Source organism: Pseudomonas sp. 05N432 (assembly GCF_056396945.1).
Map to the genome: position 1 here is coordinate 1 of NZ_JBFTMM010000008.1, position 114137 is coordinate 114137.

The following is a 114137-nucleotide window of genomic DNA, read 5'->3' on the forward strand; positions in this document are numbered from 1 at the left end:
TCGCCATTCCAGGCTGTTCCAGAAGCGTAATCGAGGGTTGCAAGCATGTTCAATGACCTGAGTCGCCTCGGTAAATACCTCGGTCAGGCCGCGCGCCTGATGGTCGGCATGCCCGACTACGACACCTACGTCGAGCATATGCAAACCAAGCACCCGGACAAACCGGTGATGAGCTACGAGGCGTTCTTCCGGGAGCGCCAGGAGGCTCGTTACGGTAGCAAGGCTGGGCCGAAGTGCTGTTGACCCGCTGACGGCGGGTTAACAACTGTAATGTGGGAGCGGGCTTTTTGTGGGAGCGAGCCTGCTCACGATAGCGGTCTGACAGTCAGCTGCAATGTTGAATGTCAAGCCGTCATCGCGAGCAGGCTCGCTCCCGCACGGAGCAGCTCCCATTTTTCGTTAGTGATTGCTAGCCAGCCCATGCCCGTTTAGATTTTGAAGCGCGCCACCGTCTGGTGCAGTGCTCCTGCCATCTGCGCCAATTCCAGACCGGCGGTGTGGGTATGCTGGGCACCCAGCAAGACCTGCCCGGACACGTTACGAATGCTCACCAGGTTACGATCCACCTCACGAGCGACCAATGCCTGCTCCTCCGTGGCGCTGGCGATCATCAGGTTGCGCTCATTGATCTGCGAGATTGACCGGGTGATCGCTTCCAGCGCCTCGCCGGAGCGTTGCGCGACTTCCAGGGTCGTCTGTACCAGGTGACCGCTGCTTTGCATGGCAGTCACCGCGTGTCCGGTATCGAGCCGAATGTTGCCAATCATCTGCTCGATTTCCTGGGTCGACACCTGAGTGCGATGGGCCAGTGCCCGCACCTCGTCGGCGACGACCGCAAAACCACGTCCGGCATCCCCGGCACGGGCTGCTTCAATCGCCGCGTTGAGGGCCAGCAGATTGGTTTGCTCGGCAATGCTGCGAATCACGTCCAGCACCGTGCTGATGTCTTGCACACGCCCGGCCAATTGCTGGATACGCTGTGAGGTATCCGTCATGCCGTCCGCCAGCGTGCCTATCGAGGCCACCGTTTCCTGAACATGTTCACGGCCGCGCTGCGCGGTTTGCTCGGACACCCGGGACGCCTCGCTGGTGCTGACGGCATTGCGTGCGACCTCGTCGACGGCCGCCGTCATTTGATTGATCGCCGCTGCAGCCTGCTCGATCTCCAGGCCCTGCAACTGCAAACTGTCACGGGTCTGGCTGCTGACAGCACTCAGCTCTTCGGACGAACTGGCCACCTGATCGACCGACGCCGCGATGTGCTTAACCATCGCGTTCAGGCTTTGCTGCATCTGGTGCATGTTCATCATCACGCTACCGTCGGCATCAGCATTTACTGGCACTTGAATCGTCAGATCGCCTTGCGCAATTTGACTCAGTGCCCGCGCAGCAACATCGGGCTCTCCCCCCAAGGGTCGGGTGACACTACGCGTCACGATGACCGCCGCGGCGGTGACCGAGGCCAGGCAGAAAACCAGCAACCCCAGCATGTTCAGCCGCGCATCGCTGTACAGGGCCTGCGCCGACCTTTCACGATCGGCGAAGATCTGCCCTTGCTGTGCCATCAGCACGTCCAGGCTTTTATAAACCAGCTGTTCGGCGGGGATCACTTGCTGTTTCAACTGCGCCATCGCAGCATCAAAGGCACCTTGCCTGATCAACGCCTGCACCTGGGTGAACGCGGCGACATAAGCCTCGCGATTCTTCTTCAGGGCCACATAGGCAGCCTTGCCTTCGGGTAGATCGAACAACGGTTCGAGCGTTTCAAGTGCCTGGCTGATGCGCTTTTTGGTGGCATCGATGGCCTGTTGCGCTTGCTGATTGTCTTTGTCGATCAGCAGATCCCGGGTGTTCCTGGCGTTGTCCCGTACCCCTGTGGCAATGGCCATGATCGGATCGATTTTCGGCCAGTCCTGTTTGACGATCACCATTGCCTGATCCTTCAGCGTTGCCAGATCGTGCAACGCATAGAACGCCAGGCCTGTCAGCACCAACGGCGCGATTGCAAAGCCGATGACGATACGTTGAGCCGTGCTTAACTTGGCCAAATCAAATGCTCCCTGATTAGTACCTGCCCGACGGGCAGCACATTTGAAACTTCATGTCCGCGTAAACCCTGATTCCACCTCACTCCTGGTCGTTTCAATGTCCGCGAATGTAATGTTCCAGTTGCCGTATCAAGTCGGCCTGCTCGGCGATGGCTTCTTTGACCAGATCACCAATCGACAACAGGCCAATCAACTGGTCGCCTTCCACCACCGGTAAATGGCGCAAATGACTGTCGGTCATGACCTCCATGCAACGCTCGATGCTCTGCTGACTGTCTGCCGTCACCACGGGCGCGCTCATGATGTCCCTGACCGGCGTACCGACCGAAGAGCGCCCCTGCAGAACGACCTTGCGTGCATAGTCGCGTTCGCTGATGACGCCGACTACCTGCCCCTCCTCTATGACGGGTAGCGCACCGACGTTCTTTTCGGCCATCAGCTTCAGCGCTTCAAGGACCATCTGGTCTGGCGCGATGCTATGTACGTGCTGGTTTTGCACGACCTTCAGCTTCAGCAATTGTGCGGCTGTTTTCATACGGACCTCCGACGTCAATCACGCTTAAAAAAGCAAAAAAAAAAACGCCTGAAACCTTTCGGTTCCAGGCGCCTTTGCCTGTTCTTACTGCGGTGTTAAAACCAGACATCCATGCCCGATGTACCGACGTTGCCCATGACCTGTTCGGCCAATCGATCGTCGTTGATCGAGGGGGCTGTCCACTGGAGTCCGTTCCAGATGAACCTGATACGAGCCTTGCAGCCTTTGTGCCAGTCGGCAGCAGGACGCTTCATCCTGTGTGCGAACCCAGGCTCCTGAGCGATAGAGGGAGGCGAAAGCTCATTGCACTGTCTCCCGCTGGTGCAAATCGTTACGCATAGCGCTTTATAAAAGTGCATCCAGGCGGCCGACTCAGGTCCGCCGGGCGGTATGGCAAGTTCTGAGCACTGCCTTACACTGCGATACACCCACTGTTCAACGGATCGATAGGTCCCACGGCAATCCATGGCATCACCTCATGATCCGGGTGAAACCAACATGAAAACGGTCACCGCCCTTTTCACCTGTCTGCTTGCTGCCAGCGTGTGCGCGGCGACAAGCACCTGTGCGAACGCTGCCCCTCCATCGCCAATCTTCAAGACCAGTTTCGACTGCGCCCAGGCAAAGGCGTCCATTGAAAAGCTGATCTGTCGCGATCCACAACTGGCGCAGATGGACATCGAACTGACGCGTCTTTATCGCCTGGCGCTCACGGATGAACATTCAGCACCGCCTCCAGACAAAGTCATGATCGATCAGCAGTTCTGGATCGAGGCCCGTAATCAATGTGCCTCCGCGCCCGCGCCCAAGGCGTGCACGATCCGGAGTTATGCCGAACGCGCGCACCAGTTGCGCCAAGGCTCGGCAATTGTGAGAACCAAGGATCCAGACCGGCTCACCGAGGGTCCCCTGGCTTTTCGTTGTACAGGGTTTGACGCACTGATTACCGCCACCTTCTTCAGCACGCAACCGGGTGTCGTGTACCTGAAATGGGCGAATACTTCGATCACCCTGAGCCAGGTGCCGAGTGATTCGGGAACCCAATACACGGGTAAGGATTACCAGGGGAATTACAGCTTCTGGCAAAACGACAACGTGATCCTTTTCCAAAAGCCGCGCTCAGCGGAAATGAGTTGTACGGCCGAGCCGGCCGGCTGATTGCTCTGGCGCAACGGTCATTCAGTTTCCGTTTGGAGACCAGCAGGCGAGGATACAGCACCCTCGCCACTCACCTGTCCCTCAAAAAACAGCGATATGCGAGTCCGTTCGCGGCTCGGTTCCGCCACACAACACGCCCGTTTCAGGATCGCGCAGGATGATCTGCCCACGCCCATAACGGGTCAGGTCGCAGGCCACTTGCACTTGATGCCCGCGGCGGGCCAGGGCTGCGGCCATGTCCCGCGAAGCATCCTGCTCGATGCCGACCTGCAGCCCGCCCAGCCACTGCCAACGCGGTGCATCCAGCGCCGCTTGCGGGTTGAGGCCMAAATCCACCAGGTTCATGACCATCTGCACATGCCCTTGGGGCTGCATGTAGCCACCCATCACGCCAAAGGGGCCCATCGCCATACCGTCCTTGCTGAGAAAGCCCGGGATTATGGTGTGGAAGGTCTTTTTGCCGGGTGCCAGGCAGTTCGAGTGCGCCGGATCAAGGCTGAACTCTTCACCGCGGTTTTGCAGGGCTATGCCGCTGTCAGGCAGTACCACGCCGGAGCCAAAACCGTGGTAGTTGCTTTGGATAAACGAAACCATGTTGCCTTCGGCGTCGGCGGTGGCCAGGTACACCGTGCCGCTGGCGGTTGGATCACCCGGTTGTGGGGCCAGCGCTTGCTCACCGATCTGTGCCCGACGATGGGCAACATAGTTTTCGCTGAGTAAATCCTCCACCGCGACCCGCATGTGCTGCGGGTCAGTGATGTAATGCAGGCCGTCGCTGTAAGCGAGTTTCATGGCCTCAAGCTGACGGTGCCAGGTCTGCTGACTGTCGCGGTGATCGAAGTCGAAACCCTCGATAATCTTCAAGGCCATCAATGCCACGAGGCCCTGGCCGCTCGGCGGAATCTCCCAGACGTCATAGCCTCGATAATTGACCTTGATCGGCTCGACCCATTGGGCGCGATAACCCTGCAGATCACTAGCGCGCAGATACCCGCCGGTCGCCCTGGAATGGGCGTCCAACCGTTGCGCCAGTGCCCCACGATAAAAGCTTTCGCAACCTGTAGCCGCGAGTTCTGTCAGGGTCTGCGCCTGAGCCGGGTTGAGAAACATCTCGCCAGCGCGGGGTGCCCGGCCGTCAATCAAGAAGGTTTCGAACCAGCTATCGAGCACTTCGTTGCGGCTCGGGGTGAAGTTCTCCAATGCGGATTGCCATTGAAGAGCAACCACGGGTGACACCGGAAAACCGTCGTGCGCCAAACTGATGGCTGGCTGCAACACCTCAGCAAAGGGCAGACGACCGAAACGTTTGGACAGCTCAGCCCAGGCCGACGGGCAGCCTGGAACTGTCACGGGTGTCCATCCGTGCAATGGCATTTTTTCGTGGCCGGCGGCTCTCACCGCTTTGATGCTCAGGGCCTGCGGGGCCCCGCCATTGGCGCTCAAGCCATGCAGTTTGTTCTGCGTCCAGACCAGCGCAAAGGCGTCGCCGCCAATACCGCAACCGGTCGGCTCGACCACGGTCAACGCTGCAGCCGTGGCAATCGCGGCGTCAATGGCGTTGCCACCGCGCCGCATGATCTCGATACCGGCTTCGGCGGCCAACGGCTGGGAGGCGGCGACCATGCCGCGTTTAGCGAAAACACTTTGACGCTGTGAGGCGTAGGGATACTCATGGGCAGAAAATGTGAACATGGCAGGTCTCACACATCAGGGATGTTCGGGCTCACAGCACCCGACTGAGAAAGGCGCGGATGCGGGCGTGGCTGGCCGAAGATCTGAATGATGAGCGGCCATACCGTCATGGAGACGGTATAGCCGGTTATGGTGACGGTGCGGGTGAGTTTTTACTGGTGCTGTACCTGCAACTGGGACGACACCTGGACCCGCGCAAGCATGTGCTCGGCCCCTCCCCCGCGACGCATGCCACGCACCGGGCAAGCGTCGAGGTACTCGAGGCCCACCGCCAGTTTCAGATGGCGCTCGGGTCGCGCCAATCGGTTGGTGACGTCGAAGCTGTACCAACCATCGTCGAGCCAGGCTTCGGCCCAAGCATGACTGGCCAGATGACTTTCATCTTCCGTGCACAGATAACCGGAGACGTAGCGCGCAGGAATGCCCAGGCTGCGAGCGCAGGCCAGGAAGGCATGGGTATGGTCCTGGCAGACCCCGACGCCGGCGGCAAAGGCATCGGCTGCGGTGGTGTCCACCGTTGTAGCGCCCGGGCTGTAGACCATGTGATCGGCGAGGCCATTCATCAGGTCAATCAACGCCCCGCGATCACGCCGCGTGCCGCACCGCTGTATGGCAAAGGCGTTGAGAGCGTCGTCAGCCTTGGTCAGATGACCGGTGCGCAAGAACGGCAACGGCGACTGAGTGTCGTGCTCCACCTCCAGCATCTGGTCGATTTCAACCTGACCATAAGCGGTCAGCACAAGGGCGCCGTGGGGCTCATCCATCGTCAATACATGCAGGATGTTGCCGTATGGATCGAGCTGGCTACGTACCAGGCGCGGCAGTTCCAGGTGCCATTCCAGAATGTGCTGGCGCTCGGTGTTCTTGGGCGTCAAACGCAGGAACTGGATGCTGGTGCAGACTTCGTCGGTGTAGCTGTAGGTGGTGTCGTGGCGTATGGACAGTTTCATACGACCTCCAGATAGGATTCGTGGACGGTCTGGCCGAGATGGCGAACCTGGGAGATGAAATCAGTCAGCCAGAGATGCAGACCGAAGCCGAGAATCTCGTCGATCCCGGTGTAGCGCAGCCGCGCATTCAATTCGGCGGCCAGCCGCTGGGCCGCCCGCCCGTTACTGCCCGGCAGGCTGGCGAGGATCTGGTCCAGCTCCTCGATGCAGGCGTGCAGCGAACGCGGAACGGCGGCGCGCAACAGCAGCATCTCGGAGACCTGCTCGGCGTTCGGCGCATTGCGGTAGAGTTCGTTGAACGCCTCGAAAGACGACAAGGCACGCAACAAGGCGCTCCATTGGTAGTAGCCGCGGGCCGAGTTGTCGCTCACCTCCTCCGACTCCTCTCCGTACATTTCGTAGCGCGCATCCAGCAGGCGCAGAGTGTTGTCGGCGCGTTCGAGGAAGGTGCCCAGTCGAATGAAGCAGTAGGCATCGTTGCGCATGATGGTGCCGGAGGTCGCCCCGCGGAACAGGTGCGAGCGCTCTTTGACCCATTCGCAGAAATGGCTGATGCCATAACGCCCCAGGCCATTGCGGGCGATGTTGCGCATCTCCAGCCAGGTGGCGTTGATGTTCTCCCACATGTCGGCGGTGATCCGTCCGCGCACCGCATGGGCGTTGGCCCGCGCCGCTTGCAGGCAGCAATAGATACTGCCGGGGTTGGTTTCATCCAGCGCGAAGAAGTGCAGCATGCGCTCGGTGTTGAGTTCGCCGTAGCGCTGGTTGTAGTCGTCCAGCGTGCCGGCGGCCAACAGCGACATCGACAGCTCGGCATGGCCATCGGTGCGGCCGGCCTGGGGCATCAGCGACAGCGAGTAACTGACTTCGAGCATGCGCGCCAGGTTTTCGGCACGCTCCAGATAACGGGACATCCAGTAGAGGTCCGAAGCGGTTCTTGAAAGCATGTCTTAGTCCTCCACTACCCAAGTGTCTTTGGTGCCGCCGCCCTGGGACGAGTTCACCACCAGCGAGCCTTCGCGCAATGCCACGCGGGTCAGGCCGCCGGGCACCAGGCGGGTTTCACGGCCCGACAACACAAACGGGCGCAGGTCGATGTGGCGTGGGGCGATGCCGCTTTCGACAAAGGTCGGGCACGTGGACAGGCACAGCGTCGGCTGGGCGATATAGGCTTCGGGGCGGGCCTTGAGACGCGCGCGGAAGTCCTCGATTTCCGCCGCCGTGGCGGCCGGGCCGACCAGCATCCCGTAGCCCCCGGAACCCTGGGTTTCCTTGACTACCAGCTCGGGAAGATTGGCCAGCACGTGGGACAGCTCTTCTGGTTTGCGACATTGCCAGGTGGGAACGTTCTTGAGAATCGGCTCCTCGTCTAGGTAGAAACGGATCATTTCGCCCACATAGGGGTAGATCGATTTGTCATCCGCCACACCGGTGCCGATGGCATTGGCGAGGATCACATTCCCCGCGCGATAGACTGCCACTAGCCCGGGCACGCCCAGCATGGAGTCCGGATTGAAGGACAGCGGGTCGAGAAATGCATCGTCGAGGCGCCGATAAATCACATCCACCTGCTTCGGGCCGGCAGTAGTGCGCATGTAGACATGATCGTCGCGGACGAACAGATCGGCGCCTTCAACCAGTTCCACGCCCATTTCACGGGCCAGGAACGCGTGTTCGAAGTAAGCGCTGTTGAAGCGACCCGGGGTCAGTACCACGGTCGTCGGGTTGTCCAGGGGGCTGGAGCTCTTGAGGGTGTCCAGCAGCAGGTTCGGGTAGTGGTCGATGGGCGCCACACGCTGGGCGGAGAAGAGTTCGGGAAACAGGCGCATCATCATCTTGCGGTCTTCGAGCATGTAGCTGACGCCGCTGGGTGTGCGCAGATTGTCTTCGAGTACGTAGTAACTGCCATCGCCATCGCGGACCAGATCGACCCCGGAGATGTGCGCATAGATGCCGCGGTGCAGATTCAGGCCCTGCATGGCGACCTGATAACCCTCGTTGGCCAACACCTGTTCGGCCGGAATAATGCCCTCCTTGAGAATCCGTTGCCCATGATAGATATCGGCCAGGAACATGTTCAAGGCCTGGACCCGCTGAATGCAGCCACGCTCGACTATCTGCCATTCGCTGGCCTTGATGCTGCGTGGAATGATGTCGAACGGAATCAACCGCTCGGTGCCCTGCTCGTCCCCATATAACGTGAAGGTGATACCGGCTCGATGGAACAACAGGTCGGCTTCGCGACGACGCTGATCCAGCAGCTCCAGGGGCGTGTCCGCCAACCAGCGCGCAAACTCCTGGTAATGTGGCCGGCAGCCACCACTCGCATCATACATTTCATTAAAAAAAGCTCGGGACATACCCCACTCCTTGCCGCGATACAGCCGGCATTTTTTTATAACTTTGTCATTCCAATAGATGAAGCCTTACGTTGTTTTAGTGAGTGCTGTTTCTGTAAAGCACCTCAGTGTGCACCGTGAACTTCCTGTCCCTTTATGAAGCTGGAAGCTCACGATTCCGACAGCGTCCTGACGCATTCTGGCGTCAGAGATCTGGCCGTTTCCGGATTAGCTTACTGGCGCTCCTACTTGTAACGCCCCCAGTTTCTTTTTCTCGCAAAAACCACACTTCCGGTGGTTTGAAAGTGCTTTTGCAAGGGCTGTGCCCACGCAACGCCAGGGCCGCTAAAAATCGGAAAAACCTCTAGCAATGATACTGAGGCGACATTTCCGTTCATTTTTATGGTGTTTTTCTTGTAACACGCTGAAACGTTTATTGCACTTATCGTTTGCACAACTCTGGCGCGAACAAAATCGGTGCATTGGGTAAACAAGTTGACTTTATTGCCCTGTAAACGGGAAATTTTTACCCACTCTTTTTTATGAGCTTTGTAATACCATTCCTTCAGACCCGTACATCAAATTTCATCCTTGCACCATTAATGCGCACGCAAATGCACACTATGGCTGCGCACGGAACCGAAGTGCCTGCTGATGACGCACACAAACACTCATCACGTTATTCGGTTGAATGAGCGCTTCAAGTCGCAGGTTACGACGGTCAACACCGACCTGACAGGAACGCAACCGCACATCGGACAACGCAACAGCGCATGGGCATAATCAACGGACTGAAAAAGAGTGATGGCCATGCTGATCGACGAAGAACTGACCCTGAAAAAACTGGAAGTGTTCCTGGCGTTCATGCGCACCGGCAACCTGGCCCGTGCGGCGGTCGAACTGCAGACCAGCAACGTCAGCGTGCACCGGGCCATTCACTCGCTGGAAAGCGCACTGCGCTGCCCGCTGTTCAAGCATGAGGGGCGTAACCTGACGCCACTGGAAAGCGCCTATGTACTCGAAGAGCGGGCGCAGAAGCTGATTCAGGATGTGCTCGAAAGCGTGCGCCTGACCCGCGAAGCCGCGGGGTTTTCGGCCGAACGCTTCAAGCTCGGCTCGTTGTATTCACTGACAGTCAAGACTGTGCCGCAGTTGATCATGGGCCTGAAGATCCGCCGCAGCGAACTCAACATCGACCTGATCCTCGGTTCGAACATCGACCTGCTGTACAAGCTCAAGAACATGGAAGTCGACGCGATCCTGGTGTCCCTGGACGACAGCGTCAACGACCCGGACTGCGAGCAGATCCCGCTGTTTTCCGACGACATCTTCCTCGCCACGCCGGCCGACTCACCGTTTGCCCAACGCGCCGAAGTCGATCTCGCCGAGGTGCGCAACGAGACCTTCATTACCCTGACCCAGGGCTTCGCCACGCATCAGGACAGTATCCGGGTGTTTAAGCAGGCGGGGTTCGAGCCCAAGGTGGCGATGCAGGTCAACGACATCTTCACGCTGCTGAGCATGGTCAGCTCCGGAGTCGGTTATGCGCTGCTGCCAGGGCGGATTGCGGCGGTCTACGAGAACCGGGTGAAGCTGATCCCGTTGCAGGAGCGCTATCGGTTGCAGCAGCACATTGGAGTGGTATTTCTAAAGGCCAAGGAGCGCGACCCGAACCTGCTGGCGTTGTTGGCGGAGTGTCGGATGTATGCCAATCGGCAGGCCTGAAACCGAGGCGCACCCATCGCGAGCAGGCTCGCTCCCACAGGGGAACGCATTCCAATGTGGGAGCGAGCCTGCTCGCGAAGACGGCAGCCCATTCAACAAATAATCAAAGCCCTATCCCACAATCCCGCGAACGATGAAGTACAGCAACGACGGCCCCAGCAAGCACCCGAGTCCGGTATGAAACGTCGCCGTCAGCGCCCCATACGGCACCAACCGCCGATCCGTCGCTGCCAGGCCCGCCGTCACACCGCTGACAGTGCCGGCCAACCCACCGAAGACCATCGCCGAGCGCGGGTTATCGAGCCCCATCCAGCGAGCAGCCATCGGCGTGCCGACCATCACCAGAATCGCCTTGATCAAGCCGGTGGCAATCGATAGCGCGACCACGTCGGAACTGGCGCCAATCGCCGCACCCGTCACCGGGCCAACAATGTAGGTCACCGCACCGGCACCAATGGTGGTAATGCTCACTGCATCCCGATAGCCGAATGCCCAGGCGATGCATGCACCGACGATAAACGGCAGCACCGTGCCGAGCAGCAGCGCGAGCGCGCCGATCAACCCGGCCTTGCGTGCTTCGGTGGCCTGCACTTCGAACGCCGTGGCGACGATCGCAAAGTCCCGCAGCATGGCGCCGCCCATCAGGCCGATACCGGAAAATAACGAAATGTCTGCCAGACCTTTCTGCCCACCGGTGAGTGTGCCGCCGACCCAGGCCAGCACCAGGCCGATGACTATGGCAATCGCCGAGCCGTGAATCCGTCCGAATGTCAGGCGTTTGGAGAGCACGACGGAGATCCACATGATCACCCCGACGAACGCGAACGCGGTGACCAGATCGTTATGTTTCAGACCCGCTTCCATGAGATTCCACATATCAGCGACCTCCTGCTGCAGCGGTGATCGAGACACTGTCGACCGGTTCGTCCGGCAACGGCTCGCCTTTGTGGATCCGGCTGATCAGGGCAATAGTGCAACCACAGATCACCACCGAACCGATGGCCGCCAACACCGCCACCGGGCCGCCGTGCAAGGCGGCGACGACGTTCTGTTGCGCGGCCATGGCCACCACCACCGGAATGTACATGGCGCCCCAGAAGCCGACACCCAACTCGCAATCCTTGGTCATGCCACCGCGCTTGTGCATCCACAGCTTCGCGAAAATCAGCAGGATCATCGCGATACCGACCCCGCCGACGTTGGACTTGACGCCCAGCAACACGCCGAGCATGTCACCCATGATCACCCCTGCCAGCGTACAGATCGCCAGCAGCGCCACACCGTAAATAATCATTGTTGTTATCCTCAAAGTGCATCGTCGAAGTTATTGTTTTTGTCCTTCGCAGCGTGAGCGGTGTTTAGGGTTGGCGACTTCCCTCCTCACGCAGCAGCGCTTGCAACGTGTCCAGGCGAGCACCATCGAAGGCGATCACCGTGCCCTGTTCGAATACCCGTCGCGCCAACCCTGTCAGCACCGCACCGGGCGGCAGTTCGATGTGCAACCGCACGCCACGCTCGTAGGCACTTTGTACTGTGCCGCGCCAGTCCACCACCCGGCACATGTTGAACGCCAGGTCCTCGCGCAACGCCTCGACCGAACGGATCGGCCGGGCGCGGCTGCCGCTCAGGTAGCCGATTGTCGGTAGCTGCAACGGCACTTTGGCAAACGCTTCGGCCAGCACCTGCGCGGGCTCATCGAGCAGCGGGCAATGCGACGGCACGCTGACCGCCAACCGTTTGGCCACCCCTGCGCCACACCCTCGGGCCAACTCGGCGACGGCGTTCATCGCCGCATCGCTGCCGGCAATCACCATCTGGTTGTCGGCATTGATGTTGGCCAGGTAAACCGGTGTTTCAATGCTGTGAACCCGTGACAGCAAGCCTTCCACGGTCGCGAGGTCCAGACCGATGATCGCGGTCATGCCGTAGCCCTGCGGCCAGGCCTGTTGCATCAACTCCCCCCGCAGGCTGACCAGATGCAGTGCATCGCTGAAACGCAACGCACCCGCCACCACCGCCGCCGGGTACGCGCCGATGGACAACCCGGCCACGTAATCCGCTGTACATCCCTGCTGCAACAAGCTGCGCGCTGCAGCTGTTCCCGCGATCAGCAGACACAGCTGAACCGCACGGGTCGATTTCAGTGCCTGGGCAGAATCAAGCAGCAGAACATCCTCCCCCAGCACTTCGCTCGCCTCGATCACAGTCGCCTCGGGCACACGATGGAGCATGCCCGGCTGCTGCGCGCCCTGGCCGGGAAACACCAACAGGCTGCTCACGCTGGTTGCTCCGGTGGCTGCCAAGGATCATTTACCAGCCGTGCTTGGTGGGCGTTTTTTAGCAACACCCGCTTTGCCGGACTGGCCCATTCGCGCAAGGCAACCGCGCCCAGTGGCGTTTGCAATTGCATGTCCACCGGGCACGCCGCGGCGTCCAGCCACGTCAGCAGTGCCTGCGCCTGAACCCGGTCCATGGGTTGCGGTGTGCGCAGGATCAAGTCGAGATCGCTGCGTTCATGCAAGGCCGTCACACCACTGGCCAACTCAAACCCTGCGCTGCCGCTGACGCCCCAGACCCAACCGCAGGCATCGAGCATTGGCCGCAATTGCGCCAGGGCCTGCAAGGCCGGCAGGTCGCGATCACCCTCGACATGACAAAGATCTTCCGGTCGAATCCGGTGCCGGATCGCCTCGACCGCCATCCACGTGGCATAACGTTGCTCGCGCAACGGTCCACGTACACCTACCGCAACCTGATCTGCGGCACTCAAGGCGCGTCGAACCACGACTGGCTGACCCTTGCGTGTCACCTCGACGGCCCATCGCGGCGCGTCCGCTGGCAACTGCTCCGCGGTCAGCCCCCAGAGCAGGTCATGGGCCAGAAACGTGCTCACCATTGCTCACGCAGCAGTTGGCGAACCTTGCTCGATGCCGCACGATTGGTTGCGCCCAGACGCGAGCTCAAATCAGCCCCGGTGCTTTCAACGTCGCCAATGGCCTGGCGCAAGCAGTCGCTGACCCGCGCCAGATCGCTCGCGGTCGGCTGCTCGATCTGCTCCACCGTCAGGGTTTCCCAAAGCAGGCCAAGACTGGCATAGCTGTCGATGTCATAGGCCATCGGCGGCACGCTGGCGGCCAGCACTTCAAGCTCTTCAACGCTGCGCAGGGTGACCCGTGCAGCCGAGACCTTGCCCATGGCGTGAACCATTACTCCAGGATCACGCAAGGCAATCAGCCGGTTGGCTTGATAACCGTGGGCCAGAAACGCCCCGGACATCGCCTTGCCCACCAGCAAACCGATCACCGCATGCCCCGCCAGTCGTGCACGGGCATAACTGTCCGCAGCAGCGGCCAGCGCCTGATGGATGCCAAGGGCTTCTTCGCGGCGACCGTAGGCCTGGCTCGGCACATCGACGATGGCGATCAGCGCGCGTTTTTGCGGTTTGGCGCGATCGGCTTCAATGACTTCATCCACCACTTTGGCCAGACCCCAGCCTTCCAACAAACCGACCTCGCCGTGACGGGCGCGGACAAAGCGGTTCTGCGGATCGGCCACCACCGCGATAAACCGCACGGGCTGCTCGCCGAGCATGCCGTCGGCGACTTTCAACGAAGCGGGCAATCCGTCAACGACGGTGGAGCCGGCACTCAAGGTTTGAAACCAGTGCAAACCTCTCAGGGAATAACCGCTCATGAGTGCTCTCCTTGGTACAGATCGCGAACCGTTGCCGGCTCGATTTGTGGCACCGCATCCAGCCGCGCGAGGCGTTGCAGGAACCGATCCGCCTGACGACTGCGCTGTTCAGCGGGCAGCCCTAGCAGCAACAACTCGCTGACCTGTTGCTGAATCTGCGTCACGTCATCGGCGACATACCGATCCACCAGCCCACTGGCAAACCGTTGCTCGCCGCCGGACAGGCTCCAGATGAACGGACGGTCGCGCGAGTCGTATTCCTCGATCCCGGCTTCCTGTTCGATCACCTGCGGACCATTAAGGCCAAGTCGCGCTTCCTGAGTGACCAGTAGATAACTGCACAACCCGGCGGCAATCGACATGCCGCCAAAACAACCGACGCTGCCGGCCACCACACCGATCACCGGCTGGTACTGGCGCAAATCGACAATCGCCGCGTGAATATCGGCAATCGCCGCCAGCCCGAGGTTGGCTTCCTGCAAACGCACTCCACCGGTTTCCAGCAACAGCACGGCGCGGGTGGCGATGCCCTTGCGGTTGTCCTCGGCTGCCAGTTCCAGCGCGCCGGCAATTTTCGCCCCGCCGACTTCACCTAGGCTGCCGCCCTGAAAGGCGCCTTCGATGGCGGCGATCACCACCGGCAAACCGCCAATGCTGCCCTTGGCGATGACCACACCGTCATCGGCTTGCGGTACCACGCCCTGGCGCGACAGCCATGGCGACATGACGCGCTGGAACGGGTCAAGCAATTCACGGAAGGTCCCGGCGTCGAGCAAGGCCTTGGCGCGTTGCCGGGCACCGAGTTCGACGAAGCTGTGTTTGTTGAGCAGCGCTGCGCTATCACTCATGGCCGATCTCCTCGAAGCCTTGTTCCAGACGCAAGCGCACCACGCCTGGCGTGGCCCCGAAATCATGAATATCGATGGTCATCGCTGGCGGTGTCTGGCCGTCAAACATCCGTGCGAACAAATGCTGCCAGCGCTGTTGGCTGCCATTGACCGAGGTCTGCACCTGGATCGTCAGCGTGCCGGCCTGTCCCGGTTCGAGCAGTACTTCGAGATCGCCCGAGCCGACACAGCCGACCAGCGCCCTGCCCCGCGCCGGCTGCCCGGCGGGGAATTCAAAGGATAAGGTTTCCATCAGAAAGCTCCCTGGATGACGCCGTCGCAAGATGAGATACGGTCGATAAACAGACAGGCTGCGAGCAAATCCGCAGCGCCGCCCGGCGAGGCATTCAACGCAATTAATTGTTGGTCCAGCTCATGCAACCGGCGCCGACCGGCCAGGCTGGCACTGCCGCCCGCCTCCAGCACCGAGCGGGCGCCGAGTTGCATCGTTTGCAACCCCTGCTCGCCTGCGCGGTAAAGCACGCAGGTATCGGCGAGCGTGCTCATGATCGCCAGCAAGGCATCGAGCCGGGCGTTCTGTTCGCCGCTGCCATTGGCGCGGCTACGTTGGAGTTGCGGCAAGCCGAATTGCATCACGGCCGGAAAGCCTAGTTGTGCCTCTTCCCGAGCGCCTCGCGCCCCGTAACGTTGTGCTACTTGAGCGCCGTGGCTGAACGGCCGTGGCGCATGGCGATCTTCGAGTAAGGCCAGACGTGCGGCGCGCACAGTGACCGCGCTGGCGCCACTGGATTCAGGCTCCAGCGCAGCGGCTGCGACCAACAGGCCCAAAGCCCAGATCGCTCCGCGATGGGTGTTCACGCCATCGGTGGTGGCCAGCATCGTTTGTTCGCCGTCGCGACCGATTTGCCCAAGGGCCTCGCGCAGCGGCAGGCCGACTTCGCCAAACGTGATAGCTGCTTGCGCCATGTCCTTGAAGGCCGGCCACAGCGACAGTGCCGAAGCGTGCATCAGCCCCAGGTGCAAATCGCTGTGGGCACCGTTGCCGCGACGATCGACCAGCGCCGGTTTGGGTGACAGGTCGGCTTCGTCGATCAGCGCGTCTACCGCCAGGTCCGCCAGCCGTTCGGCCAGGGTCAGGCGCTTGGGTTGCAGATTAAGTGCGTGCATTACCAGCTCCTGAATTTGGCGGGCGGGTTGTACAAGCCACCCGACCACTCCACCAGATCGGCGACGCTTTTCGCCGCCAGCAGTTCACGGGTGGCGTCGGTGCGGCGGATGCCGAGGTCTTCGGGCAAGGCGATCAACCCTTCGCGACGCATGCGCGCAGTGTCTTTGGGGTTGTGTCGCAGGCCGATGGCAGTGACCCCGGCCACGGCCGCGATCATTGCCTGGCGTTCTTCCAGGGAGCGCGCCTTGTACAAATAGGCGATGCCTTCTTCGGTGAGCAAATGAGTGACGTCGTCGCCGTAGATCATGATCGGGGCCAGCGGCATGCCGCTTTTCTTCGCCACTTCAACCGCATCGAGGGTTTCAACGAAGGTCGGTTTGCCGCCCTCCTGGAAGGTCTCGACCATTTGCACTACCAGCTTCTTGCCACGTTCGAGCATCGCTTCGGGGGCATCGTCATGACGCATGTCGAGCCAGGCCGGAGTGCCGTGGCGGCGGCCACGCGGGTCGTGGCCCATGTTCGGCGCGCCGCCGAAACCGGCCAGGCGTCCACGGGTCACGGTAGAAGAATGGCCGTCGCCGTCCACCTGCAAGGTTGCGCCAATAAACAGGTCCACCGCGTACTGCCCGGCCAGTTGGCAGAACATTCGATTGGAACGCAGGGAACCGTCGCGGCCGGTGAAAAACACATCCGGGCGTGCGGCGATGTAGTTCTCCATCCCCAGTTCGGTGCCGAAGCAATGCACGCTTTCGACCCAGCCACTTTCGATGGCCGGAATCAGCGTCGGGTGCGGATTGAGGGTCCAGTTGCGGCAGATCTTGCCCTTGAGCCCAAGCGATTCGCCGTAGGTCGGCAAGATCAATTCGATGGCGGCAGTGTTGAAACCGATGCCGTGGTTGAGCGACTGAACGTTGTGCTTTTCGTAGATCCCACGGATCGCCATCATCGCCATCAGCACATGCACAGGCTTGATGTGCCGAGGGTCGCGGGTGAACAGCGGTTCGATGTAGAACGGTTTGTCGGCCACCACCACGAAATCCACCCAGGACGCGGGAATGTCCACGCGGGGCAACTCGCTGACGTCGTCCACCAACTGGTTGACCTGGACGATCACAATGCCGTCGCTGAAGGCCGCCGGCTCGATCAGCGCCGGAGTGTCCTCGGTGCTCGGCCCGGTGTAGATATTGCCGGCACGGTCGGCCATGAAACCGGCCGAGAGCACCACGTTGGGAATCAGGTCCACCACCAGTCGGGCGTAGAGTTCGATGTAGGTGTGGATCGCGCCGATTTCCAGCAGACCATCTTCAAGCAACTGGCTGATGCGCAAACTCTGGGTGCCGGCGAAGGAGAAATCGAGCTTGCGCGCAATGCCTCGTTCGAACAGGTCCAGGTGCTCGGAGCGGCCGACGCTGGGCATGATCATATGCAGGTCATGCAGCTTGGCCGGATCGGCCTTGGCCAGGGAACGGGATAAAAAGTCCGCCTGCTTCTGATTGTTGCCCTCCAGTACCACGCGGTCACCAGGCAGGATCAAAGCCTCCAGCGCCGCAACGATCTTGTCGGTGGGCAACACCACGCCATCGGCGAGACCCCGCACCTGCTCCAGGCGGCGCTGTTTTTCACTGCGCCGCCGCGTCCAGCGCGAGTCGGGGGATATTGTTGTTGTCATGCTCACTCCACGGGTTCGCTTACGTGGAGCTACCTTAGGAGCTATTGGATGACTGTATCAATCAAGATGAACGGCGAACCGTTACGCTTAGAGTAATGTTTTCTACGAAAGCCACGATCAGCAGGTACGCCGCTGGGTTTGCACGTCTGTCTCGATTGCTGCTTTGAAACCATTACCTGCTACTGTCCTTCACTTCTGTTCCGCCGCTTGTGGAATTATCAATGACAAAACTGATGCCAATGGATAATCAAACGCCTGAACCTCAATCCGTCTGTAGCCCCATTACCAGCAGCGCGATTTTCATCGTCGCCACACTAGCGCCTGGGAATGAATCGGCCGCTAAAGTGCGGGCCTGGTGCGCAGACGTCGCGGCCCTCACGCGATCGGTCGGCAAGCGTGTTCCCTCAGGCAATTTGTCGTGTGTCTGCGGCATTGGTTCCAGTGCCTGGGATACCTTGTTCGGCAACCCGCGCCCCGCCTCTTTGCATCCATTCCGCGAGTTCGGTGTAGAGGGACGTCGAGCCGTCGCAACGCCGGGCGACATTTTGCTGCACATTCGTGCGGATCAGATGGACCTCTGTTTCGAATTGGCGACGCAATTGCTCTCAGCGCTTGGCGATGCGATCTCGGTCGTTGATGAAGTTCAGGGTTTCCGTTATTTCGACATGCGCAGCATGGTCGGTTTTGTCGACGGCACCGAAAACCCGGTCGGTCGCCATGCTGTCGACTTCACGATCATTGGTGATGAAGACCCCTCATTTGCCGGTGGCAGCTATGTGCTGGTACAGAAATACCTGCACAAGATGAGCGCGTGGAACGAGTTATCCGTCGAGGCTCAGGAGCGCATTATCGGACGCACAAAACTCTCCGATATCGAACTCGATGATTCGGTCAAACCGAGCTGTTCGCACAGTTCCTTGACGACCATCACCAAGGACGGACAGGAAGTGAAAATTCTGCGCGATAACATGCCGTTCGGCCGGCCAGGTGCAGGCGAGTTCGGTACGTACTTCATCGGCTATGCGCGCTCGCCAGAACCGATCGAGCTGATGCTCGAGAATATGTTTGTCGGCAGACCCGCGGGCAACTATGACCGGTTGCTTGATTTCAGCACGGCGGTCACCGGAGGCTTGTTCTTCGTGCCTTCGGCAGACTTGCTCGAAGAGCTTGCTGATCGCGAGCCTTAGGCCATTGGTAAAAAAAGGCCCGGCGCGAAAGATCGCGCCGGGCCTTTATCGTATGAAACCAGTCATCAATGAGTGGTCATTCCGGCCATATGCATCATCAGCCGGAACAAGCTCGCCACTGCCCCCAGTGCAATCACACTGCCGAACCAGATAGCGATCAACCAAAGAACCCGTCGATACCAAGGGGAGGATGGGTTTTGCGTGACCGACTCTTCACTGGTCCGAGCGTTACCACTGTCAATGGTAGCCATCGCCGATCCTCACTTTCCCGCGAAACACGTAGTAGCTCCAGCAGGTGTACATCAGGATGATGGGCAGAATGAACAACGTGCCGATCAAGATGAACAGCTGGCTTGAAGGCGGCGATGCGGCCTCCCACAAGCTGATGGAGGGCGGTACGATATTCGGCCAGATGCTGAAGGCCAGACCGATATACCCCAGGAAAACCAGCGCCAACGTGAACACAAATGGCCAGTGCGAGTGATAGTGGCGTAACGACCTGAGCAACCCCAAAAGCGCCAGCACCCCGAGGATCAACAACCCACCAAAGACCACGGTATGCGCATGCGTGAACCAGCGAGTCGCAATCTCCGGATGCAGCATCGGTGTCCAGACACAGAGCACCGCCACGACCGTCGTGAGGGTGAACGCCAGCGGTCGAGTGTAGTGACGCATGCGTGATTCAAGCATGCCTTCGGTCTTGACCAGCAACCAGGTACTGCCCAGCAGCGCGTAGGCGACGATCAACCCGAAACCGCAGAACAGTGGAAACGGTGACAGCCAGTCCAGGGTGCCGCCTGCAAACTGCCGATTGACCACCGGAATTCCAGCGATATAGGCGCCAATCACGATGCCTTGGCAAAACGTTGCCAGGAGCGAGCCGCCGATAAAGGCCATGTCCCAGATGTGACGTTTTTCAGGACTGGCCTTGAAGCGGAATTCAAACGCCACGCCACGAAATATCAACCCGGCCAGCATGAAAATCAGCGGCAGATACAACGCCTCCAGTATCACCGAGTAAGCCAACGGAAACGCACCGTAAAGTGCCGCCCCACCGAGTATCAGCCAGGTTTCGTTACCGTCCCAGACCGGCGCGACGGTGTTCATCATCACATCGCGTTCCTGCCTGTCCGGGATCAGCGGGAACAGGATGCCCAACCCCAGATCGAAGCCGTCCATGATCACGTACATCATCACCCCGAAGGCAATGATGACGCCCCAGATCAACGACAGATCTATACCTTGAATACCCATGATCTATCCCCTTGCTCAGTTGACGTGATCGCCGGACGCGAACGTCTCGGAGATGGCGGACAGGGGGCGGCGTGGCGTACGCTCCTGGCCAGGACCGCCTTGAGGCGGATGCTCGTGATGTGGCTGCGGGCCTTTGCGTACCAGCTTCATCATGTAGCCGATGCCCACTGCGAAAACCGAGAAGTAGATCAACACAAATAGCGCCAGCGAAACGCTGAGCTGCGTGACCGTGTGGTTTGAAGCCGCATCGGCGGTTCGCAGAAGCCCGTAGACGATCCACGGCTGCCGGCCTACTTCGGTAGTGATCCAGCCCGCCAACATCGCGATAAGACCGGTCGGCCCCATGAACAACACCAGGCGCAGGAACAGGCGGTTGCGGTACAGCGCTTCATTACGACGTAAAACAAGACCCAGCAAACCGGTGAGGATCATCAACATTCCAAGCCCGGCCATAATCCGAAAGCTGAAGAAAATGATGGTCGCGTTAGGACGGTCCTCTTTTGGGAAACTCTTGAGCGCGGGGATCTGTTTATCCAGGCTGTGGGTCAGGATCAGACTGCCCAGGTAAGGGATTTCCAGCGCATAACGGGTCTTCTCGGCCGCCATGTCCGGGATACCGAACAGCACTAGCGGCGTCGGCTCGTTACCGATGTTTTCCCAGTGCCCTTCCATGGCGGCAATTTTCGCCGGTTGATGTTCCAGGGTATTCAGACCATGGGCATCACCGACCACCGCCTGGATCGGCGCCACGATCAACGCCATCCACAACGCCATCGACAGCATTTTGCGCACCTGCGGCGTGTCATTTTTACGCAGCAAATGCCAGGCCGCGGAAGAGCCGACAAAGAACGCCGTGGCCACGAACGCAGCGATGGCCATATGCGCCAGTCGGAAAGGGAACGACGGATTGAAGACGATGGCCAGCCAGTCCATCGGCATGATCCGCCCATCCACGATCGAGAAACCCTGTGGCGTCTGCATCCAGCTGTTGGAGGCCAGAATCCAGAAGGTCGAGATCAACGTGCCGATGGCGACCATCACCGTGGCAAAGAAGTGCAGCCCTCGCCCTACCCGGTTCCAGCCGAACAACATCACCCCAAGGAAGCCGGCCTCGAGGAAAAACGCCGTCAACACCTCATACGTCAGCAATGGCCCGGTAATACTCCCGGCGAAGTCAGAGAATCGGCTCCAGTTGGTGCCGAACTCGTAGGCCATGACCAGCCCGGAGACCACCCCCATACCGAAGTTGACGGCAAAGATTTTCGACCAGAAGTGATACAGGTCCTTGTAAACCGAGTTGTTGCTTTTCAGCCAGAGCCCTTCGAGGACCGCCAGGAAACTGGCAAGCCCGATGGTGATGGCCGGAAATATGATGTGAAACGAGACCGTAAACGCGAATTGAATTCGCGCCAGGTCGAGCGCTCCCGGATTTAACATGACGATACCCTCATAGTGGCCCGATGCGCGTGCACACAGAGCCCGGCCGCAATGAGCCTCATGGCTCGCTGCGAACAGATTTCCAATGATCTGGTGAGGCCGGGGTGGTAATCACGCCACCCCGGCCAGACTCAAGCGCCGAAGGACTGGATCAGGTTGCTGGCCTGTGCCTGTTCAAGGCGAATCGCGATGAACTTCGAGGTCGGCGTGAACGTCCGGTCGCCGTAGCTTTCCAGCGGCACCAGCGGGTTGGTTTCCGGGTAATAGGCGGCGGCCTGACCGGGCGGAATGTCGTAGGCGATCAAGGTAAAACCGCTCACTCGACGCTCACGACCATCGCCCCACAGCGAGATCATGTCGACCTTTTGCCCCGGTTCGTAACCCAGCTTGCGAATGTCCTGCTCATTCACGAACACCACATCGCGCATGCCGTAGACGCCGCGATAACGATCATCCAGTCCGTACAAGGTGGTGTTGTACTGATCGTGGGAACGCATGGTTTGCAGGATCAGGTCCGGCTTCACGTCCAGGTTGCGCACGCCTTCGCTGACCAGGTGTTCCGGCAATTCGCTGGGGGCAAACTGCGCTTTGCCAGTCGAGGTATTCCAGATGCGTTTGGCGGCATCGTTACCCAGGTGAAAGCCACCGGGGTGCAGCAGTTTTTTATTGAAATCCTCGAAGCCGGGAATGGTGTCGGCAATCAGGTCACGGATGCGACTGTAATCGGCGACCGCCCAGAGCCAGTCAATCGGGTGCTTACCCAGGGTTGCGTTGGCAATCCCGGCAATGATCGCCGGCTCCGAACGCATCAGCGGTGATTTGGGTTTCAGCTGGCCGTGGGAAATGTGCACCATGCTGAAGGTGTCTTCTACCGTCACGCCTTGCGGACCTTCCTCTTGAATGTCGATATCGGTGCGTCCGAGGCACGGCAAGATCAAGGCCTCACGGCCAGTGACCAGATGGCTGCGATTGAGCTTTGTGGCGATGTGCACCGTGAGGTCGCAGTTGCGCAGTGCGTCATGCGTGCGCGGGCTGTCGGGGGTCGCCTGGGCGAAGTTGCCGCCCAGGCCGATGAAGACTTTCGAGCGCCCCTCTTCCATCGCCGCAATCGCCATCACCGTGTTATGCCCGTGTCGGCGCGGAGCCTTGAAGGCGAAGCGTGCTTCCAGCGCATCGATAAACTCGGGCGGTGCCAGTTCGTTGATGCCCATGGTCCGGTCGCCCTGCACGTTACTGTGCCCGCGCACCGGCGACAGCCCTGCACCTGGGCGACCGATGTTGCCACGCAACAACTGCACGTTGATGATCTCCTGCACGGTCACCACCGAGTGAGTGTGCTGGGTCACCCCCATCGCCCAACACATGATGACCCGCTTGGCTCTGCGGTACATGCGGGCCGCCAGTTCGATGTCCGCCAGCGACAGGCCGGACTGCTCGACGATGTGTTCCCAGGTCGTGGCGTCAACTTCGGCCAGGTAGGTTTCCAGGCCCGAAGTGTGCTCGGCGATGAACGCGCGGTCGAACACTGCCTCGCCGTTGTTCGCCAGCGCTTCACGTTCCCACTGCAACAGAAACTTGGCGATGCCGCGCATCGCCGCCATGTCGCCACCCAATGCCGGACGAAAGTACGCAGACGAGGTCGGTTCGGAGCCGTTGGTGAGCATTTCCAGTGGATGCTGCGGATGCTGGAAGCGTTCCAGGCCACGCTCTTTCAGGGGGTTGAAACAGATCACCTGCGCGCCCCGCTTCACCGCTTCGCGCAGAGGCTCAAGCATCCGCGGGTGATTGGTGCCCGGGTTCTGGCCGATGACGAAAATCGCGTCGGCTTCCTCCAGGTCATCGAACGTGACCGTGCCTTTGCCCACGCCGACGCTGTCATCCATGCCCAGGCCGCTCGCCTCGTGGCACATGTTCGAACAGTCAGGGAAGTTGTTGGTGCCATAGGCGCGAACGAATAGCTGATAGAGGTAAGCCGCTTCGTTGCTGGCCCGACCGGAGGTGTAGAACTCGGCCTGATCCGGCGACGTCAGCCCTTTCAGATGTTTGGCGATCAAGGCAAACGCATCGTCCCAGCTGGTTTCGACATAACGATCAGCAGAGGCGTCATAGCGCATGGGATGAGTCAGGCGCCCTTGGTATTCAAGCCAATAGTCACTTTGCGCCGCCAGCGACGACACCGTGTATTTGTTGAAAAACGCCGGGTTGACCAGGCGGCCGGTGGCTTCCCAGTTGACCGCCTTGGCACCGTTCTCGCAGAACTTGACCATGCCATTTTCCGGCGACTCGCCCCAGGCACAGCCCGGGCAATCGAAGCCGCCGTTCTGGTTGGTCTTGAGCATGGCTCGAATGTTCTTGAACGCGTTTTCGCTGCCCAGCCAGTTTTTGGTCACAGCAATCAGCGCGCCCCAGCCAGCGGCCGCCCCCTTATACGGTTTATAACGTTCAACTTCGCTCATGATACTTCTCCAAGACGTGCACGCAGGCGTCAACCTGATGTCAAGTCGTTGTTAATTGCTGTTGTTGTGCGCCTATAAAAATGCGGATTTATTTAGCGTCAGGTTATTCGCAGTTAATCGCTTAAAGGGCCCAATTCAGGAGTACGAACCCAGACTATTCCGCGCAATACACACCTGTCTAATTGCAAATAATGACCAGATCATCGAAACGATCTATCAAGGAAATAATCACTGGAAATCAACAAATTACATATTTAAGACAACATGAATCTGAGCCACTTTTCTCTCGATAGATCCCATTGATCAATCAGTTGTTAATAGTGATTAGACGACGACTTTAAACGACCTTAGTCTTGGCTCAACAAGGCCCTCTATAGCAGTGGCTTTCCAAAACCAGCGCCATGGCCGATAGACCTGGACCGCTGATGGGGGTTGAGATGTCAGATCGAATGTTGATGGATGGTTTTTCCCGGCGGGTCGACTATCTCAGAATGTCTGTGACCGACCGGTGCGATTTCCGCTGTGTCTATTGCATGGCCGAGGACATGGAGTTTTTGCCGCGACAGCGCGTATTGACGCTGGAAGAGATCTATCAATTAGCTGAAAGCTTTGTGGCGCTGGGCACCCGGAAAATCCGCCTGACCGGTGGTGAACCGTTGATTCGCCCCGGCGTTGTAGATCTCTGTAAACGGATTGCCGCGCTGCCGGGGCTGCGTGAACTGTGCATGACCACAAACGGTTCACAGCTGGGCAAGCTCGCGGCACCGTTATTCGATGCGGGGCTCAAGCGCCTTAATATCAGCCTCGACAGCCTGGACGCCAAGCGCTTTCGCGAACTGACCCGCACGGGTGATCTGGCTACCGTCATCGGCGGAATTGACGCAGCGAATGCGGCAGGTTTTCAACACACCAAACTCAACTGCGTCGTCATGAAAGGCCGCAATGATCACGAGATAAACGATCTCGTAGGCTTTGCGATCGATCGTGGACTGGACATTTCCTTCATTGAAGAGATGCCACTGGGTGTGATCAGCGAGCACAGCCGCGCCGGCGCGTTCTTTTCAAGCGCGCAGGTGCGCAAGCGGATTGCCGAACGCTACACCCTTATCGAGTCCGCGGAATCGACCCAGGGCCCTTCGCGCTATTGGCGCCTGGCAGAAGCGCCGCATATTCGCCTGGGGTTCATCTCGCCCCACAGTCACAACTTTTGCGCTACCTGCAATCGTGTTCGGCTGACCGTCGAAGGCCGACTCCTGTTGTGTCTGGGCAATGAGCATTCCGTGGACCTGAAGGAAGTGCTTCGCCGCTATCCAGGAGAGCCGGAGCGCCTGGAGAACGCAATCATCGAGGCGATGAAAATCAAGCCGTACAGACACAACTTCGAACTCAATGATGAGGTGCAAGTTGTTCGTTTCATGAACATGACCGGCGGATAGCCTGCCCCGTTTTCAGATCATTACTCTCTAGAAGGCTGTCTCCCATGATCGTTAGAGCCAAACCTAACCTGATCAATGTCCTGATTTCACTCAAAGGCTCGATTGCCAAGCGTATCGCCCTGCGCAGCCTTCTGGTGACACTCCTGGCCTCTGCTATTGTCCTGGTCGAAACACTCCATCCCGCGTACTTCTCGAAGGTCAATGCCACCCCCTTCACACTGTTGGGGCTATCACTTTCAATCTTCATGAATTTTCGCAACAACGCCTGCTACGACCGCTGGTATGAAGCGCGCAAAGCGCTCGGTGCGATGGTGATGGATGTACGCTCGATGATCCGGGAAACCCAGGTCATCAAGGACAAACAGCAACGCAGCAAGGTATTGCTCGACCTCTGCGGGTTTGCCCACGCGCTTAACGCCAAGCTTCGCAAAGAAGACGAACTCAGCGCCGCAAGTACATGGCTCAGCAAGTTGCCCTCAGCCAACACCCCGAACATCCCTGAACGGATCCTGCGCCAAGTCGGCCAACAGTGCTCGACGCTCGCCGAATCCGGTGAGATCAACGAATGGCGTTACACGCTGATGGCCAATCACCTGACCAATCTGACCACCACGCAAACGACCTGTGAGCGAATCAAGAGCACGCCACTCCCGTTCCCTTACACACTCCTGTTGCACAGGACCATTTACATATTTTGCATCTTGCTGCCCTTCGCGATGGCCGAGCCACTGGGTTGGCTAACGCCCGTGTTCACCGCGATTGTGAGTTATACGTTTTTTGGGCTGGATGCCATTGGCGACGAATTGGAAGACCCCTTTGGTCGAGATGAAAACGACCTTCCAACCAATGCCATCGTGCGTACCATCGAACGTGAAGTGCTTGACGCCCTGGGTGCGACAGAACTCCCTCCGATGCTACAGCCCGTGGACTTCGTGCTGGACTGATTCGCCCTCACTACCCATCAGGCACCCGCTGGGGTGAAGGATAAACATGAACGAATTCAATCATCCCGTTTCCGCGACGCTGACTCATCTGGATGCCGAGGGCCGGGCCAACATGGTCGATGTCAGCGAAAAAGACCCGACAAACCGTGAAGCTCAAGCGCAGGCCTGGATACGGATGCAACCCGCTACGTTGAAACTTATCCAGCAAAACGGGCACCCCAAAGGTGACGTGTTTGCGGTCGCTCGAATCGCCGGGATCATGGCGGCGAAGAAAACCCATGAACTCATTCCGCTGTGTCACCCACTTATGCTCAGCGCCATTCACATCGAACTGCAGGCCGTTGAGCCCGACCGCGTCAGAATTGTGAGCACCTGCCGACTTAACGGCAGAACAGGCGTCGAGCTGGAAGCCCTCACGGCGGCGAGTGTGGCAGCACTGACGATCTACGACATGTGCAAAGCCGTCGACCGAGGGATGATCATCGAGAGCATCCAGCTGCTCAGAAAACACGGCGGAAAATCCGGTAACTTTGAAGCGAGTGACGCTCAATGATTCTGATCAACTACTTTGCGCGTTACCGAGAACAACTCGGCATTGGCGGAGAAAAAATCGCGCTGACCGCGTCATTGCAGAGCATTGACGATGTCAGAAAACTGCTGATCGCCAGAGGCGAGGTGTGGGAGCACGTCCTCGGGGAAACCAGCCTCATGTGCGCGCTGAACCAGGAGTTATGTACGCTCGACGCCGCCATCGAAGACTTCGATGAGATTGCCTTCTTCCCCCAAGTGACGGGAGGTTGAGCGATGACGGTTCAGGTCCAGACCGAGATATTCAACCTGAATGAACTGAACAGCCATTTGCACGCCGAAGACCCTGGCGTTGGAGCCGTGGCCACCTTCGTCGGCTATGTCCGGGATATCAATCAGGGGGAAAAGGTCAGCAGCCTGTTTCTCGAGCATTATCCAGGAATGACCGAGCGATCATTGCAACGCATCGTCGACCAGGCCAATGAACGGTGGCCTCTTCAACGAGTGAACATCGTTCACCGCGTGGGTCTTTTGAACGTCGGTGACCCCATCGTGTTTGTCGGCGTTGCCAGCGAGCATCGACAGGCGGCCTTTGATGCCTGCGCTTTTTTAATGGACTACCTGAAAACACGAGCACCCTTCTGGAAGCGTGAAGAAACCGGCTCCGGTGACCGTTGGGTATGCGGCAGAGAGAGTGATCAGCTGGCAGCACGTCGCTGGGAAGGTGGCGATGGGCGCTAGCGGTAGGAGCCCCCTCAAATAATTGAGGGGGTGGATAGATCGCTTAGAACAAGTCGCAGAACGGAATAAACCGCGCCGTGTCACCGGCCTGTAGCGTGCAACCCTCTGGAATCTCGACCAGTCCATCAGCCCAGGATGCGCCCAGCAACACGCCGGAACTCTGGTTCGGATAGAGCACGGCGCACCCCGCCTCCAGCCTGGCTCTGAGGTATTCCCTGCGGCTTCCGGCTTTGGGCCAATCAAAACCGACGCTCATCGGGAAGCTCAAGGGCGTGACGTCTTCGACGCCCTGGATACGCAACAGATAGGCGCGGGCCAACAGTCCAAACGTCACCAGCGCCGACGTCGGGTTTCCTGGCAGGCCAATGACCGGCACCGTGCCAAAGTGTCCTACTGTCAGTGGTTTCCCCGGCTTGATCGACAACTTCCAGAACAGTGGTTTACCGCATTCACGCAGCACCTGCCCGAGACAATCGGCGTCACCTGCGGAGACACCGCCGGTGGTGAGGATCACGTCTGCAGCGTGCTGCAACTGTTCGAGTTTGAGCCGCGTCTGCTGTGACTGGTCAGGGAGAATGCCGGCATCGATGACCTCACAACCCAGTGCACTTAACCAGTGGCTTAACAAGGTGCGATTGCTGTTGTAGATACAGCCAGGCTTCAAAGGCATGCCCGGTTCGGCCAGCTCATCGCCTGTGGAGAGCAGCGCAACCCGTGGGCGCCGTACGACATCCACATGTGTACATCCCTGTGCCGCGGCGATAGCCAACTCGAAAGGCCCCAGTCGTTTGCCCGCACGGAGCAAAACCTGCCCGACACGGTTCTCCTGGCCCTGCGGTCGAATATTCTGGCCTGCCGCCAGTGACTGTTTGAAACGTACCCGGCCATTCTCCAAAAGCTCGACGTTCTCCTGCATCTCGACACTGTTGGCACCCTCGGGTACCGGCGCCCCGGTAAAGATTCGGGCACAGGTTCCCGGTAACAACGCTTCGGGGGCCTGACCGGCAAGAATTCGTTGTGACACGGCTAACGGCTGCCCGCTCCAGTCGTCCACATTCAAGGCATAACCATCCATGGCACTGTTCGGCCAAGGCGGAAGATCGAGGGTTGCCACCAGGTCACTGGCCAGCACCCGTTGCCGTGCCTCACTCAGCGGTACCGGCTCGCTTTCATGAAGGCGTTGCGCTTCGGCCATCGCCAGCAACCTGTCGATGGCCTCCTCCACAGGCATCAGTTGAGACTGGCTCATCCCCGCGTCCCGCAGGCTTGCACAGGCTTGAGGTGCGGCACGAAATTGCACGGTCTGTGACGTGCATCCAGCTGCTCGGCAAGAATGCCTTCCCACGCAGTTCGACAGGCGCCGGTCGAACCTGGCAGGCAGCACACCAGCGTGCCGTTGGCCAGCCCGGCCAAGGCCCGGCTCTGAACCGTGGAGGTGCCGATATCGAGGATGGAAATCGCCCGAAACAGTTCACCAAAGCCATCAATCTGTTTATCCAGCAAGCAGGCCACCGCCTCAGGTGTGCTGTCGCGACCGGTAAACCCGGTCCCCCCGGTAATCAGCACGACCTGAATATGTTCATCGGCAATCCAGGTGGCTACCTGCGCGCGGATTTTATACAGATCATCCTTGAGCAAGTTACGCTCACTCAGGGTGTGCCCCGCCTCCAGCAATCGACTGACCAGCAATTGCCCAGAGGTATCGTTGGCATATTCACGGGTATCACTGACGGTCAGCACAGCCATATTCAACGGTACAAATAACGCATCCGACTTAACGCTCATGTCATTCTCCGGCAGGCCATATTGAAAACAATTGCCAGAGGCTAATTCGCTAAAACAGTCAGTGTCTAATCGTTCTGGCCTACCGGTTTATCGAGCACCTCTATCGAAGGCTTTTTATCCGCAGTCATACTTTATTTTAATTAAATTCGAACGCGATAGAGCCAATCGATCGGCCGGTCAATACATGTGATTGGACTGACAAGCAGGACAGTGAGATCGTTTGCTGACCCAACTCTTCGTGTTTTTAATCAGGACACTTACCTGCTTTACTGACATCAATTTCATCCCTCGGCAGGTGCCATTGTGGACATCAAGCAACTCAAATTCCTGATCGCCCTGGAACAGACTCGACATTTCGGGCAGGCCGCTGCGCGCTGCCACATTACTCAGCCGACGCTGTCCATGCGCTTGCGCAATCTTGAGGATGAACTGGGCCTGGAACTGGTCACTCGAGGCCAGCGCTTTGAAGGTTTCACCCAGGCCGGTGAACGCGTGCTGGCCTGGGCGCGAACACTGCTCGCTGCGCATGACGGGCTGTTCGCCGAGGCCGCTGCGTGTCGCGGTCAGTTAGTCGGCAATTTGCGCCTGGGCCTGGTGCCTCTCAGCGGCTTTAATCCCATCAGCTACGTTCAGGAGCTTTCCCATACGTTCCCGGAACTCAAGTTCAGTCTGTCATCGATGAGTTCGGACCAAATCATCGAAGGGATCGGTAACAACCAACTGGATCTGGGCATCTGTTACCTCGATCACGTGAATCCCAACTATCTGGATTTTTTCGAAATTGGAGAGACCCGCGTCGGCTTGCTGTACGACACGCGCCACTTCCATTTCGAAGGAACGGAAATGAGCTGGGAAGACGCTGCCGAGCTGCCATTGGGGATGATCAGCAACGGCATGCACTATCGAAAATCCATTGACCTGAGTTTTCGCAGCCGCGGGCTGGACCCACAGCCAATACTCGAAACCGATTCGACTTATCAGTTGTTCCAGGCGATTCATGACGGTTTTTGCTGCTCGATCATGCCACTGAGCAGTGGCCTGGAAAATCCTATTGAGAACCTGGCCTTTATCAACCTTCCAGATGCAAGTGTTCTCGCGCCCCTGGGTCTGGTGATGCGTAAAACCGAACCTCGCTCGGCCATCGCCGAGAAATGTTTTGCTGAAGCTCTGAAGCTGTTTGCCGCAAAGAGCTGATCGAAGATTCGGCATGCGGGTCAGCTTGTCGGCGTCCACTGCATTGACCGTGCAGTGGGCAGTCAAGCACCAGCACTTCATTCGCCAACGCGATGTCTTGCCCGCTTTCAACCACCGACAATGCGTGGTCGTTGGCTTGCCCATGCCTACGAACAGGCGAGCCGCTGGTTCGAGCGCTGCCCTTCGCCGCTATTAAAATAAGCAAACCCTTCCAACTATAGGATTAGCCTATAAAAACTATAAGTCATCGATCTTGGACGCTATAGCTGTGCGCGTTCATTCTTTCAGCCAACCACAACGGCAAGGTACTTCACCATGAAAGAGTTGATCGATGGCTTCCTCAAGTTTCAGCGTGAAGCGTTTCCACAGCGCTCCAGCCTGTTCAAGCACCTGGCCTCTACCCAGTCGCCTAAAACACTGTTCATTGCCTGCTCCGACAGTCGTGTCGTGCCGGAGTTGCTGACTCAGCAAGAACCCGGCGAACTGTTCGTGATTCGCAATGCCGGCAACATCGTGCCGTCCTACGGCCCCGAGCCTGGCGGTGTCTCCGCCACGGTCGAGTATGCCGTTGCCGTACTGGGTGTCACCGATGTGGTGATCTGCGGGCACTCCGATTGCGGTGCGATGACCGCCATTGCCCAGTGCAAATGCCTGGACCACTTGCCCGCCGTCGCCAATTGGTTGCGCTACTCCGAAGGCGCCAAGGTGATCAACGCCGGCCGTTCTCACAGCACTGACGAAGCGCGCCTGACCTCACTGGTCAAAGAGAACGTCATTGCTCAACTGGCCAATCTGCAGACTCATCCCAGCGTTCGCCTGGCCCAGGAGCAAGGTGCGTTGAATCTGCACAGCTGGGTCTACGACATCGAAAGTGGCGGCATCGACGCGCTCGACGGTGTCTCCCGGCAGTTCGTCTCGATAGCCGATTTCCCGGACACCTGCGCCATGCCCGCCCGGGCTGTCGCCAACGTCGCTTGAACCACACACCCCATCAATCCGCAGGAGAAGCACCATGCAACAGTCCCATGCTTATCAAGACCCAACGCTGGCCCTGACCGGCAAAATCCTCGAAGCCAAGGCCCGCAAGGACCTGTCCTGGGAAAACCTGACTGAAGGCACTGGCCTGAGCCTGCTCTACGTCACGGCTGCCCTGCTCGGCCAACACCCACTGCCGGAAGCGGCTGCCAAAGTGGTTGTCCAGCACCTGGACCTGGACAACGACGCCGTCGCCCAGTTGCAAACCATCCCGCTTCGCGGCTCTCTCGCAAGCGGCGTACCGACCGATCCGACCATCTACCGTTTCTACGAGATGATCCAGGTCTACGGCACCGCCCTGAAGTCGATTGTTCACGAGCAGTTCGGTGACGGCATTATCAGCGCCATCAACTTCAAGATGGACATCAAGAAGGTCGAAGATCCCGAAGGTGGTTCCCGTGCGGTGATCACCCTGGACGGAAAATTCCTGCCTTACAAACCGTTTTAAGCTGACGAACGTGGGCCGGCATCAGTCTGCCGGCCTACTCCAAACGCATTTCTGGCGCCTTCAGTCATCCACGTTATAGTTGAAAGAACCCAAACCACGTGGAGGGGGTATGCGCCAGATTGTCAGCAAGGAACCCTGGTGGGCTACGCCGCCGAAGCCCGGGCAAGATGAGTCAGAGCTGGAGTGGGGTTGGCTGGTCACCTACAACGAGGGCGAGCCGCGTTTCGAGTTCGTGAAAGAGCGGCCAACGGATAACGAAATCCGTAATCGCAAGAGTTGCCGAATCACTCTTCCGGAATAACCGGGGCGCCATCCGGGGCGAGCCTGCATCCTTTTCAGGCCCGTCTGACATCCGGATGATGCGACATACTTCACACGTTTACGATCATCTCGAAACCGCCGAAGATCATCCGTTGACCATCGAAAGGCATTGAATTATCCAGCGATTTAAGCCTGGGATCTTCCATGAACTTCTGCATGCCGGTGTCACGCGTTTGACGGTCCGGCCAGATGATCCACGAAAACACCACAGTCTCGTCTTCCTTGAGTTTCACCGCCATCGGGAACGAGGTCAGTTTGCCTTGGGGCACATCATCGCCCCAGCATTCGGTCACGCTCAGCGCGCCGTTTTCCTTGAAAATGCCGGCCATGAACTCGGCGTGTTGCTTGAATTTATCGCGGTTGGCGGTGGGTACGGCGGCAACAAAGCCATCGACATAGGACATGATCACTCTCCTCTTTGAAATGCGTCATCGATTTACCGGTTAGTCGATCTGCTAGAGCGCAAATCGACCGACCTTTCAGGCGAACCGACCAACGGGCATTTCCGCGCCTGCTAGAGCAGGAGTTGCTTCTGACGCTCTGCCAGGTCCACGGCGAAATGGCAGCCGTGGGGTTCGCGGGTGGTGAGTTCCACTCGCCAGTTCTGGTTGGCGCAGATCCGCTGAACCAGCGACAGCCCCAATCCCAGCCCTTCGCCCCGATGTTCGTCGCCCCTGACAAAGGGCTGGAACATCGCATGGCGTTTTTCTTCCGGAATGCCGATACCGCTGTCTTCCACGCTGAAGCCATGATCTCGCAGGGTCAGGCGAATGAAGCCATGATCAGTATAGTGCCAGGCGTTGCGCAGCAGGTTGCCCATCACCGATTGCAGGAATGTCAGGTTGTAGTAGGTGTTTGAGGTCTGCTCGTCGAGGTAGATGAACTCCAGGCCTTTTTCCCGGATCAGCCTGCCCCAGATCTCCGCCAACGCATCGGCGACCTCTTTCAAGGAGGCGTTGCCACCGTTACCGGCGTCGTTGTCCCGGTCACGCGCCAGCATCAGGAACGTGTCGACCAGCTGTCGCATTTCATCGCTGGCCCTGGCAATACGGCTGACCTGGGCCATCGAGCGCTGATCCAGGGCACGATTGCTCAACAACAGCTCACATGAACTGGCGAGCACCATCAATGGGGTTCGCAATTCGTGGCTGACATCACTGGTGAAGAGTTTTTCCCGGCCCAGTGCCTCACGCAGTCGGCCCAGGGTTTGATCAAAGGACACCGCCAGCTCGCCGACCTCGTCGACGGCGTACTCGGGCGCCAGCGGTGGCGCGAGCTCCAGTAGCTGATCGCGGTGACGCACCTGACGCGCCAAACGGATCACCGGGGCCATGACGCGTCGCGCCAGCAGCCACCCCAACAGAATCGCCAACAGGATGCTCAACACGAACCCGACTATCACCACCGCGTACAGCACGCGTTCGCGTTGTTCATGGCTTCGCTGATCTTTCAGCAAGACGTATTGGCGCCCTTCGACCACCTTCACCATGGCGTAGTAGTCCTCACCGCCAAAGACGATTTCCTGAAACCCCGGCTGCAGCGCCTTGAGCTGTTCGTCCGGGGTCATTTCACCTAGTCCGCCCTCAAAGAAAAACAGCTCGTCTTTTTCCGGTCGATGGGTCCAGTCATCGGTGTTGTCCATCAGCAGCAGGCGTTGCAGCCCACCGCTCAGGCTGGTGGTGGTGAGCTTTCTTTCAACGATATGCACGGTCGCGACAATGCCAACCGCAAAGACCCCTGCGACAAACGCAGTCATCAGTGCGAAAACAATCACAATCCTCTTGGTCAGGCTTTGTTTGGAATCCATGTCTTTCCAGTGTTTGAATGCCGACGTCACACCTTGATGGCCTGCGCGACGAGTTTTTGGCTGCGACGCCGACRCTCAAACCAAAGGTAGACGACCGGGGTGGTGTACAACGTCAGGATCTGCGAGACCGCCAGGCCGCCGACAATAGCAATGCCCAATGGCTGGCGAAGCTCCGAGCCGGCACCGTGGCCGAACGCCAATGGCACCGCGCCAAGCAGTGCCGCCAGCGAGGTCATCAGGATCGGCCGCAAGCGCAACAGGCACCCTTCGCGCACGGCGTCTCTGGCAGACAGGCCACGCTGCTGGGCCGACAGCGTGAAGTCAACGATCATGATCGCGTTCTTCTTGACGATGCCGATCAGCAAAATAATGCCGATCATCCCAAGGACCGACAGGTCCTGTCCACAGAGCATCAATGCCAGCAGTGCACCGAACCCGGCGGATGGCAGGGTCGAAATGATCGTCAACGGGTGAATCGCGTTCTCGTAGAGCACGCCCAGCACGATATAGACGGTCAAAATGGCCGCCAGAATCAGCCAGGGTTGTGATTTCAACGAGTCCTGGAACGCCTGGGCGGTGCCCTGAAAACTGCCGACCACAGAGTCGGGCATCGCCACCGCCAAAGACGCCTGGTTGATCGCGCTGACTGCATCGCTCAGGGCTTGGCCGGGCGCCAGGTCAAACGACAGGGTGATGGCCGGAAATACCCCTTGGTGGTTGATAATAATCGGCACCTGCTCGGTCTTGATGCTCGCCAACAGGTTCAATGGCACCAGGGTTCCGGAGCTGGCGCGTACGTATAAGTGTTCCAGCGTGGCGGTGGATGTCTGCCAGTGCGGGTCCAGTTCGAGAACCACATGGTTCTGGTCGAGTTGGGTGAACATCGTCGCGACCTGACGCTGCCCGAAGGCGTCGTACAGCACGTCGTCGATGGCCTGCACCGTCACGCCCAGACGGGCGGCCGTGGCACGGTCGATCACCAGGGTTGCCTGAGCAATGGCCTGTTGCTGGTCAGAGGTCACATGTTGCAGTTGCGGCAAGCTCTTGAGTTTTTCCAGCAGCACCCCGCTCCAGTGATCCAGCTCTGCGCTGTCCGGGTCCTGAAGGGTGTACTGGTACTGGGTTTTACTGGCGCGGCCACCGATCTGGATGTCCTGGTTAGCCTGCAAGTAGACCTTGACCCCGGACAGTTGATCGAGCGCTGGCTGCAGACGGCTGATCACCTTTTGGGCACTGTCGGTGCGCTCGCTGAACGGCTTGAGGTTGATCATCACCTTGCCCTGGCTGACCGTCGGGTTCGGGCCGATCCAGAAATACACCTTGGCCACCGCCGGGTCATGACCGACGACTTCGGCGACACGGTTGACCTGTTCACGCATGGCCATCGGCGAAATATCGGCAGCGGCTTCGGCGACGCCCTGGATCAGGCCGTTGTCCTGCTGCGGGAAGAAGCCCTTGGGAATGCTCACGTACAACACTGCGGTCGCCAATAGCGTGGCCAATGCCACGCCGAGGGTCAGACGCTGATGGTCGAGCACCCAGTCGAGGCTGCGGCGATAGCCATTGTGCAGGCCGGTGAACGCCCGCTCGCAAGCCTGGGCGAAACACCCCTCCTCGCTCTCGGCATGCGGTTTGAGCAGCCAGGCACACAGCATCGGGGTGATCGTCAACGAGACGATGCAGGACATGATGATCGCCACGCTGACCGTCACCGCGAACTCGCGCATCAAGCGCCCGACGATCCCCGACATCAACAGGATCGGCAAGAACACCGCGATCAGCGAGACCGTCATCGAGACAATGGTGAACGCCACTTCGCGCAAGCCATCGACCGCCGATTGCAGGCGTGACTTGCCCATTTCCAGATGACGCACGATGTTTTCCATCACCACGATGGCGTCGTCCACCACGAAGCCGACCGCAATGGCCAGGCCCATGATCGACAGGTTGTCGAGGCTGTAGCCGAGCAAATACATCACGCCGAAGGTCGACACCAGCGACAGCGGAATGGTCAGGCTGGGAATCAACGTGGCGGTGGCCTTGCGCAGGAACACGAAGATCACCACGACCACCAGGGCAATCGACAGCAGCAAAGTGAACTGCATGTCGTTAACCGAGGCTTCGATGGTCTGGGTACGGTCGCCGACCACCTGAACCTGCACGTCGCGAGGCAACGATGCCGTCAGTTCGGGCAACTTGGCCTTGATCGTGGCGATGGTCGACAGCAAGTTGAAACCCGGTTGTTTGTGAATGTCGACGATCACCGTCGGCTCACCGCCCAATTGTGCCGCTTGCTGGGTATCTTCGGCACCGGCGATTACCCGACCAAGGTCACCGAGCTTGATCGGCATGCCGTTTTTATAGGCAATCACCTGATCCCGATAATGCTGTGGGTCGAGCATCTGGTCGGTCGCGCCGAGCGTGACGGAACGGGTCTGCCCGTCAAGGGTGCCCTTGGGCTGATCGACGGTACTGACGCCGATCACGCTGCGCACGTCTTCCAGGCTCAGGCCCCGTGCGGCCAGCGCATCCGGGTCGATCTGAATCCGCACCGCCGGTTTTTGCTCACCGTGGAAATCCACCAGGCCGACGCCGGGCATCTGCGACAAACGCTGGGCAATGTAGTTGTCCGCGTAACGGTCAAGTTCCGGCAGCGTGCGCGTCGGTGAGGTCACGGCCAGTGACAACACCGTCCCTTCCGCCGGGTTGACCTTGTTGAAGGTCGGCGTACTGGTCATGGTCTTCGGCAGGTTCGGTGTGGCGGTGTTGATCGCGGTCTGCACATCCTGCGCAGCGCCGTCGATGTTCCGCGACAGGTCGAACTGCAACACCACCTGGGTCTTGCCGGCCGCGCTCGATGAGGTCATCGAGGTGACTTGCGGAACCGCGGCAAAAGCTCTTTCCAGTGGTGTCGCGACCGATGAAGCCATGGTCTCGGCGCTGGCCCCGGAGAGTTTGGCGGTGACCTGAATGGTCGGAAAGTCCACCGTAGGCAACGGTGCTACCGGTAACTGGAAGTACGCGAAAGCGCCCAGCAACATCACCCCAAGCGCCAACAGGCTCAGGCCCACGCGTCGTTGAATCAGTCCGGCGAGCCCTTTCATCGTGCGCTCTCCACCGGCGTGGCAGCCGCCAGCGCAGCGGCTTCGTCAGCCTTGATCGGTGCGACTTTGACGCCTGGCGCAATGCGTGACTGGCCTTGCACGACAACCGTTTCTCCGGCGGCCAATCCCTGACGAATCCACTGCTTGCCATCGACCACGGCGGCTGCATCGACCTGACGCGGTTGCACCCGTTGGTCAGCTCCGACCACATAGACAAAATTGCCCTGACGGCCGAACTGCACGGCATTGGCCGGCACCACCGTGACGTCCTGACGGGTGTTGACCAGCAAGCGTGCGCTGACCAATTCGCCAGGCCACAACTGGTTGGTACTGTTGTCGAACTCGGCCTTCAACTGGATCTGACCGCTGGCGGCAGCGACCTGGCTGTCAATGAAGCTCAGACGGCCGCGAGCGATTTCCTGATGGCCGTCGCGGGTCATGGCGACCACCTGTAAGGCGCCCTTGGCGTTTTCTTCAAGGATCTGCGGGAGTTCGTCCTGGGAGACGGCGAAAGCCACCGAAATCGGGTTCATCTGGGTAATGGTCACCAGCCCCGTGGCTTCCGCACCGTGGGCGATGGCGCCGACGTCCAGCAAGCGCTGGCCGGTACGCCCGGTCAGCGGGGCCTTGACCTGCGTGAATTCCAGTTGCAGGCGCGCGGTATCGAGTGCTGCCTGGTCGGCCTGCACCGTGGCCTGTTGCGCGGCCAGTTCGGCGCGATAGGTGTCGACGTCCTGGGTCGGCCCGGCCTTGGCGGCCGCCAGTTTGCTGGCCCGGTCCAGGCTCACCCGCAGGTTGGCCAGTTGCGCCTGATCCTTGGCCACCAGTGCTTGCGCTTGAGCGACCTGAGCCTGGTAAACCCGTGGATCGATCACCGCCAGCAAACTGCCGGCGTTCACGGTCTGGCCTTCCTTGAACAGGACTTTCTGCAACTCGCCATCCACCCGGACCCGCACATTGACGCTGTTGAGCGGCTGGACGTTGCCAATCGCACTGAGCCAGATCGGCAGGTCCTGCTGGCTGACTTGCGTCAGTTGCACTGGCACGGCGGCGGCTTCGGTTTTGGCCGGTGCAGCCTGAGCCCGCTTGACCCACTGAAATCCACCTGCACCTGCGCCCAACAGAAGAATCAGTAGCGCCCAGGAGAGTGCTCGATGGCGAGGGTTCGCAACGCGTTGCTTAGCATTCATGGGTGTGACGCCTGAGAAGGAGAAAGGGAAGCAAGAGTGTCGGGGGTGAAATCACCGCCCAGCGCCCGGAACAAACCGACGGCGGCCAGCAGGTGTTGCAGGCGTACCTGCAACAGCGTGTCTTCGGCCTGATACTGGGTGCGCTCGACGATCAACAAGGTCTGGAAATCGGTGGAACCCAGTCGATATCGCACCTGCGCCAACCTCGCGGCCTCGCGGGCGGAGTCCACCGCGGCCTGATTCAAGGCGAAGCTTTTATCCAGTTCGCGGGTGGCGCTCAGTTGGGTTTCGACGTCTTGCAGCGCCTCGATCACCGATTCACGGTAACTGGCGGTCAGTTCCTGCACGTGGGCCTGATCAACGTGCAATTGACCTGTGAGCTGGCCGCCGGTGAACACCGGTTGGGCCAATGTGCCGACGACGCTCCAGATGTTGCCGCCGGCAATGGTGTCGATACCGCCAATCAGGTCCAGCGACAGATTCGGCAAGAACGCCGCACGGGCGACCCCGACATCGAAATTGGCCGAGACCAGTCGCGCTTCGGCTGCTTGCACATCGGGCCGCTGACGCAGCAGGCCGATGGGCAGTCCAGCGGACGGACGTGGCATCTGCAAACCGTCAAGACCGAAGCTTTTCAGGTGGAAACCTTGCGGCGTCTCGCCCACCAGTACCGCCAATTGGTAGAGCGCCAGATCGCGTTGCTGACGCAAAGGTGGCATCGCCGCCTCGAAGGTTTGCAAGGCGTTGCGTTGCTGCGCCACTTCAAGATTGGACACGGCGCCCTGGCTGGCCTGGACTTCGACCAGATCGAGTACCTGCTTGGCGTCGTCGGCTATCGACTGGGCCAGGCGCAGCCGTTCTTCCAGCGACAAGACCTGGAAGTAGCTGTCGGCGATGCTCGCCCCCAGACTCATGCGCAGGGTTTGCGCGTCGAACACACTGGCATTGGCCAGCGCGTCGGCAGAGTCGGCAGCAGCGCGCTGCTTGCCCCAGAAGTCCAGCTCGTAGGTCGCTTGGGCGAATACGCTGCTTTTCTTGGTGGTGCCGTAATTGTTCTGACGCTGGACATTGCCGCCCAGTGCCAGCGTCGGATATTGCCCGGCGCCGACCACCTGGGCCGAAGCGCGTGCCTCTTCGATGCGGCTGGCCGCGGCTTTAAGGCTGTAATTGGCCGAGAGGCCGCGGGTGATCAGGTCATTCAGTTCGGCGCTGTGGAATTCGCTCCACCACTGCCTTCCCCGTGCCGCGGCCGTTTGCCCGGCGCCATTCCAGTTTGCCGCCAGCGGCAACTCCGGTTGATGGTAGGCGGGCACCATCGAGCAGCCACCGAGCATCAATACGCCCAGCAACACCGATATTGATAAAAAGTTACGCCTCGATGAGGTTGCAACTGACATTGGCACGCGATCTCCGGCTGAAACGATTGTGGAGCACGTCCACGAATCAGCCGAAGATAGCCAGCAGCGCCTTGCAGAGCGTTCGCCTGCAGGTAAACTTTTATTTAATCGGGCTCGCGACTGCCCTGAAAGCTGTAACCCGCGCCCGGAATGGTCTTGATCAGCGAGTGCTCGAAACCTTCATCGAGTTTGCGCCGCAGGCGATGGATATGTTTGTCGATGACATTGTCGTTGGGATCGAAGGTGTAATCCCAGGCGCTGTCGAGCAACATGTCGCGGGTGACCACTTGACCGCTATGGCGCATGAGTTTTTCCAGCAACAGCGCCTCACGCTGTTGCAAGACAATGCTACGGCCTTGACGCACCGCCGTACGGGTCGCGCAGTCGAGTTCGAGTTCGCCGACTTGCAGCTTGCGTCCTGTTGCGCTCGGTTGATCGGCGCCGCGAAGCAAGGCGTCGAGGCGCGCCAGCACCTCGGCGAACGCGTAGGGTTTTGCCAGGTAATCGTCGCAACCGGCTTGCAAGCCTTCGACCTTTTGCGCGGTGGTCGACTGAGCACTGAGCATCAACACCGGAATATGCAGGCCGCGACTGCGTATCGCCCGCACCAGGGCGATACCGTCGAGCCCCGGCAGGCGCCGGTCGACAATCAACGCGTCATGAATCCCTTCCAGGGCCATGGCCAGGCCATCGTTGCCGTCTTCGGCGACATCCACCACATGCCCGCTTTCCGTCAAACCACGCAACAGGTAGGTGGCGGTCTGGGCATCGTCTTCAACGACTAGAATGCGCAAGGAGCTTTCTCTCTCAACCTAAACTTTTATTTATCCGGCGGCGACGTTGGCGCCTGCCTGGATTTGACACACTATGCCATCTCTAACCCGTTCAAGTGGCCGGTTCAACTCCCATGACCCACGTTCTGGTCGTCGAAGACGACAACTCCACCGCTCGCGAAATTGAAGCAGCCCTGCAGGACCACGGGTTTACCGTCACCCGTGTGGACAATGGCCGCGACGGTTTGCTCAAAGCCCTCAGCGAGCCCTTCGACCTGATCGTGCTCGACCGGATGCTGCCGGGCGGCATCGATGGGCTGGGCGTATTGACCGCCTTGCGAGCGGCGAGCGTGAGCACGCCGGTGTTGATCCTCAGTGCCCTGAGCGCGCTGGATGAGCGTGTTCGAGGTTTGCGCGCCGGAGGCGATGACTACCTGACCAAGCCTTTCGAATTCATCGAGCTTACCGCACGGCTGGACGCCTTGAGTCGTCGCCGTGCCGAACCCGCCACCCGCGAACCGGACAACCAGCTGCGCGTCGGCAACCTGCACGTCGACCTGTTACGCCGCAGTGTGCGCCGTGGCGACCGAACCATCGACCTGGTTCCGCGTGAATACGCGCTGCTGGAACACTTGATGCGCAACGCTGAACAGGTGGTCACGCGCACCATGTTGTTTGAAGCCGTGTGGAATTACAGCTACGACGAGCGCACCAATGTCATCGAGGTGCATATCGGCCGCCTGCGTCGCAAGATCGACGCCGAAGGTGAGCCGCAGATGATCCATACCATTCGGGGGGCTGGCTATGTTCTCCGTTCACCTKAGTGAGATTCCGCGCACCATCAGTTTTCGCACGGGCCTGATGTTCCTCGGGTTGTTTGGCTGCTCGTTTCTGGCGCTGTTTGGCTACATCTATTGGCAGACCGCGTTTTACCTGAAGACCGAGGCCGACACTGCGCTCTATCGTCAGGTAGAGAATCGCAGCCAGCAAACCCCGCAACTGCGGGAAGAGGAAATCCGCAAACACGCCATTTCGGATACGGAAGGCCGCCTGCCCCACAGTTTGTTCGATGAAAACGGCCAGTACATTGTCGGCGCCATTCATCAACTGCCAGCGTTCAAGAAATATGATCGACCCGCCGAGTTCGACTGGCAAAAAACCAATGATCGCTCCCGTCCGGTGCGGTTTATCGTTCATAAACTGGAAGACGGCAAAACCTTGCTGGTCGCCCAGGATATGCATGATATCGGCGAGTTCGACGAACTTTTGGTCCATGCGCTGGTTTCCGGTGGGGTCCTGCTGCTGGTGGTCGGCCTGTTAGGTGCGATCGGCCTCGGCTACTCCGCGCGGCGCCGACTCGACAAGTTGAGCGACTCGATCAAAGGCATCATCGAGGGCGACTTGAGCAGCCGCTTGCCCACCCTGGGCAACAACGATGACATCGACCGCCTCGCCAACGTCGTCAACAGCATGCTCGATGAACTGGAACGCTTGATGAGCGAAGTCAAGGGCGTCTGCGACGACATCGCCCACGACCTGCGCACGCCCCTGACCCGGCTGATTGCGGGCCTTGAGCGCGCGCAACGGCGGGGTCTGCGCGAGGACGAATACGCCGCCAGCATTGATTCGGCCCTGACCGAGGCCAAGGGTCTGCTGATGACGTTCCGTGCCTTGCTACGCATTTCCGAAATTGAAGACAGCGCACGACGCAGCCACTTTGCGCCGGTCGATCTGAACCTGATCGGCGCCGATGCCACCGAACTCTATGAACCACTGGCTGAGGAGCGCGGCATCAGCCTGGCGTTCCATGCCGGCGCGCAGCCAACACTGATCGCTGGCGATGCGCAACTGCTGTTCGATGCCTGCTGCAACCTGCTGGACAACGCGATCAAGTTCTCACCCGACCATAGCAGCGTCAGTCTCAGCGTCATCAGCGACGCAACGGGCATCGGTATTCGGGTAGTCGATAACGGTCCGGGAATTGCGGAAGACGAGCGCGAGGCGGTATTTCGCCGGCTCTATCGTTCAGAACTGAGCCGTCACACACCCGGCAACGGGTTGGGCTTGAGCATGGTCTCGGCCGTGGCGCGGTTGCACGACATGAAGCTTGCGGTCTACGACGCGGGCCCGGGTTGCCGAATCGATCTACTGGGAAAACAGACTCACGAAACAGCTTGAAACAATCGGGCTTGAGCGGCTCTTGCCGCCTTCCCGACGACCTCGCACGAGGTCTTGGCGCAGGCCTCTCTGATCGATGGCAATGCAATTAAAATCAAACAATTAGCTGTCGTTAAGGGTGGGTTAAGCGTTCCAGCGAAATTTTCACATTCGTTTCACTTATCCCCCACTTGCCCGCCTCTACATTGATCATCACAAATCGACCTTCAATGCTCGCGTTTTCCGTGAACTGTCTATCCTGACTGCTTGAACGGAATCGACATTCTTCGTCTCAATACGACTTACAGGTGAAAGGCGTGGTTAATACTGTATTACCCAAGGACTCGCCTAAACGAGCGGTCAAAAAACGGTTTCTGAAGGTCACGCTGGCGGCGTCGGCGGTGATAGTGGCCGCTCTGGTCACGGGGTTCACCTTGTGGCCCCGGTCTCCAGCGATGCTGGCGGAAAGTGATCACATGGCAACGGCTGGCGTATTCCAACACTGGCAGGCAGGCGATGTGGTGGTGCTGGTTCGACATGCCGAACGCTGCGATCAGTCGAAAAACCCGTGCCTGGGCCCGGCCGATGGCATTACCCAGGTAGGCAGCGCGGCATCGACGGACGTCGGCAAGGGGTTCAACGCCCTGGGCATGGACCATGCGGATGTGTTCAGCAGCCCGGCGACCCGCACGATGCAAACCGCGCAGTACATGTTTGGCAAAGAGGCGTCGAATCAGGAATGGCTGGCCCAATGTGGCAAGACCATGCGTGACGATGTGGTCGCACACAAAACGGCACATCGCAACCTGGTCCTGGTCACGCACAGCGGCTGTATCAGCGACTTCGAGAAACAAACCGGCTTCAAGCATGCTCCCACCAGTCAGTACACCAGCTCCCTGTTCGTTTCGGTGACGGCTGACGGGCAGTTGAAAGTGCTCGGCATTGTGAATTCCGGGGACTGGCCAACCGTGCTGGATAAGCGATTCGCCAGCAAATAATACGGTTCGCCAGGACACGCCAGCGCTGTTAACGAACTCAAAAAACAAAGCCAATACGGCAGTTCGCCAGCGCTCGCGTACATTCGAAACAAATTGAATAACTTTATTTTTTTCAGCGAGTTACTGAAAATCCGGGGATTTCACGCTTGAATGCCTGTTTGGGGGAAATCCTCAATGGAAGACTCGACGCTCCACTTGTAGCATGCGGTGCCCGCTCACAACGGCTCACCCACCTACACCCGTCCAGTCCGCTGCCAGGAGGCCCAGAAATGTCATGCGTCGACTTTATCCTTTTGCCGAGTAATGCGACCGGCTCGCCACAGCGATGCCTGCGCCCCTGCACGCGTCTTTGTTGAAGAAGAGCGGCGCAGCATCGAACGTCGTAACCAAAACACCAAAAACCGAGCAACGTCTTCCGGTATCAAGGCCGTCCCATGAAGCGAAAAATAATACTCGTCACGTATCACTTTACTGATTGCTMACGCAGCAATCCGAACCRCCGAATGAAGTCGCAGGGAGCACGAGTCAAATGATCAAGCGCTGGGCTCTACCCTGCCTGTTATTGGCCTTCGGTCTGTTCTACCTGTTGCCGATGGTCGGCCACGGGCTATGGATTCCTGACGAACCCCGTTACGCGCAGATCAGCCAGGAGATGTTGCTGAGCGGTGACTGGGTGTCTCCGCACTTCATGGGCTTTCGCTACTTCGAGAAGCCCATTGCCGGTTACTGGATGATTGCCATCGGTCAGGCGATCTTCGGCGAGAACCTGTTTGGCGTGCGTATTGCCTCGGCAGTCGCCACCGGCCTGAGCGTGTGGTTGGCGTATCTGATCGCCCGTCGCCTGTGGAACGATCCGCGCAAAAGTTTCGCTGCCGCCCTGCTCTACATGAGCTTCGGCCTGATCGCCGGCCAAGCTGGCTACTCCAACCTCGATCCGCAGTTCACCTTCTGGGTCAACCTGAGCCTGGTTGCCCTGTGGTTTGCCCTGGATAACAAAACCCCACGCAGCAAACTCGGGGCCTGGGCCTTGCTCGGCTTCGCTTGTGGCATGGGTTTCCTGACCAAGGGCTTCCTTGCCTGGCTGTTGCCGGTGTTGATCGCACTGCCTTACATGATCTGGCAAAAGCGCTTTGGTGAACTGCTGCGCTATGGCCTGGTAGCGCTGGTCGTCGCCATCATCGTCAGCTTGCCGTGGGTACTGGCGATCAATAGTCACGAACCGGATTTCTGGCGGTTCTTCTTCTGGCACGAGCACATTCGCCGGTTCGCCGCCGAAGATGCCCAGCACACCCGGCCGTGGTGGTTCTTCCTGCCGATCATGGTGGTTTCGAGCCTGCCGTGGGCGGCCCTGTTGCCATCGACACTGGTTCAGGCCTGGAAAAACAAGACTCAGAACACCACCGGCTTCCTGTTACTGTGGATGCTCCTGCCGCTGGTATTTTTCAGCCTGAGCAAAGGCAAGCTACCGACGTACATCATGCCGTGCCTGCTGCCGCTGGCCTTGCTGATGGCCAGTACACTGATCGATCTGGTGAGCGAGGCCCGTGGCCGGGCGATTCGCATCAACGGCCTGATCAACGTCGCGATCGCGACGATTGCCCTGATTGTCCTGATCTATCTGCAGATCACCAGGCCGATCTTTGAAAACACCGAAATGTTCACCCTGTCGCTGGGCTTCATCGTGCTGGCCGGCTGGATCATCGCCAATGCCCTGCAAGCTCTCCGGCCGCTGGCCTATTGGGCCACTCCGGCGCTGGGAATCTGGCTACTGGTCGCCCTGCTGCCAGCCGCCATGCCTGCAGTCATCGTCAACAGCAAAATGCCTGACCAGTTCATCGCCGAGCATGTTCAGGAATTGAGTGAGACCACTTCGCTGCTGAGTAACGACCTGGGCGCGGCTTCGGCATTGTCCTGGCGCCTGAAGCGCCCACAAGTTGACCTGTACAACACGGTGGGCGAGTTGAAGTACGGTACTGATTTCCCTGAAGCCGCACACCGCAAAGTTGATATGGACAGTGTCCAGCAATGGATGACCGAAGCCCGTAAAAAGGGTTCGGTGGGTGTGGTCATGCGGGTGAAAAATGCCCTGGAAGAGCAGGAAGTCTTGCTGCTGCCGATCGATGGCAAGCACTACAAACGGGGCGAACTGGAGATCCTGATTTTCCCGAAACTGCCCTGACGATTCCTGATGCGCCGGTTTACCGGGTGACGATCTACAGATCGTCACCCGGCAAGTAGATGATCTGCATTTTCTGCCCCCCGGCGCACAGGTCGCGGCGCTCAAAGGCACGGCACAACCCTGTAGCTGGCGGTCGAGACCGAAGGGAAATACCACATGAAGTCGCGGGAAACGGAAACACGCGCGCTGCTGATCCTGCTTGGGGTTTCAGCGCTACTCCTGTTATTGGGACTGGGCACACGGGAACTTTGGGGCCCGGAAACCCGTTGGGCGAATATCACGCTGCAGATGCTGCAAAGCGGTAACTACTTCGACCCGTACCTCATGGGCGGCTCCTATTACGACAAACCACTGCCCTCCTACTGGTTGATTACCGCCACCACCTGGTTTACAGGAGGCCTGGGGCACTGGTCCTTGCGCCTGTCTTCGGTGATTGCCGCCTGGCTGAGTGTCTGGCTGGTCTACCTGATCGGCGAACAGCTGTTTCGCAAAGGCACCGGGCTGATCGCCGGATGGATGCTGGCAACCACCTTCTATTTCGTCTTTTGGGCCCGAGTCGCGACGGCTGACATTCTGACCGTCTGCGGTGTGCTGGCAGCAATCTGGTGGTATTGGCGCGGCCCGGACGACACGCGACTCGGGCGCTACTGCGTGTTCTTCCTGCTGCTGTCCGTGACCTCGCTGTTCAAAGGCCTGATCGGCTTTATCCTGCCCGGCCTGGTGCTGTTGCCGCATCTGCTGCAGGAAGGCCGCTGGAAACGTCACCTCAACCTGCGCCTGTGCGTCGCCCTGCTGGTTGCCGGCCTGGTCTATGCAGTGCCGTTCGTGTTGTCGAATATCTACGGCGCACCCACCTCCGCCCAGAGCGGTCTGGGACTGGTCTTCCGGGAAAACGTGGTGCGGTTTTTCCAGCCGTTCGACCACATCGGCCCCATTTACACCTACCTGATCTACTTGCCGGTTTATACCCTGCCATGGGCACCGTACTGGGTGCTTGGGCTGTGGGTCGCGGCCCGTAACTGGCGCACACTCGAACCCAATGCCCGTTGGTTGATCTGGGGTCTGGGCCTGCTGTTCCTGTTCTTCACCGCCAGCGGTAGTCGACGCAGTTATTACGTGTTGCCGCTGGTGCCATTTGCCCAACTGTTGGCGGCCTGGTGGGTCACCCGACACATGGAAGAACGGCGCGCTGCCGGCAAAGCCGAAGGACGCGGCCTGAAGATCGGCTTTGGCGTCACGACGGCCCTGCTTTTGCTGATCCTCGGGATTATCGTGCCCTGGAGCAACACCGGTGGCGGCGTCGTGCAATTCGGCAAAGACGTCAAGGCTCAGGCCAGCCTGATCGCGCCATGGAATCAATGGCGGATGGTGATGGTCGATGTCGACAACAAAGTCCCGATGTACCTGCAAAACGACGGGGCGCCTTTCTACTATGTGCCCGAAAACAAGGACTTCCCTCGTGAAGGCACCACCGCACAGTTCATGGCATGGCTGGAAAAAACCAGCGGCCAGCAGTGGGACCCGCAGCGCACCATCATTGTCGCGCACTACAAACGTGGCGATCAGCTGCCGCTGAACTACCTGAGCGTCGACCATCAGGCCGTCGTCACACAGCCAGACAACGGTGAACGGCTGCTGCATCCGCGCTCGGACGCCAGCGTCGCCTTCATCCCCAACGCCCCCGCCCAATGAAAAATGAGCGAGAGGCCCATCGGGCCTCTCGCTCCCTCCCGACACGGCTCACGTGAAATCAGTGAGCCCGTCGACGATAGTGTTTGAATTCAAACCACTCTGTCCTTCAAACTCCCTCCTTAGCGCCTCAATCTAAATACAAACGACATTGATTAACGACTTGTTTGACGTTTTTTTCACATATCCCGCACTACATTGCCGCCACCAAAACCCATGCGAATGATTCGCATTGTTCTGGGCGAGCTGCAGGGATTGCGGGAATCGAACGACAGGCTTGCCCACCTGATTCTTAATAAACTGCAGGAGCTGCTAACAAGATGAATCACCGTCGCCCTTCGTTTCTGAAAACCGCGCTGCTCGCCACCGCTCTTATGGGTGCTGGCCATGTCTTTGCTGCGCCAAGCAGCGACGGCATCGTGGTCTATAACGCGCAGCATGAGACCCTGACCAAGGCCTGGGTCGAAGGTTTTACCCATGAAACAGGGATCAAGGTCACGCTGCGCAACGGCGATGACAGCGAGATGGGCAATCAGCTCGTGCAAGAAGGTGCGGCCTCCCCGGCAGACGTGTTCCTGACCGAGAACTCCCCGGCCATGGTGCTGGTGGATAACGCCGGGCTGTTTACCCCTGTTGCGCCGTCGACCCTGGAACAAATCGGCTCGGCCTATCGCCCGGCCCATGGCAAATGGGTGGGCATCGCTGCTCGTTCGACCGTGTTTGTCTACAACAAAAGCAAACTGGCCGAAGCCGATCTGCCGAAGTCGCTGATGGACCTGGCCTCCCCAAGCTGGAAAGGTCGTTGGGCCGGTTCGCCTGCCGGCGCCGATTTCCAGGCCATTGTCGCCGCCGTACTGGAACTCAAGGGTGAAGCCGCCACCCTGGAATGGCTGAAGGGCATGAAAGCCAACGCCACCGCCTACCGTGGCAACAGCGCTGTGCTCAAAGCCGTTAATGCCGGTCAGATCGAAGGTGGCGTGATCTACCATTACTACAGCTTCGTCGATCAGAGCAAAACCGGCGAAAACAGCAAGAACACCTCGCTGCACTACTTCAAGCACAAAGATCCGGGCGCGTTTGTCAGTCTCTCCGGTGGTGCTGTCCTGGCGTCCAGCAAACACCAGGAAGAAGCTCAGGCGTTCCTGAAGTGGATCACCGGTAAAGAAGGCCAGGCCATTCTGAAAAACGGCAACTCGTTTGAATACGCCGTAGGCCAGAAAGCCGAGTCGAACCCGAAACTGGTGCCGCTGGCGCAACTTGACGCGCCTGTGGTCGATGCCTCCAGGCTCAACAGCAAAAAAGTTGTCGAGCTGATGACTCAGGCGGGGTTGTTGTAATCCGATGTCCAAGCCAGTCGCGCTGCCAGAAGCTAGTAAAGTCGCCCAACTGACGACTCTGGCCTCCCCTCGTCAACACCCTCGCCGCGCCTCCGGGAGGCGTAGCGGTTCGTGGGTGGTGGCCATATCCATTCTGGTGTCGTTGCTGGCGCTGCTGCCGTTGGCGTTTGTCATCGGCATTTCCATCAAGACCGGCTGGGCGACTATCGCCGAGCTGGTCTTCAGGCCCCGAGTGGCTGAACTTTTGATCAACACCGTTCTACTGGTGGTGATCACGATTCCTTTATGTATCGCGCTTGGCGTGGCACTCGCCTGGTTGACCGAACGCACCGACTTGCCGGGCCGCCGCCTCTGGTCGGTGCTGGCAACGGCGCCGATTGCGGTGCCGGCCTTTGTCCACAGCTATGCCTGGGTCAGCCTTGTACCACCGATTCACGGGTTGTTTGCCGGGGTACTGGTTTCGGTCATCGCCTACTTCCCGTTCCTCTATCTGCCAGTCGCCGCCACCCTGCGACGTCTTGATCCGGCCATCGAAGATGTCTCCGAATCGCTGGGCCTGAAGCCCTGGGCGGTGTTTTTCCGGGTCGTGCTGCCGCAACTGCGCCTGGCCATCTGTGGCGGTGCCTTGCTGGTCGGCCTGCACTTGCTGGCCGAATACGGCTTGTACGCGATGATTCGCTTCGACACCTTCACCACAGCGATCTTCGACCAGTTCCAGTCGAGCTTCAACGGCCCGGCGGCGAACATGCTGGCCGGGGTGCTGGCGCTGTGCTGCCTGCTGATGCTGACCGCTGAATCTGCATCACGTGGCCACGCCCGTTACGCCCGTGTCGGTTCCGGCAGTGCGCGCCTGCAACGCACCCAGCGGCTGACACGCAACACCAAAGCCGCAGCATTGTTGCTGCCAATCATCACCAGCGTGCTGGCCCTCGGCGTGCCGCTGATTACCTTGGCCCAATGGTTGATTGCCGGTGGCGCAGACGTCTGGCGGATGGCGGAAATTCTCCCGGCATTGAAGCAGACCCTCGTTCTGGCCAGCGTCGGCGCGGTCATCACCACCTGCGCGGCAGTTCCGGTGGCCTGGTTGTCGATACGCTCGCCAGGGCGTCTGCATCGCATCCTGGAAAGCTGCAACTACATCACCAGTTCATTGCCGGGAATCGTCGTGGCGCTGGCACTGGTGACCGTCACCATCAGCTTTGCCCGGCCGATTTACCAGACCACCATCACGGTGCTGCTGGCGTACCTGCTGATGTTCTTGCCACGCGCGCTGGTCAGTTTGCGCGCCGGTATTGCCCAGGCACCGGTAGAGCTGGAAAATATCGCCCGCAGCCTGGGCCGTTCACCGAGCCAGGCGCTCTGGCTGATTACCATGCGCCTGGCCGCACCGGGGGCAGCCGCCGGCGCAGCGCTAGTGTTTCTGGCAATCACCAATGAACTGACCGCGACCCTGCTGCTCTCGCCAAGTGGCACCCGCACCCTGGCCACCGGTTTTTGGGCCATGACCAGCGAAATCGACTATGCAGCAGCGGCACCTTACGCGCTGATCATGATTTTGCTGTCGCTTCCGTTGACCGCGCTTCTCTATCATCAATCCAAACGCACGGCAGGCCGATGAACGCTCTCGAACTGAACTCCATCTACAAAACCTTCGGCGCCCTGCCTGCCCTGGACAACGTCAGCCTGTCAGTGCCTGCGGGCAGCCGCACGGCCATCGTCGGCCCTTCCGGCTCAGGCAAGACCACCTTGCTGCGGATGATTGCCGGGTTCGAGTTTCCCGATTCGGGCAGCATCTTGCTCAACGGCCAGACGCTGGTCGACGGCTCGACCGAAGTCCCCGCGCATCAGCGCATGATTGGTTATGTGCCGCAGGACGGTGCACTGTTCCCACACATGACGGTGGCCGGCAACATTGCCTTTGGACTGTCGGGTGATGCCGCCTTGAAACAAGAGCGCGTCGCCGAGTTGATGGACATGGTGGCGCTGGATGCACGCATGAGCCAGCGCTGGCCGCACGAGCTTTCCGGCGGTCAGCAGCAACGGGTCGCCCTGGCCCGCGCCTTGGCGCAACGGCCTCGGCTGATGCTGCTGGATGAACCCTTCTCGGCACTGGACACCGGCCTGCGGGCGTCCATGCGCAAGATGGTTGCCAAACTTCTCTCAGACACCGGCGTGACCACCATCCTGGTGACCCATGATCAGTCCGAGGCGTTGTCATTTGCCGATCAACTGGCCGTGATGCGTCAGGGCCGACTGGTGCAAACCGGGCACCCGATGGATCTGTACCTGCATCCTCAAGATGAAGAAACCGCGCTGTTCCTCGGGGATGCCGTGGTCATGCCGGCGCGGATCGAAAATGGCTACGCGATCTGCGACCTGGGCCGGGTTCATGTCAGCAGTACCTCGGCAAACGGCGCAACGCAGATCATGTTGCGACCCGAGCAGTTGCAGATTTCCAGTCAGCCCGCGGACCTGGAACAGGTGGATGGTTGCATCGGGGTGGTGACCGATCGCGACTTTGGCGGCAATACCTGCACCTTGACGGTGGAACTGAAGGTCCCCTCACCGGCTACGGATGGACAGTCAGCGAGCCGCTCGCTACTGGTTCGCAGTTCCGGGGTGCATGCACCAGCCGCTGGCAGCCTGGTACACATTTCGACCCTGGGTAACGCGCACGTATTGACCGAACCTGTTCGCCGCCAGGCGGTTACGACGCCATAGCCTGGAGCTTGACGCAAGCTCGGGTTGAAGTAGTCTTGGTTGGGTCCTTTGCTATCACTTTTTAGTGATGTGCGAGCCAAGTGGTGGTTTTCTTTGCGGCGCCTGAAAAATGGCAATAACTGCCAGAAAGGACTGTAAGCATTGAAAAACCCTGAACATTCGCTGTAAAGGTTACAGTTAAACATTCCCGACACCGGTTTTTCATGTCCCTTTCACATTTTCGAGATTACCCTCTGCGCATCCGGAGCGATGCCTTTGGGTCGCTCAAACTGCAGAACGACAAAATAAAAGTCAATTAGTGCACTTTCCCTAAAAGATTGGTTAACTGATTGATATACTTTTCATTTTTTCGTCTACGCTGTCACGGACGTCGCTTCGAAGCACCGCTTCGAGCTGATTCGCAGGTTGTGACCGCTGATTTGCCGCCTTCCAGGGCTGTTGACATATCCAAACCCGAGGTCCACATGAATCAGGCTTTTCTCCCCTTCTCTCGCCCAAGCATCGGTGATGAGGAAATCGCCGCTGTCGAGCAGGTGTTGCGCTCCGGCTGGATCACCACCGGGCCGAAGAACCAGGAGCTGGAGGAGCAATTCGCACAGTACACGGGTTGTCAGCACGCCGTAGCCCTGTCCTCGGCCACCGGCGGCATGCACATCACGCTACTGGCGCTGGGTATCGGCCCTGGCGATGAAGTGATCACACCGTCGCAGACCTGGGTCTCGACCGCCAACATGATCTGCCTGTTGGGTGCTACCCCGGTATTCGTCGACGTCGACCGCGACACCCTGATGACCGATGTCCAGGCCATCGAAGCCGCCATTACCCCGCGCACCAAAGCCATTATCCCGGTGCACTACGCCGGCGCCGCGTTCGATCTCGACCCGCTCTACGCGCTGGCAGACAAACACGGTATCGCCGTCATCGAAGACGCCGCCCATGCTGCCGGTACCCGTTACCGTGGCCGCGCCATTGGCGCTCAGGGCACCGCGATCTTCTCGTTCCACGCGATCAAGAACATGACCTGCGCCGAAGGCGCAATGTTCGTCAGCGACAATCAGGCGCTGGCCGATCGAGTGCGCATGCTCAAGTTTCATGGCCTCGGCGTAGACGCCTATGATCGCCTGACCCACGGCCGTAAACCTCAGGCCATGGTCATCGAGCCGGGCTTCAAGTACAACCTGGCCGACATCAACGCAGCCATTGCACTGGTGCAGGTGCAGCGCCTCGACGAGATCAACGCCAAGCGCACCGCATTGGCGCAGACCTATCTGCAACGCCTCGAAGGCCTGCCGGTACAACCGCTGAGTGTGCCGAGCTACCCGCAACAACACGCCTGGCACCTGTTTATCCTGCGCATCGACGCCGAGCGTTGCGGGATGGATCGCGAGGCGTTCATGAAGGCCCTGCAAGAACAGAATATCGGTACGGGTATTCACTTTGTGGCCACCCACCTGCACACTTACTACCGCCAGCGATTCCCGGGCATTCATTTGCCCAACACCGAATGGAACTCGGCACGACTGTGCTCGATCCCGCTGTTCCCCGACATGACTACCGACGATGTCGAACGCGTCGTTGGCGCCATTGAAAACATTCTGGACTGAAGCCTTTGAAGCCATATCCAATTAACTGCGTGTCGATCGTTATCCCGGTCTACAACGAAGAAGAAAGCTTGCCTGAATTGCTGCGCCGGACCGAAGCGGCCTGTCAGCTACTCAAACACGAGTACGAAATCGTCCTGGTCGACGACGGCAGCCGCGACAATTCGGCGCAAATTCTCGAAGAAGCCGCCGAGCGTGAAGGCAGCCAGGTCGTCGCGGTCATTCTCAATCGCAACTACGGCCAGCACGCGGCAATCATGGCCGGTTTCGAACATTGCAAAGGCGATGTGGTCATTACCCTCGACGCCGACCTGCAGAACCCGCCGGAAGAAATCCCCCGTCTGGTGGAACAGGCCGAACTGGGCTACGACGTGGTTGCCACCGTGCGCAACAATCGCCAGGACTCGGCCCTGCGCCGCTGGCCGTCGAAACTGATCAACCTGGCCGTGCAACGTTCCACCGGTGTCGCCATGAGCGATTACGGCTGCATGCTGCGCGCCTACCGCCGCACCATCGTCGACGCCATGCTGGCCTGCCGCGAACGCAGCACCTTCATCCCGATCCTGGCCAACAGCTTCGCCCGCCACACCACCGAGATTCTGGTGCAGCACGCCGAGCGCGAGCATGGCGAGTCGAAGTACAGCCCGATGCGCCTGATCAGCCTGATGTTCGATCTGCTGACCTGCATGACCACTACCCCGCTGCGACTGCTGAGCATCATCGGTTTCAGCCTGGCGGCGCTGGGCATGTTGTTTGCCTTCCTGCTGATCTTCCTGCGCCTGATCTTCGGCGCCAGCTGGGCGGGTGGTGGCACCTTCGTACTGTTCGCCGTACTCTTTGTGTTCACTGGCGGCCAATTCATCGGCATGGGCCTTCTGGGTGAGTACCTGGGCCGCATGTACAGCGATGTCCGCGCCCGTCCGCGGTTCTTTATCGAAAAAATCCTACGTAACAAACCCGCTAGTCCTGCTCCCGTTGCCACTGTCGACGGTCTGCCTTCCACCACTACTGATCAGGTTTCGCCATGAGTTCAAAAGCTGTTGTTTTCGCCTATCACGATATTGGCTGTGCAGGTATCGAAGCACTGCTAAACGCAGGTTTCGAGATTGCTGCCGTGTTTACCCACGCCGACGATCCGAAGGAAAACACCTTCTACGGCTCGGTCGCTCAGCTGTGCGCCCGCAAAGGCATTCCTGTGCATGCACCGGAAGACGTCAACCACCCACTGTGGATCGAGCGCATCGCCAAACTGAACCCGGACTACCTGTTCTCGTTCTACTACCGCAACCTGTTKGGTGAGCAACTGCTGGCTACCGCCCGCAAAGGCGCGTTCAACCTGCACGGCTCGTTGCTGCCAACCTACCGCGGCCGCGCTCCAGCGAACTGGGTACTGGTCAACGGCGAAACCGAAACCGGCGTGACCCTGCACCGCATGGTCAAGCGTGCCGACGCTGGCGCAATCATTGCCCAGCAACGCGTCGCGATCGAGCGCGCCGACACCGCACTGACCCTGCACGGCAAGCTGCGTGAAGCCGCTTCCAACCTGCTGCGTGACACCCTGCCATTGCTGGCTCAGGGCAAAATCACCGAAACCGCCCAGGACGAATCCAAGGCCACTGTTTACGGTCGTCGTACCGCGGCAGACGGCAAACTGGTCTGGAAGAAGCCGGCTGAAGAGCTGTTCAACCTGGTTCGCGCCGTGACCCAGCCTTACCCGGGTGCTTTCTGCGCCGTGGGCGAGCACAAACTGATTGTCTGGAGCGCTGAAGTCGTCAAGGGCAACGAAGGCCTGGCTCCAGGCCGCGTGATCAGCGTCGATCCGCTGCGTATCGCTTGCGGCGAAGACTCCCTGGTTATCACTTCCGGCCAGCGTAACGAAAGCGGCCTGTACCTGAGCGGCCCGCAACTGGCCAACGAACTGGGTCTGGTCGACGGTTCCGTACTGCGTGGCGCTGAATCGGGCCGTGCCCCGCGTCGTACCCGCGTACTGATCCTCGGCGTCAACGGCTTCATCGGTAACCACCTGTCCGAGCGCCTGCTGCGTGACGACAAGTACGACGTCTATGGTCTGGACATCGGTTCCGACGCTATCGAGCGTCTGCGCAGCCACCCGAACTTCCACTTCGTCGAAGGCGATATCAGCATTCACTCCGAGTGGATCGAATATCACATCAAGAAGTGCGACGTGGTTCTGCCGCTGGTGGCCATCGCCACTCCAATCGAATACACCCGCAACCCGCTGCGCGTATTCGAACTGGACTTCGAAGAGAACCTGAAACTGGTTCGCTACTGCGTGAAGTACAACAAGCGCGTGATCTTCCCGTCGACCTCCGAAGTCTACGGCATGTGCCAGGACAAGAACTTCGACGAAGACACCTCGAACCTGATCGTTGGTCCGATCAACAAGCAACGCTGGATCTACTCGGTCTCCAAGCAACTGCTGGACCGCGTGATCTGGGCCTACGGCGCCAAAGGCCTGAACTTCACCCTGTTCCGTCCGTTCAACTGGATGGGTCCACGCCTGGACCGTCTGGACTCGGCCCGTATCGGCAGCTCCCGTGCCATCACCCAGCTGATCCTGAACCTGGTGGAAGGCACCCCGATCCGTCTGTTCGACGGCGGCGAGCAGAAGCGCTGCTTCACTGACATCGCCGACGGCATCGAAGCCCTGGCCCGTATCGTTGATAACGAAAATGACGCGTGCAACGGTCAAGTCATCAACATCGGTAACCCGGACAACGAAGCCAGCATCCGTCAGCTGGGCGAAGAACTGCTGCGTCAGTTCGAAGCTCACCCACTGCGCGCCAACTTCCCTCCGTTCGCCGGTTTCCGCGACGTAGAGAGCAAGGCGTTCTACGGCGCTGGCTACCAGGACGTGGAACACCGCAAGCCAAGCATCGAAAACGCCAAGCGCCTGCTGAACTGGGAGCCAACCGTTGAGATGAGCGAAACCATCGGTAACACGCTGGACTTCTTCCTGCGCGAAGCCATGCTCGAAATCGCGGACAAGCGCTGATGCAGGCAGGTCTTCGGATCGATGTCGACACCTACCGAGGTACCCGTGAGGGGGTACCCCGGTTGTTGGAGATGCTCGATGAAGCACAAGTCAAGGCGACGTTTTTCTTCAGCGTTGGTCCGGACAACATGGGGCGCCATTTATGGCGCCTCATCCGTCCGCAGTTCCTCTGGAAAATGCTCCGCTCCAATGCCGCAGGTCTGTACGGCTGGGACATCTTGCTGGCCGGCACCGCCTGGCCAGGCAAGCCCATCGGTCGTGACCTGGGGCACCTGATGCGCCAGACCCTCGCGGCTGGCCATGAAGTAGGGTTGCACGCCTGGGATCACCACGGCTGGCAAGCCAACGCAGGGCGCTGGAGCGATGCCGAGCTGATCGAGCAGATTCGCCGGGGCGTAGATACCCTCAGCGATATTATCGGGCAGCGCGTCGACTGTTCAGCGGCCGCCGGCTGGCGTGCCGATGAGCGGGTCATCGAAGCCAAGCAGCATTTTGGCTTTCGTTACAACAGCGACTGTCGCGGACAAAGCCTGTTCCAGCCTCGGCTGGCAGACGGCAGCCTCGGCACGCCACAAATTCCGGTCGACTTGCCAACCTTCGATGAAGTGGTGGGTCCCGTCGTAGCAGCCAATGAGTTCAACTCATACATTCTTGACCGATTCAGCCCCTCGAAGCTGAACGTATATACGATACATGCGGAGGTAGAAGGGATTCTGATGGCAAACGATTTCCGTCAACTGCTGGTTGATGCGCGTCAGCGTGACATCCAGTTCCAGCCGCTGGGTAACCTCTTGCCCGCCCAACCGACAACCCTGCCTCAGGGGCGCGTAATACGTGGCGCCCTCGAAGGCCGAGAAGGATGGTTGGGAGTGCAAGGCGCATGACCAAACGCTGGGCTTTGCCGTTACTGCTTATCGCTTTCGGTCTGGTCTATCTGTTGCCGCTGGGCACGCATGGTCTGTGGATTCCGGATGAAACCCGCTACGCCCAGGTCAGTCAGGAAATGCTCCTGAGTGGCAACTGGGTGTCGCCGCATTTCATGGGCCTGCGTTATTTCGAGAAACCAATTGCCGGTTACTGGATGATCGCCATCGGCCAGGCCGTGTTCGGCGAGAACCTGTTCGGGGTGCGTGTTGCATCGGCACTCGCGACCGGTTTGAGCATCCTGCTGACCTACCTGATCGCACGCAGGCTCTGGAACGATCCGCGTAAAAGCATCGCCAGCGCATTGCTCTACATGAGTTTCGCTGTGGTCGCCGGTCAAGGCGGCTATTCCAACCTCGACCCGCAATTCACGTTCTGGGTCGACCTGAGCCTGGTAGCCTTGTGGTTCGCACTGGACAGCAGCAGTCGCAATGCGCGGTTGATCAGCTGGGCAACCCTGGGGCTGGCCTGCGGCATGGGCTTCCTGACCAAGGGGTTCCTGGCCTGGTTGCTGCCGGTATTGATCGCCCTGCCCTACATGATCTGGCAAAAACGCTGGCGTGAACTGTTGGCCTACGGCCCGATGGCTATCGTGGTCGCGATTGTCGTCAGCCTGCCGTGGGTCCTGGCCGTGCATGCGCAGGAACCCGATTACTGGCGTTTCTTCTTCTGGCACGAGCACATTCGCCGCTTTGCCGGTGACGACGCGCAGCACGCAGCGCCGTGGTGGTTCTACCTGCCGATGCTGGTAGCGTTCAGCCTGCCGTGGGCAGCCTTCCTGCCGTCGGCGCTCAAGCAAGCCTGGCAAACCAGGCGTCAGGCAAGCACCGGCTTCCTGCTGTTGTGGCTGGTCCTGCCGCTGGCGTTTTTCAGCCTGAGCAAAGGCAAGTTGCCGACCTACATCCTGCCGTGCCTGCTACCTCTGGCACTGTTGATGGGCAATGCACTGATTGACCGACTGAACCTGGGACAAAGCCGGCTGTTCAAGATCAACGGCCTGCTGAACCTGGTCATCGGTCTGACCACCTTGCTGGCGATGGTTTACCTGCAACTGAAAAAACCCGTATATGTCGATGAAATGCACAGCCTGGTGCTGGTGTTCATTGTGCTCATGGGCTGGATCCTGTCCAACCTGCTGCTGGTGGTTCGACCGTTGAGCGCATGGGCTGCGCCGGCAATCGGCAGCTGGTTGCTGATCGCCATCCTGCCGGCTGCATTGCCGCACTCGGTGGTCTACAACAAGATGCCCGACCAGTTTGTCCTCCAGCACATTGACGAACTCAGCCAGACCAAAAGCCTGCTGAGCAATGACCTGGGAGCGGCCTCCGCGCTGGCCTGGCGTCTGCAACGCCCTGAAGTGGCGTTGTACAACACCATCGGTGAAGTAAAATACGGCCTGGACTACCCGGACGCCGCGGCGCGTCGGGTCGATACCGACCACGTGCAACAGTGGATGAGCGAAGCCCGCAAGACCGGCCCGGTAGGTGTCGTCATGCGCGTCAAGGGTGATGATGAAGTCCACGAACTCGACCTGCTGCCCAAGGATGGCAAGCATTACGAGCAAGGCAACATGGTCATTCTGATCATTCCACAGAGCGCGCCATGACCCTGATTCTGCTGTTGTCCGCCTGTCTGCTGACCTGCATGGGCCAGATCGCCCAGAAATACGCCGTGGAAAGCTGGCGCGGCAAGGACTCCGGCTGGGGCGAGAAACTGCTCTCGCCGTGGTTATGGCTGGCGCTGGCGTGCCTGGGCTTTGGCTTGCTGGTGTGGCTGCTGGTGCTGCAGCGCCTGGAAGTCGGTATCGCCTATCCGATGCTCAGCCTCAACTTTGTGCTGATCACCCTGGCCGCCCACTTCGTCTTCCACGAAACCATCGATCGTCGTCACTGGATCGGCGTTGCGCTGATCATCGCCGGCGTCGTTCTGCTCGGGAGGCACGCATGAGCCTTCGTCGCGGAATCAGCTTTGCCATGGGCAGCGTCGCGCTGGTCAGTGCCGCGCAGTTGGGCATGCGCTGGAGCATGAGCCATTTGCCACTGCCCGATCAGTGGCTGCAGGCCCTGAGCAACGGTAGCATCGACCTGCTCCCGATCGGCGTGGTACTGGCGTCGATCTGCGCTTACGCCCTGTCCATGCTGTGCTGGCTCGTCGCTCTGCGCGATCTGCCGCTGGGCCGGGCCTACTCGCTGTTGAGTATCAGCTATGCACTGGTGTATCTATTGGCCGCCAGCCTGCCGCTGTTCAACGAAAATTTCAGTCTTTCCAAAACACTCGGGGTGGCCTTGGTCATCCTCGGTGTCATCACTATCAACTCTCGAACTGCTCGCGCCACAGAAGTCAGGAATGCCTCATGAAAATCAGTGTAATTGGTAGCGGTTATGTCGGTCTGGTGCAGGCAACTGTCCTGGCTGAAGTCGGCCATGATGTCGTCTGCATGGACGTCGACCAGAACAAGATCAAAATGCTGCAGAAAGGCCACGTCACTATCTTTGAACCAGGGCTGGAGAGCATGGTCAAGGAGAACCTGGAGAGCGGGCGCCTGCACTTCACCAGCGACGAGAAAATGGCCATCGAGCACGGCCAGGTCCTGTTCATCGCTGTCGGCACACCGTCGGACGAGGACGGCTCGGCCGACCTGAAATATGTCCTGTCCGTGGGTGACGCGGTTGCGCGCCATCGGGTCGAGCCGCTGATCCTCGTGGAAAAGTCCACTGTTCCAGTCGGCACCGGCGATACCCTGCGCGCGCACATTGAAGAAGTCCTGAAGAAAGCCGGACGCACCCTGGAGTTCGATATCGTCTCCAACCCGGAATTCCTCAAGGAAGGCTCGGCCGTCAGTGACTGCCGCCGTCCTGACCGCATCGTCATCGGTTGCGAGCGTGAAGAAGTCCGTGAAGTGATGCGCGACCTCTACGCTCCCTTCAACCGCAACCATGACCGCATCATGTTCATGGACCTGCGCAGCGCCGAGCTGACCAAGTACGCGGCCAACTGCATGCTCGCGACCAAAATCAGCTTTATCAACCAGATCGCCGAACTGGCCGAACACCTGGGTGCGGATATCGAAGCCGTGCGCATGGGCATCGGTGCAGACCAGCGCATCGGCTACCACTTCATCTACCCTGGCTGCGGCTATGGCGGTTCGTGCTTCCCGAAAGACATGCGCGCGTTGATCCACAGCGCCCAGGAAGCCAATTGCTCCAGCGACCTGCTGCAAGCGGTCGAAGCCATCAACCAGCGGCAGAAACACAAGCTGTTCGAACGCATCAACGCGTTCTACAAAGGTGAGCTGAAAGGCAAGACCTTCGCCCTCTGGGGCCTGGCGTTCAAACCCAACACCGACGACATGCGCGACGCGCCAAGCCGGGTGCTGATGGAAGCCTTGTGGGCTGCCGGCGCACACGTGCGGGCCTTCGACCCTGAAGCCATGCAGGAAACCCAACGCCTGTACCCGGATCAACCGAACCTGTCGCTGATGGGCACGCCGGAATCCGCGCTGGTGGGCGCAGACGCGTTGATCGTTTGCACCGAATGGCAACAGTTCAAGGCGCCGGACTTCAAGTTGATCGAAGAGCGTCTCAAAGCTCCGGTGATCTTCGACGGTCGCAACCTCTACGACGCCGAACGTCTGGCACGTAAAGGCTTCAAGTACTTCCCGATGGGTCGTGGCGAGTCGCGCAACCTGCCAATCCCTCAGCAGCAGTGGCCAGCCTCTTCCGTCGTAGCCTAGGAGGCCCCGCGTGCACGCCAATCCATCGACAGGGATCCGTCAACAATCGTTAGGTCTGGGGCTATTGGCGCTGCTGCTGTTCTGCGCCGGGGTCTACCAGCAATCGGCGATCGGATTCGACACGCGGTTTGTACTGTTTGCCCAGGAAATGCTGCGCCATGGGCCGGGATTCTTCCCGACCACCTATGGCCAGCCTTACGCTGATTACTGGGCCACCTCGACGTTTTTTACCTGGCTGCTTTCGCAGCCCTTTGGCCAGGTAAACGCGTTGACGGCCTGGTTACCCAGCGCCATTGCCTCGGCGACGATTGTCACGCTGATGTACCGGCTGGTAGCGCCCTACTCCAGAACCTGGGCGCTGATCGGCATTGCCTTGATGATGCTGAGCAACACCTTCATCACCGAAACCCGCGCCGTGTCCCTCGACCAGATGGTCGCGGCCGTGACCTTCGCCGTGTTCTACCTCGGCTATGCCGCCGACCACTTCCAGGCGCCGCGACGACTGCCGCTGATACTCGTGTTGCTGGTGCTCGGTTTTGCCATTCGCGGGCCGATTGGCCTGGTGGTGCCTACCGGCGTCTTGTGCAGTTATTACCTGCTCAATGGCCAGTGGCGCCGGATGATCACGATCGGCTTGCTGGCGGCGGTGCTATTGGCCGCCGGTATCGGCTTGCTGCTGTGGCTGGCCAACGTCAGTGGTGGCCCGACCTTCATGCAAGACGTGATCCGTATGCAGTTCATGGGGCGCATTGATGGCCGTGAAGGCGCGAGCGGTCCGCTGTTTTACTTCAGCAGCTCGCTGGGCAACTATGCGCTGGCGTATCCGTTGGCGGTAGTGGTGCTGGCCGCCGTGTTGCTGGTCGGTCGCAAGGATCGTGGGCCAGCGTTGCGGTTGCTGACCTTGTGCACTGCTGCCGGGCTGGTCGTGATGATTGGCCTGTCGATTCCGATGGCAAAAAAAGCCCGCTACATGCTGCCGATGCTGCCGATGGCGGCGATCATTGCGGCGTATCCGTTCCAGGCCCAGGGCCGGGTGTTCCAGTGGTTGCGCGGCCTGATGCAAGGCCTGTGGCTGCTGCTACCTGGTCTGCTGATCGTCGGGTTGCTGGTCGCCAAGCGACGTTTTCCGGAGCATCTCACCTCGGTGACGGCGGTGATGGTGATACTCGGTGTGTTGCAGGTGATCGCACTGGGTCTGTTGTTCAAGCCACGCATGCGTGCGGTGGGTCTGGCCTTCACCGCAGTGCTGGCATTGTGGTCCGCCTACATCCTGGTGTTTGAACCGGTGGAGCGTTCGCTCTTCGACACCCGTACTTTCAGTCGTGCAGCCTTTGAGCTGATCCAGAAAGACCCGGCACCTGTGGTGCTTCACGCCATGGGCAAAGACGCCAAGGCGATCAAGTTCATGGTCAACGTCGAGCATGACCTGTTCCCGGTCTTCACTCATTCAGTGCAAGAGCTGGAAAACCTGAAAGGCCCTGCCTGGCTGGTGATGGAAAAAAGTGACTACGAGGCCCTGAAAGGCTCTCGGTTGGCAACATTGCAACCGGTGCTGAACGGGAACTTCGACAAGGACGATTACGTCCTGCTGCATCTGGTGCCGTAGCAGCCCTGAACGGGTTGCACATCGTCAGGGCGCTTGCTTAAGCTTGCGCCCATGACTATTTCCCTCCGCCGTGCCCAATTCAACGATGCCAGCGCACTGCCCGCCGTAGAGCGTTCAGCTGCCGCCCTCTTCCGTAATGACCCTGAGCTTGCCTGGCTTGCCGACGCCCCCGTGACCAGCTTCGAACAGCACCTGCGCGCCATAGAGTCCGCGCAGGTCTGGGTTGCCGAGATGGCCAATGGATCAATCGTGGGTTTTCTCAGCGCCCATACCGCCGATACCGAACTGCATATCCAGGAGATCTCCGTCTGCAGCGGTTTTCAGGGCCAGGGCCTGGGACGCAGGTTGTTGCAGACCGCCCTTGAGTACGCACGCCAGAACGGGTTGACCGCACTGACGCTGACGACCTTTCGCGAACTGCCGTGGAACGAGCCGTTTTATCGGCGATTAGGTTTTGAAACCCTGGCATTTTCCGATCTCGATCAACGCTTGCAGGCAGTGCTTGAAGCAGAAATTACCCATGGATTGCCGGGCGCCCGACGGTGTGCGATGCGCTATTGCATCAAGCCGTAAAGAGTATGTATCGGCGGGAAACAGCCGCAGGAATCATTGTCCTGTGGCCAGCACTTTCATGTCATCAACCGGTCTTGCGTCGAACAGTCTCGCACCGATATCAGCCACTACTTCAGGCGAAACAGAGTCGTTGTTTGACTTGCCCATCGAACATTTAAATATGTGTTCGACACTGCCTGCCAGGCGCTATAAACGCCAAACCCTGAGACAACTCCGCCGAGTTATCAACGACTATCAACCCAGCAGGCATCCACGCTTGATTTCAGGCCCCCGCCTTCAGATCCACCCCCAAGGCCTGGGCAAACGCCTTGACCAACGGACTGCGCACCGTGTTGTGCCGCAGGATCAAATTGAACGGTGTATTGAAGCTGATCAGGTCCGGCCGCAGGGCTCTGAACGTGCCTTGTGCAACCAGAGTCGCGGCATAGTGCTGTGGCAGAAAACCCAGGAAACGCCCGGTCTTGATCAGCATGGCGACGGCTTCGACCTGTGACGCCGAGGCAGAAAAACTGTCGTACCGGGCAAACGTCAGCTTGTCGCGGTGGATGGCGTAGCGATGGTTGATGAACTCGTGTTGCTTGAGCACATCTTCGCCCATCTGCTCATTCGGAACGCTGAACAACGGGTGCCCCACCGCGCAGTAGGCCTCTGATCTTTCTTCATACAACGTGAAGTAATCGAACTCTTCTCTTTTCTGATAAACCGGCACTATTCCGGCGACCAACCGCCCTTCTACAACGCCTCTTTCCACTTCATCCAGTTGTGAGGCCTGAAGTTGAAACCGCACTTTCGGCGACTCTTCATTTATTCGCTTTAATGCGGCAACTAACGGAGAGTTTTCATCGGTAATCGTATTATCGATCACCCCTACTCCCAAGTCGCCTATCAATTCATTCTGAGCGCAACTAAGCTTGTCTCGAAAGTTGTCGACCGAGGCAAATAAGTCAATCGACGCCTGATAGACCAGGCGCCCTTCTTCGGTCAGATGAAACCCCTCTCGACCCCGAGTACACAGGCGCATGCCGATACGAATCTCAAGATCGGAGATCTGTTTGCTGATGGCTGCCAGCCCCACATTCAGCTCGTTTTGAGCGGCACTAAAACCGCCGGCCTCGACCACCGCCTTGAACACTTTGAGCAGTTTGAAGTCCAGCCCGCTCAGGGCCAAAGGCGCTCGATGAGCCGTTTTCAACGGCGGGTTTCCAGAATTGGAAAGTGGGGTTTCCATAATGCTTATTTACCTCTGGCGCCCGATTCAACAGTCTGTGTCCAACAACAAAAATAACGCTGGCTAATAATAATGAACACAGAAAACCAGGCTTGGCAACTCCCAATAATTTCCCTCAGTCAGCGCCAAGTCGCTGATTCGAAACTATTAAAAGCTGACACTTCGATCAGCTCTCGCCACTTGCAACTGCCCTCTTGAAAACTGCATGAGCCGAACCACGCCCGGACTATCCCGGCGAGTGTCCAAGGCTCTGCGTAACGACATCAGTTCGTGTTACCGACGAGGAAAACAACAATGACTCAAGCAACCGATCGTTTGTGGGGAGCGCGTTTCAAAAGCGGTCCGTCCGAAGCCCTGGCAGCCCTGTCCCGCTGCCCTGAGCGGTACTTCCGCCTCACCCCTTACGACCTGGCCGGTTCCAAGGCCCATGCCGGGGAATTGCACCGCGCCGGCTTGCTCGATGCACAGGAAACCCAAACCATGCTCGATGCGCTGGAGCGCATTGGCGAAGACTTCCGTGCTGGCTTTGTCAGCCCGACCCTCGACGACGAAGACGTCCACACCTTCATCGAGCGCCTGCTGACCGAACGCCTTGGCGCACTGGGCGGCAAGCTGCGGGCCGGACGCTCGCGCAACGATCAGACCGCCAACGATCTGCGACTGTTTCTGCGTGATCACGCTCGCACCCTGACCACTGAAGTGCTGGCCCTGCAACAGGCGCTGGTTGAGCAGGCCGAGCTGCACATCGACAGCATTTGCCCGGGCTTCACTCACCTGCAACAGGCGCAACCGATTGTGTTTGCCCATCACTTGCTGGCCCACGCCCAGTCGATGCTGCGCGATGTGCAACGCCTGGTGGATTGGGACGTGCGCACTTCCCTGTCGCCATTGGGCGCAGCGGCCATGGCCGGTTCCGCTATCGCCCGTCAGCCGCAGCAATCGGCGAAGGAAATGGGCTACAGCGGTGTCTGCGAAAACTCCATCGACGCCGTGGCCAGCCGTGACCACGTTGCCGAGTTCCTGTTCGTGGCGAGCATGCTCGGCGTCAACATCTCGCGTTTGGCCGAAGAGTTTTGCCTGTGGTCTTCACGGCAATTTCGCTGGGTTGCGCTGGACGATGCCTACGCCACCGGCAGTTCGATCATGCCGCAGAAGAAAAACCCGGACATCGCCGAACTGGCGCGGGGCAAGGCTGGCCGTTTGATCGGCAACCTGACCGGCCTGCTGTCGACCCTCAAATCCCTACCGCTGTCCTACAACCGCGACCTGAGCGAAGACAAAAACGGTGTGCTCGACAGCGTCGACACCCTGTTGCTGGTGCTGCCAGCCATGGCCGGGATGGTCGCGACCATGAAGGTCAACGTCGAAGAACTGCGTCGCCAGGCACCGCTGGGCTTCACTCTCGCCACCGAGGTCGCCGACTGGCTGGCGGTGCGCGGTGTGCCGTTCAAAGAGGCCCACGAAATCACCGGTGCACTGGTTCAGGCCTGTGAAAAACACGACATCGAACTGTGGGAAGCCTCGCCGGCACTGCTGGCCGAGATCGATGTGCGCCTGACCCCCGAAGTGCGCGACAGCCTGACCCTGGAAGCCGCCATCGCAGCCCGCAGTGGCTGGGGCGGAACCGCGCCGCAGCAGGTCCGTGAACAGATCGGCCGCTTGAGAACCGCCCTCGCCGCACAGCAGCAATGGGCCGAAAACTATCAAGGCTTCCGCCTCTGAAGCACCGCACAGAACCTGTGGGAGCGAGCCTGCTCGCGATTTCGATATCACATTCAACATCAATGTTGGCTGACCCACCACTATCGCGAGCAGGCTCGCTCCCACAGGGATTTAGCTGATCTGAAAGACCAGCGTAAGGAGAATCGAAATGAACCAGACTCAGGCAGAGCTCCTCGCGGAGCGCAAAAAGGCCGAAAACCAGTTCGACATTACCCAGTACGAGCATGTGCCTCGGCGCTATTACGGGCGGATCTTCTTCGCCACGCTGATCGTCGTCGCCATCGTCGGTCTGGTCAGGGCTTTCGCCGAGGGCAAGATCGAGTGGTCGTACATCGGCCAGTTCCTGACCTCCCAGGCGATTCTGTTCGGCTTGCTCAACACCATCGTCATGGCCGTGCTGGCGATGGCGCTGGGGATTGTCTTCGGGGTGATCACCGCCGTGATGCGCATGTCGGCGAACCCGATCCTGCGCTATGTCGCGGTGACATACACCTGGCTGTTTCGCGGTACGCCGTTGATTCTGCAATTGCTGTTGTGGTTCAACCTGGCGCTGATCTTCCCCACCATTGGCATTCCGGGGCTGTTCGAACTCGATACCGTCAGCCTGATGACGCCCTTCGTCGCAGCGCTGCTGGGCCTGAGCATCAACCAGGGCGCCTACACCGCTGAAGTGGTGCGCGCCGGTCTGCTCTCGGTGGACACCGGCCAGTACGAAGCAGCCAAGTCGATCGGCATGCCGCGCCTGCAAGCGCTGCGCCGGATCATCTTGCCGCAGGCCATGCGCATCATCATTCCACCGGTCGGCAACGAGTTCATCGGCATGGTCAAGATGACCTCCCTGGCCAGCGTGATCCAGTACTCGGAACTGCTCTACAACGCGCAGAACATCTACTACGCCAACGCCCGCGTGATGGAGCTGCTGATCGTCGCCGGCATCTGGTACCTGGCCGCCGTCACCGTCTTGTCCTTTGGTCAAAGTCGTCTGGAGCGTCGTTTCGCTCGCGGCGCCGGCAAGCGCTCGTGAGTCACGCAGGAGAATTGAACATGAGAAGCATCGTCAAGGCTGTTGGCCTGAACAAGTACTACGACCAATACCACGCGCTCAAAGACATCAACATCGAAGTCGAACAGGGCGAAGTGCTGTGCATCATCGGGCCGTCCGGTTCCGGCAAAAGCACCCTGCTGCGCTGCGTCAATCAGCTGGAAAAAATCGACAAGGGCGGCCTCTGGGTCGACGGCGAGTTGGTGGGTTACCGCATTGCCGGCAACAAACTGCACGAGCTCAACGAGTCGCAGATCGCCCGGCAGCGGCTGGCCACCGGCATGGTGTTCCAGCGCTTCAACCTGTTTCCGCACATGACCGTGCTGCAAAACATCATCGAAGGCCCGTGCCAGGTGCTCAAGCGTTCGCCCAAGGAAGCGCACGAAGATGCGCTTGAGTTGCTGGCCCGCGTCGGCCTGGCCGACAAGCGCAACAGCTACCCGATCGAACTCTCGGGGGGTCAGCAACAACGGGTGGCCATTGCCCGAGCGCTGGCCATGCGGCCCAAGCTGATGCTGTTCGATGAACCCACTTCGGCACTCGACCCGGAACTGGTCGGTGAGGTGCTGTCGGTGATGCGCGATCTGGCGCAGACCGGCATGACCATGATCGTCGTCACCCATGAACTGGGCTTCGCCCGCGAGGTTTCCAATCGCATGGTGTTCATGGACGGCGGGCAGATCGTGGAGGCAGGAAGCCCCGAAGAAATACTAATAAGTCCACAAAACCCGCGCACCCAAAGCTTCATTTCTGCCGTTCGCACCTAACGACAACTCAAAAAGAGAACGACCATGAAAAAACTCCTTATCCCTGCAGTAGTGGCTGGCCTGATGGCCTCTTCGATGACCTGGGCAGCTGATTTGCCCGCGAGCATCAAGGCCAAGGGCGAAATCGTCGTGGCAATCATGCCCAACTATCCGCCAATGGATTTCAAGGACCCGGCCACCAACACCCTCACCGGCCTGGACTACGACTTGGGCAATGTCTTGGCCGAGCGTCTGGGCGTGAAGATCAAATGGCAGGAAACCGGCTTCGAGCAAATGATCAACGCCCTGACCACCGACCGTGTGGACGTGGTGCTGTCGGGCATGACCGACACCGCCGAGCGCCAGCAGAGCGTGACCTTCGTTGACTACTTCACCAGCGGGCCGCAGTTCTACACCCTGCAAAAGAACAAGGACACCAACGAAATTGCCGACCTGTGCGGCAAGAAAGTCGGAACCAGCCGACGTACGACGTTCCCGTCGGAAATTGCTGAATGGAGCAAGGCCAATTGCGAAGCGAAGGGTAAACCGGCGATCAACGTGATCGGCACCGAAGGCTCCGCCGACGCCCGTGCGCAACTGCGCCAGAGCCGCATCGATGCGGCCATGCAGGGCAGCGAAACCCTGTCGTATCTGAAGACCCAGGAAAAGGACACCTACAAGACCGTGGGGGCGCCGATCTCGGTGCAGTTCAGTGGTCTGGGCGTCAGCAAGAAAAAACCCGAGTTGAGCGAAGCGGTGAAAGTCGCGCTGCAAAGCATGATTGATGACGGCAGCTATCAGGCGATCTTGAAGAAGTGGGATCTGGAGTTGGGTGCCATTAAAACCGTGACCATCAACGCCGGGAAGTAACGCTGAAATACGTTGCCCCGTAGCAGCTGTCGAGCACGCGAGGCTGCGTTCGAGGACGCAGTCCTCGCAAGTCTGTGTACACGGTTTACCTGAAAGAACGCGTTGTCTGATTTTACGGCGGCTGCGCCACCGAACGCAGCCTCGCGGGCTCGGCAGTTGCTACGGGTGTTATGACCATATATGAACGGAGCGCCACGATGTCCTCCTCGCCCCAACCGACGTGGCCCGACGGCCACACCGCCTGCCTGGCCCTGGCCTTCGATCTCGACGGCCCCACCGGCGATGCGATGCTCAACGGTTCGATCTGGCACAAGCCCGAGTATTTCGGTTTTGGCGGTTACGGGCCGTATCGAGCCTTGCCACGGATTCTCGACCTGCTCGACGAATTCCGCATCCCGAGCACCTTCTTCGTCCCGGCCTGGGTCGTGGAGAACTGGCCGAGACAGTGCCAGTCGATCATCGAGCGCGGGCATGAAGTGGCTTACCACGGCTACAAACACGAGTCCTTCTATGCCCTGACACTGGAGCAGCAAAAGGACGTCATGAATAAATGCCGCGAGGTGTTCTGGCAGCATTTGAACATCCGCGCAGAAGGCTTTCGCACCCCGTCCGGTGACTGGCGGGCCGAGACGCCGGCCATGCTGGTGGAGGCTGGCGTGACCTACTCCAGCAGCATGCGCGGCGATGACCGGCCGTATCTGGTGAAAGTGCCAGGCTACGAAACCCCGCTGGTGGAAATCCCCGGCCGCTGGGAAATGGACGATTACGCTTCCCTCGCCTACACCCGCGCGCCGGACTTTCCCTCGGGGCTGGACCGTACCGCCAGCTATGAGCTGACTCTCGACAATTGGTGCCGTGAGTACGACGGCGCGATGAACGAAGGACTGTGCCTGACCACGCTCTTCCACCCGAAGATCACCGGCAAACCGGGGCGCATTCTGCTGCTGGAGAAACTCTTCGAACACATGCGCCAGCGTGATGACGTGTGGTTCGCCACCTGCCGCGATGTCGCCCACTGGTGGCTCAAGGAGCATCAACATGACTGATTCGACGGTCTGGCCCAAAGGCTACCGGTGCGCCGTGGTGTTGACCGTCGACTACAACGACGTACACGGCATCCTGACCCAGGCCCCGGAAGTCGCCGGCCGCGACAAGACGTTGTCGGTGTGGCGCTACGGCACCCAGCGCGGGGTCGAACGCTTGCTCGCACTGTTCAAGGAGCTAGGCGTTTCCAGCAGCTGGTGCATACCGGGCATCGTTGCCGAAGAGAACCCCGAACATATCCGCGCGATCCAAACCGCCGGTCATGAAATTGCCTGCGCCGGTTATCGTCATCAGAACTACGACAGCCTGAATCTGGCCGAGCAGACCGCTGCTCTTGAGCGCGGCTGCCGGGCTCTCGCGGCCATTACCGGTCAGCGCCCGGCGGGTTTCCGGATTCCCGCCGGCAACTGGGCACCGGGGTTTACCGAAGCGTTGCGCGAGCAAGGCATTCGCTGGTCGTCGTGCTGGCGTGGCGATGACCTGCCGTTCGCCCATCCGACGGCGCCTGAGGTGATCGAACTGCCAATGCACTATGAACTGGAGGACGAACCGTACTTCGCGTTCAACCTGAGCCCGGCAGTCCCGCCCGCGCAATCGCGGATTGCTTCTTACAGTCATACCTTGGGCAACCTGCAAATGGACTTTGCCGGGTTTCATCGCTTTGGCCTGTGCTACGTGTTGCGCCTGCACCCGGAAATCATCGCGACCCCGGGACGCATCGGTGTCCTGCGCGAGTTGCTGCTGGGTATCCAGCAACACGACGACGTTTGGATCGCCACGGCTGGCGACGTCGCCCAGTGGTGGGCCGAGCGCGCTGTGCCGATGGACGAGGAGCATCCAGCCGCCGTGTATGAGCGGCATTATCGAGCGTACTTGCCATGAGTGAACGATTGCAGCGTCTGGCGCAATTTTGCGTCGAGACCCGTTTCGACGACTTGCCGCCGGCACTGGTGGCACAAGCCAAGCGGCATATTCTCGATACGGTCGGCGCGACCCTGGCCGGGGCCGCCAGTGAAATTGCCGTCACCGTCCGGCAAACCTTTGCCAATGAAACCGGCCCAACACTGGTCTGGGGCACTGCACAGTATGTCGGCGCCGCGCAGGCAGCGATGCTCAATGGGATCGCCGCCCATGCCCTGGAACTGGACGATACCGGTGGCTGCGATCACTCCGGCGCAGTGGTGCTGCCCGCAGTGATGGCAGCCGTCAGCCTGAGTCCTGCGCCGGTAAACGGTCGTGAGCTGATTACTGCGGTGGTGATTGGCTACGAGATCGGTCGGCGGGTACTTGAGGCTTGCGGCGGTTACTCGGCGCACAACGGCGCCGGTTGGCATTCGACCGCCACCTGCGGGGTGTTCGGCGCGGCAGCGGCCAGTGCGCGAATACTCGGTCTTGATCCGGCCCAAACCCTCGCCGCATTGGGTATTGCCGGCAGTTTCAGCGGTGGCCTCTGGGCGTTTATCCATGATGGCTCGCACAGCAAAAAGCTTCACAGCGGCCGCGCCGCCGAAGGCGGTCTGCTGGCGGCGCGGTTTGCCGAGCAAGGGATCAGCGGGCCAACGAAGTTGTTCGACGACGTCTGGGGCGGCTTTCTCAAGACCCTCGCGGCTGAACACGCGCAACCCGAAACGCTGGACGCAGACCTTGGCGTGGTGTGGAAACTCACCCGCTGCTCGATCAAGCCCTACGCATCATGCCGTGGCACGCATTCGGCCATCGATGCCTTGGGTCTGTTGCTTGAGCAATTGCAGATCGAAGCCGGTGAGTTGGAAGACGTTCAGGTGTCGCTGTGTGGTTTTCTCAACGAGATGTGCGGCGGGCGCGATGTCGGCAGTCTGGCAGCCGCGCAAATGAGCCTGCCGTATGCCCTCGCCGCTCGATTGGTCCATGGGCATTGCCGGCTTGAGGCTTATGACGACGAACAACGCAGCGCGTCAGAAATCGCTCATTGGATGTCGCGCATTCACCTTGTAGTGGAACCGCACCTGTCAGAGGATGGCGAGCCGGTCGTGAGCATTCGCAGCCGCGATGGTCGCACGGCGAGCCTGTGTGTCGAGGTGCCGTTGGGCGCACCGGGGAATCCGTTGAGCGATGCAGCGCTGGAGGAGAAGTTTTTCAGCCTGGCGACGCGGGTGCTGTCGATGGAACAGGCGACTGGGTTGCTGGAGCGGTTGTGGCAACTGGAAAAACTGGAATCGGTCGGTACGCTGGATCAACAACTCTCGATGCAAACACCACCCCTGTAGCAGCTGCCGAAGGCGGCGTTCGGCTGCGAAGCAGTCGTAAAATCAGGCAATGCGGTTTTTCTGAAGTACCGGGTTGTCTGAATTGCGAGCGCTGCGCACTCGAACGCAGGCTGCGCCAGCTGCTACAGGGTTTCGAAACGCTGGAACCGTATTTCAATAACAAGGACTCGTGTACCACCGTGGCCACTTACTCGCTCGTTATTCGCCGCCTGATGATCTGCTCGCTGACCATCGTCGTCAGCCGCGCCATCACCAGCCCGTTGCTGACACTGTTCCTCAGCAACAAGCTGGGCCTGAACCAACAGGACGTTGGCTTGCTGTTGGGCATCGCGGTGTTCATCGCCACCCTGCTCGCGTTGTATGGCGGTTACATCATCGACCGCCTGGAAAAACGCCGGTTGCTGATTCTGGCGATGCTTTCCAGCGCCGTCGGTTTTGTCCTGCTGACCTTCGCCCACGACCTTTACCTGACCACCCTGACGCTGGTGATTACCGAAACCGCTTCGGCGCTGTTTCTGATCGGCTCCAAAGCGATCCTCAGTGAAAACCTGCCCATTGGGCAGCGGGCCAAGGCGTTTTCGCTGCGCTACACCTTGACCAATATCGGCTACGCCACCGGCCCGATGCTCGGTGTGGTGATCGCCGGAGTGCAGCCATTGGCACCGTTCCTGATTGCCGGTGGCATCGCCTTTTTCAGTACCTTCCTGATGAGAGGGATTCCCGGATCAGCCAAGGAAGCGGCCGTTGGCCAGCCACAAAGCTTTCTGAAAACCCTGGTGACCCTGAAGAACGACCGCACACTGATCATGTTCACCTGCGGCTGCCTGCTCAGCACCGTGGTTCACGGACGTTTCACCCTGTACCTGTCGCAATACCTGCTGGTGACGCAAAACGAGCACATTGCCCTGCAAACCATGGCCGCGATCCTCGCCTGCAACGCAATCAGCGTGATTCTCTTGCAGTACCAGATCGGCCGCTTCCTCAAGCGTGAACAGCTGCGTTACTGGATTATTATTGGCAGCAGCCTGTTCATCCTCGGGTTGATCGGCTTCAGCTTCGCGCAAAACCTGGTGCAGTGGTGCCTGGCGATGTTTGTCTTCACCCTTGGCGAAATGATCATCTACCCGGCAGAGTTCCTGTTCGTCGATACCCTGGCCCCGGAAGAACTGCGCGGCAGCTACTACGGCGCGCAGAACCTGGCGGCGCTGGGCGGTGCGGCGAGCCCGGTGATTTGCGGCTTTTTGCTGACCCACACGGCACCGGCGACGATGTTTTATGCCCTCAGCGCACTGACCGCCATGGGCGGATTGCTGTGTTTCCTGAGTGGTCGGCGCGTCGCCACACTTCAAAATAAATGCACTGAAAGCTCATTAATATGAATTTGTCAGGAGTGAGATAGATCGGCACACTGTGCCGGTTCCTCCCCCAAATGTTGGAACACTTAAAGGGCTTTCTGGTGATCCAGACAAGCCCTTCTTTTTGCCCGTTCTTTGCCACTGGATCGTTTTCGTTATGCTCGCTCGCTGGATACCCGCTGCCGTCAACACCCGCCCCTCCGAATGGAGCCGTGCCGCCATCGGCATGTCGCTGGGCACACTGCTGAGTGTCTGGCTGTGTGGTCAGGTGTTCGGGATGGACGTGGCCTTGCACTTGATCGGGCCGTTGGGCGCTTCAGCGGTGTTGCTGTTCGCCGTGTCTTCCGGCGCGCTGGCGCAGCCGTGGTCGATTCTCGGCGGCTATTTGTGTGCCGCGGTGGTGTCGCTGCTGGTGGCCCATGTGCTTGGGCGCACGCTGGGCAGTGCCTGCCTGGCGGCTGGCATGGCGCTGATTCTGATGTGCTGGCTGCGTTGCCTGCACCCGCCGGCGGGAGCGTTGGCGTTGCTGCTGGTGGTGGCGGACCCGGCGACCATCGCGATGGAATGGCGCGAACTAGGGCCGGTGATGCTCGCCGCGACGTGCATGCTGCTCAGCGCCCTGGTCTATAACAACCTGACGCGGATCCGTTACCCCAAGGGCCACAGCGAGCCAGTCGCGGTGGTGCCCGCCGATCATCCGCCCGCAGACGTCCTGGCGATTACCGCCGAAGACCTCAAGCTGGCCCTGGCCGATATGCAGGAGTTCTTCGACGTCACGCCGGAGGACCTTGAGCAGTTGATCCACGCCAGCGAGCTGCACGCCAAACGCCGCAGCATCGGTGAAGTGTTCGGCACTCGGCCTTAGCTACTAAAGATTTGAAATGCCCTATCAGGGCGTTTATGCGATGAATCAGCGTGCAGGCATAACAAAAATGCAGACCGGACCTGCATCTATCACGGTTGTACATCGCAAATTTGCACTGTTACGATCCGGCATCGTTCGCGCGCGAACACTTCTATAAAGAACAATAAAAGCAGGGAGTTAGTGATGACTGCTCAGGTTTCATCCCAGGCGACCCACCGCATTGATGCCAGCGCCAACGACGTGCTGGCCGAGGTCCGCAACCACATTGGCCATCTGACCCTCAATCGCCCCGCCGGCCTCAACGCCATTACCCTGGACATGGTCCGCAGCCTGCACCGACAACTCGATGCCTGGTCGAAAGACCCGCACATCCACGCCGTGGTGTTGCGCGGAGCTGGCGAAAAAGCCTTCTGCGCCGGTGGCGATATCCGCTCGCTGTACGACAGTTTCAAAAGCGGCGGCACCCTGCATGAAGACTTTTTCGTCGAGGAATACGCCCTCGACCTGGCGATCCACCATTACCGCAAACCGGTACTGGCGTTGATGGACGGTTTCGTCCTCGGCGGCGGTATGGGCCTGGTGCAAGGCGCAGACCTGCGGGTGGTCACCGAACGCAGCCGCCTGGCAATGCCGGAAGTGGCCATCGGTTACTTCCCGGACGTTGGCGGTAGCTACTTCCTGCCACGGATTCCCGGCGAACTGGGCATCTACCTTGGCGTCAGCGGCGTGCAGATCCGCGCCGCCGATGCGCTGTATTGCGGGCTGGCCGACTGGTACCTCGAAAGCCAAAAACTCACCGAGCTGGATCAACACCTCGACAGCCTCGAGTGGCACGACACCCCGCTCAAGGACCTGCAAGGTCTGCTGGCGAAACTCGCGGTACAGCAACTGCCCGACGCACCGTTGCAAACATTGCGGCCAACGATCGACCACTTCTTCGCCCTGCCGGATGTGCCGAGCATTGTCGAGCAACTGCGCACCGTTACGGTTGCCGACAGCCACGACTGGGCGATGACCACTGCCGATGTGCTCGACAGTCGTTCACCGCTGGCCATGGGTGTAACGTTAGAGATGCTGCGTCGCGGCCGTCAGTTGAGCCTGGAAGACTGCTTCGCCCTCGAACTGCACCTCGATCGCCAATGGTTCGAACGCGGAGACCTGATCGAAGGCGTCCGCGCCTTGCTGATCGACAAAGACAAGAGTCCACGCTGGAACCCTCCGACCGTGCAGGCGCTGAACGCCAAACACGTTGCGAGTTTCTTCAGCGGTTTTGACCAGAGCGGGAGCTGAGCCATGCACGATATCGAATTGACCGAAGAACAAGTGATGATCCGCGACATGGCCCGGGATTTTGCCCGCGGCGAAATCGCCCCTCACGCCCAGGCCTGGGAAAAAGCCGGCTGGATCGATGATGCGCTGGTGGCCAAGATGGGCGAGCTGGGTTTGCTCGGCATGGTGGTTCCCGAGGAATGGGGCGGCACTTACGTCGACTACGTGGCCTACGCGCTGGCGGTAGAAGAGATTTCTGCCGGCGACGGCGCCACCGGTGCCTTGATGAGCATTCACAACTCGGTGGGCTGCGGACCGGTTCTGAACTATGGCACTGAAGAACAGAAACAGACCTGGCTGGCGGATCTGGCCAGCGGTCAGGCCATTGGCTGCTTCTGCCTGACCGAGCCGCAGGCCGGTTCCGAAGCGCACAACCTGCGCACCCGTGCCGAACTGCGCGACGGCCAGTGGGTGATCAATGGCGCCAAGCAGTTCGTCAGCAACGGTCGACGGGCAAAACTGGCGATTGTGTTTGCCGTGACCGACCCGGAGCTGGGTAAGAAAGGTTTGTCGGCGTTCCTGGTGCCAACCGACACACCGGGTTTTATCGTCGACCGCAGCGAACACAAGATGGGTATCCGCGCTTCCGACACCTGCGCGGTGACGCTGAACAACTGCACGATCCCCGAAGCCAATCTGCTGGGTGAGCGCGGCAAGGGTTTGGCGATTGCTTTGTCCAACCTCGAAGGCGGTCGTATCGGCATCGCCGCACAGGCGCTGGGTATCGCCCGTGCTGCTTTCGAAGCAGCGCTGGCCTACGCCCGTGACCGGGTGCAGTTCGACAAGCCGATCATCGAGCACCAAAGCGTCGCCAACATGCTGGCCGACATGCACACCCGGCTGAACGCCGCGCGCTTGCTGATCCTGCATGCCGCACGGTTGCGCAGCGCCGGCAAGCCATGCCTGTCGGAAGCCTCACAGGCCAAGCTGTTTGCCTCGGAGATGGCCGAGAAGGTCTGTTCGTCTGCGATACAGATTCACGGCGGCTACGGCTATCTGGAGGATTATCCGGTGGAACGCTACTACCGCGATGCGCGGATCACGCAGATTTACGAAGGCTCGAGCGAGATTCAGCGGATGGTGATTGCGCGGGAACTCAAGAACTACTTGGTCTAACCCCTTAAAAGCATCGCGAGCAGGCTCGCTCCCACAAGGGATCTCATGAACACCAGAGATCCACTGTGGGAGCGAGCCTGCTCGCGATTAGGTCGGTGAGAGCGCTACATTACTTACCGACGAACTGCGCCTCACGCTTGGCAATAAACGCCGCCATGCCTTCTTTCTGGTCCTGTGTGGCAAACGCCGCATGGAACACCCGACGTTCGAAGCGCACGCCTTCGGACAGGCTGACTTCAAAGGCGCGGTTGACGCTTTCCTTGACCATCATTGCAATCGGCAAGGACTTCTTGGCAATCAGCGCGGCAACCTTCAGCGCTTCATCCAGCAGCTCATCCACCGGTACGACGCGCGCAACAATGCCGCAGCGTTCCGCTTCCACCGCGTCGATCAGGCGGCCGCTGAGGCACATTTCCATGGCTTTGGCCTTGCCCACGGCGCGAGTCAGGCGCTGGGTGCCGCCCATGCCCGGCAACACGCCGAGGTTGATTTCCGGCTGGCCGAATTTGGCGTTGTCGCCAGCCAAAATAAAGTCGCACATCAGCGCCAGCTCACAGCCACCGCCCAGGGCAAAACCGGCGACCGCCGCGATGATCGGCTTGCGTCGATTGGCCACCCGGTCACTGTCGCTGAACAGATCGTCGAGGTAGATCTGCGGGTAGGTCAACTCGGCCATTTCCTTGATGTCGGCACCGGCGGCAAAGGCTTTTTTCGAGCCGGTCAGCACGATGCAGCCGATTTCCGGATTGGCTTCCAGACCGTCCAGCGCGTGGTTAAGCTCGCTGACAATCTGCGCATTCAAGGCATTCAGGGCTTGCGGGCGGTTGAGGGTGATCAGACCCACACGACCCTGGACTTCCAACAAAATCGTTTCGTAGCTCATGCAACGTTCCTTCTCAAAGATTGCGCGAAATGACCATGCGCTGAATATCACTGGTGCCTTCATAGATCTGACAAACCCGCACGTCGCGGTAGATCCGCTCCAGCGGGAAGTCGTTCAGGTAACCGTAACCACCGAGGGTTTGCAAGGCCATCGAGCAGACCTTTTCGGCCATTTCCGAGGCGAACAGCTTGGCCATCGAGGCTTCCACCAGCGCCGGTTTGCCGCTGTCACGCAGGGCCGCGGCGTAATGCACCATCTGCCGGGCGACGGCGATTTGCGTGGCCATGTCAGCCAAACGGAAGGCTACCGCCTGATGCTCGATGATCGGCTTGCCGAAACTCTCGCGCTCGCGGGCGTAATCGCGGGCGGCTTCGAACGCGGCGCGGGCCATGCCGACCGACTGCGAAGCAATCCCGACGCGCCCGCCTTCAAGGTTGGCCAGGGCGATTTTGTAGCCTTCGCCCTCCTCACCCAGACGATTGGCCACCGGCACCTTCACGTCCTCAAAGAGGATTTGGCAGGTGTCCGAGGCGTGCTGGCCGAGCTTGTCTTCAACCCGCGCAACCTTGTAGCCCGGCGAATCGGTCGGCACGATAAAGGCGCTGATCCCGCGTTTGCCGGCGCTCGGGTTGGTGACTGCGAAGACGATCACCACCCCGGCGTTTTGCCCCGAGGTAATGAACTGCTTGCAGCCGTTGAGCACGTAGTGATCGCCGTTCAGGCGGGCACGGGTTTTCAGGCTGCTGGCATCGGAACCGGCCTGCGGCTCGGTCAGCGCGAACGCCCCGAGCATGGCGCCACTGGCCAACGGTTTGAGGAAGCGTTCTTTCTGATCGTCGTTGCCGAACTTGAGGATCGGCACGCAACCCACCGAGTTGTGCACACTCATGATGGTCGAACAGGCGCCATCGCCAGCGGCGATTTCTTCCAGGGCCATGGCGTACGCCAGGTAACCGGTGTCGCAACCGCCCCACTGCTCCGGCACCAACATGCCGAAGAAGCCCAGTTCGGCCATCTCGCCGATGGCTTCCTTGGGAAAGCGGTGCTCGCGATCCCACTCGGCGGCGAACGGCTTGAGCCGTTCCTGGGCAAATTGCCGGGCCGCGTCGCTGATCTGTAGTTGTTCGTCAGTCGGTAGCATGTTGATTCCTTAGTACAGGCATTCAACGGCCATGGCCGTGGCTTCACCGCCGCCGATGCAGATCGCTGCGACGCCGCGTTTCAGGCCTTTCTGGCGCAAGGCCGAGAGCAAGGTCACGAGGATCCGCGCACCCGAAGCGCCGATCGGGTGACCCAGCGCACAGGCGCCACCGTGGACATTGACCTTGCTGTGGGGGATTTCCAGCTTGGTCATGGTCACCAGGCTGACCACCGCGAAGGCTTCGTTGACTTCGAACAGCTCGACTTCATCCAGCGACCAGCCGGTTTTCTTCAGCAACTTTTTGATCGCGCCCACCGGTGCCACCGGGAACAACCCCGGCGTATCAGCGAAGGCTGCGTGACCGTGGATCACTGCCAGCGGTTTCAGGCCACGCTTTTCGGCTTCTGAACGACGCATCAACAGCAACGCTGCCGCGCCGTCGGAAATCGAACTGGAGTTGGCCGCTGTCACCGTACCGCCTTCGCGGAATGCCGGTTTCAGGCTGGCGATCTTGTCCAGCTTGGCTTTCGGTGGTTGTTCGTCATCGGTGATGAGCTTCTGCTCTTTGCCGACCATGACCTTCAACGGGACGATTTCGGCGTTGAAGCTGCCGTCCTTGATTGCCTGTTGTGCGCGGGTGGTCGAAGCGATTGCGAACTCATCTTGCGCTTCACGCGTGAAGCCATTGGCCTCGGCGCAGTCCTCGGCAAAGGTGCCCATCAGGCGGCCCTTGTCGTAGGCGTCTTCAAGACCGTCGAGGAACATGTGGTCCAGCACTTTGCCGTGGCCCATGCGGTAACCGCTGCGAGCGCGGTCCAGCAGGTAAGGCGCGTTGGACATGCTTTCCATCCCGCCAGCAACCACCACGTCGGCACTGCCGGCCAGCAGCATATCGTGGGCCAGGATGGCGGCTTCCATGCCCGAACCGCACATTTTGTTCAGAGTGGTGCAACGGGTCGATTTGTCCAGCCCGGCGCCCAGTGCAGCCTGGCGGGCCGGGGCCTGGCCGAGGCCAGCGGACAGCACGCAACCGAACAGCACTTCTTCTACCGCGTCGGCGGCCACACCGGCACGCTCAACGGCGGCGCGGATCGCAGCAGCGCCCAGTTGTGGCGCGCTGAGGCTTTTCAGTTCACCTTGAAAACCACCCATCGGGGTGCGGACGGCGCTGACGATAACGATTGGATCGTGGGACATTGTCATGACAAATACTCCTTATTTGGCGGCCATACGCAAGGCACCGTCGAGACGGATCACCTCGCCGTTGAGCATGCTGTTTTCTATGATATGCCTGACCAGCGCGGCGTACTCAACCGGTTTGCCAAGGCGTGGCGGGAACGGCACGCCAGCGGCCAGCGAGTCGCGAACCTCCTGGGTCATGCCGGCCATCATCGGCGTTTCGAAGATGCCTGGGGCGATGGTCATCACCCGGATGCCGTAGCGCGCCAGTTCACGGGCGGCAGGCAAGGTCAGGCTGGCAATCGCGCCTTTGGAGGCAGCGTAGGCGGCCTGGCCGATCTGGCCGTCGAAGGCCGCCACCGAAGCGGTGTTGATGATCACCCCGCGCTCGCCGTCTTCATTGGCTTCTGTTTCGGCAATCGCCGCAGCCGCCAGGCGCAGCATGTTGAAACTGCCGATCAGGTTGACGTTGATCACCTGGCTGAAACTGGCCAACGCGTGCGGACCGTTCTTGCCGAGGATTTTCTCGCCACGGACCACGCCGGCACAGTTGACCAGCCCGTGCAGGCCACCAAAGGCTGCGACCGCTGCCTGCACCGCGGCTTCTGCCGCCGCTTCCTGGCTGATGTCCGCGACGACGCAATGCGCGCCGAGCCGTTTTGCCTGGGCCGCGACGGCTTCGGCATTCAGGTCCACCAGCATGACTTTGGCACCGGCACCCACCAGCATTTCAGCCGTGGCCGCGCCCAGGCCCGACGCACCGCCTGTGACGAGAAAAACCTTGTTTTCGATCTGCATCATTGTTTCCTTGGATTCAAGCTGAAACGTTCTTCGCCGTGGCCTCTTGAGCCTTGGCGATTTCCTGGTTGCGCAAGATAAAGCGCTGCAATTTGCCGCTTGGGGTTTTCGGCAATTCGCTGACAAATTCGATTTCACGCGGGTATGAGTGCGCCGCCAGACGCTTGCGCACGTGTTGACGCAGTTCCTCGACAAGCTCAGGGGACGCACGGTATTGCGCGCTGAGCACCACGAAGGCTTTCACCAGTTCGGTGCGTTCCGGATCCGGCTTGCCGATCACCGCTGCTTCAACCACGGCGGGGTGTTCGATCAACGCACTCTCCACGTCGAACGGGCCGACCCGGTAGCCGGAGGTAGTGATCACGTCGTCACTGCGGCCGACGAAGCTGATGCTGCCGTCCGGGTTGAGCTCGACGGTATCGCCACTCAGGTAATAGTTACCGACGAAAGCCTTGGTCGGCGCACCTTCGTAACCGGCAAACCAGCACATCGGCGATTGCGTGCGGTCGATGGCGAGGATTCCCGGCTGACCGACCGACAGTTCGTTGCAGGCCTCATCCAGCACCACGATCCGGTGGCCAGGCGAGGCAAACCCTGCCGCACCGACATGCACCGGATGTTCAAGGCCATGGTGGTTGCACAGCACCATGCCGAGTTCGGTCTGGCCGTAATGGTCGTGGATGACCACGCCGAGGTTGTCGGCGAACCAGCGGATCACTTCCGGGTTCAACGGTTCGCCGGCGCTGCTGACAATCCGCAGTTTGCCTTTGATCGAACGGGCGAACTCCTCCCCACCGGCGATCAGCAAGCGGTACGCAGTCGGTGAACCGGTGAGATTGGTGATGCCGTATTTGTTGATCACCCGGCAGGTGCTTTCGAGGGTGAACGGGCCATCGTAAAAGGTGATCGGATGGCCCATGGACAACGGTCCGGTCACGCCGAAGTAAATGCCATAGGCCCAACCCGGATCGGCGACATTCCAGAACGCATCTTCAGGACGCAGGTCCACCGCGTCGCGGGTGTAGCTCTGGAACGCAACGATGGCCTTGAGCGGTACCGACAGGGCTTTCGACGGGCCGGTGGTGCCCGAGGTGAACATCAGCAGGAACGGGTCTTCGCCGTCCAGCAGCACGGGTTCGCATTGAGCGGAATAGTTGGGCAGTTCGGCCCAGAAGCTGAAATCGCCACGCACGATGCCCTGGCCTTTCGGGCCGCCGACAGTGACGATGGTCGGGCAGTCGGCAACGTCATTGAGCTTTGGACGATTGACCGCGTCGGTCACCACCACGGCGGCGCCGGAACTGTTGAGACGGTGTTCGATGGCTTTCGGGCCGAAGGCGGTAAACAGCGGCTGATAGACCGCGCCGATGCGCCAGGTGGCGAACACCACAATCAGCAATTCAACGTTGCGTGGCAACAGGCCGGCGACCTTGTCGCCCTTCTTCACGCCTTGAGCCAGCAGGAAATTGGCAAAGCGCGCAGCTTTGTCCTGCAGCTCGCTGAAAGTGTACGTGGCGCTGGCACCGTCGCGCCCCTCCCAGAACAAGGCAATGCGCCCGGGTATCGCATGACGGTCGCAACATTCAATGCAGGCGTTGAGTGCGGTCAACGAGCCGCTGAGCGCAGCATCGACGGTGTGCTGATAGTTGAACTGTGAAGTCGCAGACAGGTAATCGCGCATTGCCAGAGTCCCTCTGTATTTTTATTAGGTTGGGGGGAACCGTAAAAATCCAGGAAATACTCGCTCCGCGGGCGGCGCGGGACAATGGTCAAAGCTTTCAAGTTGCGTGACTGGTTTGGCCAAGATTCAACAGATGTAGTGTCTGGATGGACGTCATCGCGAGCAGGCTCGCTCCCACATTTGGAATGCGTTTCCCTGTGGGAGCGAGCCTGCTCGCGATGAGGTCAGACGCATCAACGCTGAATCAATGGGCTTCGTTGAGAATCAAACTGCGGTAATGCCCCGGATTGGACCCCGACCACTTGCGGAACGCCTTGTAGAACGAACTGGCATCGGCAAACCCCAGCCGCGTGGCGATCTCGGCGAAGCTGATCGAAGGCTCGGCCAGCCAGACAATCGCCAGCTCCTTGCGCACGCTGTCCTTCAAGCCTTGATAGGTTTGCCCTTCTTCTGCCAAGCGTCGACGCAGTGTCGAAGCGGACATGCACAGGCGCTGCGCCAGGCTGTCGGTTTCCGGCCACTGTTCGGCGGGCAGTTGCCGCAAATCATGTTTGATCCGGCTGGCGAGGCTTTGCGGGTCGCGATACTTGACCAGGATATTGGCCGGCGCATGGGCCAGAAAGCGCTTGAGCTCGTCCCTACTGCGCTTGATCGGCAGGTCCAGGCAATCAGCCGAGAAAATCATCCGGGTGCGCGGTCGGTCGAAGCGCAGGTTCTCGGAGAACATCACCTTGTAGTCATCGCAGAAGTCCGGTTCCGCGCAGCGCAGTTCGATGGCCAGAATCGGTATCCGCCGCCCCGCCAGCCAGCAGGCTACGCCGTGGACGATCATCCAGTAGGTGAAATAAGTGAAGGCGCGACGCGGTTCCTGGTCGTCTTCGAGCAGGACGATTTCCGCCAGGCTTTGCTGATGAACCAGCTGCGCCGGCATGCGCTCCAGCATCAACGACAGAAACCCCAGCCCGGCGGTCAACCCGGCTGCCAACGTCGGCTGGGCCATGGCGCAACGACAGAGAAATTCCAGGCTGCCGGATTTCAACCGGCGCGGGTCCATGCCAAAGAACTCATCGTCCATGCGCCGCGCCAACAGTCGCCACAGCCGTGCGTAGGCCGTGGCCGGAACACGCGCATCAGCCACGCTGAGCAAGCGCGGTTCAATCCCGACCTTGAGCAAGACTTCAATGCTGACCGCGCTCGACTCGCAGCTTTGCAGCAGTGCTTCGCGCACCAGATGAATGGATATGGTGTCTTTTTCCGACATCGAACGTGGTGAACCCTGTTTTTGTTGGTCGGCCATCTTAGCGCAGGCATCGATCTTTTGACTCGTTCAGCTGCCGTTCAGGCTAATGACAATCATCTCTATTTAGTAATGAGTATCATTATGTTACAAATTAGCCTCCACTCTATAGATGATGCGGTGCTGAATGCTGGTTCCTTTCCTGATCATGCTGCGCGAAGGCGTTGAAGCGGCGTTAATCGTCGGCATCATTGCCAGCTATCTCAAGCAAACCGGACGCGGCCAATGGATGCCCGCCATGTGGATCGGGGTTTTCCTCGCCGTCGCGCTGGCCCTGCTGGTGGGCGGTGGCCTGGAACTGGTCAGCGCTGAATTCCCGCAAAAACAACAGGAACTCTTCGAGGGCGTCATCGGCCTGATCGCCGTCGCGGTTTTGAGCTCCATGGTGTTCTGGATGCGCAAGGTCGCGCGCTCGATCAAGCATTCGCTGCACGTTTCCCTCGACCATGCGCTGGCCGGCTCCAGACACCAGGTCACCGCGCTGATCGCCATGGTGTTTTTCGCGGTTGCCCGCGAAGGCCTGGAAACCGTGTTCTTCCTGCTCGCGGTATTCCAGCAAAGCGAAGGCCCCGGGGCGCCGATCGGTGCCCTGCTCGGCCTACTGCTGTCGATGGTCATCGGTTTCCTTATCTACAGCGGCAGCATGCGCCTGAACCTGTCGGCGTTCTTCCGCTGGACCGGGCTGTTCATCCTGGTGGTGGCGGCCGGCATTCTCGCAAGCTCGGTGCGCGCACTGCATGAAGCCGGGCTGTGGAATCACCTGCAAACCGTGCTCTTCGATTTCAGCGCAACCCTGCCGATGGATGGCCCGTTGGGTTCGGTGCTGGCCGGCATGTTCGGTTATCAGGATGCCCCGACCGTCAGCACCCTCGGCGTCTACCTGATTTATCTGCTGGTCGCGCTGGTGATGTTCTTCCTCCCGACTGGCGCGCCGTCTAAACCGGCCGCCACGCCACCCTCTTCCGTCTCCAGCCATTAAGGGCATTCATGTCAAACCAGGCCCCTCTTCAGACCTCGCCTCCCCGCGCCCTGCGCTGGGCGGTGGCCGGCTCGGTGATCGTGATGATCGCCGCCGGCGGGTTGTTCTACTACGCATCGCAAATGGCCGCGGCCAAGCGTCAGACAAATCATGACGAGATCACCGTCACGATCAATCCGCACAGCTGCGAGCCGAATGCGCTGACCGTTGCGGCGGGCCGCAGCAGTTTTCGCATCGTCAACCACTCGGATCGCGCCGTTGAATGGGAGATCCTCGATGGCGTGCTGGTGCTTGAGGAACGCGAAAACATCGCCCCCGGCCTGAGCCAGGTGATCACCGCCAACCTGCTGCCGGGTGATTATGCGATTACCTGCGGCTTGCTCAGCAATCCGCGCGGCACGCTGCACGTCACGCCCACTGCCGCGTCGGATGCTGCGGCGCAGGCACGTCCGTCGATGGTCGCGTTTATCGGCCCGTTGTCGGAGTTTCGGGTTTACCTGAGCAGTCAGGGCACCGCACTGATCAACGCTGTCAGCGCGTTGCAACAGGCAATCGACGCCGGTGACCTGAGTCAGGCCCAGGCACTCTATGTGCCGGCCCGCGTTGCTTATCAACGTATCGCCCCGGCGGCTCAACGCCTGGCCGAACTGGACAAGGTCATCAACGCTCGCGCCGATTACTTTGAAAAGCGTGAGCAGGATCCGGACTTCATTGGCTTCCACCGCCTCGAGTACGCGCTGTTCCAGCAACGAAACATCGACGGTCTGGCGCCGGTTGCCCAGCGTCTGGTCGCCGATGTGACTGAACTCAAACAGCAACTGCTGGCCCAGTCGCTGCCGCCCGAGCAACTGGTGAGCATCGTTGCCCGCAATCTCCGCAACATGGCCGATGTACGCGCCAGCAGCGGTGAGGAAGAACGTTACAGCCACATCGACCTTAATGGTTTCGCCGCCAACCTGGACGTGACCCGCAAAGTGATCGATCTGCTGCGTCCGTTACTGGCCAAGCCTGACGCCGCGTTGCTGAGCCGATTGGACACGGCCACCCACGCTCTCGATGCCGAACTCAATGGCTTGCGAGTCAAAGACGGCTATAGCAGTTACGACAGCGTCGGCGCCGATCAGCGCACACGAATCGCCGACAAGGCCAAGGTTCTGGCCGATGCACTCGATGGAATCGATCCCTCCCTTGGCCTCTCCGGCCTATAAGCAGAAGACCCTATTCAGATGAACGATTTAAATCAGATCAATGCCCAGCGTCGCCGCGTACTGTTGGGCATGAGCGCCGCCGGTGTCGCGTTGGCGGGCAGCACGTTGAGCTGCCCGGCCATGGCCGCCAGCCCGGCACAAGTCACAGAAGCACCGAACAGCGACAAAACCCAGGATCGCCATGACTTCCACGGCCAGCACCAGACCGGCATCGTCACGCCGCGCCCGGCGTGCGGCATGCTGGTGTCGTTCGATGTATTGGCCACCGACCGCGAAGACCTCGAGCGGCTGTTTCGCACGTTGAACCAGCGCATTGCATTCCTGATGACTGGTGGCCCGGTGGCTCAGGTCGACCCGAAGTTCCCACCCGTGGACTCGGGAATTCTTGGCCCGGTGGTGACACCCGACAACCTGACCATCACCGTCTCGGTGGGTGAATCGCTGTTCGACGAACGTTTCGGCCTGGCCAGCGCCAAGCCCAAGCGATTGATCCGCATGGTCGGCTTCCCCAACGATGCACTGCAACCCGAGCTCTGCCACGGCGACCTGAGCCTGCAGTTCTGCGCCAACACCGCCGACACCAATATTCACGCCTTGCGCGACATCGTGAAGAACCTGCCGGACCTGCTGCTGGTGCGCTGGAAACAGGAAGGCAGCGTACCGCCGCAAGCGCCGGCCAAGCCTGGAACACCTGCGCAGAGTGCGCGTAATTTCCTCGGTTTTCGTGACGGTTCGGCCAACCCGGATTCCAACGACAAGAAAGCCATGGAGCAGATTGTCTGGGTGCAACCGGGCAGCGATGAGCCGGCCTGGGCGGCCAATGGCAGCTATCAGGCGGTGCGGATTATCCGCAACCTCGTCGAGCGTTGGGATCGCACGCCACTGCAAGAACAGGAAAGCATTCTCGGTCGGGTCAAAAGTACCGGCGCGCCCATTGGCGGCAGCCATGAAAGCCAGGTCCCGGACTACGCCAAAGACCCCCACGGCAAGCTGACCAAAATGGACGCGCATATCCGTCTGGCCAACCCGCGCACTGCCGCGACCCAGGCCAACCTGATCCTGCGTCGGCCGTTCAATTATTCCAACGGCGTGAGCAAAAACGGCCAGCTGGAAATGGGCTTGCTGTTCATCTGCTACCAGGCCGATCTGCACAACGGGTTCATCACTGTGCAAACCCGACTCAACGGTGAACCTCTGGAGGAATACCTCAAGCCCATCGGCGGCGGCTATTTCTTCACCTTGCCGGGCGTAACCGGCGACAAGGATTTCATCGGTCGCTCATTGCTCGATGCTACTCAACCGAAAACCACGGCTTAACCCCCTAAACACAACAAACTCACGGAAAAGTCCCATGAAAAAGTCGCCTCTCGCCTTGCTGGTTGCCCTTGGCTTGCTCCACGCTCCACTGTCGGCTTTCGCCGCCACAGCGCCGCTGGATCTGGTGGGGCCGATCTCGGATTACAAAATCTACGTCACTGAGCAGCTCGACGGGTTTGCCAGCCACACCCAGCAGTTCACCGACGCGGTGAAAAAAGGTGACCTGGCCGCCGCTCAAAAACTCTATGCGCCCACCCGTGTTTACTACGAGTCGATCGAGCCGATTGCCGAACTGTTCAGTGACCTCGATGCGTCCATCGACTCGCGCGTCAACGACCACGAAAAAGGCGTCAAGGCTGAAGACTTCACCGGTTTCCACCGCATCGAATACAGCCTGTTCTCCGAGAAAACCACCGAGGGCCTTGGTGACCTGGCCGATGGTTTGAACAAAGACGTGAAGGACCTGCAAGCCCGCGTTGCCGGCCTGACCTTCCCACCGGAAAAAGTCGTGGGCGGCGCCGCTACATTGCTCGAAGAAGTCGCTGCCACCAAGATCTCCGGCGAAGAAGACCGCTACAGCCACACCGACCTGTATGACTTCCAGGGCAACATCGACGGCGCGAAGAAAATCGTCGACCTGTTCCGTCCGCAACTCGAGAAACAGGACAAGGCCTTCGTCGCCAAAGTCGACAAGAACTTCGCCAGCGTGAACACGATTCTGGCCAAGTACAAAACCGCTGGCGGCGGTTTCGAGACCTACGACAAGGTCAAGGAAAACGACCGCAAGGCGCTGGTCGGCCCGGTCAATACCCTGGCGGAAGACTTGTCGACCCTGCGTGGGAAGTTGGGTCTGAACTAAGCGTTGTCTGAACTGACGCCTTCGCGAGCAGGCTCGCTCCCACATGGGTTCTATGTCGATCACAACAGTGTGGTCAGACACAGATCCAGTGTGGGAGCGAGCCTGCTCGCGATGGCGGTATGAAAGGAACCCTTCCTCTGAAAACAACCGTTAGCCTGCTTCCTTTTATTTCAGGCCCGCGCCATGATGCAGCTCTCTAACCGCCCGCCCGCGAACGAGCCCTCATGTCTGCGCAACAAACGCCTCCCGCCAGTTCCACGGCGATCACCCTGCAGATCGTCTCCATCGTTTTTTATACCTTTGTCGCGTTTCTCTGCATCGGTCTGCCGATTGCGGTGTTACCGGGCTATGTCCATGAACAGCTGGGTTTCAGCGCTGTCATTGCCGGGCTGACCATCGGCTCGCAGTACCTGGCCACCCTGCTCAGCCGGCCCATGGCGGGCCGTATGTCTGACAACATCGGCACCAAACGGGCGATTGTCTACGGGTTACTGGGGATCATGCTCAGTGGCGTGCTGACGTTGCTGTCGACCTTGTTGCAGAGCCTGCCGTTGCTGAGCCTGATGATTCTGATCGGCGGCCGATTGTTGTTGGGGATCGCCCAAGGCTTGATCGGCGTCGGCACCATCAGTTGGTGCATGGGCCAGGTCGGTGCCGAACACACCGCCCGCTCGATTTCCTGGAACGGTATTGCCTCCTATGGCGCAATTGCCATTGGTGCGCCTTTGGGTGTGGTGATGGTCGGTCAGTTGGGGTTCGTCAGCCTTGGGATTGCGCTCTCGGTGCTGGCGCTGGCGGCGTTGCTGCTGATTCGCAACAAACCCTCGTGCCGGTCATTCGCGGTGAGCGGTTGCCGTTCTGGGCGGTGTTCGGGCGCGTCGCCCCCTTTGGCGCCAGCCTGAGTCTGGCTTCGATTGGCTACGGCACGCTCACCACCTTTATTACCCTGTTCTATATCAGTCGCGGCTGGACCGGTGCAGCCTGGTGCCTGACGGTCTTTGGCATCTGTTTCATCCTCTCGCGCCTGCTGTTTATCTCCAGCATCAACCGCTTTGGCGGATTCAACTCGGCCATCGCCTGCATGAGCATTGAAACCCTGGGGCTGGGCCTGCTCTGGTTGGCGCCTTCGACGGCAGTGGCGTTGATTGGCGCCGGGCTCACCGGGTTCGGTTTGTCGCTGGTCTACCCGGCATTGGGTGTCGAGGCCATCAAGCAAGTTCCAAACAGCAGTCGTGGCGCCGGCTTGAGTGCCTATGCGGTGTTTTTCGATCTGGCACTGGCAATTGCCGGGCCGTTGATGGGCGCGGTGGTGCTGAACCTGGGGTACTCGTGGATTTTTTTCTGCGCGGCGCTGTTGTCGATCACCGGACTCGGGCTGACCCTGCTGCTGAAACGTCGCTCAGCGCTCAGCCCGTCTTAAGGCCCCGACGCCTACGGCGACGTCTGGTCAGCCGTCTGCATCCCCGCCCCGCTCGGCTTGCTCAGGGTTTGGGCAAAGAAGCGCCCCGCCTCGGAGATCAGGTTGCGGTGAATGTCCGCGCGGTCAACGCCGTCAGCATCGGTGCACAAGGCCGGCATCGCCGCGAGTTGCTCCTGGGTACACGGTGCCATGAACACGAAATGCCCGGCCCCGGCCAGCAGTTTGAAATCCGGAGCAACGGGTAGCTTGCGCGCCAGCGCCGCAGCGTTTTTATCGAGGGCGACCAGTTTGTCGCCATCGCCGCTATAGAGCAGCACCGGCACATGCACACCGGCCAAGGTATGACGGCCGAACTTCAGGCTCAATGGCGCCATGAGTAACAGCGCGTGAACCCGTGGGTCAGCGACGGGTTGCAAGTCATCGCGGTCGACAATCAGTTCACCGTTGGTGCTACAGGCGTCTCCGTCGTCAGGGCGTTCTTTACAGTAAAGGCGTAAACGATTCAGGTCCGGCGTGGCGCCCGAAAGAATCAACGCCGTTTCGCCACCGGCCGAATAACCGATCACCCCGACCTCGTCAGGATTGACGAACGGCGACAGCATGGGGTCGGCCAGGGTGGCGGTGATGGCTTCGGAAATCTGGATCGGCCGGCCATAAAGGTTGCTAAGCGTACCGAGTCGGCTGTGGTCCTTGGAGTTGTCGCCGGGATGAATCACCGCCACCACCACAAAGCCTTTGCGTGCCAGCGATGTGGCAAGGTCATGCAACGCCAGTGGGGTGCCGATGTTGCCGTGGGAGAGCATCAACATCGGAAAGCGCCCAATCGCGACCCTTGCGTCTTCGGTCGCCTGGATTTGATAACCCTCGAGCTTGCTTGAATGCTCGATGCCGGTCGACGGGTAAAAGGCGATGGCCCGCATGGGCTGTAAATCCAGCGGATCGAGAAACGTCAGCTCATGGTAGCCAACGCTCCAATGCAGGTGCGGCGCAGGCGCGGCTTGCACTGAATTCAGGCTGCTGAGCAGGCAAATCAGTAACATTGCACAAAGACGCATCATGGGATGCTCCACCTTGTTACCTGATTGGAATACCCGTTTTCCGCCAATCCCTTGGACTTAGAGCCTTGTGTCGGTGTTTGCCACTTTTTTCAAGGTCTACGCAGAACGGGGCCGATAACCCGAGACTGCATAACCTGGGCCAACACCTGAAACGACAGCGCTTTTGAAACAGAGACAAAAAGACTCCGTACCTGATCGTTTTACGACGATCAGGATACAGAGTCTAGTGGGTATTGCCTGAGCTTTTTAACTCTTTACGCAAGCCTTACGCGGCTGCGAACAATTGCTCGCTGATGTGCGCCTGAGCGTCGCTCATGGCTTTGTTGCGAACGTCGTCACCGTAAGCCAGGCCATGGGCGCGGACGAACTCGATATCGGTGATGCCCATGAAGCCCAGCATGACTTTCAAGTACTCTTCATGACCTACGCCAGTCGCCTGACCCAGGTGCATACCGCCAGAAGTCGACACCACGACGACTTTCTTGTTGCCGCACAGGCCTTCAGGGCCGGCTTCGGTGTAGCGGAAAGTCTGGCCGGCAACGGCAATGCGGTCGATCCAGGCCTTGAGTTGGGTCGGAATGGTGAAGTTGTACATCGGTGCGGCGATCACGACGGCATCGGCAGCGAGGAATTCGGCCAGGGTCGAAGCGCTCAGGTCGGCTTCGTGCTGTTGTGCGGCGTTACGCAACTCGGCGGTGGTCCCGGCAGCGACCAGCGTCGCGGCAGAGAAATGGCTGATGGCATCGCTGGCCAGGTCGCGGTAGGTCACCACGGCAGCAGGCTCGGCGGTTTTCCAGGCCTGGACGACACTGTGGCTCAGCTGACGGGAAGCAGAGTTGTCGCCAAGGATGCTCGAATCAATGTGCAAGAGTTTCATGTGGGATCTCCAAGTGAGGATCGCCACCGGGCGATCTGATGGAGACAATCCTACAGACGAAACCAATAGCTGATTAGCCAGCAACAATGCGATAGTTCGTCCCACTGATAGGACAATCGAGTAGCACCATGCAAGACCTCAATGATCTTTACTATTTCGCCAAAGTGGTCGAAGCCGGCGGTTTCGCCGCTGCCGGGCGCGTGTTGGGCATCCCCAAGTCGCGGTTGTCGCGGCGTATCGCCGAACTTGAAGAGCGTCTGGGTGCCCGCCTTCTCCAGCGCACCACCCGCCAGCTCAAGCTGACCGCTGTCGGCGAGCGCTATTTGCGCCATTGTCAGGCAATGCTGCTGGAGGCCGAAATGGCCGACGAGGCCGTCGCCAGCATGTCCAGCGAACCCCGAGGGCGGTTGCGGGTCTCCTGCCCCGTTGGGCTGGCTCATGAATTTTTGCCATCGGTCATCAGCTCGTTTCTGGAACGTTTCCCTCAAGTGCAATTGGAGATGCAATTGCTCAACCGCCGGGTCGACCTGGTGACCGAAGGCATCGATGTCGCCTTGAGAGTGCGAGAACTGGGTGATGAAGACCCGCTGCTGGTCACCCGACGTTTGCGCCAGGCGCAAATGGTGATGATCGCCAGCCCGGCCTTTATACGCGAGCATCCCATCAACAGCCCGGAAGACCTGAAGCAGGTTCCAGTACTCGGTGCTCTGGAAGCTGATCGCATGGTGCACGTACGCATGCTCGACGCTCACGGCAAGAGCTATGACCTGTCGCTGGAAGCGCGACTGGGGATCGATGATTTTATCGTACGCAAGGCCTGCGTGCTTGCAGGTCTTGGTTTCACCCTGCTGCCAATGATGTACTGCGAAGAAGAACTGGAAAACGGCTCGCTGGTGCAACTCCTACCCGAGTGGTCGCTGCCTGGCGGTTGGCTGCTGGCGGTTTACCCTCATCGGCGCGGTTTGCTGCCGGCGGTGCGCGCCTGGATCGACCATTTGACCGAATCATTCAAAGCCTGCGGGGATCGATTGTTATGAAGGTTAAGCCAATGACTGAAGAAGACGTGGCGCGTTTCTGCCTGGCACTGCCCGGCGCGCAAGAGGATTACAAATGGGGTGGCGTGCGGGTGTTTTCAGTGGCTGGAAACAAGATGTTTGCCCTGCAAAACCTGCGGGGTGAATCATTGGCGTTCAAGGTCGATAAAGAGCTGTTTCTGGGGCACGTCGATCGCCCGGGCATCGGGCCTGCGCCCTATCTGGCAAGGGCGCAGTGGATCATCATGCAAACGCCCTACCCACTTGGCGCCGAGGAGCTGCAAGGCTTGCTGCAACGTTCTCACCAACTGGTGGTGAGCAAGTTGCCCAAGCGCGTGCAGGTCGGGTTGCTGCTTTAAAACAGCCTGAAGAGGCCGGCGTCGAGAAACAACTGATCGATCCAGAACACCTCATGCAGCAGCACGATGATCCAGAACACCAGTTGATAGGACACTTTGCGGGTCTTGTGCCGAAACACTTGCTGGGCAAGCAAGGCGCCCGGCCAGCCACCGGCCAGTTCGATTGCGTGCAACACGTTTTCCGGTGTACGCCAGCTGTCTGCCCGGGCCTTGCGCTTGTCGTGCCAGTACAGGAGGAACGCCAGCAGGCTGACAATCCCATAGGCCGCGAGCGGAATCAGCGAAATCCCGCGCCACCACATAAGCATCGAGCCAATTGCCGGCAAGGCGCACAGCACCAGGAACACCAGGCCTTTGAGACGCGGGTTTTGAATCCCGCGCCCATTGCGTGGCTCAATCATGATGTAGCCGCCGCCCAGTCGACCCAACCGAACTGCCAGGTCGCCAGGATCAACAAGCCGAACACGATCCGGTACCAGGCAAACGCAGCATAGCTGTGGCTGGCGATGAACCTGAGCAAGCCCTTGACCGCAATCATCGCGAAAATAAACGCAGTGACGAAGCCGATGGCGAACACCGGGAGGTCAGCGGCCTGAAACAGGTCGCGATACTTGTAGCCGGAGTACACCGCGGCGCCGACCATGGTCGGCATGGCCAGGAAGAACGAAAACTCGGTGGCGGTCTTACGCGACAGGCCAAACAACAAGCCGCCGATGATCGTCGAACCGGAGCGCGAAGTGCCGGGAATCATTGCCAGGCACTGGGCAAAACCGACCTTCAGGGCATCTTTCCAGGTGATCTCGTCGACAGTTTCGGCGTGCACGGTGTGCTCGCGACGCTCAGCCCACAACATGATGACCCCGCCCACCACCAGCGCCGTCGCCACGGTGATCGGGTTGAACAGGTATTTGTGGATCATATTGGCGAAGATCACACCCAGCACCACGGCCGGCATGAAAGCGATCAACAGGTTAACGGTAAACCGTTGGGCGTTGCGCTGCGTTGGCAACCCGGTTACCACGTCGAGAATCTTGCGGCGAAACTCCCAGACCACGGCCAGGATCGCGCCGAGCTGGATGATGATGTTGAATGCCTTCTCGCGCTCGCCACCGAAGTTAAGCAAATCCGCGACGATAATCTGGTGCCCGGTACTGGAAATGGGCAAAAACTCTGTCAGTCCCTCTACAACGCCAAGAATCAAAGCCTGAACGGCGGTCCAAAAATCCATCAATCCCCCAATGAAACGATGCCTCCAAGGCATGCCTCGTTAATCAAATTCAAGCGTCCACTGCGATCAGCGTCACCGAATGACACTACGCACGATACCCACGCGAAGCCGTAAAACCCCGTGAAAAATCAGCGCAACTTCAGGTTTTTGCTGACGCGGCCGAAATCCTATCAGACATGCCTGAATTACGCTGCGCCGTAATTGGACTTGAGTAGGGTTGGCTCAACAGCAAAAGCGTGCCTGAATGCTGGCGGTCGTTTATGACAAGAACAAGAAAAAACCAGGAGTAATACGGTTATGAATAGCTTGCGCAGTGTGTCGATCAGCCGTCGTTTGTGGCTCATCCTGATTGTGGCTGTGCTGATGCTGTTGACCTTGGGTGTGCTGATGCTCAAGCAGATCCACGATGACCTTTATCAGGCCAAGGCCCAGAAAACCCAACATGTGGTGCAGACGGCCAGCGGTATTCTGGCTTACTACCACGACCTGGAAACTGCCGGCACCCTGACCCGCGAAGCGGCGCAGAAACAGGCATTGAGCGTGGTGCGCGGATTGCGCTACGACCAGAACGACTACTTCTGGATCAACGACCTGACGCCCGTGATGGTCATGCACCCGACCAATCCGAAACTCGAAGGCCAGAACCTTTCCACGATCAAGGATCCAGACGGCTTCGCGTTGTTCAACGAGATGGTGGTCATCGCCAAGGCCAAAGGCGCCGGCATGGTCGACTATCGCTGGCCGAAACCCGGTGCCAGCACGCCCGTCCAGAAAACCTCCTATGTGAAACTCTTCGAACCCTGGGGCTGGGTCATTGGTTCGGGTGTGTACATCGATGACATGCAGGCCGAGTTCTACGCACAGGTGTGGCAAACATCGTTTGTCGGGCTCGCAATTGCCGTGCTGATGGCGCTGCTGGTGATCCTGATTGCGCGCAGTATCGTGCGCCCACTCCAGGAAACCGTGAACGCCATGGCCAATATCGCCAGCGGTGAAAGCGACCTGACCCGTAGCCTTGATACCCACGGTCAGGACGAAGTGACCGAATTGGCGCAGCATTTCAACGCCTTCACGGAAAAATTGCGCCGGGTCATCACTCAGTTGCAATTGTCTGCCAGTGCCCTGGGGCAGTCATCCAGCGACTTGGGCAACGATGCGGCCCAAGCCCAGGCGCGCAGCCAGCAACAGTCCCAACAAATGGAACTGGTGGCGACCGCGATCAATGAAGTGACCTATGGCGTGCAGGACGTGGCCAGGAATGCCGAACACGCCGCCAGCGAAATGCGCGATGCGCAAGCGCAGGCACAACAGGGGCAAGTGAACATCGATGGAAGTTTGCAGCAGATCGATCAACTGTCGAGCACCATCGATCAAGCCGTTGAGGTTATCCGCACCCTGGCCACCGAAAGCACGCAGATCGGCAGCGTGCTCGAAGTGATCCGCTCGATCGCCGAACAGACCAATCTGCTGGCGCTCAATGCGGCCATTGAAGCGGCCCGTGCCGGTGAGCAAGGACGGGGCTTTGCCGTGGTGGCCGATGAAGTCCGGCTGCTGGCACAGCGCACGCAAAAGTCCACGGCTGAAATCCAGTCGATGATCGAGCGCTTGCAGAGCCATTCCGAGGCGGCAGTCAAAGTGATCGGCGACAGCAGCCGCGCCTCGCAGCTGACCATTGAACAGGCCGGGTTGGCGGGTGCCAGCCTGAACGCGATCGGCCAGGCACTGAATAATCTCAACGGCCTGAACGCCTCGATTGCCAGCGCAACCCTGCAACAGGCGCATGTGGTCGAGGACATCAACCAAAACGTCACCCAGGCCGCGGGTTTGTCCCACAGCACCGCATTGGCCGCTGAGCAGTCAAGCGTCGCAAGCGTGCATTTGAAAGAACTCAGTGAGCAGTTGAATGGCCTGCTCAAGCAGTTTCGGGTGTAGACACTGAAACACCTCCCTGCGACTACACGATCCGTAGCAGCTGCCGAGCCCGCGAGGCTGCGTTCGGCTGCGAAGCGGCCGTAAAACCGGACACCACGTTTCTTCAGGTTAACCGTAGAGACAGGGTTCACGACTGCTTCGCAGCCGAACGCAGCCTCGCGGGCTCGGCAGCTGCTACAGGGAATGTGCCTGGCCGGAAATTTCTTAACTTGCGGGCATTCGGGCAAGTCCCCTCGCCTGCGTTACAATCGGCGCCCTTTTCAACTTCACCAAGGATCCTTCATGTCCGGGCTTGAACTGTTTGCCGCCGCACTCGGCGTGATTGCCGTCTGGTTGACGGTCAAACAGAACCCCTGGTGCTGGCCGATCGGACTGGCCATGGTGCTGCTCTACAGTTGGATCTTTTTCGAGGTGAAGCTGTATTCGGACATGCTGCTGCAGGTGATTTACGCCGGCTTGCAGCTCTACGGCTGGTGGCAGTGGACCCGTGCCGGCGAAGCGCAACATGGACGGCAAGTCACGCAGCTGGATGGCCGTTCGATGTGGGCAGGGTTGGCCGTCGGTGCCGTCGGCAGCTTGCTGCTGGGCGCGGCCATGGCTCATTGGACCGATGCCGCGCAGCCCTGGCTGGACGCAGCATTGACCGGTTTCAGTCTGGTGGCGCAACTGTGGATGGCGCAAAAACGCCTGCAATGCTGGCCGTTGTGGATTGCCGTCGATGTGATTTTCGTCGGGCTGTTTATCTACAAGGGCTTGTACCTGACGGCTGCACTGTATGGTCTGTTTACGCTGATCGCCGTGCAAGGCTGGCGCGAATGGCAGGCCGATCCGGCGTTGCGCGCATGAAGGTCCTGGTACTCACCGGCCCGGAGTCCAGTGGCAAAAGCTGGTTATCGGCAGAGCTTCAACGCCACTTTGGTGGGTTGCTGGTGGGTGAATACGTACGTTACTTCATCGAACAGAACCCGCGTGATACCTGCCTTGCCGATATCCCGCAGATTGCCCGTGGTCAAATGGCCTGGGAAGACAGCGCCCGGGCCCAGCGCCCTGCACTGCTGATTCTCGACACTCACTTGCTGAGCAATGTGCTGTGGAGCCAAACCCTGTTTGGCGAATGCCCCGCCTGGATCGAAGACGCGCTGCTGGCCAGGCAGTACGACCTGCACCTGCTGCTGTCTCCCGAATCGGTTGACTGGACGGATGACGGCCAACGCTGCCAACCGGATCTGAACCAGCGCCTGGCGTTCTTCAACGCGACAAAAGCCTGGCTGGAACAACACCAGCAAAGACTGCAGGTCATCAACGGCGATTGGGCCGAGCGCCGTCGTCAGGCCTTTGCGGCAGTGGAGCAATTGCTAACGCCGTGAAAGCACCTGTATTTGAGGGGGCATGTGTCCGTTCTTGAAACACTCCAGTGCCGTGTAACAGCCCTATCAACGGCCTTCATCCTCTTGTCATGCTGACTGTTAAGTCATTGGTACACTCGCCCGCAAACACTTGATTTAGAGCTTTTCGACCGATGAGGCCGGCTCGCGATGGCGGGCACTGTCTCACGGTTGATACAGCTCAAACATCCCCCTGCCTGCCCTACCCCATAACGTATTGAATTCAATCAATAAATAAAAAGCGGCACAGCTTCTGCTCTCTCCTTCACAACGCTGACCAAGGCCAGCGCACAAAAGACGAGGGAGTGCCGACGTGGAGACAATCGATAAAGGCTTTATCCGCCTCCTGCTGATCGGATGTGCGTTCAGCTCTGTCATCAGTCTGCCTGTCCAGGCCGCCGATGGAATCATCGTCATCCAGCGGGAAGTCCAAACGCGTAACGCGACTCGCCGCCCCATGGTTCCCGACCCCAGCCCCCTGACCGTCAATGCCAACCCGTCCAAACAAGTCATCAGTGCAACCAATGAACTGTCGGACAGTGACATTTCCGGCATCAGCAGCGGTGCAAGCATCGCCGGCACGATCACTCAAGCCACCGGCACGCTGAGCGGCAACATCAATGGTCAGACACAACTGCCCGGCTTGTCCGCAGGACATTCCGCAGGCTCCGGCAACGGTATTGCCAACAGGATCGACGGCACCATCCAGCAAGGCCTGGGCAGTCTGAATGTTATCGGGGGGACAATGAAATGAATCGCACTCTGCTGATTCTGGCCATGTTTTGCAGTACGCCGACCTTTGCCCAACCGCCTGTCATCGATACGGCCACCATCGACAACTCCGGCAGTCAGTACCAGGGCAACTTCTCGGTCAACCAGGCGGCCGGCGATCAGCAACAACAGGCCAACGCCCGAGCCATCGCCATTGACACCGACGCCAGCGCCACCACGCAGATTCGCCAACGGTTGCGTACTCAAGTCGATCCCAGGATCGATGCCCAATCAGCAATTAAAGGCAACGCCTTCAGTAACGGCAATGGCGTACTGGGGGTCAACCAGAGTTCGGGCGCCAGCAACCAGCAAGCCAACGCCCTGCGGATAAGCATCAGTGCTACGCCGCAAAGTATCGACGACAGCGTCCTCAAGCAACAGAACGTGGCGCTGCTCAACAACTCCGATTCAACGGATCTTACTCCTGGCCATCGCCAGGTCGCTACCAGCGACCAGGCCTTCACCGGTAGCCGTGGGGTGATCCAGTTGAATCAGAGCGCCGGGGTGGGAAACCGAACGGCCAACACCCTGAGCGTACGGGTCGCGGATTGACCCAAAAGGTAAAAAAACAACACTTAACCTAAAAATAAAGTACGGAGAATCAGCATGAAACCCTCAATGGCACTCAAGCCTCTGGTTTTCGCAATCGCTGCGGTAATGGCTATTGCTGTACAAGCTGGCCAGCGTGATGACGAGCATCATCATCGTCATCACGTAAATCCAAAAGACACCACCAATGCCGGCGCCACTGCCAACGCCACGGACAAACAAACCAGCACTGGCAACTACATCAGCAATGAAGGGACTAAAAACACTGCCAACATGACCAATTCGGCCACGGGCGCCTCCGGTAACGTGGGTGTCAACGTTGCAGCAGGCGACGGCAACCAACAAGACAACGCTGCCGCCATTGCCAGCGGTGACGGCTCGTTTGTCTTCGGGTCTGTGGTAGCAACCGCCAAAGTCACGCAAACCCAAAGCAACAACGAGGTCTACAACCAATCCACCAACAACAGCGCCAATATGAGTGGTTCGGCTAACGGCGGCAGCGGCAACATGGGCATCAACATGGCTGCTGGCGACCTTAACCAACAGAAAAACACCATGGCGATCGCTGTGTCTGGCGGCAAGCACGCGACTGCAACCGCGAGTGCCGACCAATCAGGCCCAGGCCTGAGGGTGGATAACGACGCCGATCGGACCTACCGCCTGGATACGCTGTCGCGTACCGTCTCAGCCAGCGGTCATCAGTCTTTCAGCGAGGCATCCAAATCGCACTCTGCTTCGGACTTTACCAAGCGCTTGGATACCGCCTTTGCTACGCACGAAGCTACGAAATCTGCTTCGAGCTCTGCCAGCGCCTCTGCCAGCGCCGCTGCCAGCGCCGCCGCCAGCGCCGCTGCTTCGCATGCTGCTTTGAAAGCTAGTCTGGATGTGGACGTGGATGTGGACGTTAGCTCTAGCAGGACTAATGGCTGGCACACCAGCAGCAGGAGTGCGACTTTCGACGCCGATATCGACGCATCGCTCGCCGCATCGATCGACAAATCGCGCAGCGCATCGAACAGCGCATCGCACAGCGCATCGAGCAGCGCATCGCGCAGCGCATCTAGCAGCGCATCGCGCGACGCATCGGGCAGCGCATCGTTCGCCGCTTCTGGCAGTGAATCGAAAGATAAATCGCAAAGCTTCAGCGAGTCCAGCGCCTTTGACTTGAGCAACACCGTGTCCTGGCAAGTGCTGACCCCAACTGGCTGGGCAAACCCTGTGACCAACACTGCTAACCTGAACGGTTCGGTGAATGGTGGCAGTGGCAACCTGGGCGTCAACGTGGCTGCCGGTGCTGGCAACCAGCAAAGCAACTCGCTGTCCATTGCATCCGGTTGCAGAACCTGCCTGTAAACCTGGCTCCAGTGTCTGGAGAGCCCCCTTCGGGGGGCTTTTTTTCACTCTTGCACGAGGGCTACCGATCATGCGCATTTTCGCCCTGGCGTTCCTGGTTTTTCTGGCTGGTCTGAGCGAAGCGGGACAAATGCCGCTTTCCGTCTTGCCCGGCGGAGCGGTCGTTTTCAAACCGGTCCAGAGCATGCGTGAGCGCAAATTTGCCGACCTGGTCCAACAAAAAACCGACTTCAGCTGCGGTGCAGCTTCCCTGGCGACCGTATTGCGCCAGGCCTATTGGCTGGACGTAACCGAGGCACAAATCATCGAAGGCATGCTGGCTCACTCCGACCAGAATCTGGTCCGCGTCCAGGGCTTCTCCATGCTCGACATGAAGCGTTACGTGGAAAGTATCGGCATGCGGGCCCGTGGTTATCGGGTAACGCCGGAAACTCTGACCAGCGTCGCCATTCCGGTGATCGTGCTCATGGACATCCGCGGCTACAAGCACTTCGTGGTCATGCAAAAAGCGGAGAAAGACTGGGTGTATATCGGTGATCCGGTACTCGGTCACAGACGCTTCAAGTTCGACGATTTTGTCAAAGGCTGGAACGGCATCATCTTCGCCGTCATAGGCCAGGGCTACGACAAGACCAACGTCTTGCGCGATCCACCTTTGCCACTGACCGCCAAGAACCGCATCAACACCTTCAGCCCGGTACGGGATGCAGAATTGATGGATTTCGGGTTCATCCAGAGCGACTTTTTCTAATGACAAGGGAGCACGAAGCTCCGGGAGTATCCAATGAAGACTCCATACTGGCTGGCCGTCGTTTGCCTGGCCGCCAGCCTGCCAACACAAGCACTCACGTTCAAACCGATTGAACTCAAGGATCAGGAGTTGGCGACCCTTCGCGGCCGGTATGTCATGCCTGGCCGGATCATCAGTTTCGGGATTGTCATGACCAGCACCTGGCAAAATGCCAGCGGCGAAGTGATCGGGGCAACCTCCTCGATGCAGATTCAGGAATCGACCATCAAGCCGCAGTTCTATGTGTTGATGATCGACAAGAAAGGTGATGGTTCACCGGTCTCCCAAGGTTCCGGCAATGTCAGCGGCGGCGCCGGCCTCAGCACCACCCAGGGCGTAACTCAGGTCGTGCGCGCCGCTGGCGACTACAACAGCGCCTACAACAATGTCGCCATCAACGTCAAAGAAGCCAACCAGGCACCACAAATGGATACCCAGGGCCAGCCATTGGCCGCCGGTACGACCCTGTCTGCGTCCAACGGTGCCGGCACCTTCAGTATGTCGTCGAGTAACACTGGCGTGCAGTTGAGCATCCAGGCCAACAACAATCAGGGCAGTACCGTGCAACGCCTTGCCCAGGGCGGCCTGATGCAGAACGCGACCTTGCTCGGCGGAAGAAACCAGGTGAACAACCTGACGTCCCTCAATGTTGTCCTGCGCAATAACCTGCCGACCGTCGGGGCGCTGGACTGCAATCTGGACCAACTAAAAGGCCTACGCACTCTCGGATACTGATCTACGCTGAGTCTCATCGAATGAAGTCAGAAGGGACGACAAACCCATGCACAGATCTTTTACGTTCAGAGCTGTCGTTTGTTTGAGTACCCTGGTCCCGGCCACTTTGCTGCAAGCAGCACCGGACCCCCAGGTAGAAGCCTTAAAACAAGAACTCATGGAGCTGAAACAGCGTTACGAAGCACAACAAAACGCGCTGATGGTACTTGAGCAGCGCGTTAAACAAGTCGAAGAAACACCAGCTACACCTGCTCCCAAGCGCCTGACCCGCTCCCCTGYCGAACAGACCAAAGGCGCCAAGGTCGTGGCCACGGGCGCCCCAGGGAGCACTTCGTATGGGCAGTCGCTCAAGGACGACTCGGGACCTGCGCAAAGCGTGTCCAACCTGTATGACGAAGCCAGCGGCTTCTTCGGCGGGGGCAAGTTCAGTTTCGAAACGGGCATGACTTATACCCACTATGACACCCGTGCGTTGGTGCTCAATGGATTTCTGGCTCTTGACTCGATTTTTCTCGGCAACATCAACATTGACCGCATCAAGGCCGACAACTGGACCCTGGACCTGACAGGCCGCTACAACGTGGCGCAACGCTGGCAGTTCGACATCAACGTCCCGGTCGTCTATCGAGAATCGACATACTCTTCTGGTGGTGCAGGAGGCGCAGCCCCGGTCTCATCCGACGCCACCGTCAAGCGCGATCCGACCATAGGCGATGTCAACTTTGGTGTTGCCTACAAGTTCCTGGATGAATCGGAAAACCTGCCCGACGCGGTCGCCACTCTGCGAATCAAGGCGCCGACCGGCAAAAATCCGTACGGAATCAAGCTGATCAAGGACCCGGGCAACGACAATTTGTCGGTACCTCAGTCACTCCCTACCGGCAACGGTGTCTGGTCGATTACCCCGGGTATCTCACTGGTCAAGACCTTCGACCCTGCCGTGCTCTTCGGCAGCCTGTCCTATACCTACAACATGCAGGAATCCTTCAGCGATATCAGCCCCACTGTAAATTCCACGGTCCCGGGAGATGTGAAACTCGGCGACTCCTGGCAGGTCGGCGCCGGTATTGCGTTTGCCTTGAACGAGAAAATGAGTATGTCGTTTTCGTTTTCCGACCAATTCGCTCGCAAAAGCAAAGTCAAACCCAGCGGCCAGGACTGGCAATCAATCCCGGACAGCGACTACAACGCTGCCAACTTCAACATCGGCCTGACCATGGCGGCAACCGACAAACTGACGATAGTCCCCAACCTCGCCATCGGCTTGACCCAGGACGCACCGGCCTTCTCCTTCAGCCTGAAATTCCCGTACTACTTCTAAACACCACACAAGGAAAAGGCCCGCTGCGACGTAAATCGCAGCGGGCCTTTTCGTTTCTCCGCGCCCTAGCGGATCTGGTGCTTGTGCAGCAATCGGTAAAAAGTCGGCCGTGAAACGCCCAGTACTCGAGCGGCCACACTGAGGTTGTCACTGTGGCGGTTCAATACGTCGCACAATGCCTGGCGTTCGGCGCGGGTCTTGTAATCTTCGAGGGTACCCATCGGCGCGGTAATCGCCTGTTGGCCAATCAGCCCCAGGTCCCGCGCCTCGATCTGCCGGCCTTCAGCCAGCACCAACCCACGGCGCACCCGGTTCGCCAGCTCACGGACATTGCCCGGCCAGTCGTGTTTGCCCATGGCAATCAATGCGTCTTCGCTGAAGCTGCGCGGCCGACGTCCGGTTTCCTGGCTGTAAAAGTGGGAAAAATGGTTGGCCAGCAGCGCCAGGTCGCCGTGACGCTCGCGTAGCGGCACAGTGACCACCTGCAGGACGTTGAGCCGGTAGTACAAGTCCTCGCGAAAACTCTTGGCCTCGATCGCAGCTTCCAGGTCCACGTGAGTGGCTGCCAAGACCCGGACATCTACGGGAATCGGTTGACTGCCACCCACCCGTTCAATGTGTTTTTCCTGCAGGAAACGCAACAGGTTGGCTTGCAGTTCAAGGGGCAGATCACCTATTTCATCCAGAAACAGGGTGCCACCATTGGCTGCTTCAATGCGTCCGACTTTACGTTGGTGTGCGCCGGTAAAAGCGCCCTTTTCGTGACCAAACAGCTCGGACTGAATCAGATGCTCGGGAATCGCCCCGCAATTGATCGCGACAAACGGTTTACTGTGGCGTTGCGACTGACGGTGCAAGGTTCTGGCGACCAACTCTTTACCGGTGCCACTTTCCCCTCGAATCAACACCGGCGACTCGGTAGGCGCCAATTTGCTCAGCAATTTGCGCAGTTCGCGGATCGGCCGACTGTCGCCCAGCAGTTCATGCTCGGGCTGGTGGACGTGAATCGTGCCCTGGCCGCGCAAACGCGCCATGCCAAACGCCCGCCCAAGGGTCACTTGAACCCTGGAGACGTCAAACGGCAAGGTATGGAAATCGAAAAACCATTCGCAGACAAAATCGCCGGCATTCTGCAACCGCAGGACTTCCTGATTGAGAACAGCGATCCATTCAGTGCCGCTACGGCTGATCAGTTCCTTGACGGCTTCAGGACGTTCAAAATGAACAGGTTTAAGGCGCAGCAGGCCGACATCACAGGAACGATGGGAAGCGTTCTCCAGGGTACAACTGTCGACATCCCAGCCGATCGTACGCAGGCCGGGTAATAAGCGATGGCAGTCGTCACACGGATCAACCACTAGCAAACGTCGCAATGCGGGCGTTTCGGTCATGACTGTTCCTTGGCGCCAAGAAATTAGAAAAGTTATTAGAAACAGCCGTTTGGCGGCCTTGAATGTAACGTTAGCAAGATCTTGACGCGGCCTTGTATCGTTTACTAATAAGGTCAACGTCATTTACGTTATAAAACGTGCCCATATTAGCTACCTGAGACGTTTGAACCTTTCATCCAGCTTTCAATGCGCCCCTTGCCGCTGCCTTTATAAAAGAAAGTTGAAAATTCTTTTGAATGTGTGTGACCCGCCCCCCCATTGCGCGCATCAGTACAAGTAACCAGCCGAACGGTAAGCCCAACCGACGGCACATCACTTGATTGGGCACAGACGAGAGAAGACCCCATGAACGCCCCGCTCCGTATCAACGAAGCTCTTTTGATTGCCGACCGCGCATTTACACCCTTCCAATGCGTGGCCTGGGCTCCACAGGACGGCACCGGCGAACTCAGCCTGACCGTCATCGACCGCACCAGCACCCCTATCGGCCGCAAACAGATCCCCAGCAGCGCCTATACCGACCCGGCCCAACTTGCATCCTTGCTGGAACAAGTTCGCGCCGAACTGAGCGAGGAAGGTTATCAGTTGCAATCCTGGACAATGCCGCAGTAAACGAAAAGTGCGGATCACTGTACCGTGATCCGCACTTTTTTTATCGATACCTCTCAAGATATCCCCTCCTCTTCGACCCTCTCGGTTAACGCTTTATTGCGATAGACGGTCGTATAAGCCAGGCCAACTTGTCACCGGTTCGCAAAGACATTGTTCTGGCACAAAACGACGCTCCGTCTGTGATTTCCGACCGTTGTGCATTGCATCAATCAGGGATTGAATATTTCCTACAAAGTCTTCCTCCGAGATTCTGGATCCGGTCGACTCGCAAGGAGATGCGACATGCCCATCCATAATGCTTTCGCCTTAGCGGCCCCGCTCGGCACAGCGGGACAACTCGACTCAAGTTTTGCATCATCCGGCAAGGCCTGGGTGCAGTTCGCAGGCAGCCTTTCAAGTATGGCCAACGATGTCACGGTCGATTCGATGGGCCGCTTGCTGGTCGTAGCCAAGGTCGGAACCTGGGACGGTTACGGTTATGGGCTGGCCCGCTTACTTGAGGATGGCTCAGTGGATCGGAGCTTCGGCATGGAGGGCAGCATTATCGGACAGTTCGAAAGCGGCTTCGAAGCCACAGGAAGCAAGGTTCGAGAACTGCCAGATGGAAAAATCCTGTTATCCGGCCTGCATTACGAAAGCCCCCATCGCACACTCCCGGCACTGGCAATGTTTGACTCGCAGGGACACCCGGTTCTGCAATTTGGCGACCGGGGGGTACAGATCGTGCGTTTGCCCGGTGATCTGTCCCGTGGCCTGCGTGACGACTGGCTACCGCCGGGAGTCGCGGGGGCCGAAGCCTGCGACTTCCAGGTGCAGGCCGATGGTCGAATCCTGCTGCTGGCCAACCATCATTACGAATTCGCGGATCACGTCGGCATCCTGATACGGCTCAATCCGGACGGGACATTGGACGAGACATTCAACGGCCACGGATTTGTCATGGTCAGACACCTGCTGATGAATACCTGGCTGAGCAGCATCCTGGTGCAGGCAGATGGTCAGATTGTCGTCGCCGGCTCGATCAACCTGCCGCAGGAAGGTTTGCTGGCACGCTTCGACAGCACCGGCCGGCTGGATGAAGACTTCGCTGAAGACGGTTTTTTAAGCTTCAAGATTCAGGACCGCAGCGCCCAGGTAAGTCAGGTGATCGAGCAACCGGATGGGCGCCTGCAGTGTTTCGGTAGCAGCCGCGACCCGATGCAATGCCTGTCGCTGACCGTGCGCAAAAATGGTCGGCCGGACACTCATTGCAATAGCGGTCACGCGCGGCTCACCGAAATAGCTAGCAGCGGCTGCCAATGGACAGCCGCCCAGGTTCTCGCCGATGGCCGGGTGCTCAGCGTCGGTGCAACCATTGGCGGTATTGCAGCGGATTTTCTTTTGGCGCGGCATCTCCCGGACGGACGTCTGGATCGCCACTTCGCCAATGGCAAAAGCTATGTTCGTACTCGTCTGGGGCGCAGCCTGGACACGGCAACCGCGCTGGCCGTGCAGGCTGACAAGAAAATCGTGGTGAGCGGCTACTCGCTGGATGGCCACTACCGGGCGGTAGTGGCGCGCTATCTGGGGTAGTGCTTCGCCGTTGTTGCGCTGCAGGTGCGCCATCACCGATTGATAATGAAACTCAAGAGCTTGATCTTCCGGGACCGTTACGGCAAGTTGCGCGCTTCTTGATAGAAGGAGCAACTGATGTCCGGTTCAATGGCCCAGGCGTTTGCGCACAATTTCCTTGGGCATTCACCGCGCTGGTACAAGGCGAGCATTCTCGCCTTCCTGATTTTCAACCCGCTGGTGCTGTGGACCGTAGGTCCGGTAGCGGCTGGCTGGTTGCTGGTGGCTGAGTTCATTTTCACCCTGGCCATGGCACTCAAATGCTACCCGCTGATGCCGGGCGGTCTGTTGATGGTCGAAGCGCTGCTGCTGCGCATGACCACACCCGAAGCGCTGTATGACGAGCTGCTGCATAACTTTCCGGTGATCCTGCTGCTGATGTTCATGGTGGCGGGCATTTACTTCATGAAAGACCTGCTGCTGTTCCTGTTTTCGCGGCTGTTGCTTGGGGTTCGCTCCAAGGCACTGCTGGGGCTGATGTTCTGTTTTCTCTCGGCGTTTCTGTCGGCGTTTCTCGACGCCTTGACGGTGACCGCCGTGATCATCAGTGCGGCCGTGGGGTTTTACTCGGTCTATCACCGCGTGGCGTCGGGCAACGATCCACGGCAGGACAGCGAATTCAGCGACGATCAGAGCCTGCCGGTCCTGCATCACGAAGACCTTGAACAGTTCCGTTCATTCCTGCGCAGTCTGTTGATGCACGGCGCAGTGGGCACCGCGCTCGGTGGTGTCTGCACCTTGGTGGGTGAACCGCAGAACCTGCTGATCGGCCATGAAATGGGTTGGCACTTTGCAGACTTCTTCCTGAAGGTCGCCCCGGTCTCGCTGCCAGTATTGGTGGCAGGCCTGGTGACCTGTGTGTTGCTGGAGAAACTGCGCTGGTTTGGTTATGGCACCTTACTGCCAGACAACGTTCGCGTGGTGCTGGCCAACTATGCGGCACAGGACAACGCCGAACGCACCGCCCGCCAACGCGCAGCACTGCTGGTACAAGGCGCGGCTGCACTGATTCTGATTGCCGGGTTGGCGTTTCACATTGCCGAGGTCGGACTGATCGGGTTGATGGTGATCGTCTTGATCACTGCGTTCACCGGCATTACCGAAGAGCATCGGATCGGCAATGCCTTCAAGGATGCGATGCCGTTTACCGCCTTGCTGGTGGTGTTCTTCGCCGTTGTGGCTGTGATTCACGATCAGCAACTGTTCACGCCGTTGATCCAGTGGGTGCTGTCCCTGCCGGCAGATCAGCAACCGGGCATGTTGTTTATCGCCAATGGCGTGTTGTCGGCCATCAGCGATAACGTGTTCGTGGCGACGATCTACATCACCGAGGTGAAACAGGCATTCATCTCCGGCCATATGAGCCGCGAGCATTTCGAAACGCTGGCGATTGCCATCAATACCGGCACCAACCTGCCCAGCGTGGCAACCCCCAATGGTCAGGCGGCGTTTCTGTTTTTGCTGACCTCGGCAATCGCCCCGCTGATTCGGCTGTCTTACGGGCGCATGGTCTGGATGGCGTTGCCGTACACCGTGGTGATGGGCGTGCTGGGCTGGTACGCGGTGAGCTACTGGTTGTAACACTTACCCTGTGGGAGCGAGCCTGCTCGCGATGACGGTGTGTCAGGCAACATCTGAGTTGACTGACAGTCCGCTATCGCGAGCAGGCTCGCTCCCACAGGGTTTTGTGTAAATGAATGCCTGGCTTAGCCGAGGCTGTGCCAGACGCGACCGTCGCGGGTCAGTAACTCATCGGCAGCCGTTGGGCCATTTTCGCCCGCAGCGTAGGTCTGCACACTGGCGTCCTCTTTCCAGGCATCGAGGAACGGCTGAACCGCACGCCAGCCATTTTCGATATTGTCAGCGCGCTGAAACAGCGTTTGATCACCGGTCAGGCAGTCGTAGATCAAGGTTTCATACCCAGTGGACGGCTGCATCTCGAAGTAGTCCTTGTAGGCAAAACCCAGCTCTATGTTAGCCATGTTCAGTGCCGGCCCGGGACGCTTGGCCAGCAGGTCGAACCACATCCCTTCATTGGGCTGAATCTGGATCCTGAGGTAAGTCGGTTGTAGCTCATCGACTTCGGTGTCGCGAAACTGCGCGTAGGGTGCGGGCTTGAAGCAGATGGCGATTTCGGTGTCGCGTACGCTCATGCGCTTGCCGGTGCGCAGGTAGAACGGCACGCCGACCCAACGCCAGTTGTCGATCATCACCTTGAGCGCAACGAAGGTTTCCGTCGTACTGTCTGGCGCGACATTGGGTTCTTCGCGGTAACCGGCCAACGGCTTTCCGGCAATTTCACCGGCGACATACTGACCGCGTACCGAGTTGGCCCGCGCCTCTTCAGTAGACCAGGGACGAATCGCCCCCACCACCTTGGCCTTTTCACCGCGCACCGCGTCGGCGCCGAAGGCCGCCGGCGGTTCCATCGCGACCATCGCCAGCAGCTGGAACAGGTGATTGGGCACCATATCGCGCAGTGCGCCCGTGTGTTCATAAAAACTGCCACGGGTTTCGACGCCAACGGTTTCTGCCGCGGTGATTTGTACGTGGTCGATGTAATGGTTGTTCCAGAACGCTTCAAACAGGCTGTTGGAGAACCGGCTGACCAATATGTTCTGTACGGTCTCCTTGCCCAGATAATGGTCGATCCGGTAAATCTGTTTCTCCGTCATGACCTTGAGCAAGCACGCGTTCAAGGCTTCGGCGGTGTGCAGGTCGGAGCCGAAGGGTTTTTCGACCACGACCCGGCGGAAGGCGTCGTCGCCCTCCTCCAGCAGCCCGGACGAGCCCAGGCGACGCACCACTTCACTGAAAAAGCGCGGCGCAGTGGCCAGATAGAACACCGCGTTGCCGGTACCGCCCTCGGCGATCTTTGCGCCGAGCGCCTGATAGGTGCTGTCGTCGAGAAAATCGCCCTGGACATAGCTGATGCCCTTGGCCAGTTTGGCCCAGAGCACTGGGTCCAGAGAGTCATGGCCGACCTTGTTGGCCGCCTCGACGCGAATGAAGTCTTCAAGCTTTTTGGCGAAGTCCGCGTCGCTGATCGCATTGTGGTCGACACCGACGATCCGCAATCCATCGCCGAGCAAACCGTCACGACTGAGGTTGTACAGCGCCGGCATCAGCAAGCGCTTCACCAGGTCGCCGTGAGCACCGAACAGGAACAGCGTGGTGGGTGGTGCGGGGTGTGCCTTGGATTTCTTGCGGATCGAGGTCATTTTTTCGGCGTCTCGACATGGCCGCCAAAGCCGAAGCGCATGGCCGACAGCAGCTTGTCGCCATAAGTGCTTTGCTGGCGCGAACGGAAACGGGCAAACAGCGAGTTGGACAATACCGGCACTGGAACCGATTGCTCCATGGCCGCTTCGATGGTCCAGCGACCTTCACCGCTGTCAGCCACGGCACCGGAGTAGCCATCGAGTTTCGGATCGCTGGCCAAGGCATCGGCCGTCAGGTCCAGCAACCAGGACGAGACGACGCTGCCACGACGCCAGACTTCGGCAATATCGGCCACGTTCAGATCAAAGCGCTGATCTTCCGGCAGGTTCTCCGAGGCTTTGGTCTTGAGGATGTCGAAGCCTTCGGCAAATGCCTGCATCATCCCGTATTCGATGCCGTTGTGAATCATCTTCACAAAGTGCCCGGAACCAGCTGGGCCAGCATGAATGTAGCCACGCTCGGCACGATCATCTTCGGCCACCCGGTCCTTGGTCCGCGGGATATCACCCAGGCCTGGCGCCAGTGCGTCGAACAGCGGGTCGAGGCGATCAACCACGTCAGCGTCACCACCGATCATCATGCAGTAACCGCGCTCCAGCCCCCAGACTCCGCCGGAGGTGCCGACATCGATGTACTTCAGGCCCTTTTCCGACAGGGTTTTCGCGCGGCGAATGTCATCCTTATAGAAGGTGTTGCCACCATCGATGATCACATCGCCGGCGTCCAGCAACTGGCTCAGGGTGTCGATGGTTTCTTCGGTCGGCGCGCCTGCTGGCAGCATGACCCAGACCGCTCGGGGTTTATCCAGTGCCGCGACCAGTGCCGGCAAGTCCGCAACGCCAGTGGCGCCCTCTTCACTCAGGGTGTCGACAAACGCGGTGTTACGGTCATAGACCACAGTGGTGTGCCCATTGAGCATCAGGCGCCGCGCAATGTTGCCGCCCATGCGGCCCAGTCCGATAATCCCCAGTTGCATGTGCTGATGCTCCTTACTACAAATAAAGGTGTGCCAAGGTTATAGCGCAATGAACCTGATTAAGGTTAGTCCAGAGCGCTGCAACATAGTTTCCGGACGATTTGCCCGAGCTATAGGGATAACGTCCAAAACGTTGGCGAAGACACAGGGACCGTGAAAAATAAAAAAGTTCCATAAATAACAAAAAGAAACCAGAATCGGTGCCGACAGTGGTTCGGCCGTGGCTCCAGAGCAATCCAACCACAGATGTGACACGCCATTTGCGAGGTGAGCAATGGGCACCGTAGTAAACGCACTGCCTCCACAGACCCTCTACGTCACTATTCGTCGTGACGAATTGCGCCAGCTCAAAGCCGAACGCGATCAACTGCTCGACCAGGTCGCGCAATTGCGCCTGTTGCTTGCCCAGGCACAACTGCCTGCACAGCCGGTAACGCGCTGAAATCGAACAGCAGCCACTACTCAAGCTGTCAGCTAGCTGAACAAAACTCACATTTTTTTCACATCTGCCTGATGATAATTCATCGGTTATAGCCGCTCACTTTGTGAGCGGTGCAATTGTTGGTGTCTGGAAATGCTCCAGTATCCGCAGTAATTAATCGGATGGAACGCTGAATGGCGATGTTTAAACGCAGCAATACGTCTGCGAAAGGTTTCGATTGGGTAGGACTTGGCTGGCTTTTCCTGTTCTTCTGGTATTTCTCCGGCATCACCCAACTCCTCATCCTCTTGTCCGACACCGCGGGTTTCGCCGGTTTCCGCCAGGCCTTCATCATGAGCGCCATCTGGCTGGCACCGATGCTACTGTTCCCGGCGCGTACGCGCCTGCTGGCGGCGGTGATCGGTGTCGTGCTCTGGGCCTGCTCGATGGCGAGCCTGGGTTACTTCTTTATCTATCAGCAGGAATTCTCGCAAAGCGTCATCTTCATCATGTTCGAATCGAACGTGTCGGAAGCTGGCGAGTACATGACTCAGTATTTCGCCTGGTGGATGGTCCTGGCCTTCCTGGCGCACACCGCCGTCACGGTATTGCTGTGGACGCGTCTGCGCCCGGTTTACCTGTCTCGTGGCAAAGCCCTGCTGGCTGCGACTGCCATTCTGGTCGCCATTATCGGTTATCCGCTGATCAAGCAGACGGCACGTACCGGCAGCTTCGCCAGCGGCCTCGAAAAGTTCGAAACCCGAGTCGAGCCAGCGGTGCCGTGGCAGATGATGGTTGCCTATCGTCGCTACCGTGAAACGCTCGGCAGCATGCAAGGCATGCTCGACAACGCCAGTCAGATCCCGCCGCTGCACAACTTCAAGGATGCGATGGCAAACCAGCCCGCAACCCTGGTGCTGGTGATTGGCGAATCGACCAACCGTCAGCGCATGAGCCTGTATGGCTACCCGCGTGAAACCACGCCGGAACTCGACAAGCTCAAGGATCAACTGGCGGTTTTCGACAACGTCGTTACCCCGCGCCCTTACACCATCGAAGCGCTGCAACAGGTTCTGACCTTTGCCGATGAAGAAAATCCGGACCTGTACCTGAAGACGCCATCACTGGTCAGCGTGATGAAACAGGCGGGCTACAAGACTTTCTGGATCACCAACCAGCAGACCATGACCAAGCGCAACACCATGCTCACGACGTTCTCCGAGCAGGCTGATGAACAGGTCTACCTGAACAACAACCGCAATCAGAACGCCCGCCAGTACGATGGCGATGTGCTGGAACCGTTCGCCAAGGCCCTGGCCGACAGCGCTCCGCGCAAGCTCATCGTCGTGCACTTGCTCGGCACGCACATGAGTTACCAGTACCGTTATCCGCCGACGTTCGACAAATTCAACGATCGTCAGGGTGTACCGGCCGGTATCCGCGATGACCAGTTGCCGACCTACAACAGCTACGACAATGCGGTGTTGTACAACGACTTCGTGGTCTCGAGCCTGATCAAGGACTACGCCAAGACCGATCCAAACGGCTTCCTGCTGTACCTCTCCGACCACGGCGAAGATGTCTTCGACTCCGCAGGTCACACCACGCTGGGTCGTAACGAAGCTAAACCGACTGCGCCGATGTACACGATTCCGTTCATCGCCTGGGCTTCGCCGAAATGGCGAGAAACCCACGACTGGAGCTTTGCCGCGGACCTGCAACGGCCTTACAGCAGTTCGCAGCTGATCCACACCTGGGCAGACCTTGCAGGCTTGAGTTTCGATGAACTGGACCGCAGCAAGAGCCTGGTCAGCGACAGCTTCAAACCGCGCCCGCTGTTGATCGGCAACCCTTATGAGCGCGAACAGAAAGCGCTGATCGACTTCAGCCTGATGAAACCCAAGGCTGCGGCTGTCAGCGCCTCAACCATCAAGCCGTAATCTCTTCGGGGGCTGGTTCCAGCCCCCCGCTTTCTGCGCAGCATTGATGTGCACGCCCCCCCAGAGGCGCCCTTCTTGTTTAAAGCGACTTGATCCAGAACAACATCCGGCCATGAGCGGGATCGAACATCCCCGCCGAAAACCCGAACTTGCTATAGGAACCCTGTGCAACCGCGTTGCCTTCCAGCACTTCCAGAGTGATTTTGCAGCAGCCGCGCTGACGAGCAATATCCTCGACCTTTTGCAGCATTTTCTGGCTCAGGCCCAGCCCGCGAAATTTTCCGACCACCATTACGTCATGGACATTGACCAGTGGACGGCAAGCAAAGGTCGAGAAACCTTCGAAGCAATTCACCAGCCCGGCAGGCTCCCCGTGAACGAACGCCAGGACACTGAATGCATGGGGTCGCTTGGCCAGCTCGCCGGGCAACTGCTGCAAGACATCGGCCGATAACGGCGTGCCACCGCCCATCGGGTCTTCAGCGTATTGATTCAGAACCAGACTGATCGCTTCGGCATGTATCGGGTTGGTATAGCTGGCCTGTAGTACCAGGATTTCTGCGGATTCCATTTCCATCCTCGATCAAACAATGAGTGTGCATCCCTGCGCGCATCGTCTTCCTGCGCCTGGGTCAGGCGACATTAGCGTGACTGGAACGCTGCGGACAACCGCCAAATCATCACAGCCCGGTGTTTTTAGCGCAATGCGCTACAGGGCAACGTCCTTCATCACTCGCACGCACAAAAAGCAGGACCTTTCCGATTTTTACGAAAGCTAAATACACAGCATATAAACAACAAGGCAGGCGACACGTTTTAAACATCGCTACAACACCGACAAACAGGGGCTT

The 114137-nt window shown here is 59.3% G+C and carries 105 protein-coding genes and 1 pseudogene; 63 read left to right on the forward strand and 43 right to left on the reverse strand.

Annotated elements, in window-relative coordinates; genetic code table 11:
- Positions 1-45 precede the first annotated feature (45 nt).
- Positions 46-243: a YbdD/YjiX family protein gene (locus tag AC1DHT_RS10240; protein WP_216742984.1), complete on the forward strand. Its 198-nt coding sequence runs from the start codon at positions 46-48 to the stop codon at positions 241-243.
- 185 nt (positions 244-428) lie between these two features.
- Here AC1DHT_RS10240 and AC1DHT_RS10245 read toward each other — a convergent pair whose 3' ends face one another.
- From AC1DHT_RS10245 to AC1DHT_RS10255, 3 genes are all read right to left on the reverse strand, one after another.
- Entirely contained in the window at positions 429-2048 is a 1620-nt protein-coding gene (locus tag AC1DHT_RS10245; protein ID WP_427540231.1) for a methyl-accepting chemotaxis protein, read from the reverse strand.
- A 94-nt stretch (positions 2049-2142) separates the two neighbouring features.
- On the reverse strand, positions 2143-2583 hold the full coding sequence (locus AC1DHT_RS10250; protein WP_427540228.1) for a CBS domain-containing protein: 441 nt from the start codon (positions 2581-2583) through the stop codon (positions 2143-2145).
- 95 nt (positions 2584-2678) lie between these two features.
- The gene (locus tag AC1DHT_RS10255; RefSeq protein ID WP_427540225.1) at positions 2679-2837 is read right to left on the reverse strand and encodes a hypothetical protein; all 159 of its coding nucleotides are present in this window, start codon (positions 2835-2837) and stop codon (positions 2679-2681) included.
- Between the two features lie 244 nt (positions 2838-3081).
- Between AC1DHT_RS10255 and AC1DHT_RS10260 the strand changes: the two genes are divergently transcribed.
- Positions 3082-3741 (forward strand): MliC family protein, encoded by a 660-nt coding sequence (locus AC1DHT_RS10260; RefSeq protein WP_427540222.1) that lies wholly within the window; start codon positions 3082-3084, stop codon positions 3739-3741.
- 81 nt (positions 3742-3822) lie between these two features.
- Here AC1DHT_RS10260 and AC1DHT_RS10265 read toward each other — a convergent pair whose 3' ends face one another.
- From AC1DHT_RS10265 to AC1DHT_RS10280, 4 genes are all read right to left on the reverse strand, one after another.
- Positions 3823-5433, reverse strand: coding sequence for a gamma-glutamyltransferase family protein (locus AC1DHT_RS10265; RefSeq protein WP_477761347.1), 1611 nt, complete (start codon positions 5431-5433; stop codon positions 3823-3825).
- A 152-nt stretch (positions 5434-5585) separates the two neighbouring features.
- Positions 5586-6383, reverse strand: a complete 798-nt coding sequence (locus AC1DHT_RS10270; protein WP_427540216.1) for a transglutaminase family protein — start codon at positions 6381-6383, stop codon at positions 5586-5588.
- Positions 6380-7330, reverse strand: coding sequence for an alpha-E domain-containing protein (locus tag AC1DHT_RS10275; RefSeq protein WP_054597419.1), 951 nt, complete (start codon positions 7328-7330; stop codon positions 6380-6382). The genes AC1DHT_RS10270 and AC1DHT_RS10275 overlap by 4 nt, the downstream gene beginning before the upstream one ends.
- A gap of 3 nt (positions 7331-7333) precedes the next feature.
- The gene (locus tag AC1DHT_RS10280; protein WP_427540212.1) at positions 7334-8743 is read right to left on the reverse strand and encodes a circularly permuted type 2 ATP-grasp protein; all 1410 of its coding nucleotides are present in this window, start codon (positions 8741-8743) and stop codon (positions 7334-7336) included.
- A 789-nt stretch (positions 8744-9532) separates the two neighbouring features.
- Between AC1DHT_RS10280 and AC1DHT_RS10285 the strand changes: the two genes are divergently transcribed.
- Entirely contained in the window at positions 9533-10447 is a 915-nt protein-coding gene (locus AC1DHT_RS10285; RefSeq protein ID WP_427540209.1) for a LysR family transcriptional regulator, read from the forward strand.
- Between the two features lie 111 nt (positions 10448-10558).
- Here the strand turns inward: AC1DHT_RS10285 and madM are convergent, their stop codons facing one another.
- From madM to mdcA, 9 genes are all read right to left on the reverse strand, one after another.
- Entirely contained in the window at positions 10559-11323 is a 765-nt protein-coding gene (madM, locus tag AC1DHT_RS10290; RefSeq protein WP_427527814.1) for a malonate transporter subunit MadM, read from the reverse strand.
- 1 nt (position 11324) lies between these two features.
- Positions 11325-11741, reverse strand: coding sequence for a malonate transporter subunit MadL (madL, locus tag AC1DHT_RS10295; RefSeq protein ID WP_427540206.1), 417 nt, complete (start codon positions 11739-11741; stop codon positions 11325-11327).
- A gap of 64 nt (positions 11742-11805) precedes the next feature.
- The gene (mdcH, locus tag AC1DHT_RS10300; RefSeq protein ID WP_427540203.1) at positions 11806-12726 is read right to left on the reverse strand and encodes a malonate decarboxylase subunit epsilon; all 921 of its coding nucleotides are present in this window, start codon (positions 12724-12726) and stop codon (positions 11806-11808) included.
- Positions 12723-13343: a malonate decarboxylase holo-ACP synthase gene (locus AC1DHT_RS10305; protein WP_427540200.1), complete on the reverse strand. Its 621-nt coding sequence runs from the start codon at positions 13341-13343 to the stop codon at positions 12723-12725. Before AC1DHT_RS10305 ends, mdcH begins: the two co-directional genes overlap by 4 nt.
- Positions 13337-14140 carry a biotin-independent malonate decarboxylase subunit gamma gene (gene mdcE, locus AC1DHT_RS10310; protein ID WP_427540197.1) on the reverse strand — a complete coding sequence of 268 codons (804 nt, stop codon included), beginning with the start codon at positions 14138-14140 and terminating at the stop codon, positions 13337-13339. Before mdcE ends, AC1DHT_RS10305 begins: the two co-directional genes overlap by 7 nt.
- A complete protein-coding gene (locus AC1DHT_RS10315) occupies positions 14137-14988 on the reverse strand; it encodes a biotin-independent malonate decarboxylase subunit beta (RefSeq protein ID WP_427540194.1) in 852 nt (283 codons plus the stop codon). Before AC1DHT_RS10315 ends, mdcE begins: the two co-directional genes overlap by 4 nt.
- Positions 14981-15280, reverse strand: coding sequence for a malonate decarboxylase subunit delta (locus tag AC1DHT_RS10320; protein ID WP_427540191.1), 300 nt, complete (start codon positions 15278-15280; stop codon positions 14981-14983). The genes AC1DHT_RS10315 and AC1DHT_RS10320 overlap by 8 nt, the downstream gene beginning before the upstream one ends.
- On the reverse strand, positions 15280-16155 hold the full coding sequence (locus tag AC1DHT_RS10325; RefSeq protein WP_427540188.1) for a triphosphoribosyl-dephospho-CoA synthase: 876 nt from the start codon (positions 16153-16155) through the stop codon (positions 15280-15282). Before AC1DHT_RS10325 ends, AC1DHT_RS10320 begins: the two co-directional genes overlap by 1 nt.
- Positions 16155-17825 carry a malonate decarboxylase subunit alpha gene (mdcA, locus tag AC1DHT_RS10330; protein ID WP_427540185.1) on the reverse strand — a complete coding sequence of 557 codons (1671 nt, stop codon included), beginning with the start codon at positions 17823-17825 and terminating at the stop codon, positions 16155-16157. The genes AC1DHT_RS10325 and mdcA overlap by 1 nt, the downstream gene beginning before the upstream one ends.
- A 239-nt stretch (positions 17826-18064) precedes the next feature.
- Between mdcA and AC1DHT_RS10335 the strand changes: the two genes are divergently transcribed.
- Positions 18065-19012 (forward strand): Dyp-type peroxidase, encoded by a 948-nt coding sequence (locus tag AC1DHT_RS10335; RefSeq protein ID WP_427540243.1) that lies wholly within the window; start codon positions 18065-18067, stop codon positions 19010-19012.
- A gap of 65 nt (positions 19013-19077) precedes the next feature.
- On the opposite strand, the gene AC1DHT_RS10340 is transcribed toward AC1DHT_RS10335, so the two are convergent.
- The 4 genes from AC1DHT_RS10340 to AC1DHT_RS10355 all read right to left on the reverse strand — a co-directional run bounded on the left by AC1DHT_RS10340 (position 19078) and on the right by AC1DHT_RS10355 (position 24159).
- Positions 19078-19263: a DUF2474 domain-containing protein gene (locus AC1DHT_RS10340; protein ID WP_427540182.1), complete on the reverse strand. Its 186-nt coding sequence runs from the start codon at positions 19261-19263 to the stop codon at positions 19078-19080.
- Positions 19250-20266: a cytochrome d ubiquinol oxidase subunit II gene (cydB, locus tag AC1DHT_RS10345; RefSeq protein WP_427540179.1), complete on the reverse strand. Its 1017-nt coding sequence runs from the start codon at positions 20264-20266 to the stop codon at positions 19250-19252. The genes AC1DHT_RS10340 and cydB overlap by 14 nt, the downstream gene beginning before the upstream one ends.
- 15 nt (positions 20267-20281) lie before the next feature.
- Positions 20282-21703, reverse strand: coding sequence for a cytochrome ubiquinol oxidase subunit I (locus AC1DHT_RS10350; RefSeq protein ID WP_427540176.1), 1422 nt, complete (start codon positions 21701-21703; stop codon positions 20282-20284).
- Between the two features lie 131 nt (positions 21704-21834).
- Complete coding sequence (locus AC1DHT_RS10355) at positions 21835-24159, reverse strand: FdhF/YdeP family oxidoreductase (protein WP_427540173.1); 2325 nt, start codon at positions 24157-24159, stop codon at positions 21835-21837.
- A gap of 437 nt (positions 24160-24596) precedes the next feature.
- Here AC1DHT_RS10355 and moaA point away from each other — a divergent pair, with 437 nt between their 5' ends.
- Genes moaA through moaE form a run of 5 tightly spaced genes read left to right on the forward strand, consistent with a single transcriptional unit; the run spans position 24597 to position 27808 of the window.
- Positions 24597-25595 (forward strand): GTP 3',8-cyclase MoaA, encoded by a 999-nt coding sequence (gene moaA / locus AC1DHT_RS10360; protein ID WP_427540240.1) that lies wholly within the window; start codon positions 24597-24599, stop codon positions 25593-25595.
- Positions 25596-25639: 44 nt separating this feature from the next.
- On the forward strand, positions 25640-26539 hold the full coding sequence (locus AC1DHT_RS10365; protein ID WP_427540170.1) for a bestrophin family protein: 900 nt from the start codon (positions 25640-25642) through the stop codon (positions 26537-26539).
- A 46-nt stretch (positions 26540-26585) separates the two neighbouring features.
- Positions 26586-27092 (forward strand): cyclic pyranopterin monophosphate synthase MoaC, encoded by a 507-nt coding sequence (moaC, locus tag AC1DHT_RS10370; RefSeq protein ID WP_427540167.1) that lies wholly within the window; start codon positions 26586-26588, stop codon positions 27090-27092.
- Complete coding sequence (locus tag AC1DHT_RS10375) at positions 27089-27340, forward strand: MoaD/ThiS family protein (protein WP_427540164.1); 252 nt, start codon at positions 27089-27091, stop codon at positions 27338-27340. Before moaC ends, AC1DHT_RS10375 begins: the two co-directional genes overlap by 4 nt.
- Positions 27341-27343: 3 nt before the next feature.
- Entirely contained in the window at positions 27344-27808 is a 465-nt protein-coding gene (moaE, locus tag AC1DHT_RS10380) for a molybdopterin synthase catalytic subunit MoaE (RefSeq protein ID WP_427540161.1), read from the forward strand.
- A 43-nt stretch (positions 27809-27851) separates the two neighbouring features.
- On the opposite strand, the gene AC1DHT_RS10385 is transcribed toward moaE, so the two are convergent.
- Positions 27852-29057 (reverse strand): molybdopterin molybdotransferase MoeA, encoded by a 1206-nt coding sequence (locus tag AC1DHT_RS10385; RefSeq protein WP_427540158.1) that lies wholly within the window; start codon positions 29055-29057, stop codon positions 27852-27854.
- A complete protein-coding gene (gene moaB / locus AC1DHT_RS10390; RefSeq protein ID WP_054597440.1) occupies positions 29054-29593 on the reverse strand; it encodes a molybdenum cofactor biosynthesis protein B in 540 nt (179 codons plus the stop codon). Before moaB ends, AC1DHT_RS10385 begins: the two co-directional genes overlap by 4 nt.
- 303 nt (positions 29594-29896) lie before the next feature.
- On the opposite strand from moaB, the gene AC1DHT_RS10395 reads away from it, so the two are divergent.
- The 4 genes from AC1DHT_RS10395 to AC1DHT_RS10410 all read left to right on the forward strand — a co-directional run bounded on the left by AC1DHT_RS10395 (position 29897) and on the right by AC1DHT_RS10410 (position 32571).
- Entirely contained in the window at positions 29897-30787 is an 891-nt protein-coding gene (locus AC1DHT_RS10395) for a LysR family transcriptional regulator (RefSeq protein WP_427540155.1), read from the forward strand.
- A gap of 315 nt (positions 30788-31102) precedes the next feature.
- Positions 31103-31765 (forward strand): carbonic anhydrase, encoded by a 663-nt coding sequence (locus tag AC1DHT_RS10400; protein WP_442114739.1) that lies wholly within the window; start codon positions 31103-31105, stop codon positions 31763-31765.
- 34 nt (positions 31766-31799) lie between these two features.
- Positions 31800-32270 carry a cyanase gene (gene cynS / locus AC1DHT_RS10405; protein WP_427540150.1) on the forward strand — a complete coding sequence of 157 codons (471 nt, stop codon included), beginning with the start codon at positions 31800-31802 and terminating at the stop codon, positions 32268-32270.
- A 109-nt stretch (positions 32271-32379) separates the two neighbouring features.
- Entirely contained in the window at positions 32380-32571 is a 192-nt protein-coding gene (locus AC1DHT_RS10410) for a hypothetical protein (protein ID WP_427540148.1), read from the forward strand.
- Positions 32572-32641: 70 nt separating this feature from the next.
- Here the strand turns inward: AC1DHT_RS10410 and AC1DHT_RS10415 are convergent, their stop codons facing one another.
- The 6 genes from AC1DHT_RS10415 to AC1DHT_RS10440 all read right to left on the reverse strand — a co-directional run bounded on the left by AC1DHT_RS10415 (position 32642) and on the right by AC1DHT_RS10440 (position 40883).
- On the reverse strand, positions 32642-32995 hold the full coding sequence (locus tag AC1DHT_RS10415; RefSeq protein WP_429538066.1) for a DUF1428 domain-containing protein: 354 nt from the start codon (positions 32993-32995) through the stop codon (positions 32642-32644).
- 110 nt (positions 32996-33105) lie between these two features.
- Entirely contained in the window at positions 33106-34398 is a 1293-nt protein-coding gene (locus AC1DHT_RS10420; protein WP_427540143.1) for a sensor histidine kinase, read from the reverse strand.
- A gap of 26 nt (positions 34399-34424) precedes the next feature.
- The gene (locus AC1DHT_RS10425; RefSeq protein ID WP_477761348.1) at positions 34425-37502 is read right to left on the reverse strand and encodes an efflux RND transporter permease subunit; all 3078 of its coding nucleotides are present in this window, start codon (positions 37500-37502) and stop codon (positions 34425-34427) included.
- Complete coding sequence (locus tag AC1DHT_RS10430) at positions 37499-38692, reverse strand: efflux RND transporter periplasmic adaptor subunit (protein WP_427540137.1); 1194 nt, start codon at positions 38690-38692, stop codon at positions 37499-37501. Before AC1DHT_RS10430 ends, AC1DHT_RS10425 begins: the two co-directional genes overlap by 4 nt.
- Positions 38689-40089 (reverse strand): efflux transporter outer membrane subunit, encoded by a 1401-nt coding sequence (locus AC1DHT_RS10435; protein WP_427540134.1) that lies wholly within the window; start codon positions 40087-40089, stop codon positions 38689-38691. Before AC1DHT_RS10435 ends, AC1DHT_RS10430 begins: the two co-directional genes overlap by 4 nt.
- A gap of 104 nt (positions 40090-40193) precedes the next feature.
- Positions 40194-40883, reverse strand: a complete 690-nt coding sequence (locus AC1DHT_RS10440; RefSeq protein WP_427540131.1) for a response regulator transcription factor — start codon at positions 40881-40883, stop codon at positions 40194-40196.
- Between the two features lie 113 nt (positions 40884-40996).
- Between AC1DHT_RS10440 and AC1DHT_RS10445 the strand changes: the two genes are divergently transcribed.
- The 18 genes from AC1DHT_RS10445 to AC1DHT_RS10530 all read left to right on the forward strand — a co-directional run bounded on the left by AC1DHT_RS10445 (position 40997) and on the right by AC1DHT_RS10530 (position 63396).
- Positions 40997-41689, forward strand: a complete 693-nt coding sequence (locus AC1DHT_RS10445) for a response regulator transcription factor (protein WP_477761349.1) — start codon at positions 40997-40999, stop codon at positions 41687-41689.
- Positions 41667-43040, forward strand: a complete 1374-nt coding sequence (locus AC1DHT_RS10450; protein WP_427540125.1) for a sensor histidine kinase — start codon at positions 41667-41669, stop codon at positions 43038-43040. Before AC1DHT_RS10445 ends, AC1DHT_RS10450 begins: the two co-directional genes overlap by 23 nt.
- A gap of 296 nt (positions 43041-43336) precedes the next feature.
- A complete protein-coding gene (gene pmrG / locus AC1DHT_RS10455; RefSeq protein ID WP_427540121.1) occupies positions 43337-44017 on the forward strand; it encodes a lipopolysaccharide core heptose(II)-phosphate phosphatase PmrG in 681 nt (226 codons plus the stop codon).
- 529 nt (positions 44018-44546) lie between these two features.
- Positions 44547-46196 (forward strand): lipid IV(A) 4-amino-4-deoxy-L-arabinosyltransferase, encoded by a 1650-nt coding sequence (gene arnT / locus AC1DHT_RS10460; protein ID WP_427540118.1) that lies wholly within the window; start codon positions 44547-44549, stop codon positions 46194-46196.
- Between the two features lie 156 nt (positions 46197-46352).
- The gene (locus AC1DHT_RS10465) at positions 46353-47888 is read left to right on the forward strand and encodes an ArnT family glycosyltransferase (RefSeq protein WP_427540114.1); all 1536 of its coding nucleotides are present in this window, start codon (positions 46353-46355) and stop codon (positions 47886-47888) included.
- Between the two features lie 317 nt (positions 47889-48205).
- Positions 48206-49222 (forward strand): iron ABC transporter substrate-binding protein, encoded by a 1017-nt coding sequence (locus AC1DHT_RS10470; protein WP_427540111.1) that lies wholly within the window; start codon positions 48206-48208, stop codon positions 49220-49222.
- 4 nt (positions 49223-49226) lie between these two features.
- Positions 49227-50840 carry an ABC transporter permease gene (locus AC1DHT_RS10475; RefSeq protein ID WP_427527855.1) on the forward strand — a complete coding sequence of 538 codons (1614 nt, stop codon included), beginning with the start codon at positions 49227-49229 and terminating at the stop codon, positions 50838-50840.
- Positions 50837-51943 (forward strand): ABC transporter ATP-binding protein, encoded by a 1107-nt coding sequence (locus AC1DHT_RS10480; protein WP_427540108.1) that lies wholly within the window; start codon positions 50837-50839, stop codon positions 51941-51943. The genes AC1DHT_RS10475 and AC1DHT_RS10480 overlap by 4 nt, the downstream gene beginning before the upstream one ends.
- A gap of 464 nt (positions 51944-52407) precedes the next feature.
- Positions 52408-53547 carry a UDP-4-amino-4-deoxy-L-arabinose aminotransferase gene (arnB, locus tag AC1DHT_RS10485; RefSeq protein ID WP_477761350.1) on the forward strand — a complete coding sequence of 380 codons (1140 nt, stop codon included), beginning with the start codon at positions 52408-52410 and terminating at the stop codon, positions 53545-53547.
- Between the two features lie 5 nt (positions 53548-53552).
- Positions 53553-54572 (forward strand): undecaprenyl-phosphate 4-deoxy-4-formamido-L-arabinose transferase, encoded by a 1020-nt coding sequence (gene arnC / locus AC1DHT_RS10490; protein ID WP_054597464.1) that lies wholly within the window; start codon positions 53553-53555, stop codon positions 54570-54572.
- On the forward strand, positions 54569-56560 hold the full coding sequence (gene arnA / locus AC1DHT_RS10495; protein ID WP_477761351.1) for a bifunctional UDP-4-amino-4-deoxy-L-arabinose formyltransferase/UDP-glucuronic acid oxidase ArnA: 1992 nt from the start codon (positions 54569-54571) through the stop codon (positions 56558-56560). The genes arnC and arnA overlap by 4 nt, the downstream gene beginning before the upstream one ends.
- Positions 56560-57444, forward strand: coding sequence for a 4-deoxy-4-formamido-L-arabinose-phosphoundecaprenol deformylase (arnD, locus tag AC1DHT_RS10500; protein WP_054597466.1), 885 nt, complete (start codon positions 56560-56562; stop codon positions 57442-57444). The genes arnA and arnD overlap by 1 nt, the downstream gene beginning before the upstream one ends.
- On the forward strand, positions 57441-59090 hold the full coding sequence (arnT, locus tag AC1DHT_RS10505; protein ID WP_427540102.1) for a lipid IV(A) 4-amino-4-deoxy-L-arabinosyltransferase: 1650 nt from the start codon (positions 57441-57443) through the stop codon (positions 59088-59090). Before arnD ends, arnT (AC1DHT_RS10505) begins: the two co-directional genes overlap by 4 nt.
- The gene (gene arnE, locus AC1DHT_RS10510) at positions 59087-59431 is read left to right on the forward strand and encodes a 4-amino-4-deoxy-L-arabinose-phosphoundecaprenol flippase subunit ArnE (RefSeq protein ID WP_427527867.1); all 345 of its coding nucleotides are present in this window, start codon (positions 59087-59089) and stop codon (positions 59429-59431) included. The genes arnT (AC1DHT_RS10505) and arnE overlap by 4 nt, the downstream gene beginning before the upstream one ends.
- Positions 59428-59841, forward strand: coding sequence for a 4-amino-4-deoxy-L-arabinose-phosphoundecaprenol flippase subunit ArnF (gene arnF / locus AC1DHT_RS10515; protein ID WP_427527869.1), 414 nt, complete (start codon positions 59428-59430; stop codon positions 59839-59841). Before arnE ends, arnF begins: the two co-directional genes overlap by 4 nt.
- Positions 59838-61217 carry a UDP-glucose dehydrogenase family protein gene (locus AC1DHT_RS10520; RefSeq protein WP_427527871.1) on the forward strand — a complete coding sequence of 460 codons (1380 nt, stop codon included), beginning with the start codon at positions 59838-59840 and terminating at the stop codon, positions 61215-61217. Before arnF ends, AC1DHT_RS10520 begins: the two co-directional genes overlap by 4 nt.
- A 10-nt stretch (positions 61218-61227) precedes the next feature.
- Positions 61228-62823: an ArnT family glycosyltransferase gene (locus AC1DHT_RS10525; protein WP_427540099.1), complete on the forward strand. Its 1596-nt coding sequence runs from the start codon at positions 61228-61230 to the stop codon at positions 62821-62823.
- 51 nt (positions 62824-62874) lie between these two features.
- Entirely contained in the window at positions 62875-63396 is a 522-nt protein-coding gene (locus tag AC1DHT_RS10530; protein ID WP_427540096.1) for a GNAT family N-acetyltransferase, read from the forward strand.
- A 262-nt stretch (positions 63397-63658) separates the two neighbouring features.
- On the opposite strand, the gene AC1DHT_RS10535 is transcribed toward AC1DHT_RS10530, so the two are convergent.
- Positions 63659-64624 (reverse strand): LysR family transcriptional regulator, encoded by a 966-nt coding sequence (locus AC1DHT_RS10535; RefSeq protein WP_427540093.1) that lies wholly within the window; start codon positions 64622-64624, stop codon positions 63659-63661.
- 294 nt (positions 64625-64918) lie between these two features.
- On the opposite strand from AC1DHT_RS10535, the gene argH reads away from it, so the two are divergent.
- The 11 genes from argH (at position 64919) to AC1DHT_RS10590 (ending at position 76959) form a co-directional block, all read left to right on the forward strand.
- On the forward strand, positions 64919-66346 hold the full coding sequence (gene argH / locus AC1DHT_RS10540) for an argininosuccinate lyase (protein ID WP_427540090.1): 1428 nt from the start codon (positions 64919-64921) through the stop codon (positions 66344-66346).
- A gap of 148 nt (positions 66347-66494) precedes the next feature.
- Positions 66495-67370, forward strand: a complete 876-nt coding sequence (locus tag AC1DHT_RS10545; protein ID WP_054597473.1) for an amino acid ABC transporter permease — start codon at positions 66495-66497, stop codon at positions 67368-67370.
- 20 nt (positions 67371-67390) lie between these two features.
- Positions 67391-68155, forward strand: coding sequence for an amino acid ABC transporter ATP-binding protein (locus tag AC1DHT_RS10550; RefSeq protein ID WP_401113709.1), 765 nt, complete (start codon positions 67391-67393; stop codon positions 68153-68155).
- 24 nt (positions 68156-68179) lie between these two features.
- On the forward strand, positions 68180-69004 hold the full coding sequence (locus tag AC1DHT_RS10555) for an ABC transporter substrate-binding protein (RefSeq protein ID WP_427540086.1): 825 nt from the start codon (positions 68180-68182) through the stop codon (positions 69002-69004).
- Between the two features lie 197 nt (positions 69005-69201).
- A complete protein-coding gene (locus AC1DHT_RS10560) occupies positions 69202-70050 on the forward strand; it encodes a polysaccharide deacetylase family protein (protein WP_427540083.1) in 849 nt (282 codons plus the stop codon).
- Positions 70043-70930, forward strand: coding sequence for a polysaccharide deacetylase family protein (locus AC1DHT_RS10565; RefSeq protein ID WP_427540080.1), 888 nt, complete (start codon positions 70043-70045; stop codon positions 70928-70930). Before AC1DHT_RS10560 ends, AC1DHT_RS10565 begins: the two co-directional genes overlap by 8 nt.
- On the forward strand, positions 70927-72294 hold the full coding sequence (locus AC1DHT_RS10570) for an MmgE/PrpD family protein (protein ID WP_427540077.1): 1368 nt from the start codon (positions 70927-70929) through the stop codon (positions 72292-72294). Before AC1DHT_RS10565 ends, AC1DHT_RS10570 begins: the two co-directional genes overlap by 4 nt.
- Positions 72295-72473: 179 nt before the next feature.
- Positions 72474-73673 (forward strand): MFS transporter, encoded by a 1200-nt coding sequence (locus tag AC1DHT_RS10575; RefSeq protein WP_427540074.1) that lies wholly within the window; start codon positions 72474-72476, stop codon positions 73671-73673.
- A gap of 133 nt (positions 73674-73806) precedes the next feature.
- Positions 73807-74514 carry an HPP family protein gene (locus tag AC1DHT_RS10580; RefSeq protein WP_427540071.1) on the forward strand — a complete coding sequence of 236 codons (708 nt, stop codon included), beginning with the start codon at positions 73807-73809 and terminating at the stop codon, positions 74512-74514.
- Positions 74515-74697: 183 nt separating this feature from the next.
- Complete coding sequence (locus AC1DHT_RS10585; RefSeq protein ID WP_427540068.1) at positions 74698-75804, forward strand: enoyl-CoA hydratase/isomerase family protein; 1107 nt, start codon at positions 74698-74700, stop codon at positions 75802-75804.
- 3 nt (positions 75805-75807) lie between these two features.
- A complete protein-coding gene (locus tag AC1DHT_RS10590; RefSeq protein ID WP_103316477.1) occupies positions 75808-76959 on the forward strand; it encodes an acyl-CoA dehydrogenase family protein in 1152 nt (383 codons plus the stop codon).
- Between the two features lie 109 nt (positions 76960-77068).
- On the opposite strand, the gene AC1DHT_RS10595 is transcribed toward AC1DHT_RS10590, so the two are convergent.
- The 6 genes from AC1DHT_RS10595 to AC1DHT_RS10620 all read right to left on the reverse strand — a co-directional run bounded on the left by AC1DHT_RS10595 (position 77069) and on the right by AC1DHT_RS10620 (position 83902).
- Entirely contained in the window at positions 77069-77842 is a 774-nt protein-coding gene (locus AC1DHT_RS10595) for an enoyl-CoA hydratase (protein WP_427540065.1), read from the reverse strand.
- A 13-nt stretch (positions 77843-77855) separates the two neighbouring features.
- Positions 77856-78983 carry an acyl-CoA dehydrogenase gene (locus AC1DHT_RS10600; RefSeq protein WP_427540062.1) on the reverse strand — a complete coding sequence of 376 codons (1128 nt, stop codon included), beginning with the start codon at positions 78981-78983 and terminating at the stop codon, positions 77856-77858.
- A gap of 9 nt (positions 78984-78992) precedes the next feature.
- Positions 78993-80186 carry an acetyl-CoA C-acyltransferase gene (locus AC1DHT_RS10605; protein ID WP_427540059.1) on the reverse strand — a complete coding sequence of 398 codons (1194 nt, stop codon included), beginning with the start codon at positions 80184-80186 and terminating at the stop codon, positions 78993-78995.
- Between the two features lie 12 nt (positions 80187-80198).
- The gene (locus tag AC1DHT_RS10610) at positions 80199-80960 is read right to left on the reverse strand and encodes an SDR family NAD(P)-dependent oxidoreductase (protein ID WP_054597492.1); all 762 of its coding nucleotides are present in this window, start codon (positions 80958-80960) and stop codon (positions 80199-80201) included.
- A 16-nt stretch (positions 80961-80976) separates the two neighbouring features.
- Positions 80977-82641 carry an AMP-binding protein gene (locus AC1DHT_RS10615; protein WP_427540055.1) on the reverse strand — a complete coding sequence of 555 codons (1665 nt, stop codon included), beginning with the start codon at positions 82639-82641 and terminating at the stop codon, positions 80977-80979.
- Between the two features lie 244 nt (positions 82642-82885).
- Positions 82886-83902, reverse strand: a complete 1017-nt coding sequence (locus AC1DHT_RS10620; protein WP_427540237.1) for an AraC family transcriptional regulator — start codon at positions 83900-83902, stop codon at positions 82886-82888.
- Between the two features lie 163 nt (positions 83903-84065).
- Here AC1DHT_RS10620 and efeU point away from each other — a divergent pair, with 163 nt between their 5' ends.
- The 5 genes and pseudogenes from efeU (at position 84066) to AC1DHT_RS10645 (ending at position 89721) form a co-directional block, all read left to right on the forward strand.
- A complete protein-coding gene (gene efeU / locus AC1DHT_RS10625; protein ID WP_427540052.1) occupies positions 84066-84917 on the forward strand; it encodes an iron uptake transporter permease EfeU in 852 nt (283 codons plus the stop codon).
- 8 nt (positions 84918-84925) lie between these two features.
- Positions 84926-86125, forward strand: a complete 1200-nt coding sequence (gene efeO / locus AC1DHT_RS10630) for an iron uptake system protein EfeO (protein WP_427540049.1) — start codon at positions 84926-84928, stop codon at positions 86123-86125.
- Positions 86126-86143: 18 nt separating this feature from the next.
- On the forward strand, positions 86144-87442 hold the full coding sequence (efeB, locus tag AC1DHT_RS10635; RefSeq protein WP_427540046.1) for an iron uptake transporter deferrochelatase/peroxidase subunit: 1299 nt from the start codon (positions 86144-86146) through the stop codon (positions 87440-87442).
- 34 nt (positions 87443-87476) lie between these two features.
- Positions 87477-88301, forward strand: coding sequence for an iron uptake system protein EfeO (gene efeO / locus AC1DHT_RS10640; RefSeq protein ID WP_427540043.1), 825 nt, complete (start codon positions 87477-87479; stop codon positions 88299-88301).
- A 224-nt stretch (positions 88302-88525) separates the two neighbouring features.
- Positions 88526-89721, forward strand: a pseudogene (locus AC1DHT_RS10645) (MFS transporter).
- Positions 89722-89732: 11 nt separating this feature from the next.
- Here the strand turns inward: AC1DHT_RS10645 and AC1DHT_RS10650 are convergent.
- Positions 89733-90779, reverse strand: a complete 1047-nt coding sequence (locus AC1DHT_RS10650; RefSeq protein WP_427540037.1) for an alpha/beta hydrolase family protein — start codon at positions 90777-90779, stop codon at positions 89733-89735.
- Between the two features lie 265 nt (positions 90780-91044).
- On the reverse strand, positions 91045-91656 hold the full coding sequence (locus AC1DHT_RS10655; protein ID WP_427527929.1) for an FMN-dependent NADH-azoreductase: 612 nt from the start codon (positions 91654-91656) through the stop codon (positions 91045-91047).
- A gap of 128 nt (positions 91657-91784) precedes the next feature.
- On the opposite strand from AC1DHT_RS10655, the gene AC1DHT_RS10660 reads away from it, so the two are divergent.
- The gene (locus AC1DHT_RS10660; protein WP_427540034.1) at positions 91785-92693 is read left to right on the forward strand and encodes a LysR substrate-binding domain-containing protein; all 909 of its coding nucleotides are present in this window, start codon (positions 91785-91787) and stop codon (positions 92691-92693) included.
- 11 nt (positions 92694-92704) lie between these two features.
- Positions 92705-93049, forward strand: coding sequence for an MmcQ/YjbR family DNA-binding protein (locus AC1DHT_RS10665; protein WP_427540031.1), 345 nt, complete (start codon positions 92705-92707; stop codon positions 93047-93049).
- Here the strand turns inward: AC1DHT_RS10665 and AC1DHT_RS10670 are convergent.
- Positions 93046-93450, reverse strand: a complete 405-nt coding sequence (locus tag AC1DHT_RS10670) for a DUF1294 domain-containing protein (protein WP_427540028.1) — start codon at positions 93448-93450, stop codon at positions 93046-93048. The genes AC1DHT_RS10665 and AC1DHT_RS10670 overlap by 4 nt on opposite strands.
- Entirely contained in the window at positions 93447-94277 is an 831-nt protein-coding gene (locus AC1DHT_RS10675; RefSeq protein ID WP_429538089.1) for an undecaprenyl-diphosphate phosphatase, read from the reverse strand. Before AC1DHT_RS10675 ends, AC1DHT_RS10670 begins: the two co-directional genes overlap by 4 nt.
- A 297-nt stretch (positions 94278-94574) precedes the next feature.
- Between AC1DHT_RS10675 and AC1DHT_RS10680 the strand changes: the two genes are divergently transcribed.
- The 9 genes from AC1DHT_RS10680 to AC1DHT_RS10720 all read left to right on the forward strand — a co-directional run bounded on the left by AC1DHT_RS10680 (position 94575) and on the right by AC1DHT_RS10720 (position 103113).
- Entirely contained in the window at positions 94575-96209 is a 1635-nt protein-coding gene (locus tag AC1DHT_RS10680) for a methyl-accepting chemotaxis protein (protein ID WP_427540022.1), read from the forward strand.
- Between the two features lie 282 nt (positions 96210-96491).
- A complete protein-coding gene (gene pnuC / locus AC1DHT_RS10685; protein ID WP_427540019.1) occupies positions 96492-97055 on the forward strand; it encodes a nicotinamide riboside transporter PnuC in 564 nt (187 codons plus the stop codon).
- Entirely contained in the window at positions 97052-97576 is a 525-nt protein-coding gene (locus AC1DHT_RS10690; protein ID WP_427540016.1) for an AAA family ATPase, read from the forward strand. The genes pnuC and AC1DHT_RS10690 overlap by 4 nt, the downstream gene beginning before the upstream one ends.
- A 331-nt stretch (positions 97577-97907) precedes the next feature.
- Positions 97908-98348 carry a hypothetical protein gene (locus AC1DHT_RS10695; protein WP_427540013.1) on the forward strand — a complete coding sequence of 147 codons (441 nt, stop codon included), beginning with the start codon at positions 97908-97910 and terminating at the stop codon, positions 98346-98348.
- Positions 98345-98917 carry an adhesin gene (locus tag AC1DHT_RS10700; RefSeq protein ID WP_427540010.1) on the forward strand — a complete coding sequence of 191 codons (573 nt, stop codon included), beginning with the start codon at positions 98345-98347 and terminating at the stop codon, positions 98915-98917. The genes AC1DHT_RS10695 and AC1DHT_RS10700 overlap by 4 nt, the downstream gene beginning before the upstream one ends.
- A gap of 54 nt (positions 98918-98971) precedes the next feature.
- Positions 98972-100267: an autotransporter outer membrane beta-barrel domain-containing protein gene (locus tag AC1DHT_RS10705; RefSeq protein WP_427540007.1), complete on the forward strand. Its 1296-nt coding sequence runs from the start codon at positions 98972-98974 to the stop codon at positions 100265-100267.
- Positions 100268-100337: 70 nt separating this feature from the next.
- On the forward strand, positions 100338-101018 hold the full coding sequence (locus tag AC1DHT_RS10710) for a C39 family peptidase (protein WP_427540004.1): 681 nt from the start codon (positions 100338-100340) through the stop codon (positions 101016-101018).
- Between the two features lie 33 nt (positions 101019-101051).
- Positions 101052-101792 (forward strand): hypothetical protein, encoded by a 741-nt coding sequence (locus AC1DHT_RS10715; protein ID WP_442114741.1) that lies wholly within the window; start codon positions 101052-101054, stop codon positions 101790-101792.
- Between the two features lie 46 nt (positions 101793-101838).
- Positions 101839-103113: a hypothetical protein gene (locus tag AC1DHT_RS10720; protein WP_477761352.1), complete on the forward strand. Its 1275-nt coding sequence runs from the start codon at positions 101839-101841 to the stop codon at positions 103111-103113.
- 65 nt (positions 103114-103178) lie between these two features.
- Here the strand turns inward: AC1DHT_RS10720 and AC1DHT_RS10725 are convergent, their stop codons facing one another.
- Positions 103179-104504, reverse strand: a complete 1326-nt coding sequence (locus AC1DHT_RS10725; protein ID WP_427539995.1) for a sigma-54 dependent transcriptional regulator — start codon at positions 104502-104504, stop codon at positions 103179-103181.
- 345 nt (positions 104505-104849) lie between these two features.
- Between AC1DHT_RS10725 and AC1DHT_RS10730 the strand changes: the two genes are divergently transcribed.
- The 3 genes from AC1DHT_RS10730 (at position 104850) to nhaB (ending at position 108308) form a co-directional block, all read left to right on the forward strand.
- On the forward strand, positions 104850-105116 hold the full coding sequence (locus AC1DHT_RS10730) for a hypothetical protein (RefSeq protein WP_427527952.1): 267 nt from the start codon (positions 104850-104852) through the stop codon (positions 105114-105116).
- Between the two features lie 282 nt (positions 105117-105398).
- Positions 105399-106688, forward strand: a complete 1290-nt coding sequence (locus AC1DHT_RS10735) for an NHL repeat-containing protein (RefSeq protein WP_427539992.1) — start codon at positions 105399-105401, stop codon at positions 106686-106688.
- 117 nt (positions 106689-106805) lie between these two features.
- On the forward strand, positions 106806-108308 hold the full coding sequence (gene nhaB, locus AC1DHT_RS10740) for a sodium/proton antiporter NhaB (protein ID WP_427539989.1): 1503 nt from the start codon (positions 106806-106808) through the stop codon (positions 108306-108308).
- A 125-nt stretch (positions 108309-108433) separates the two neighbouring features.
- Here nhaB and zwf read toward each other — a convergent pair whose 3' ends face one another.
- Complete coding sequence (gene zwf / locus AC1DHT_RS10745; RefSeq protein ID WP_427539986.1) at positions 108434-109948, reverse strand: glucose-6-phosphate dehydrogenase; 1515 nt, start codon at positions 109946-109948, stop codon at positions 108434-108436.
- Entirely contained in the window at positions 109945-110949 is a 1005-nt protein-coding gene (gene gnd, locus AC1DHT_RS10750; RefSeq protein WP_367880664.1) for a phosphogluconate dehydrogenase (NAD(+)-dependent, decarboxylating), read from the reverse strand. The genes zwf and gnd overlap by 4 nt, the downstream gene beginning before the upstream one ends.
- A 250-nt stretch (positions 110950-111199) precedes the next feature.
- On the opposite strand from gnd, the gene AC1DHT_RS10755 reads away from it, so the two are divergent.
- Entirely contained in the window at positions 111200-111367 is a 168-nt protein-coding gene (locus tag AC1DHT_RS10755; protein WP_427539983.1) for a DUF6026 family protein, read from the forward strand.
- A 173-nt stretch (positions 111368-111540) separates the two neighbouring features.
- Entirely contained in the window at positions 111541-113286 is a 1746-nt protein-coding gene (locus AC1DHT_RS10760) for a phosphoethanolamine transferase CptA (RefSeq protein WP_427539980.1), read from the forward strand.
- Positions 113287-113365: 79 nt separating this feature from the next.
- On the opposite strand, the gene AC1DHT_RS10765 is transcribed toward AC1DHT_RS10760, so the two are convergent.
- The gene (locus AC1DHT_RS10765) at positions 113366-113857 is read right to left on the reverse strand and encodes a GNAT family N-acetyltransferase (protein ID WP_427527964.1); all 492 of its coding nucleotides are present in this window, start codon (positions 113855-113857) and stop codon (positions 113366-113368) included.
- Positions 113858-114137 lie beyond the last annotated feature (280 nt).

What these genes read in the sequence shown, in the direction of transcription:
- AC1DHT_RS10690 (WP_427540016.1), top strand. Translation starts at nt 97,052, where the DNA reads ATGAAGGTCCTGGTACTCACCGGCCCGGAGTCCAGTGGCAAAAGCTGG.
- AC1DHT_RS10340 (WP_427540182.1), bottom strand. Translation starts at nt 19,263, where the DNA reads ATGGCTACCATTGACAGTGGTAACGCTCGGACCAGTGAAGAGTCGGTC.
- moaC (WP_427540167.1), top strand. Translation starts at nt 26,586, where the DNA reads ATGAACGAATTCAATCATCCCGTTTCCGCGACGCTGACTCATCTGGAT.
- madM (WP_427527814.1), bottom strand. Translation starts at nt 11,323, where the DNA reads ATGTGGAATCTCATGGAAGCGGGTCTGAAACATAACGATCTGGTCACC.
- AC1DHT_RS10410 (WP_427540148.1), top strand. Translation starts at nt 32,380, where the DNA reads ATGCGCCAGATTGTCAGCAAGGAACCCTGGTGGGCTACGCCGCCGAAG.
- AC1DHT_RS10735 (WP_427539992.1), top strand. Translation starts at nt 105,399, where the DNA reads ATGCCCATCCATAATGCTTTCGCCTTAGCGGCCCCGCTCGGCACAGCG.
- AC1DHT_RS10615 (WP_427540055.1), bottom strand. Translation starts at nt 82,641, where the DNA reads ATGCGCGATTACCTGTCTGCGACTTCACAGTTCAACTATCAGCACACC.
- AC1DHT_RS10570 (WP_427540077.1), top strand. Translation starts at nt 70,927, where the DNA reads ATGAGTGAACGATTGCAGCGTCTGGCGCAATTTTGCGTCGAGACCCGT.
- madL (WP_427540206.1), bottom strand. Translation starts at nt 11,741, where the DNA reads ATGATTATTTACGGTGTGGCGCTGCTGGCGATCTGTACGCTGGCAGGG.
- AC1DHT_RS10335 (WP_427540243.1), top strand. Translation starts at nt 18,065, where the DNA reads ATGGATAATCAAACGCCTGAACCTCAATCCGTCTGTAGCCCCATTACC.
- efeO (WP_427540043.1), top strand. Translation starts at nt 87,477, where the DNA reads ATGAAAAAGTCGCCTCTCGCCTTGCTGGTTGCCCTTGGCTTGCTCCAC.
- cydB (WP_427540179.1), bottom strand. Translation starts at nt 20,266, where the DNA reads ATGGGTATTCAAGGTATAGATCTGTCGTTGATCTGGGGCGTCATCATT.
- AC1DHT_RS10415 (WP_429538066.1), bottom strand. Translation starts at nt 32,995, where the DNA reads ATGTCCTATGTCGATGGCTTTGTTGCCGCCGTACCCACCGCCAACCGC.
- moaA (WP_427540240.1), top strand. Translation starts at nt 24,597, where the DNA reads ATGTCAGATCGAATGTTGATGGATGGTTTTTCCCGGCGGGTCGACTAT.
- AC1DHT_RS10700 (WP_427540010.1), top strand. Translation starts at nt 98,345, where the DNA reads ATGAATCGCACTCTGCTGATTCTGGCCATGTTTTGCAGTACGCCGACC.
- AC1DHT_RS10475 (WP_427527855.1), top strand. Translation starts at nt 49,227, where the DNA reads ATGTCCAAGCCAGTCGCGCTGCCAGAAGCTAGTAAAGTCGCCCAACTG.
- AC1DHT_RS10665 (WP_427540031.1), top strand. Translation starts at nt 92,705, where the DNA reads ATGACTGAAGAAGACGTGGCGCGTTTCTGCCTGGCACTGCCCGGCGCG.
- AC1DHT_RS10760 (WP_427539980.1), top strand. Translation starts at nt 111,541, where the DNA reads ATGGCGATGTTTAAACGCAGCAATACGTCTGCGAAAGGTTTCGATTGG.
- pnuC (WP_427540019.1), top strand. Translation starts at nt 96,492, where the DNA reads ATGTCCGGGCTTGAACTGTTTGCCGCCGCACTCGGCGTGATTGCCGTC.
- AC1DHT_RS10350 (WP_427540176.1), bottom strand. Translation starts at nt 21,703, where the DNA reads ATGTTAAATCCGGGAGCGCTCGACCTGGCGCGAATTCAATTCGCGTTT.
- AC1DHT_RS10605 (WP_427540059.1), bottom strand. Translation starts at nt 80,186, where the DNA reads ATGACAATGTCCCACGATCCAATCGTTATCGTCAGCGCCGTCCGCACC.
- AC1DHT_RS10270 (WP_427540216.1), bottom strand. Translation starts at nt 6,383, where the DNA reads ATGAAACTGTCCATACGCCACGACACCACCTACAGCTACACCGACGAA.
- arnT (WP_427540118.1), top strand. Translation starts at nt 44,547, where the DNA reads ATGATCAAGCGCTGGGCTCTACCCTGCCTGTTATTGGCCTTCGGTCTG.
- AC1DHT_RS10320 (WP_427540191.1), bottom strand. Translation starts at nt 15,280, where the DNA reads ATGGAAACCTTATCCTTTGAATTCCCCGCCGGGCAGCCGGCGCGGGGC.
- AC1DHT_RS10675 (WP_429538089.1), bottom strand. Translation starts at nt 94,277, where the DNA reads ATGGATTTTTGGACCGCCGTTCAGGCTTTGATTCTTGGCGTTGTAGAG.
- AC1DHT_RS10595 (WP_427540065.1), bottom strand. Translation starts at nt 77,842, where the DNA reads ATGAGCTACGAAACGATTTTGTTGGAAGTCCAGGGTCGTGTGGGTCTG.
- AC1DHT_RS10610 (WP_054597492.1), bottom strand. Translation starts at nt 80,960, where the DNA reads ATGCAGATCGAAAACAAGGTTTTTCTCGTCACAGGCGGTGCGTCGGGC.
- AC1DHT_RS10385 (WP_427540158.1), bottom strand. Translation starts at nt 29,057, where the DNA reads ATGAGCCAGTCTCAACTGATGCCTGTGGAGGAGGCCATCGACAGGTTG.
- moaB (WP_054597440.1), bottom strand. Translation starts at nt 29,593, where the DNA reads ATGAGCGTTAAGTCGGATGCGTTATTTGTACCGTTGAATATGGCTGTG.
- cynS (WP_427540150.1), top strand. Translation starts at nt 31,800, where the DNA reads ATGCAACAGTCCCATGCTTATCAAGACCCAACGCTGGCCCTGACCGGC.
- AC1DHT_RS10600 (WP_427540062.1), bottom strand. Translation starts at nt 78,983, where the DNA reads ATGCTACCGACTGACGAACAACTACAGATCAGCGACGCGGCCCGGCAA.
- AC1DHT_RS10580 (WP_427540071.1), top strand. Translation starts at nt 73,807, where the DNA reads ATGCTCGCTCGCTGGATACCCGCTGCCGTCAACACCCGCCCCTCCGAA.
- efeU (WP_427540052.1), top strand. Translation starts at nt 84,066, where the DNA reads ATGCTGGTTCCTTTCCTGATCATGCTGCGCGAAGGCGTTGAAGCGGCG.
- AC1DHT_RS10420 (WP_427540143.1), bottom strand. Translation starts at nt 34,398, where the DNA reads ATGGATTCCAAACAAAGCCTGACCAAGAGGATTGTGATTGTTTTCGCA.
- AC1DHT_RS10585 (WP_427540068.1), top strand. Translation starts at nt 74,698, where the DNA reads ATGACTGCTCAGGTTTCATCCCAGGCGACCCACCGCATTGATGCCAGC.
- arnE (WP_427527867.1), top strand. Translation starts at nt 59,087, where the DNA reads ATGACCCTGATTCTGCTGTTGTCCGCCTGTCTGCTGACCTGCATGGGC.
- arnF (WP_427527869.1), top strand. Translation starts at nt 59,428, where the DNA reads ATGAGCCTTCGTCGCGGAATCAGCTTTGCCATGGGCAGCGTCGCGCTG.
- AC1DHT_RS10765 (WP_427527964.1), bottom strand. Translation starts at nt 113,857, where the DNA reads ATGGAATCCGCAGAAATCCTGGTACTACAGGCCAGCTATACCAACCCG.
- AC1DHT_RS10655 (WP_427527929.1), bottom strand. Translation starts at nt 91,656, where the DNA reads ATGAAACTCTTGCACATTGATTCGAGCATCCTTGGCGACAACTCTGCT.
- AC1DHT_RS10250 (WP_427540228.1), bottom strand. Translation starts at nt 2,583, where the DNA reads ATGAAAACAGCCGCACAATTGCTGAAGCTGAAGGTCGTGCAAAACCAG.
- mdcA (WP_427540185.1), bottom strand. Translation starts at nt 17,825, where the DNA reads ATGACAACAACAATATCCCCCGACTCGCGCTGGACGCGGCGGCGCAGT.
- AC1DHT_RS10520 (WP_427527871.1), top strand. Translation starts at nt 59,838, where the DNA reads ATGAAAATCAGTGTAATTGGTAGCGGTTATGTCGGTCTGGTGCAGGCA.
- AC1DHT_RS10280 (WP_427540212.1), bottom strand. Translation starts at nt 8,743, where the DNA reads ATGTCCCGAGCTTTTTTTAATGAAATGTATGATGCGAGTGGTGGCTGC.
- AC1DHT_RS10730 (WP_427527952.1), top strand. Translation starts at nt 104,850, where the DNA reads ATGAACGCCCCGCTCCGTATCAACGAAGCTCTTTTGATTGCCGACCGC.
- arnT (WP_427540102.1), top strand. Translation starts at nt 57,441, where the DNA reads ATGACCAAACGCTGGGCTTTGCCGTTACTGCTTATCGCTTTCGGTCTG.
- AC1DHT_RS10285 (WP_427540209.1), top strand. Translation starts at nt 9,533, where the DNA reads ATGCTGATCGACGAAGAACTGACCCTGAAAAAACTGGAAGTGTTCCTG.
- AC1DHT_RS10680 (WP_427540022.1), top strand. Translation starts at nt 94,575, where the DNA reads ATGAATAGCTTGCGCAGTGTGTCGATCAGCCGTCGTTTGTGGCTCATC.
- AC1DHT_RS10530 (WP_427540096.1), top strand. Translation starts at nt 62,875, where the DNA reads ATGACTATTTCCCTCCGCCGTGCCCAATTCAACGATGCCAGCGCACTG.
- AC1DHT_RS10650 (WP_427540037.1), bottom strand. Translation starts at nt 90,779, where the DNA reads ATGATGCGTCTTTGTGCAATGTTACTGATTTGCCTGCTCAGCAGCCTG.
- AC1DHT_RS10365 (WP_427540170.1), top strand. Translation starts at nt 25,640, where the DNA reads ATGATCGTTAGAGCCAAACCTAACCTGATCAATGTCCTGATTTCACTC.
- AC1DHT_RS10470 (WP_427540111.1), top strand. Translation starts at nt 48,206, where the DNA reads ATGAATCACCGTCGCCCTTCGTTTCTGAAAACCGCGCTGCTCGCCACC.
- mdcE (WP_427540197.1), bottom strand. Translation starts at nt 14,140, where the DNA reads ATGAGCGGTTATTCCCTGAGAGGTTTGCACTGGTTTCAAACCTTGAGT.
- AC1DHT_RS10375 (WP_427540164.1), top strand. Translation starts at nt 27,089, where the DNA reads ATGATTCTGATCAACTACTTTGCGCGTTACCGAGAACAACTCGGCATT.
- AC1DHT_RS10555 (WP_427540086.1), top strand. Translation starts at nt 68,180, where the DNA reads ATGAAAAAACTCCTTATCCCTGCAGTAGTGGCTGGCCTGATGGCCTCT.
- efeB (WP_427540046.1), top strand. Translation starts at nt 86,144, where the DNA reads ATGAACGATTTAAATCAGATCAATGCCCAGCGTCGCCGCGTACTGTTG.
- moaE (WP_427540161.1), top strand. Translation starts at nt 27,344, where the DNA reads ATGACGGTTCAGGTCCAGACCGAGATATTCAACCTGAATGAACTGAAC.
- AC1DHT_RS10710 (WP_427540004.1), top strand. Translation starts at nt 100,338, where the DNA reads ATGCGCATTTTCGCCCTGGCGTTCCTGGTTTTTCTGGCTGGTCTGAGC.
- AC1DHT_RS10435 (WP_427540134.1), bottom strand. Translation starts at nt 40,089, where the DNA reads ATGTCAGTTGCAACCTCATCGAGGCGTAACTTTTTATCAATATCGGTG.
- AC1DHT_RS10325 (WP_427540188.1), bottom strand. Translation starts at nt 16,155, where the DNA reads ATGCACGCACTTAATCTGCAACCCAAGCGCCTGACCCTGGCCGAACGG.
- AC1DHT_RS10240 (WP_216742984.1), top strand. Translation starts at nt 46, where the DNA reads ATGTTCAATGACCTGAGTCGCCTCGGTAAATACCTCGGTCAGGCCGCG.
- AC1DHT_RS10260 (WP_427540222.1), top strand. Translation starts at nt 3,082, where the DNA reads ATGAAAACGGTCACCGCCCTTTTCACCTGTCTGCTTGCTGCCAGCGTG.
- AC1DHT_RS10545 (WP_054597473.1), top strand. Translation starts at nt 66,495, where the DNA reads ATGAACCAGACTCAGGCAGAGCTCCTCGCGGAGCGCAAAAAGGCCGAA.
- AC1DHT_RS10705 (WP_427540007.1), top strand. Translation starts at nt 98,972, where the DNA reads ATGAAACCCTCAATGGCACTCAAGCCTCTGGTTTTCGCAATCGCTGCG.
- AC1DHT_RS10715 (WP_442114741.1), top strand. Translation starts at nt 101,052, where the DNA reads ATGAAGACTCCATACTGGCTGGCCGTCGTTTGCCTGGCCGCCAGCCTG.
- AC1DHT_RS10565 (WP_427540080.1), top strand. Translation starts at nt 70,043, where the DNA reads ATGACTGATTCGACGGTCTGGCCCAAAGGCTACCGGTGCGCCGTGGTG.
- AC1DHT_RS10550 (WP_401113709.1), top strand. Translation starts at nt 67,391, where the DNA reads ATGAGAAGCATCGTCAAGGCTGTTGGCCTGAACAAGTACTACGACCAA.
- AC1DHT_RS10670 (WP_427540028.1), bottom strand. Translation starts at nt 93,450, where the DNA reads ATGATTGAGCCACGCAATGGGCGCGGGATTCAAAACCCGCGTCTCAAA.
- AC1DHT_RS10660 (WP_427540034.1), top strand. Translation starts at nt 91,785, where the DNA reads ATGCAAGACCTCAATGATCTTTACTATTTCGCCAAAGTGGTCGAAGCC.
- nhaB (WP_427539989.1), top strand. Translation starts at nt 106,806, where the DNA reads ATGTCCGGTTCAATGGCCCAGGCGTTTGCGCACAATTTCCTTGGGCAT.
- AC1DHT_RS10255 (WP_427540225.1), bottom strand. Translation starts at nt 2,837, where the DNA reads ATGAAGCGTCCTGCTGCCGACTGGCACAAAGGCTGCAAGGCTCGTATC.
- AC1DHT_RS10590 (WP_103316477.1), top strand. Translation starts at nt 75,808, where the DNA reads ATGCACGATATCGAATTGACCGAAGAACAAGTGATGATCCGCGACATG.
- AC1DHT_RS10560 (WP_427540083.1), top strand. Translation starts at nt 69,202, where the DNA reads ATGTCCTCCTCGCCCCAACCGACGTGGCCCGACGGCCACACCGCCTGC.
- argH (WP_427540090.1), top strand. Translation starts at nt 64,919, where the DNA reads ATGACTCAAGCAACCGATCGTTTGTGGGGAGCGCGTTTCAAAAGCGGT.
- zwf (WP_427539986.1), bottom strand. Translation starts at nt 109,948, where the DNA reads ATGACCTCGATCCGCAAGAAATCCAAGGCACACCCCGCACCACCCACC.
- AC1DHT_RS10620 (WP_427540237.1), bottom strand. Translation starts at nt 83,902, where the DNA reads ATGTCGGAAAAAGACACCATATCCATTCATCTGGTGCGCGAAGCACTG.
- efeO (WP_427540049.1), top strand. Translation starts at nt 84,926, where the DNA reads ATGTCAAACCAGGCCCCTCTTCAGACCTCGCCTCCCCGCGCCCTGCGC.
- AC1DHT_RS10755 (WP_427539983.1), top strand. Translation starts at nt 111,200, where the DNA reads ATGGGCACCGTAGTAAACGCACTGCCTCCACAGACCCTCTACGTCACT.
- AC1DHT_RS10305 (WP_427540200.1), bottom strand. Translation starts at nt 13,343, where the DNA reads ATGGTGAGCACGTTTCTGGCCCATGACCTGCTCTGGGGGCTGACCGCG.
- AC1DHT_RS10400 (WP_442114739.1), top strand. Translation starts at nt 31,103, where the DNA reads ATGAAAGAGTTGATCGATGGCTTCCTCAAGTTTCAGCGTGAAGCGTTT.
- AC1DHT_RS10465 (WP_427540114.1), top strand. Translation starts at nt 46,353, where the DNA reads ATGAAGTCGCGGGAAACGGAAACACGCGCGCTGCTGATCCTGCTTGGG.
- arnD (WP_054597466.1), top strand. Translation starts at nt 56,560, where the DNA reads ATGCAGGCAGGTCTTCGGATCGATGTCGACACCTACCGAGGTACCCGT.
- AC1DHT_RS10725 (WP_427539995.1), bottom strand. Translation starts at nt 104,504, where the DNA reads ATGACCGAAACGCCCGCATTGCGACGTTTGCTAGTGGTTGATCCGTGT.
- AC1DHT_RS10480 (WP_427540108.1), top strand. Translation starts at nt 50,837, where the DNA reads ATGAACGCTCTCGAACTGAACTCCATCTACAAAACCTTCGGCGCCCTG.
- AC1DHT_RS10535 (WP_427540093.1), bottom strand. Translation starts at nt 64,624, where the DNA reads ATGGAAACCCCACTTTCCAATTCTGGAAACCCGCCGTTGAAAACGGCT.
- AC1DHT_RS10315 (WP_427540194.1), bottom strand. Translation starts at nt 14,988, where the DNA reads ATGAGTGATAGCGCAGCGCTGCTCAACAAACACAGCTTCGTCGAACTC.
- AC1DHT_RS10355 (WP_427540173.1), bottom strand. Translation starts at nt 24,159, where the DNA reads ATGAGCGAAGTTGAACGTTATAAACCGTATAAGGGGGCGGCCGCTGGC.
- AC1DHT_RS10430 (WP_427540137.1), bottom strand. Translation starts at nt 38,692, where the DNA reads ATGAATGCTAAGCAACGCGTTGCGAACCCTCGCCATCGAGCACTCTCC.
- arnB (WP_477761350.1), top strand. Translation starts at nt 52,408, where the DNA reads ATGAATCAGGCTTTTCTCCCCTTCTCTCGCCCAAGCATCGGTGATGAG.
- AC1DHT_RS10275 (WP_054597419.1), bottom strand. Translation starts at nt 7,330, where the DNA reads ATGCTTTCAAGAACCGCTTCGGACCTCTACTGGATGTCCCGTTATCTG.